Source organism: Aquirufa antheringensis (assembly GCF_023921165.1).
GTDB lineage: Bacteria > Bacteroidota > Bacteroidia > Cytophagales > Spirosomataceae > Aquirufa > Aquirufa antheringensis.
Genome location: NZ_CP049835.1, coordinates 1,713,187 through 1,828,529, shown reverse-complemented (window position 1 = coordinate 1,828,529; position 115,343 = coordinate 1,713,187). Strand labels below are relative to the sequence as shown.

Annotated in this window: 89 protein-coding genes, 1 tRNA gene and 1 pseudogene (2 of these 91 only partly in view); 36 read left to right on the top strand and 55 right to left on the bottom strand. The window is 42.9% G+C overall.

Going from position 1 to position 115,343, the window contains the following annotated elements:
• From G9X63_RS08260 to G9X63_RS08250, 3 genes are all read right to left on the bottom strand, one after another.
• Window positions 1-136 carry the 5' end (the start) of a ClpP family protease gene (locus tag G9X63_RS08260; RefSeq protein WP_130896144.1) on the bottom strand. 572 nt of this gene lie to the left of the window's left edge, so only the first 136 of its 708 coding nucleotides appear in the window; the start codon lies at window positions 134-136; its stop codon lies beyond the left edge, outside the window.
• Between the two features lie 135 nt (window positions 137-271).
• Window positions 272-1,612 carry a trigger factor gene (locus tag G9X63_RS08255; RefSeq protein WP_252622412.1) on the bottom strand — a complete coding sequence of 447 codons (1,341 nt, stop codon included), beginning with the start codon at window positions 1,610-1,612 and terminating at the stop codon, window positions 272-274.
• Between the two features lie 69 nt (window positions 1,613-1,681).
• A tRNA-Leu gene (locus tag G9X63_RS08250) sits at window positions 1,682-1,766 on the bottom strand.
• 185 nt (window positions 1,767-1,951) lie between these two features.
• Here G9X63_RS08250 and G9X63_RS08245 point away from each other — a divergent pair.
• Window positions 1,952-3,613 (top strand): sodium:solute symporter family protein, encoded by a 1,662-nt coding sequence (locus tag G9X63_RS08245; protein WP_252622411.1) that lies wholly within the window; start codon window positions 1,952-1,954, stop codon window positions 3,611-3,613.
• On the opposite strand, the gene G9X63_RS08240 is transcribed toward G9X63_RS08245, so the two are convergent.
• Together G9X63_RS08240 and G9X63_RS08235 are read right to left on the bottom strand one after the other, a co-directional pair.
• Window positions 3,570-4,148, bottom strand: coding sequence for a peptidylprolyl isomerase (locus tag G9X63_RS08240; RefSeq protein ID WP_252622410.1), 579 nt, complete (start codon window positions 4,146-4,148; stop codon window positions 3,570-3,572). The two genes, G9X63_RS08245 and G9X63_RS08240, sit on opposite strands and share 44 nt — an antisense overlap.
• Window positions 4,149-4,195: 47 nt before the next feature.
• Window positions 4,196-5,404 carry an MFS transporter gene (locus G9X63_RS08235; RefSeq protein ID WP_252622408.1) on the bottom strand — a complete coding sequence of 403 codons (1,209 nt, stop codon included), beginning with the start codon at window positions 5,402-5,404 and terminating at the stop codon, window positions 4,196-4,198.
• Between the two features lie 271 nt (window positions 5,405-5,675).
• Between G9X63_RS08235 and G9X63_RS08230 the strand changes: the two genes are divergently transcribed.
• From G9X63_RS08230 to G9X63_RS08220, 3 genes are read left to right on the top strand one after another with little or no spacing between them, the layout of a single operon-like run.
• Complete coding sequence (locus G9X63_RS08230; protein ID WP_130896507.1) at window positions 5,676-6,815, top strand: Gfo/Idh/MocA family protein; 1,140 nt, start codon at window positions 5,676-5,678, stop codon at window positions 6,813-6,815.
• A 7-nt stretch (window positions 6,816-6,822) separates the two neighbouring features.
• Window positions 6,823-7,968, top strand: coding sequence for a Gfo/Idh/MocA family protein (locus G9X63_RS08225; RefSeq protein ID WP_130896139.1), 1,146 nt, complete (start codon window positions 6,823-6,825; stop codon window positions 7,966-7,968).
• Between the two features lie 13 nt (window positions 7,969-7,981).
• Window positions 7,982-9,034, top strand: a complete 1,053-nt coding sequence (locus tag G9X63_RS08220) for a sugar phosphate isomerase/epimerase family protein (protein ID WP_130896138.1) — start codon at window positions 7,982-7,984, stop codon at window positions 9,032-9,034.
• 40 nt (window positions 9,035-9,074) lie between these two features.
• Here G9X63_RS08220 and G9X63_RS08215 read toward each other — a convergent pair whose 3' ends face one another.
• The 13 genes and pseudogenes from G9X63_RS08215 to G9X63_RS08150 all read right to left on the bottom strand — a co-directional run bounded on the left by G9X63_RS08215 (window position 9,075) and on the right by G9X63_RS08150 (window position 26,873).
• Entirely contained in the window at window positions 9,075-9,503 is a 429-nt protein-coding gene (locus G9X63_RS08215; RefSeq protein ID WP_130923592.1) for a hypothetical protein, read from the bottom strand.
• A gap of 44 nt (window positions 9,504-9,547) precedes the next feature.
• Entirely contained in the window at window positions 9,548-10,648 is a 1,101-nt protein-coding gene (locus G9X63_RS08210; RefSeq protein ID WP_252622406.1) for a hypothetical protein, read from the bottom strand.
• Window positions 10,649-10,723: 75 nt separating this feature from the next.
• Window positions 10,724-11,242 (bottom strand): hypothetical protein, encoded by a 519-nt coding sequence (locus G9X63_RS08205; RefSeq protein WP_252622404.1) that lies wholly within the window; start codon window positions 11,240-11,242, stop codon window positions 10,724-10,726.
• A 17-nt stretch (window positions 11,243-11,259) separates the two neighbouring features.
• Window positions 11,260-13,218, bottom strand: coding sequence for a DNA primase (dnaG, locus tag G9X63_RS08200; protein ID WP_252622402.1), 1,959 nt, complete (start codon window positions 13,216-13,218; stop codon window positions 11,260-11,262).
• 1 nt (window position 13,219) lies between these two features.
• Window positions 13,220-14,459: pseudogene (locus G9X63_RS11100) on the bottom strand (NupC/NupG family nucleoside CNT transporter).
• Between the two features lie 24 nt (window positions 14,460-14,483).
• Window positions 14,484-16,772, bottom strand: a complete 2,289-nt coding sequence (gene ppk1, locus G9X63_RS08185) for a polyphosphate kinase 1 (protein WP_236633920.1) — start codon at window positions 16,770-16,772, stop codon at window positions 14,484-14,486.
• A gap of 1 nt (window position 16,773) precedes the next feature.
• Window positions 16,774-16,992 carry a hypothetical protein gene (locus tag G9X63_RS08180; RefSeq protein WP_130896131.1) on the bottom strand — a complete coding sequence of 73 codons (219 nt, stop codon included), beginning with the start codon at window positions 16,990-16,992 and terminating at the stop codon, window positions 16,774-16,776.
• A 1-nt stretch (window position 16,993) separates the two neighbouring features.
• Entirely contained in the window at window positions 16,994-18,964 is a 1,971-nt protein-coding gene (gene gyrB / locus G9X63_RS08175) for a DNA topoisomerase (ATP-hydrolyzing) subunit B (RefSeq protein ID WP_252622396.1), read from the bottom strand.
• 94 nt (window positions 18,965-19,058) lie between these two features.
• The gene (gene purH / locus G9X63_RS08170; protein WP_252622394.1) at window positions 19,059-20,582 is read right to left on the bottom strand and encodes a bifunctional phosphoribosylaminoimidazolecarboxamide formyltransferase/IMP cyclohydrolase; all 1,524 of its coding nucleotides are present in this window, start codon (window positions 20,580-20,582) and stop codon (window positions 19,059-19,061) included.
• Between the two features lie 55 nt (window positions 20,583-20,637).
• Window positions 20,638-21,801, bottom strand: coding sequence for a glycoside hydrolase family 88 protein (locus G9X63_RS08165; RefSeq protein ID WP_130923597.1), 1,164 nt, complete (start codon window positions 21,799-21,801; stop codon window positions 20,638-20,640).
• 126 nt (window positions 21,802-21,927) lie between these two features.
• Window positions 21,928-22,692, bottom strand: a complete 765-nt coding sequence (locus tag G9X63_RS08160; protein ID WP_130923598.1) for an SDR family oxidoreductase — start codon at window positions 22,690-22,692, stop codon at window positions 21,928-21,930.
• 2 nt (window positions 22,693-22,694) lie between these two features.
• A complete protein-coding gene (locus tag G9X63_RS08155) occupies window positions 22,695-23,990 on the bottom strand; it encodes a glycoside hydrolase family 88/105 protein (RefSeq protein ID WP_252622392.1) in 1,296 nt (431 codons plus the stop codon).
• A gap of 60 nt (window positions 23,991-24,050) precedes the next feature.
• A complete protein-coding gene (locus G9X63_RS08150) occupies window positions 24,051-26,873 on the bottom strand; it encodes a PQQ-dependent sugar dehydrogenase (protein WP_252622390.1) in 2,823 nt (940 codons plus the stop codon).
• A gap of 249 nt (window positions 26,874-27,122) precedes the next feature.
• On the opposite strand from G9X63_RS08150, the gene G9X63_RS08145 reads away from it, so the two are divergent.
• A complete protein-coding gene (locus tag G9X63_RS08145; RefSeq protein WP_252622388.1) occupies window positions 27,123-27,548 on the top strand; it encodes a YybH family protein in 426 nt (141 codons plus the stop codon).
• 178 nt (window positions 27,549-27,726) lie between these two features.
• Here the strand turns inward: G9X63_RS08145 and G9X63_RS08140 are convergent, their stop codons facing one another.
• The 5 genes from G9X63_RS08140 to G9X63_RS08120 form a co-directional block, all read right to left on the bottom strand.
• On the bottom strand, window positions 27,727-28,308 hold the full coding sequence (locus G9X63_RS08140) for a low molecular weight phosphatase family protein (RefSeq protein WP_338079066.1): 582 nt from the start codon (window positions 28,306-28,308) through the stop codon (window positions 27,727-27,729).
• A gap of 25 nt (window positions 28,309-28,333) precedes the next feature.
• On the bottom strand, window positions 28,334-28,852 hold the full coding sequence (locus G9X63_RS08135) for an ArsI/CadI family heavy metal resistance metalloenzyme (protein ID WP_252622384.1): 519 nt from the start codon (window positions 28,850-28,852) through the stop codon (window positions 28,334-28,336).
• 1 nt (window position 28,853) lies between these two features.
• Window positions 28,854-29,189: an ArsR/SmtB family transcription factor gene (locus tag G9X63_RS08130; RefSeq protein ID WP_130896121.1), complete on the bottom strand. Its 336-nt coding sequence runs from the start codon at window positions 29,187-29,189 to the stop codon at window positions 28,854-28,856.
• Window positions 29,190-29,258: 69 nt separating this feature from the next.
• Window positions 29,259-30,677, bottom strand: a complete 1,419-nt coding sequence (locus tag G9X63_RS08125; protein ID WP_252622382.1) for an amidohydrolase — start codon at window positions 30,675-30,677, stop codon at window positions 29,259-29,261.
• Window positions 30,674-31,513, bottom strand: coding sequence for a diacylglycerol/lipid kinase family protein (locus G9X63_RS08120; protein WP_252622380.1), 840 nt, complete (start codon window positions 31,511-31,513; stop codon window positions 30,674-30,676). The genes G9X63_RS08125 and G9X63_RS08120 overlap by 4 nt, the downstream gene beginning before the upstream one ends.
• Before the next feature lie 40 nt (window positions 31,514-31,553).
• Between G9X63_RS08120 and G9X63_RS08115 the strand changes: the two genes are divergently transcribed.
• The 4 genes from G9X63_RS08115 to G9X63_RS08100 all read left to right on the top strand — a co-directional run bounded on the left by G9X63_RS08115 (window position 31,554) and on the right by G9X63_RS08100 (window position 36,516).
• On the top strand, window positions 31,554-32,270 hold the full coding sequence (locus tag G9X63_RS08115) for an SDR family oxidoreductase (protein ID WP_252622378.1): 717 nt from the start codon (window positions 31,554-31,556) through the stop codon (window positions 32,268-32,270).
• Between the two features lie 74 nt (window positions 32,271-32,344).
• On the top strand, window positions 32,345-33,655 hold the full coding sequence (locus G9X63_RS08110; RefSeq protein ID WP_252622376.1) for an MFS transporter: 1,311 nt from the start codon (window positions 32,345-32,347) through the stop codon (window positions 33,653-33,655).
• Window positions 33,652-34,593, top strand: coding sequence for a carbohydrate kinase family protein (locus G9X63_RS08105; RefSeq protein ID WP_252622374.1), 942 nt, complete (start codon window positions 33,652-33,654; stop codon window positions 34,591-34,593). The genes G9X63_RS08110 and G9X63_RS08105 overlap by 4 nt, the downstream gene beginning before the upstream one ends.
• A gap of 6 nt (window positions 34,594-34,599) precedes the next feature.
• A complete protein-coding gene (locus G9X63_RS08100; RefSeq protein WP_252622371.1) occupies window positions 34,600-36,516 on the top strand; it encodes an alpha-amylase family glycosyl hydrolase in 1,917 nt (638 codons plus the stop codon).
• Window positions 36,517-36,592: 76 nt separating this feature from the next.
• Here the strand turns inward: G9X63_RS08100 and G9X63_RS08095 are convergent, their stop codons facing one another.
• Both G9X63_RS08095 and G9X63_RS08090 read right to left on the bottom strand, forming a co-directional pair.
• Window positions 36,593-37,483 (bottom strand): sugar phosphate isomerase/epimerase family protein, encoded by an 891-nt coding sequence (locus tag G9X63_RS08095; protein WP_252622369.1) that lies wholly within the window; start codon window positions 37,481-37,483, stop codon window positions 36,593-36,595.
• A gap of 57 nt (window positions 37,484-37,540) precedes the next feature.
• Window positions 37,541-39,454 (bottom strand): alpha/beta hydrolase fold domain-containing protein, encoded by a 1,914-nt coding sequence (locus G9X63_RS08090; RefSeq protein WP_252622368.1) that lies wholly within the window; start codon window positions 39,452-39,454, stop codon window positions 37,541-37,543.
• Window positions 39,455-39,486: 32 nt separating this feature from the next.
• On the opposite strand from G9X63_RS08090, the gene G9X63_RS08085 reads away from it, so the two are divergent.
• On the top strand, window positions 39,487-40,557 hold the full coding sequence (locus G9X63_RS08085) for a Gfo/Idh/MocA family protein (RefSeq protein ID WP_252622366.1): 1,071 nt from the start codon (window positions 39,487-39,489) through the stop codon (window positions 40,555-40,557).
• A gap of 145 nt (window positions 40,558-40,702) precedes the next feature.
• On the opposite strand, the gene G9X63_RS08080 is transcribed toward G9X63_RS08085, so the two are convergent.
• Window positions 40,703-42,736: a S9 family peptidase gene (locus G9X63_RS08080; protein WP_252622364.1), complete on the bottom strand. Its 2,034-nt coding sequence runs from the start codon at window positions 42,734-42,736 to the stop codon at window positions 40,703-40,705.
• Window positions 42,737-42,793: 57 nt separating this feature from the next.
• On the opposite strand from G9X63_RS08080, the gene G9X63_RS08075 reads away from it, so the two are divergent.
• The gene (locus G9X63_RS08075; RefSeq protein ID WP_252622362.1) at window positions 42,794-44,824 is read left to right on the top strand and encodes a M13 family metallopeptidase; all 2,031 of its coding nucleotides are present in this window, start codon (window positions 42,794-42,796) and stop codon (window positions 44,822-44,824) included.
• Between the two features lie 170 nt (window positions 44,825-44,994).
• On the opposite strand, the gene G9X63_RS08070 is transcribed toward G9X63_RS08075, so the two are convergent.
• The 13 genes from G9X63_RS08070 to G9X63_RS08010 form a co-directional block, all read right to left on the bottom strand.
• Window positions 44,995-47,397 (bottom strand): alpha/beta hydrolase family protein, encoded by a 2,403-nt coding sequence (locus G9X63_RS08070; protein WP_252622360.1) that lies wholly within the window; start codon window positions 47,395-47,397, stop codon window positions 44,995-44,997.
• A gap of 62 nt (window positions 47,398-47,459) precedes the next feature.
• On the bottom strand, window positions 47,460-48,941 hold the full coding sequence (locus G9X63_RS08065) for a RagB/SusD family nutrient uptake outer membrane protein (protein ID WP_252622358.1): 1,482 nt from the start codon (window positions 48,939-48,941) through the stop codon (window positions 47,460-47,462).
• A 9-nt stretch (window positions 48,942-48,950) separates the two neighbouring features.
• Complete coding sequence (locus tag G9X63_RS08060; RefSeq protein ID WP_252622356.1) at window positions 48,951-52,103, bottom strand: SusC/RagA family TonB-linked outer membrane protein; 3,153 nt, start codon at window positions 52,101-52,103, stop codon at window positions 48,951-48,953.
• 173 nt (window positions 52,104-52,276) lie between these two features.
• Window positions 52,277-53,707, bottom strand: a complete 1,431-nt coding sequence (locus G9X63_RS08055; RefSeq protein ID WP_130923618.1) for a SusD/RagB family nutrient-binding outer membrane lipoprotein — start codon at window positions 53,705-53,707, stop codon at window positions 52,277-52,279.
• A gap of 20 nt (window positions 53,708-53,727) precedes the next feature.
• On the bottom strand, window positions 53,728-56,934 hold the full coding sequence (locus tag G9X63_RS08050) for a SusC/RagA family TonB-linked outer membrane protein (RefSeq protein ID WP_252622353.1): 3,207 nt from the start codon (window positions 56,932-56,934) through the stop codon (window positions 53,728-53,730).
• A 141-nt stretch (window positions 56,935-57,075) separates the two neighbouring features.
• A complete protein-coding gene (locus tag G9X63_RS08045) occupies window positions 57,076-58,707 on the bottom strand; it encodes a RagB/SusD family nutrient uptake outer membrane protein (RefSeq protein WP_252622351.1) in 1,632 nt (543 codons plus the stop codon).
• 40 nt (window positions 58,708-58,747) lie between these two features.
• A complete protein-coding gene (locus G9X63_RS08040; protein ID WP_252622349.1) occupies window positions 58,748-61,927 on the bottom strand; it encodes a SusC/RagA family TonB-linked outer membrane protein in 3,180 nt (1,059 codons plus the stop codon).
• Between the two features lie 231 nt (window positions 61,928-62,158).
• The gene (locus G9X63_RS08035) at window positions 62,159-63,460 is read right to left on the bottom strand and encodes a gluconate:H+ symporter (RefSeq protein ID WP_130923620.1); all 1,302 of its coding nucleotides are present in this window, start codon (window positions 63,458-63,460) and stop codon (window positions 62,159-62,161) included.
• 39 nt (window positions 63,461-63,499) lie between these two features.
• Window positions 63,500-64,369: a sugar phosphate nucleotidyltransferase gene (locus G9X63_RS08030; RefSeq protein ID WP_130923621.1), complete on the bottom strand. Its 870-nt coding sequence runs from the start codon at window positions 64,367-64,369 to the stop codon at window positions 63,500-63,502.
• Window positions 64,366-65,421 (bottom strand): GHMP family kinase ATP-binding protein, encoded by a 1,056-nt coding sequence (locus G9X63_RS08025; RefSeq protein WP_252622347.1) that lies wholly within the window; start codon window positions 65,419-65,421, stop codon window positions 64,366-64,368. The genes G9X63_RS08030 and G9X63_RS08025 overlap by 4 nt, the downstream gene beginning before the upstream one ends.
• A 1-nt stretch (window position 65,422) precedes the next feature.
• Window positions 65,423-65,812 carry a group III truncated hemoglobin gene (locus G9X63_RS08020; RefSeq protein ID WP_130896099.1) on the bottom strand — a complete coding sequence of 130 codons (390 nt, stop codon included), beginning with the start codon at window positions 65,810-65,812 and terminating at the stop codon, window positions 65,423-65,425.
• Entirely contained in the window at window positions 65,812-67,125 is a 1,314-nt protein-coding gene (locus G9X63_RS08015) for a vanadium-dependent haloperoxidase (RefSeq protein ID WP_130923624.1), read from the bottom strand. The genes G9X63_RS08020 and G9X63_RS08015 overlap by 1 nt, the downstream gene beginning before the upstream one ends.
• A gap of 60 nt (window positions 67,126-67,185) precedes the next feature.
• Window positions 67,186-68,349, bottom strand: coding sequence for an NAD(P)/FAD-dependent oxidoreductase (locus G9X63_RS08010; protein WP_130923625.1), 1,164 nt, complete (start codon window positions 68,347-68,349; stop codon window positions 67,186-67,188).
• Between the two features lie 90 nt (window positions 68,350-68,439).
• On the opposite strand from G9X63_RS08010, the gene G9X63_RS08005 reads away from it, so the two are divergent.
• The 3 genes from G9X63_RS08005 to G9X63_RS07995 are packed head-to-tail and all read left to right on the top strand — an operon-like array spanning window position 68,440 to window position 70,728.
• On the top strand, window positions 68,440-69,201 hold the full coding sequence (locus G9X63_RS08005) for an alpha/beta fold hydrolase (RefSeq protein ID WP_130896096.1): 762 nt from the start codon (window positions 68,440-68,442) through the stop codon (window positions 69,199-69,201).
• Between the two features lie 7 nt (window positions 69,202-69,208).
• Window positions 69,209-69,847 carry a CBS domain-containing protein gene (locus G9X63_RS08000; protein WP_161566436.1) on the top strand — a complete coding sequence of 213 codons (639 nt, stop codon included), beginning with the start codon at window positions 69,209-69,211 and terminating at the stop codon, window positions 69,845-69,847.
• A complete protein-coding gene (locus G9X63_RS07995) occupies window positions 69,847-70,728 on the top strand; it encodes an NAD kinase (protein ID WP_130923628.1) in 882 nt (293 codons plus the stop codon). Before G9X63_RS08000 ends, G9X63_RS07995 begins: the two co-directional genes overlap by 1 nt.
• Window positions 70,729-70,934: 206 nt before the next feature.
• Here G9X63_RS07995 and mutS read toward each other — a convergent pair whose 3' ends face one another.
• Window positions 70,935-73,580: a DNA mismatch repair protein MutS gene (mutS, locus tag G9X63_RS07990; protein ID WP_252624870.1), complete on the bottom strand. Its 2,646-nt coding sequence runs from the start codon at window positions 73,578-73,580 to the stop codon at window positions 70,935-70,937.
• Between the two features lie 58 nt (window positions 73,581-73,638).
• Here mutS and G9X63_RS07985 point away from each other — a divergent pair, with 58 nt between their 5' ends.
• The 3 genes from G9X63_RS07985 to pgeF are packed head-to-tail and all read left to right on the top strand — an operon-like array spanning window position 73,639 to window position 76,754.
• The gene (locus G9X63_RS07985; RefSeq protein WP_252622345.1) at window positions 73,639-75,396 is read left to right on the top strand and encodes a GMC family oxidoreductase; all 1,758 of its coding nucleotides are present in this window, start codon (window positions 73,639-73,641) and stop codon (window positions 75,394-75,396) included.
• Between the two features lies 1 nt (window position 75,397).
• Window positions 75,398-76,021: a gluconate 2-dehydrogenase subunit 3 family protein gene (locus G9X63_RS07980; RefSeq protein ID WP_252622343.1), complete on the top strand. Its 624-nt coding sequence runs from the start codon at window positions 75,398-75,400 to the stop codon at window positions 76,019-76,021.
• Window positions 76,011-76,754, top strand: a complete 744-nt coding sequence (gene pgeF / locus G9X63_RS07975; protein WP_252622341.1) for a peptidoglycan editing factor PgeF — start codon at window positions 76,011-76,013, stop codon at window positions 76,752-76,754. Before G9X63_RS07980 ends, pgeF begins: the two co-directional genes overlap by 11 nt.
• Here the strand turns inward: pgeF and G9X63_RS07970 are convergent.
• From G9X63_RS07970 to G9X63_RS07960, 3 genes are read right to left on the bottom strand one after another with little or no spacing between them, the layout of a single operon-like run.
• On the bottom strand, window positions 76,731-77,453 hold the full coding sequence (locus tag G9X63_RS07970) for a peptidase associated/transthyretin-like domain-containing protein (protein ID WP_252622339.1): 723 nt from the start codon (window positions 77,451-77,453) through the stop codon (window positions 76,731-76,733). The genes pgeF and G9X63_RS07970 overlap by 24 nt on opposite strands.
• A gap of 46 nt (window positions 77,454-77,499) precedes the next feature.
• Window positions 77,500-78,345, bottom strand: a complete 846-nt coding sequence (locus G9X63_RS07965) for a phosphatidate cytidylyltransferase (RefSeq protein ID WP_236633198.1) — start codon at window positions 78,343-78,345, stop codon at window positions 77,500-77,502.
• Window positions 78,346-78,350: 5 nt separating this feature from the next.
• A complete protein-coding gene (locus G9X63_RS07960) occupies window positions 78,351-79,301 on the bottom strand; it encodes a CPBP family intramembrane glutamic endopeptidase (protein ID WP_130923632.1) in 951 nt (316 codons plus the stop codon).
• Window positions 79,302-79,334: 33 nt separating this feature from the next.
• Here G9X63_RS07960 and dusB point away from each other — a divergent pair, with 33 nt between their 5' ends.
• Window positions 79,335-80,330 carry a tRNA dihydrouridine synthase DusB gene (gene dusB / locus G9X63_RS07955; RefSeq protein ID WP_130923633.1) on the top strand — a complete coding sequence of 332 codons (996 nt, stop codon included), beginning with the start codon at window positions 79,335-79,337 and terminating at the stop codon, window positions 80,328-80,330.
• Entirely contained in the window at window positions 80,330-81,205 is an 876-nt protein-coding gene (locus G9X63_RS07950) for a DMT family transporter (protein WP_252622337.1), read from the top strand. Before dusB ends, G9X63_RS07950 begins: the two co-directional genes overlap by 1 nt.
• On the opposite strand, the gene G9X63_RS07945 is transcribed toward G9X63_RS07950, so the two are convergent.
• Window positions 81,194-82,978, bottom strand: a complete 1,785-nt coding sequence (locus G9X63_RS07945) for a family 43 glycosylhydrolase (RefSeq protein WP_130923635.1) — start codon at window positions 82,976-82,978, stop codon at window positions 81,194-81,196. The two genes, G9X63_RS07950 and G9X63_RS07945, sit on opposite strands and share 12 nt — an antisense overlap.
• A 43-nt stretch (window positions 82,979-83,021) precedes the next feature.
• Between G9X63_RS07945 and G9X63_RS07940 the strand changes: the two genes are divergently transcribed.
• The 3 genes from G9X63_RS07940 to frr are packed head-to-tail and all read left to right on the top strand — an operon-like array spanning window position 83,022 to window position 85,051.
• Window positions 83,022-83,717, top strand: a complete 696-nt coding sequence (locus tag G9X63_RS07940) for a fatty acid desaturase (protein ID WP_252622335.1) — start codon at window positions 83,022-83,024, stop codon at window positions 83,715-83,717.
• Between the two features lie 54 nt (window positions 83,718-83,771).
• Window positions 83,772-84,482: a UMP kinase gene (pyrH, locus tag G9X63_RS07935; protein ID WP_130896084.1), complete on the top strand. Its 711-nt coding sequence runs from the start codon at window positions 83,772-83,774 to the stop codon at window positions 84,480-84,482.
• An 8-nt stretch (window positions 84,483-84,490) separates the two neighbouring features.
• Window positions 84,491-85,051, top strand: a complete 561-nt coding sequence (gene frr / locus G9X63_RS07930) for a ribosome recycling factor (protein WP_130896083.1) — start codon at window positions 84,491-84,493, stop codon at window positions 85,049-85,051.
• A gap of 29 nt (window positions 85,052-85,080) precedes the next feature.
• On the opposite strand, the gene G9X63_RS07925 is transcribed toward frr, so the two are convergent.
• Window positions 85,081-85,941, bottom strand: coding sequence for a patatin-like phospholipase family protein (locus tag G9X63_RS07925; RefSeq protein ID WP_130923637.1), 861 nt, complete (start codon window positions 85,939-85,941; stop codon window positions 85,081-85,083).
• Window positions 85,942-86,002: 61 nt separating this feature from the next.
• On the opposite strand from G9X63_RS07925, the gene G9X63_RS07920 reads away from it, so the two are divergent.
• A complete protein-coding gene (locus G9X63_RS07920; protein WP_252622333.1) occupies window positions 86,003-86,977 on the top strand; it encodes a polyprenyl synthetase family protein in 975 nt (324 codons plus the stop codon).
• 46 nt (window positions 86,978-87,023) lie between these two features.
• Here the strand turns inward: G9X63_RS07920 and G9X63_RS07915 are convergent, their stop codons facing one another.
• Entirely contained in the window at window positions 87,024-89,624 is a 2,601-nt protein-coding gene (locus G9X63_RS07915; RefSeq protein ID WP_130896080.1) for a TonB-dependent receptor domain-containing protein, read from the bottom strand.
• 101 nt (window positions 89,625-89,725) lie between these two features.
• Between G9X63_RS07915 and G9X63_RS07910 the strand changes: the two genes are divergently transcribed.
• Genes G9X63_RS07910 through argH form a run of 5 tightly spaced genes read left to right on the top strand, consistent with a single transcriptional unit; the run spans window position 89,726 to window position 94,499 of the window.
• Window positions 89,726-90,277, top strand: coding sequence for a GNAT family N-acetyltransferase (locus G9X63_RS07910; RefSeq protein ID WP_130896079.1), 552 nt, complete (start codon window positions 89,726-89,728; stop codon window positions 90,275-90,277).
• Between the two features lie 48 nt (window positions 90,278-90,325).
• Window positions 90,326-91,300: an N-acetylornithine carbamoyltransferase gene (locus tag G9X63_RS07905; protein WP_130896078.1), complete on the top strand. Its 975-nt coding sequence runs from the start codon at window positions 90,326-90,328 to the stop codon at window positions 91,298-91,300.
• The gene (argB, locus tag G9X63_RS07900; RefSeq protein ID WP_252622331.1) at window positions 91,300-92,082 is read left to right on the top strand and encodes an acetylglutamate kinase; all 783 of its coding nucleotides are present in this window, start codon (window positions 91,300-91,302) and stop codon (window positions 92,080-92,082) included. Before G9X63_RS07905 ends, argB begins: the two co-directional genes overlap by 1 nt.
• Window position 92,083: 1 nt before the next feature.
• A complete protein-coding gene (locus tag G9X63_RS07895) occupies window positions 92,084-93,154 on the top strand; it encodes a M20 family metallo-hydrolase (protein ID WP_252622329.1) in 1,071 nt (356 codons plus the stop codon).
• A gap of 4 nt (window positions 93,155-93,158) precedes the next feature.
• Window positions 93,159-94,499: an argininosuccinate lyase gene (gene argH, locus G9X63_RS07890; protein ID WP_252622327.1), complete on the top strand. Its 1,341-nt coding sequence runs from the start codon at window positions 93,159-93,161 to the stop codon at window positions 94,497-94,499.
• Here argH and G9X63_RS07885 read toward each other — a convergent pair.
• Entirely contained in the window at window positions 94,477-95,061 is a 585-nt protein-coding gene (locus G9X63_RS07885; protein WP_252622325.1) for a riboflavin synthase, read from the bottom strand. The genes argH and G9X63_RS07885 overlap by 23 nt on opposite strands.
• A gap of 46 nt (window positions 95,062-95,107) precedes the next feature.
• Here G9X63_RS07885 and G9X63_RS07880 point away from each other — a divergent pair, with 46 nt between their 5' ends.
• On the top strand, window positions 95,108-95,707 hold the full coding sequence (locus tag G9X63_RS07880) for a DUF1684 domain-containing protein (protein WP_252622323.1): 600 nt from the start codon (window positions 95,108-95,110) through the stop codon (window positions 95,705-95,707).
• Here G9X63_RS07880 and G9X63_RS07875 read toward each other — a convergent pair.
• The 3 genes from G9X63_RS07875 to G9X63_RS07865 are packed head-to-tail and all read right to left on the bottom strand — an operon-like array spanning window position 95,700 to window position 99,202.
• The gene (locus G9X63_RS07875; RefSeq protein WP_130923645.1) at window positions 95,700-96,404 is read right to left on the bottom strand and encodes a head GIN domain-containing protein; all 705 of its coding nucleotides are present in this window, start codon (window positions 96,402-96,404) and stop codon (window positions 95,700-95,702) included. The two genes, G9X63_RS07880 and G9X63_RS07875, sit on opposite strands and share 8 nt — an antisense overlap.
• A gap of 50 nt (window positions 96,405-96,454) precedes the next feature.
• Complete coding sequence (locus G9X63_RS07870) at window positions 96,455-98,851, bottom strand: PspC domain-containing protein (RefSeq protein ID WP_252622321.1); 2,397 nt, start codon at window positions 98,849-98,851, stop codon at window positions 96,455-96,457.
• Window positions 98,852-98,863: 12 nt separating this feature from the next.
• Window positions 98,864-99,202: a PadR family transcriptional regulator gene (locus G9X63_RS07865; RefSeq protein ID WP_130896070.1), complete on the bottom strand. Its 339-nt coding sequence runs from the start codon at window positions 99,200-99,202 to the stop codon at window positions 98,864-98,866.
• A 138-nt stretch (window positions 99,203-99,340) separates the two neighbouring features.
• On the opposite strand from G9X63_RS07865, the gene G9X63_RS07860 reads away from it, so the two are divergent.
• From G9X63_RS07860 to porT, 4 genes are all read left to right on the top strand, one after another.
• Window positions 99,341-100,546: a sensor histidine kinase gene (locus G9X63_RS07860; RefSeq protein ID WP_252622319.1), complete on the top strand. Its 1,206-nt coding sequence runs from the start codon at window positions 99,341-99,343 to the stop codon at window positions 100,544-100,546.
• The gene (locus G9X63_RS07855) at window positions 100,547-101,473 is read left to right on the top strand and encodes an AEC family transporter (protein WP_252622317.1); all 927 of its coding nucleotides are present in this window, start codon (window positions 100,547-100,549) and stop codon (window positions 101,471-101,473) included.
• A gap of 71 nt (window positions 101,474-101,544) precedes the next feature.
• Window positions 101,545-102,282 (top strand): bifunctional demethylmenaquinone methyltransferase/2-methoxy-6-polyprenyl-1,4-benzoquinol methylase UbiE, encoded by a 738-nt coding sequence (gene ubiE, locus G9X63_RS07850; RefSeq protein WP_130923648.1) that lies wholly within the window; start codon window positions 101,545-101,547, stop codon window positions 102,280-102,282.
• Window positions 102,279-102,965 (top strand): type IX secretion/gliding motility protein PorT/SprT, encoded by a 687-nt coding sequence (porT, locus tag G9X63_RS07845; RefSeq protein ID WP_130923649.1) that lies wholly within the window; start codon window positions 102,279-102,281, stop codon window positions 102,963-102,965. The genes ubiE and porT overlap by 4 nt, the downstream gene beginning before the upstream one ends.
• Here porT and G9X63_RS07840 read toward each other — a convergent pair whose 3' ends face one another.
• Together G9X63_RS07840 and G9X63_RS07835 are read right to left on the bottom strand one after the other, a co-directional pair.
• Window positions 102,966-103,874: a DUF4249 domain-containing protein gene (locus G9X63_RS07840; protein ID WP_161566437.1), complete on the bottom strand. Its 909-nt coding sequence runs from the start codon at window positions 103,872-103,874 to the stop codon at window positions 102,966-102,968.
• Between the two features lies 1 nt (window position 103,875).
• Entirely contained in the window at window positions 103,876-106,248 is a 2,373-nt protein-coding gene (locus tag G9X63_RS07835) for a TonB-dependent receptor (protein ID WP_252622315.1), read from the bottom strand.
• A 151-nt stretch (window positions 106,249-106,399) separates the two neighbouring features.
• Here G9X63_RS07835 and G9X63_RS07830 point away from each other — a divergent pair, with 151 nt between their 5' ends.
• Both G9X63_RS07830 and nagB read left to right on the top strand, forming a co-directional pair.
• Window positions 106,400-106,615 (top strand): helix-turn-helix domain-containing protein, encoded by a 216-nt coding sequence (locus tag G9X63_RS07830; protein WP_252622313.1) that lies wholly within the window; start codon window positions 106,400-106,402, stop codon window positions 106,613-106,615.
• Window positions 106,616-106,619: 4 nt separating this feature from the next.
• Window positions 106,620-108,521, top strand: a complete 1,902-nt coding sequence (gene nagB / locus G9X63_RS07825) for a glucosamine-6-phosphate deaminase (protein WP_130896063.1) — start codon at window positions 106,620-106,622, stop codon at window positions 108,519-108,521.
• Between the two features lie 2 nt (window positions 108,522-108,523).
• Here the strand turns inward: nagB and G9X63_RS07820 are convergent, their stop codons facing one another.
• From G9X63_RS07820 to G9X63_RS07810, 3 genes are all read right to left on the bottom strand, one after another.
• Entirely contained in the window at window positions 108,524-111,445 is a 2,922-nt protein-coding gene (locus tag G9X63_RS07820; RefSeq protein ID WP_252622311.1) for an FAD-binding and (Fe-S)-binding domain-containing protein, read from the bottom strand.
• A gap of 3 nt (window positions 111,446-111,448) precedes the next feature.
• Complete coding sequence (locus tag G9X63_RS07815) at window positions 111,449-112,090, bottom strand: lysoplasmalogenase (RefSeq protein WP_161566438.1); 642 nt, start codon at window positions 112,088-112,090, stop codon at window positions 111,449-111,451.
• Window positions 112,091-112,170: 80 nt separating this feature from the next.
• A complete protein-coding gene (locus G9X63_RS07810; RefSeq protein ID WP_130896060.1) occupies window positions 112,171-114,621 on the bottom strand; it encodes a ribonucleoside-diphosphate reductase subunit alpha in 2,451 nt (816 codons plus the stop codon).
• A 556-nt stretch (window positions 114,622-115,177) separates the two neighbouring features.
• On the opposite strand from G9X63_RS07810, the gene G9X63_RS07805 reads away from it, so the two are divergent.
• Window positions 115,178-115,343, top strand: the 5' portion of a protein-coding gene (locus G9X63_RS07805; protein WP_130896059.1) for a type B 50S ribosomal protein L31. 74 nt of this gene lie beyond the right edge of the window; only the first 166 of its 240 coding nucleotides appear in the window; its start codon is at window positions 115,178-115,180; the stop codon falls past the right edge of the window.

Sequence of the window (115,343 nt, the reverse complement as noted above, 5' to 3'; positions counted from 1 at the left end):
GTGTCATATCTTCGATTTGGTGCATCGGACGACTGCCGATGTTATTCATATATTGATCAACCGCAAGACCGTTCAAACCTCTGTGGTGAACCGCGTACTTACGAAACTCTTCTGATGATAACTCCTTTGGATACATAGATTTCAATGTTTAAAAATCAAATTTAGACTTTTTTAGAATTTATACTACCTAGAACACAAATATAAGAACCTTTGTTCACAGAAAACCCCGCAATTTGCGGGGCTTCCAAAAAATAGCAGGACAATGTTAAAATTAAAGCGCCGCAGCGATTTCTTTAAACTTGTCTACGTCGATTTTCGTCACTTTGTGAGGAACATTCGCTACGATCGCAGCAGATACTTTGTCTGCGAACGCTTGATTGTATAAGTTCATGAAGTTATCTGACTTCGACTTATCGCTTAAGTAACCCATCGCGATTTTCTCAATCATTTCTTCGATACCTGGCTCGTTAGACGATAAATAACCGCCAAACTGTGCACGTACCATATCTTTCGCTTTCTCAACTACCTCTGGATATTCAACTTTCACGTCGAATTTCTCAGCGATGTCATTCTTGATCAAGTTCCAACGCATATCTTTCTTCACATTATCAAAATCTTGATCGATTTGTTCTGCTGTGAATTTGCCTTCGTTGATACGGATCAACCAAGTGCGTAAGAATTTCTCTGGTAAGTCAATCTTAACTGCGTCTAAAATAGCTTTCTCCGCGTCAATACGCAATAAGTATTCAGCCTCACGCTTGTAGTTCTCCGTCACGATTGTTTCTACTTGCTCGCGGAATGATTTCTCATCTGTCGCTTTTCCAGCACCCAATACTTTGTCAAAAAACGCTACGTTTAATTCCGAAGGAACTTGACGCGTGATATCTTCCACTACGAATGAAACCTCTCCTTTCAAATCAGCTACTTCGTCTTCTTTCTTTCCTGTCGCTAAAGCTAAAGCCTTAGCATCTACGAATACTTTATCAATTGCAAATTTCAAGGTATCGTCTTTCTTAGCACCGATGAAAACCTTTTTCGATTTGTCATTGATCGCGTGCATTGGGATAGCTGATTTCTCTACCCAGTCACCTTGAGTGAAAGTACCGAATACTAAATCACGGTCTTCTACTGTATCTGGATGAGTTTGATCGCCAAATTGCTTCTTCAAGTTTTCAATCGTTTCTTCGATTTCTTTCTTGTCTGCTTTGATTTCGTACGAGTTGATAGCTTTGATTTTGGCCAAATCCACCGTAAAATCTCCGTGGAAACCTAAATCATAGTGGAACGTAAATTCCGTATCTTTTTCCCAGTCGATCGCATCTGCCTCTTCTACAGCTGGCAAAGGCTCTCCCACTAGGTTCAATTTGTTTTCTTTAATATAATCTGAAACTTCATGACCTAACATGTGGTTGATTTCGTCTACTAGAGCAGATTGACCGTATAATTTCTTCACAAGAGCCGCTGGAACCATACCTGGACGAAATCCTTTGATGGATGCTTTCTTGCGATAATCTTTCAATTTTGCCTCTACTTTTTCCGCGTAATCTGCTGGAGATACCACTACAGTCAAACGACCTTCTAAATCTCCTGCCTTGTTAAGTGAAATGTTCATTTGTTCTTATTTATAATTAGCCTTTAAAATAAAACCCTCAAAACCTTTTTGGTGTTGAGGGCTTGCCATTGGTACGGGTGAAGGGACTCGAACCCCCATGCCTCGCGGCGCCAGATCCTAAGTCTGGTATGTCTACCAATTCCACCACACCCGCGAATTTGGAGTGCAAAGGTAGTCAGCAATTTTAAAAATTCAAAAGCTTTTAAATATAAATATTGGATTAACTTTGGGCAAAAATAAACCTGTTATGAAATTCAGTCGTTGGTATGTCGCTTTAATGGCTTTCCTGGTCGGGGTTATTGCCACATTCATTTATTTAACTGAAACTTTTAAGTAGCTATGCAAGCACTCGATTGGATCGTTTTATTGGCTACTATTGGTGGAATTGTGGCGTATGGCAGCTGGAAAGGAAAGCAAACGAAGCATTCCTTGCAGGGTTTTCTGTTAGCAGATCGGGAACTTCCTTGGTACCATATTTTACTTTCCGTGATGGCCACGCAGGCTTCTGCGATTACCTTTTTATCCGTTCCAGGCCAGGCTTACCACGATGGAATGCGTTTCGTGCAGTTCTATTTAGGATTACCCATCGCCATGATTATCCTGTCGGTGACCTTCATTCCGCATTATTTTTCGCTTAAAGTATACACCGCCTACGAGTTTTTAGAGAATCGTTTTGATGCCAAAACCCGGGTGCTCACCTCCCTCCTCTTCTTAATTCCGCGTGCCTTATCGACAGGTGTAACTATAGCCGCTCCCTCTATCATTCTTTCCACCTTACTAGGATGGGATTTAACCTGGACCAATGCCGTGACAGCGGCTATCGTAACCGCTTATTGTATGCTAGGCGGATCTAAAGCGATCTCCTATACACAGATGTTACAAATGGCTGTTGTCCTCGTAGGAATGGTTTTCGTGGGGGTTTACATCGTTGCGCAACTTCCGGACGAAATCGGCGTAAAAGAGTCTTTACAGATTGCGGGTAAGATGGGCAAAGTGAATCTGATTGATTGGAAATTTGATTTGAATAATCGCTACAATATTTGGTCTGGGATCATAGGTGGCTTCTTTTTACAGTTATCGTATTTCGGTACGGACCAAAGTCAAGTAGGCCGTTATCTTTCTGGAGTATCTGCTGGTGAGATCAAAAAAGGCCTTTTAATGAACGGTTTCCTCAAGATTCCGATGCAGTTCTTCATCTTGTTAGTGGGTATTTTGGTATTCACCTATTACCAATTTAATGCCCCTCCTACGTTCTTTAATAAGAATACGGAAGCGGTTTGGGCTACAGTTCCAGGACATCAGGCCATTGATCAGGAGAAAGGAGCGATTTTCGAGGCTAAGAAATCAGCCATTCTACAAAAGGATTATTCCCGGTTGAATGACCTAAATAAACAAGCCGCGGCTACTCAAGAGAAAGCCGTAGCCCTTTTAAAAACAGCAAACCCAGAGACAGAAGCCCAAGACACGAATTACATTTTCTTGCACTATATCATCAATCAACTTCCCATCGGGATTGTGGGTTTCCTCATCGCGATGATATTGCTGTCGTCGATGGGTTCGATGGCTTCTGCTTTTGGGTCCTTGACTTCTACTTCGATGGTCGATATTTATGAACGATTTATCGCGCCTGACCGTGGAAATCAGCATTATTGGTGGATTTCGAAACTCATCACCTTAGGCTGGGGTGTGCTTTGTTTAGTCGTCGCGACTTTTGCGGTGAATATGGGAAGCCTGATAGAAGTGGTGAATATTCTAGGCTCTTGGTTTTATGGTACCATTTTAGGCATATTCCTATGTGCCTTTTATTTGCCTAAAACGACGGGGACGCAGGTTTTTATTGCCGCGCTCATCGCTGAGGCTTTCGTGATCTATGCTTGGAAAGTAGAGTGGATGGCTTTTCTTTGGCTAAACGTATTAGGCTGCTTACTTGTAATGGCAATCGCCTTTATTTTAAGTCTTATTTCGGGTCCAAAACAGACATCGAAAACTTCACCGGAATAACCGGCTTTTCATCGTAAGAACGCTCCTTTTTGATGGAATCAACAACTGCCATCCCTTTGGTGACTTTGCCAAAAACCACGTATTTCCGATAAAAACGACTGGCTTGCTCGGAATCTGTCACAATGAAAAACTCGGTAGGTGACGAGGATTGAAGTGGATTACCTTCATCATAGCGCGCCATGGCAATGCTTCCGCGCACAGGTCGCAGCTCATCCAAATACTCCGCCGGAACCAAGTAGTTCAAGCGATCAAAATACTCTCCTCCGCCCTGTATACCAATCTCATACACATTGCGGTAGAAGTAGCGGTCTTTGAAATAACCCATCTTCACCAGGCGGATAAAGTTCACGGAATGCAAAGGTGTTCGATCATCTAACTCAAGTTCGAAGTCCCCTAAACGGGTTTCTACCTTTATCTTGCGCTCCCTATTTTGAGCTGCCTGGGCCTGCAATTCCTCCTTGACTTTGGCAGGATCAATCCGCCAATTAGGCTTGCACGCAAAAATCAAGAAAGAGAATAAGATCAGGTAACGCATAAAAAAAGGGGGCCTTTCGAGCCCCCTAAATTAAATAAAATTCTAGACTAAGCGTGAGATGCTTTCTTTCCGAAGAAATAAAGACCTGCAAAAGCCACGATTAAGATCGCTGGAAATAACACCATTTGCGCCATTGTTGCTTGACCTGCAGCTAATGCTACTGCATCACCTGTCATTGTCTTAGCAGCCTCAGCTGTATTGGCATCTAACCAAGAACCGATGATAGGTTGGAAGATGGACGTTGCAAACATACCCATACCACCCATAATCGAAAGACCAAAAGCGCCCGTCAATGGAATGTTTTCTGCTACATAACCGATCATAGTTGGCCAGAAATAGCATACACCTAGCGCGAAGATAATCGCTGAAACGTAGACCATATTACCTGTAGCTCCACTCATTAAGTAAACGCCTACTGCGGTTAAAATAGCTGAAACTAATAACACGCCGCCAGCATCTAATTTGTGAACAATAGGACCTGCGAAATAACGACCTACGGCCATTAAACCTGTTACGATAGCTAAAATGATCATTGGACTAGCTCCTGCTTGACCCATAATTGGCCCAATCCATTGCTCCGGACCGAATTCCGAGATCGCTGTTAAAGCCATACAAGCTAACATGAATAGGTAAATAGGAGATAACATCGCTTTGAAGTTTTCACCTGTCGAAGCACCACCCTCTACTTTCGCTACTGGGAATGCTTGACCATAGAATAAATACGCATAAATAACCGCTGGAACCAAGATAGCTGCGATTTGCAATTGCCAGCCCATGTTGTTGTCTGTCATAAATTGAGACAATAAGGTCGCAATTACGATACCACCTGGGAACCACATGTGGAAACGGTTTAACATTTTAGTCTTGTCCTTTCCTTCGAACATATCCGAAATCATCGGGTTACAAGCAGCTTCTACCGTACCATTACCGAATCCTACGAAGAATGTAGATAACAATAAAGTCCAAAATCCACCTGAGAAAATAGTCATAATCAGACCAATCACGTGCGTAAAGAACGCCACCCAAATGATTTTTTTAGGTCCCAAGACATTGTATAAAGGTCCTCCGATAATCATCGCGATAGGGAAACCTAGGAAAGCCATTTGGTTTACGTAACCTAATTGCTCGTTATCCAATTGGAAACTAACTCCTAGCTGAGTTAAAACACCTGCACGAATCCCGAAGGCCATAGAAGTGGTGATGAGTGCAAAACATGACGCCAAAAATAATCGATTGGCATTAACCGTTTGATTCATAATTGTTTGGGGTTTAGATAAATAGTTTAGATTGGTTATTCTTAAAAAAATTAAATTCTTCATTGGAAAAATCGTAACAAAAAAACAAAAAGTTTTTCGGATAATGGCATCTAGAGGCAATTATTTTTACAATTATCTCAAAAAAAGAGCGATTTAGAGGCTAGAAAACCAAATTTTGCTCTATTTTTGTAACATATCTAAATCTATAATAATTATGATTCAAGGAGGTTCTGCTACACAGGCAAAATCACGCCAAAGTAGGAAAATCAGAATGGGAATGATCGGCGGAAGTCAAGAGGCTTTCATCGGTGCAGTTCACCGTCGCGGTTCCCAATTAGACGGAGAAATCGAATTAGTTTGCGGCGCATTCAGTTCTAGCGCAGAAAAATCAAAAGCCACTGGCGAAGCCCTTTACCTTCCAGAAAACCGCGTTTACGGTTCGTATGAGGAGATGATTTTGAAGGAAAAAGAATTGCCAGAAGGTGAGCGCATGGATTTCGTTTCCATCGTAACGCCTAATCACGTACACTTCCCAGCGGCTAAAATGGCGCTGGAGAATGGATTCCATGTTGTTTGCGATAAGCCAGCAACTTTAAATCTGGCGGAAGCGAAAGAATTGAAGAAAATCATCGAGAAATCAGGCTTGATTTTTGCGTTGACCCATAACTATACAGCTTATCCGATGGTGAAAGAGGCGAAACATTTAGTGGACTCAGGTCAACTAGGCGAAATTCGCAAGATCATCGTAGAATATCCACAGGGTTGGTTAATCGACCTAGTAGAGGCTACAGGCCAAAAACAAGCAGCCTGGAGAACAGATCCAGCGCGTTGTGGTGCCGCAGGTGCCATTGGCGACATCGGTACGCACTGCGAGAATTTGATCGAATACATCACTGGATTACATATTAAGGAGCTTTGCGCGGATCTGACGATCTTCGTGGAGGGCAGAATGCTGGATGACGATGGCAATATCTTGATCCATTATGATAATGGGGCCAAAGGTATTTTACATTGCTCGCAAATCTGCAACGGCGAAGAGAACGACTTCAACTTCCGTATCTATGGAAGCAAGGCGGGGATTACGTGGCACCAAATGGAGCCAAATACGATGGTGTTTAGGACGCGCGACGAAGGAGCGCGGATTATTCGTACGGCCGTAGGCCAGCTATCTCCTGCCGCGAATGCGCATACACGTCAGCCAGCGGGACACCCTGAAGGTTATGTGGAAACTTTTGCGAACATCTACCGTAATTTTGCATTTGCATTAAGAGCAAGATGGGAAGGAAAAGCGCAGGATCCTTTGTACGATTTCCCAGGAATCGACGAGGGAATCATGGGAATGGCTTTCATCGAAAATGTCGTGAGATCAGCCCAAGACAATACAAACAAGTGGACAAAATTTGAACTATAAAATAACCATGACTAAAATCAAAGTTGGAATCGTAGGAACCGGTTTTATCGGACCCGCACATATCGAGGCATTACGCCGTTTACCTAACATTGATGTAGCTGCGCTTTGCGAAGTGACCATCGAATTAGCGGAAGCAAAAGCTAAGCAATTAGGTATTGGCCGTTGGTATACGTTTGAAGAGCTATTAAAGCAAGAGGATATTCAGTGTGTGCACATTTGTACACCTAACTTCTTACACTATTCGCAGTCGAAAGCAGCTTTGTTAGCTGGGAAACACGTGGTGTGTGAGAAACCTTTGGCAAAAGACCTACACGAAGCTGAGGAATTAGTTGCATTAGCAGCTAAAACGGGCTTAGTGAATGCGGTTCACTTCAACCTTCGCTACTATCCATTAGTGCGTCAAATGAAGACGATGCGTGAGAAAGGCGATTTAGGCGAAATCTATTCGATCATGGGTAGCTATTTGCAAGATTGGTTATTCTACAATACGGATTATAACTGGCGTTTAGAGCCGGACAAATCTGGTGATTCACGCGCTATCGCCGATATCGGTTCTCACTTATTAGACGTCATCGAATACATCACAGGTTTGAAAACAGTCGAAGTAATGGCTGATTTCAACACGGTTCACAAAGTGCGTAAGAAGCCTTTGAAGCCAGTAGAGACGTATTCAGGCAAAATGTTGCAACCAGAAGACTATGCAGATGTACACATCAATACGGAGGACCATGCGAACGTTTTATTACGTTTTGACAATGGAAACCGCGGTTGTGTAACTGTTTCTCAAGTTTCAGCGGGTCGCAAGAACCAATTGAAATTAGAAATTTCTGGTTCGAACAAGACATTCGCGTTTAACTCGGAGTCGCCTAACGAAATGTGGATCGGTAATAGAGATCAAGCGAATCAGGTGTTGATGCGTGATCCTTCTTTGGCCTACCCTGAAGCAAGTGCCTTAATGACTTTCCCTGGTGGACACAACGAAGGTTTCTCTGATACATCGAAGCAATTATTCAAAGAAGTATACGCCGCTGTAGAAGCTGGAAAACAACCAGAGAATCCAAAATACCCTACTTTCGCAGACGGTTACCGCGAATTATTAATTTGCGAGCGCATCTTAGATTCAACGCGTTCTCAACAATGGGTGAAAATCTAAACCATCAGAACATATGAAAACGATTCAAGGGCCAGCGATATTTTTGGCACAATTTATGGGCGATGAAGCCCCTTTTAATACCTTAGACAGCATCACAACTTGGGTAGCCTCTTTAGGTTACAAAGGGGTGCAAATTCCGTCTTGGGATTCCCGTTGCATTGATTTACAAAAAGCAGCTGAGTCGAAGACTTATTGCGATGAGATCGTAGGAATGTTAGCTGCCAAAGGCTTACAAATCACCGAATTATCTACGCACCTTCAAGGTCAATTAGTCGCGGTTAACCCAGCTTATGACCTTGGTTTCGATGCATTCGCTCCAGATTCCGTGAAAGGAAATCCCAAAGCACGCACCGAATGGGCAATCCAACAATTAAAATACGCAGCTAAAGCGTCCCAAAACTTAGGTTTAAACGCGCACGCTACTTTCTCTGGTGCTTTGATGTGGCACACGGTTTATCCTTGGCCACAACGTCCAGCTGGTTTAGTAGAGCAAGGCTTCAAAGAATTAGGTCGCCGTTGGTTACCTATCTTAAATACCTTCGATGAATGCGGAGTAGATTTATGCTACGAGATTCACCCAGGAGAGGATTTACACGATGGCGTAACCTTCGAAATGTTCTTAGACGAAGTAAAAGGGCATAAACGCGCGAATTTATTGTACGATCCATCGCACTTTGTGTTACAGGCTTTGGACTACAAACAATACATCGACTTCTACCACGAGCGCATCAAAATGTTCCACGTAAAAGACGCAGAGTTTAATCCAACGGGAAAACAAGGAGTGTACGGTGGATACCAATCTTGGATCAACCGCGCTGGCCGTTTCCGTTCTTTGGGCGACGGACAAGTCGATTTCAAAAGCATCTTCTCTAAATTAACCCAATACGGATACGACGGTTGGGCCGTTTTAGAATGGGAATGCTGCATCAAAGATCCGGTTCAGGGAGCTACGGAGGGTGCGCCGTTCATCGCGAGCCACATCATCAAAGCAACCGAAAAGGTCTTCGATGATTTCGCCGGAACTGGAGCAGATGAGGAGTTCAACAAAAAGATCTTAGGTCTATAAGTAAAAAGCCCCTGACAAGTCAGGGGCTTTTTTTATCCACTTACGCTTCCTCCCGAAAGACATAAATAAACCATGCCGCGGATAACAAAACAACATTCTTGATAATGTATTGACCGGTCAGCGTCAAAGCAAAAAAGGACTGCCAAGTTTCTTCCACTAAAAATAATACGGGAAGAAATGTCATAAACAAATGCCCTATCAACACCCAAAACGCAATTTTAGTCAAACGAGGAGACAACCATAACATTCCGATCGCACACTCCCCTATGCCTAAAATCAACAGGAACGTCTGAATGCCCATAAAGGGCTCTAACGTAAGATTGAAAAGCTTTGTTACTAATCCTTCTGCCGGAGAAGTACCTAAGACTTTTAAAAATCCAAACCAAATATACACCACCGCGATCATCGCGCGGTTTAACCAAGCTGCCGTAACAAGGGCTTGGAGGCGTGTTTTGCTAATAGTTACCATAGTATAAAAGTATGTAAGGGGGTTAAATCAAAAAATGACAATGATCAGAAACGATGTGTAACCGTAGCTGAAATAAAATAGTCTGCAAAGGCTGCATCCCCGTGCTTATTATTCACCCAATCGCTCGCGCTCTTTATACGATTGCGTTGAGTGGCGACTGGAACTGAGACAAAAAAAGTATTCTTCGCTGTGGAATAACTGATTCCTGGTTCGATCGAGAAGATATAACCTGGACGACGGAAGCCATCAGAACCACTGATTAAATCGTACGCTGGAACACCTTCGATACGAGCACCCAGGGTAGCGCCGATACCTGCTTTGGGGGCCAAGGCATAATTCAAACCTACACGACCTGCATATTGATCTGCCACTGACATATAGCGAACCATTTCATCTGTCACTACTTTGTCTGGAGCCACATTCGCAGCATCATTCATATTCCTTGGATTCGACATATAGAATCCATTATAGTAAAGAGACGTACGACTAAACAATTGCTGGTATCCTTGAATCTCCAAGTTAATTCCTATGCCGCCATCGCCTAATTGAATCGACTGATCCACTGGCTTTTCAATCGTATAATCTGATCCATCACTGGCTCTTCTATGGAATTTATCCATCGCTTTTGAATCACCCGTAGGCAATTTCAGACCAAGACCTACCGAGAAGTTCCCTTTCATATGTTTCAACGGATCCAATACCCAGTAAGAAGCCGTCAGACGTGCATCTCCAATACCATTCGCCATGGTACCAAAACGCTTTTGAGCTGGATTTACAGTCAATGCATTCCCATAATGCTCATAAAGTGACGTTCGGTAATTAAAGTTTAGCGGCAAGTTAACCGCTAACAGAAGACGATCTGTTACTGAATAGGTTACACCTAAATCGAAACTTTGGGAATCATTAATCACATTCGTCCCAGCCGCTTCACGCTGAGGCTGGTAATCTGCCCCTACGTAATGTTTATAGGAATGTAGACTTCTAAAGCCTAAAGAAACTTGCCATTGGCCTGGATGCATCATCGAAGTCGAGTTTGCACCTGTACCCACTGAGCAGCTCATATGACGAACCGCTACACAACCTTGACCGAAAGAACTAGACGTAAATACTCCTACACATAGGAGTGCTAATAAAATATTTTTCATTTGCTTAATTTTTTAAATAATACACGATTTCCTGGGACAGATTTGTCCTAGGATAAAAAGGGAATCAAAGAAAAATTAAGCTTGCCGTGGCGGCGCGAAAAATTCAGACGAGAAGTCTTTGGTAGATAAAATAGCATGAATGGGCGCTTCTGTTGTAACAGGCCATTCCATAATATAGAATACCCAGCCTGAAGACTGAGCACAATATTCTTTTACGAGGGTATTGATTAATTTCGTTTTAGCGGGAGTAGAACCAGGCTCGTCGGTTAAATGTTCGTTTACTTGCTCTGCCAAGTCGAAGAAATTCTCTCGCGCATTGCGGTCTTTCACCATCACTGTTACTAAGGTGTCATTTTCCACTTTACGCTCCTTCATTTCGTAGAACTCATCGCCTTGGCGAACGGAACCCTCGACTTCTTCTGAAGAAACCCAATCTGTTTGATAAGGTAAATTGATGGGTATTTTAACGACAACTGTCTCTTCCGTTTCTGGATCAACGGCTACGGTATTGCCTTCTGATAAATACTGCAACGCGAAACCGCCTGCTTGGTAAAGCAGCACTGAGAATAGCATTATGGCAAGTATTTTTTTCATTCAGGAGTAAAAATAGGCTATTTTTCAATGACTGTACCTAATTCTTGTGAAATATTTTTCTGGATTTCCTTCAAACGGATGAATTCAAGTAACACTTCATCCATTTCCGCTGCATCCGCTTTCAAAGAATCTAATTTGCTCAAGATCTCCTGCAAATGTTGGTCATTATACACCTTTCTAAGGCGCAATACATTCTTGTAAGCTAAATCCTCTAACAACTCTTCATCTGTGTTCACCCGAATCTCGTGCTTATCTTTCCATTCAGAAGATAAAGCGTGCTTTTCAGACGAGATATTAATCGAGAAAGATTGAATCTCTTCGTCCGTATGGTGCAAGAAGAAATCAGGCTTAGGCGCACGCTGCGCTCCAAACTCTTGTTTACAAAGATCGAGAATGCGAATAAACAAGGGCGTTTGGAAAACCGTACCTTCTAATTCATCAATTAAATAATGCACCACCGTTAAACCCGGAGCCTTTTCTGGATTGATTTCCAAATGCCCGTAATTAATCAACAAACGGACACATTCTAATTCTTGGTAATAGGCTAAATTCTGTACTTGCGCCGGCTCGTCATCATCCGCAAAAGTGGGCTCAATCAATTGACGCACCTCAGCATATTGCTGTGCGGAAATTTGCTGAGGATCTTGGCTCGCGCCCTTCATCTTTTTCAGCTGAATCTTATTCAATTCCGCTAAAAGCACATCTTCATCCATCCGCATCATCGTTGCGGTCTTTTGAATGAAAAGACTACGTTGAATGGCATCTGGTATTTTTGAAATGGATTGAACCATTTCCTTAATCATTTCGGCTTTCTTGAAAGGATCGTCCCCTGCTTCTTCTTTGAACAGATTCGCTTGGAACGAAATCACGTCCTTCGCCTCTTTCTTGATGTAGTCAATGAATGCCTCAGAACCGATCTTGCGAACAAAGGAATCCGGGTCATTTCCTTCCGGAAATACGACTAAATTCACCTGCAAGCCTTCCTCTAAGATCAGATCCATTCCGCGCAAGGCGGCTTTAATACCCGCAGAATCCCCATCATAAAGAACGGTAACGTGCTGGGTGAAGCGACCAATTAACTTGATCTGCTCGATGGTCAAAGACGTACCCGAAGACGCTACTACGTTTTTAATTCCCGCTTGATGCAAGGAAATCACATCCGTGTAGCCCTCTACTAAATAGCAAACATCTTTTGCCCGGATCTCATTCTTCGCTTGTGAGATACCGTATAAAGTAGCTGACTTGTGGTAAACTTCCGTTTCTGGAGAGTTCAGGTATTTCGCCTGGTTCTTCGCGTCGTTCCGAAGAATACGAGCGCCAAAAGCGATGATTTTCCCCGACACATTGTGAATCGGAAATATGACGCGGTTACGGAATCGATCGTAGACCTTTCCATCGTCATTCTTTTGGGTAACTAAACCCGCTTTTTCAATGATTTCTTGAGAAAAACCTTGTTTTAGGGCCGCTTTCAAGAAAGCATCCCAGGCTTCTGGGCTGTAGCCTAAATCGAATGATTGAAGCGTAGCATCAGAGAAACCCCGTTCCTTGAAATAAGGCAGGGCGATGGATTTCCCCTCGTCTGTATCGTATAATTGTTTTTTGAAGTATTCTTTCGCGTATTCGAGGATGATTAAAAGACTTTCGCGCTCATTCTGACGAACCAGCTGGTCGTCGGTCATTTCCTCTTCTTGGATGTCGATACCGTATTTTTTGGCCAAATGACGTAAGGCCTCACCGTAACCCAGACCTTCCATATCCATAATGAAACGCACAGAATCACCCGCTTTACCACAACCAAAACATTTGTAGATTCCCTTCGCTGGGGAAATAGAAAAAGACGGTGTCTTCTCTCCGTGGAACGGACAGCAAGCCCAATAGTTCGCGCCTTTCTTCTTAATCGTCACATAATCCCCGATCACGTCTGCCACCGCAGCCGTTTGCTTTATTCGCTCGACGGTTTCGGGATCAATGCGCATATTATAATAATAAGCCTGCTAAAGTAGCTGATAAATAAGAGGCCAAAGTACCTGCAATCAAGGCTTTGAAGCCTAATTTCGCTAAATCGGAACGACGAGAGGGAGCTAATTCTCCGATACCCCCGATTTGGATAGCAACCGATGAAAAGTTCGCAAAACCACATAAAGCAAAACTCGTAATGGCGATCGTCTTCGGATCCAAGGTTGCTTTCAAATGCACCATATCTAAATAAGCGACGAATTCATTCACCACCATTTTCTTACCCATCAAGGCACCAGCCACTTCGATATCTTGTGCCGGAACGCCCATCGCAAAAGCAAACACAGAGAATACTTTTCCTAAAATCGTGTTCATCGATAATTCGGGATAGTTGATCCAAGCACCGATGTGTCCTAATCCTAAATCCACTAAGGCGATCAAGGCAATAAAACCGATCAACATCGCGATCACATTCATCCCCACTTTCAAACCCTCACTCGCTCCTGCCGCGATGGCATCGACTAAATTCGCGTGTGTTTTTGATAATTCTAATTTCACTTCCCCTTCCGTCTCCGACTTCTCCGTTTCTGGGAACATAATTTTAGAAATCACAAGTGCACCCGGTGCAGCCATCAAACTAGCGGCTAATAAATACGCTGCTGGAACTCCCAAGGAGATATAAACGGCCATTACACCACCTGCGATGCAGGCAAATGAACCCGTCATCGAAGCCATCAGCTCCGAATTCGTCATGTTTTTCAAATAAGGCTTGATCATGATTTGAGCCTCTACCTGGCCTACGAAAGTGGATGCCACATTCGAAAGCGCCTCTGCCCCACTCCACACCCATTAACCAGTGAACGCCTTTTCCGATAAAGGAAACAACGCGCTGAAGTATGCCTAAATGGTAGAACATATTCACTAAAACAGACACAAAGATGATCGTAGGAACTACTTTGAAAAAGAAAATATAATCATTTCCGGGACCAAAGGCCTTAATCATCAAATCACGATTCACGAGCGATCCGAACACAAATTGTGCTCCTTTATCCGCTTGACCTAATAAGGTATTGATGGAATCACCTAACCATTGGAAGAGGTTTTGGCCTGTCTCGGTCTTTAAAATAAACACCGCTAACAACACTTGCATTAAAAGACCTACGCCTACCGTCCGGTAATTGATCGCTTTTCGGTTATTCGACATCAAAAATGATACGCCCAAAATCAAAACGATACCGAGCAATCCTGTAAATCTTTCCATGTGTTGTTTGTTGGTGTAATTCGCCTATTTTGATTCTAGTTTCGTATCTAGGCTAACTGTAAATTTATCAAAAGCTAGTTCGGCAACCAAATCCTCGTCTTTGATTTCGTAAAATTTCGTATGGATATCAAAAGGTACATCGCTTTCGATTTTCCAATAGGTCCCATCCTCCTGCATCTCGTACGAATTTTTCGTATCCTGAAGATTCCAGTCTAAGATAGTAATAGCCAGATTCTTCGCGCGTGTATTCACTAATTCAAATAAGGATTCTATACGTCGGTCAAAGCTTCGAACCATCACATCCGCACTACCTCCATAAATTTTAGGATCGCCGGCATTGTGGAAATAATACAAACGTGTATGCTCTAAATACTCTCCTACAATCGATTTAATGAAGATATTCTCTGATAAACCTTTGCGTTGTGGACGAATACAGCAGATACCGCGCACAATCAAAAGCACCGGCAAACCTGCTTGAGAAGCTTTGTAAAGTGCTTCCATCGTCTTTAAATCCTGTAAAGAGTTAATCTTCCAACAAACTCCGGCCGGCAAACCTTGCTGGTGATTTTTCACCTCATTTTCGATCATCTCGATCAAGCGATTCCGCATATCACGCGGCGCCGTAATTAAATGCTCGTAATGAGTAGGCATCGAGTGCCCCGTGATTACATTGAAGAACTCGGAGATATCTTGCGTAATCCTAGTATCCGTTGTTAAAAGGCCAATATCTGTGTATAATTTGGCCGTATCCTCATTGTAATTTCCAGAGGAAAGGTGAGCATAACTCACCACGTGATTGCCCTCGTTCCGAATCACTTGCAACAACTTTGTGTGCGTTTTCAATCCCGGAATACCATAAATCACGAAGCAACCCGCTTTCTGCAATTTCGTTGCCTCCTTAATATTGTTCTCCTCATCAAAACGCGCCTTCACCTCAAACAAGACCGAAACGTGTTTTCCTTGCTCCGCCGCACGTAATAAAGCACTCGAAATTCGGGAGTTTTTAGAAATACGATACAGGGTGATCTTAATCGCTAAGACTTTGGGATCATCTGCTGCCTGCTCCAATAATTGAATAACGGGTTCGAAATTATTATAGGGATGGTGTAATAAAATATCACCGCGTTTAATGGTATCAAAAATATCATCAATCACCACCGATTTCAGACCTAAAGCCGGTACCACAGCCGGATTAACAGCCATTTGCGTCTTAAATTCAGCGTGTTTTAAGATTTGCCAAAAAGACGTAAAATCCAATATCGAATTCTTGACAAAAATATCCGAACGGTCTAAATTCCAACGCTTTAACATTTCTGTCAACAAGAAATCCGAATGGAATTTCTCCACCTCCACACGCGTCACACGACCCAAACGACGGTCCTTGATCTTCTTCTTCACCTCATCCACAAAATCCGTATCCGAATCTTCGTGTTCCACTAAATCAAAATCTCCATTACGCGTGATACGGAACAAGGTCGTCGATTCAATTTCCACATTGCGGTACAAAACCTGCAAATGGTGGCGTATAATCTCTTCAATCGGGATAAATAACACTTTATCTTCCCGTTCAATCACGTAGAAACGCTTCAAATTCAACGGAATCTGCACAAAAGAGATCTTTTGTTCCTTCTCGTTTCGCGTCTTTTTCTTGTCTGAAAGGCCTACCGTTACAACCCCAAAAATTAAGGTCTTCGCTAGCAAACTCGGGAACGTGTGCGTATGATCGAACACCATCGGGGTCAGCATCGGGTAGATCGTCCGCTGGAAATAGGTCGCAACCTCTTCCTTTTCGTCTTCGTCTAAATCATCTAAACAAGCTAATAAAAGCCCATTTTCCGGAAATAAAGGCAAGATTTCCTCCATGAACAGACGGTGCTTTTCTTGTGTAAATTCCTGTGCATCGTTAATAATTGCCTGCTTAAAAGGCACCTCACGCAAACCGCAATAATCCGTTCTTTCTTTCCCTAAATCGATGTAATTGTACAAAGAGCCCATTCGGATGGTAAAAAACTCATCTAAATTAGAGGCCGTAATCGCTAAGAATTTTAAGCGATCAAAAAGTGACTTAGACGTATCACGTGCCTGATCCAAAACGCGCTCGTCAAACTTCAACCACGACAAATCACGCGAGATGAATTTTGATTTCGCGATGGTATCGTTCGACTTTTGGGTCGATTTATCTACTTTCCGATTTTGCTCACGCGGAGCCATCAGATTAATCTTCCAATTCGTAGGCGTAAGTAATGACAAAAGATTCCCGGCAAGGGAATCTTTTGACTCATCGTGTTTCAGTATTTTATCTAATTCACTCATATTATTCTGTAGGAACTTGATTTTTGATGGCTTGATAATCAGAACCCAAACGCCCCATTTCTGTGGCCAAGAATTTCTGGAGTTCTAAATTAAACAAGCGTTTGTCCTCCTCTGTTAAGGAATTGTAAAAGTCTTTCAATTCTTGATTGATCTTTTGCTTTTCCTCCAGCGTCTCTGCGTGAATGCCACGCAAATGATACGACTTAAAATCAAAATTCATTCTAAACGTCTACTTTAGCGTATTTAGCATTCTTCTCAATGAAGTCACGACGTGGCGCTACTTCATCTCCCATTAACATCGAGAACAATAAATCAGCTTCGATCGCAGATTCAACCGTCACTTGCTTCAAGGTACGAGACTCTGGATTCATCGTCGTTTCCCACAATTGCTCCGCGTTCATCTCTCCAAGACCCTTATACCGTTGTACGCCTACGTTGTCTTCTTTTCCACCACCGGCTAATTCTTGAATCGCTTGGGTACGTTGATCTTCTGTCCAAACGTAACGCACTTGTTGTCCCTTTTTCACTTGGTACAACGGTGGCTGTGCAATGTAAATACAGCCGCGATCTACTAATTCACGCATATAACGGAAGAAGAACGTTAAAATCAAGGTACGAATGTGACTACCGTCAACGTCCGCATCGGTCATGATGATCACCTTGTGGTAACGCAATTTATCCATATTCAACGCACGCTCATCTCCATCTTTTCCGAAAGAAACGCCTAGCGCCGTAATCATATTCTTAATCTCTTCGTTTTCGTAGATACGGTATTCCTGTGCTTTCTCTACGTTCAAAATCTTACCACGTAGAGGCAAGATCGCTTGGAACGCCCGGTTACGGCCTTGTTTCGCCGTACCACCCGCTGAGTCCCCTTCGACAAGGTAGATCTCACATGTTTCTGGATCTGAATCCGAGCAGTCGGCTAATTTACCTGGCAACGAGTTCGAACCTAAAACCGTCTTACGTTGAACCATTTCACGCGCCTTACGAGCAGCGTGGCGCGCTTGAGCGGCTAAGATTACTTTGGCAACGATTTGACGAGCCTCTTTCGGATGCTCTTCTAACCAAGACTCTAACATATCAGACATCGCTGCAGAAACTGCACCAGACACCTCGCCGTTACCTAATTTGGTTTTTGTTTGGCCCTCAAACTGAGGCTCCGCCACTTTCACCGAGATAACCGCTGTCAATCCCTCACGGAAGTCATCCCCCGCGATATCAATCTTTAATTTATCTAAGGCACCTGACTTATCTGCGTAGTTTTTCAAGGTACGAGTCAAAGCACCGCGGAAACCCGCTACGTGTGTACCACCTTCAATCGTGTTGATGTTATTGACATACGAAACCACGTTTTCTGTGTAGGATGTGTTGTACACCATCGCCACTTGAACAGGAACCCCATTCTTATCACCTTCCATATAGATAGGCTCAGAAAGTAATGGCTCACGCGTAGAATCCAAGAACATCACGAATTCGCGAAGACCTCCTTCAGAGAAGAATTCTTCCGTTTTCGCCACGCCATACTCATCTAATTCACGCATATCCGTTAATTGAATACGGATACCCGCATTCAAGAAAGATAATTCACGTAAACGACCCGCAACTGTTTCGTATTTGTATTCTGTAACCGTGAAAATCGTCTCATCTGGCTTAAATAATACCGATGTACCTGTACGATCTGTTGTTCCTACCTCTTTTACCGGGTATTGTGGAACCCCGATTTTATATTCTTGTTGGTAAATTTTACCATCACGGCTATATACCGTTACTTTTAAATCTGTCGATAAGGCATTCACACAAGAAACACCCACACCGTGCAAACCACCAGAAACCTTGTAGGTATCTTTATCGAATTTACCACCGGCGTGAAGCACCGTCATAACTACCTCTAGAGCAGAACGCTTTTCCTTCGTGTGCATTCCCGTAGGGATACCACGACCATTATCTTCTACTAAGATGGAATTGTCCGTGTTGATCGTCACTTTGATCATATCGCAATGACCGGCTAACGCCTCATCAATCGAGTTATCCACTACCTCCCAGATCAAGTGGTGAAGACCTTTAAAACCGGTATCACCAATGTACATGGATGGACGCTTACGAACCGCCTCTAAACCCTCTAATACTTGAATATTATCTGCACCATAATTTGCCCGATCCTGAGCTGATGTATCTTGTGCTTCTGACATAATGTAATTTAATGTGTGTTAAAACGAGCTTTTTAATCGCCCGGAAATATTGTTGATTCTTAACCTTAAAAATAAAGTTTTTAACTGAATAATCCTAATGTTTGAAGTGACGAATTCCCGTCATGACCATGGCTAAATCATTCGCATCGCAGTAATCGATCGAATCTTGATCCTTTATCGATCCGCCTGGTTGCGTAACAGCCACAATACCCGCATTTCCAGCAATTTCAACGCAATCAGGGAATGGGAAGAACGCATCCGAAGCCATCACCGCGCCGTTTAAGTCAAATCCAAATTCCTTTGCTTTATCAATCGCTTGCTTTAAAGCATCTACGCGAGAAGTTTGACCCACTCCTGAAGCCAATAACTGGCCATCATTCGCTAAAATGATCGTATTCGATTTCGTATGCTTACAAATCTTTAACGCAAACGCTAGAGCGCGCTTTTGCTCGTCTGTAGGAACACGTTTCGTCACCGTCTTGAAATCTTCCACACCCTCCATTACCAAGTCCTTATCTTGCTCTAAAACACCATTTAGCAGGGTCTTGAACATTACCTTAGGAAAAGTAACCTGGTTACGCTTCAATAAAATACGGTTTTTCTTTGTCTTTAAGATCTCCAAAGCCTCCTCCGTAAAGTCAGGCGCAATCAGAATCTCACAGAATAAAGGGTTGATCGATTCTGCCGCCGCTTTGTCCACGATATTGTTTGTGGCTAACACGCCACCAAAGGCAGAAATAGGATCACAAGAAAGCGCCTTATCGTAGGCCTCTTTAACCGTTGTTCCTGTCGCTACACCACACGCATTCATGTGCTTAATGATCACGAAAGCCGTTTCAGCAAACTCGTCTAATAAAGACAAACAAGCATCTACGTCTACTAAGTTATTGTAAGACAATTCCTTACCGTGTAATTTATCAAATAGCGCCGCTAAATCTCCGTAGAATTTACCTTGTTGGTGAGGATTCTCTCCATAACGCAAGCCGTGTGCTGGCAAGGTCGTGTAGTTAGCTAAATCAGCTGTTTGGCCTGCAAAATAACGTTGAATCGCTCCATCGTAATGAGACGAAACCTGGAAAGCCTTTCCAGCAAAACGTCTACGTTCTTCTAACGTAGTAGAAGTAGAGCTGTGTGCTGCAAAAATCGCCGCTACCTCCGCGTATTGATCACGAGAAGAAACGATTAATACATCATTAAAATTCTTAGCTCCACCACGGATTAAAGAAATACCACCAATGTCAATTTTCTCAATAATATCTTCATCAGAAGCTCCAGATGCTACTGTTTCCTCGAATGGATACAAATCCACCATCACTAAATCCAAAGCAGGAATGTCATATTGTTTGGCCACCTCCACATCAGACGCTAAGTCACGACGGTGTAAGATTCCTCCAAAAACCTTCGGGTGTAAGGTCTTCACACGACCACCAAAGATCGACGGATATCCCGTTAAATCTTCTACTGCAATCACGGGAATACCTAATTCTTCGATGAAAGACTGCGTCCCTCCCGTAGAATAAAGTGTCACTCCGTTTTTATGAAGTTCTTGAATGATGGGCGCTAAACCGTCCTTGTAATAAACCGAAATTAAGGCTGATTGAATTTTCTTAACTGACATGGGGCTTGATAAAAAATGAAGCCTCAAAGGTACGAAATTCAGCCCAAAAAGCCGTCTATTTTTTAGCCATTTTTTGGTAGCGCAACAAGCCTTCTAAATAATAGTAATCCGCATAGATTAAAGGCACATCAATCTCTGAATTCAGCGATTTTGCTCCCACACAATGCTTGATCAGGAAGTGGTTGTTTTCACCCAAAGCTGCACGGTACGCTGGAGACGAAAGGGACTCCAACATCTTCACCGCATCTGCGTAATAGCGCTTGCCTTTCTCTCCAGAATAGGTACTCAATTCTAACAAGGCAGACGCTGCAATCGCACCCGCCGAAGCATCGCGCTCTTCCGTAGGAATGTTAGGCGCATAAAAATCCCAATACGGAATCTTGTCAGCCGGCATATTCGGGTGATTTAAATAGAAATCAGAGATTTTTTGGGCGAAGTCGAGGTATTTTTTGTCCTTCGTGTTGCGGTACATTTCTACGTAGCCGTACATTGCCCAAGCGTGTCCGCGTGTCCAGGTAGATTCGTCTTGGTAGCCTTGGTGTTGTTTTTTGGCCAAAACCTTGCCATCCACATCATAGCAAATCACATGATAACTCGAATAATCCGGTCTAAAATGGTTCTTCATCGTATTATCCGCGTGAATAATCGCGATCTCCTTAAAACGTGGATCTCCCGTTTCACGTGACGCCCAGAACAACAATTCCAGGTTCATCATGTTATCGATGATCACCGGATATTGATATCCTCCTTTGAAACCATTCCATGACTTAATCAAGCCGATTTTGGGATCAAAACGTGTCGCCAAAGATTTCGCTGATTGAATCAATACCTTCTTATACTCCGGATCCTTCGTCAGACGCAGGCCATTCCCGAAAGAATCGTACATCATAAACCCTAAATCGTGCGTCCCGGTATTGAACTGCTCCTTCTTCACTGCCTCCGTCCATAATCGCGCAGCCGATTCCCATTTCGGATCTTTGGTCTTTTCATACAAGAACCAAAGTCCGCCCGGGAAAAACCCAGAACACCACCACTTCGATGGCATATTTCTGTAGGTCCCATCTTGCTTCGCCGAGTGCACCGTCGTGCTCGTATCTGGTTGTGCCGCCAGCATCAATTGATATTGTTGGCCTGCTAACGCGATTTGTTTGTCCACATCGATTTTCTGCGCGAAAAGAGAGGTGGAGAGGAGGGTGAGGATTAGGGTAAGTTTTTTCATAGCATTTAGTTTAGAGATTATAGAGTAGAGAGTATAGAGTAGAGATTGTAGAGTGTAGATAAGAGATTATAGATTATTTATCTCCTCTCTCTACTCTATTATCTATAATCTATTATCTCTGCTCTCCTACCGCCCCATCCAGCCGCCATCGACGGTCAAAATGGTTCCGTGAACATAGTTAGAGGCTTCAGAGGCTAAGAACACCACCGGACCCTTGAAGTCCTCCGGTTCTCCCCATCTTCCCGCCGGAATTCGTCCTAAAATAGAAGCGCTGCGCTCTTTATCTTCGCGCAATGCCGTCGTATTATCGGTGGAAATATACCCTGGAGCAATCGCATTCACATTTACTCCTTTCCCTGCCCATTCGTTAGCTAAAGCCATCGTTAAACGGGCAATACCGCCTTTGCTAGCAGCATATCCGGGAACGTTGATGCCGCCTTGAAAGCTTAATAGAGAAGCCGTAAAAATAATTTTTCCACTGCCTTCAGCGATCATCCGAGCACCGATTTCGCGGCTCAAAATAAACTGAGATGACAGATTGACTTCTAAAACCTCATCCCAAAACTCATCTGAATGTTCCGCTGCCGGATTACGCAAAATGGTTCCTGCGTTGTTCACTAAAATATCGATACGAGGATAGTCAGCTTTCAACTGTTTGATGAAAGCATACAGTGAATCGCGATTTGAGAAGTCAGCTTGGTAAGCTTTGAATTTGCGACCTAAAGCCTCTACCGCTTTGGAAACCTGAGAACCCGACAATTCTAAATTAGCCGAAACCCCAATGATATCCGCACCAGCCTCCGCTAAACCTAGCGCCATCGCCATTCCGATTCCTCGCTTACAACCCGTGACTAGCGCTATTTTTCCTGTTAAATCAAACGTATTTTTCATAATTATTTCAAATGTACGGCAGAATCATTGATTTGGTAAGTGTGATGTGTCACTAAATCCATCATCGCCGCGCCGGCTAATAAAACGGGACCATATCCGTGTGCCGCATACGGTGAAATAGGACGATGGTAATAGAACGCTGGATCCCAGGCTAAACCTGTTCCCACACAAGTCCCTTCCACTTGACCTTTTTCATTCACTTTCGTATTGACTGCATTCCAACCTAAAATTGCTGCCGGACCGTAAGTTTTAGGGTCGAGCCAGCCTTTATTTATGCCTTTGGCCATCACATAGGTATAAATAGCGGTCGCAGAAGTCTCTAAATAGGAATCATTTTTATCCAGTAATTGATGCCAAAACCCCGTCCCATCCTGCAATGCCATCAGCCCTTTCAAGTGGTTTTTTAATTGGGCCAAAATCTCCGAACGAGCCGGATGATTCGCCGGCAAATACTCCAATAATTCGCAGTTGGTCAACAAGGCCCAGCCATTCGCACGCCCCCAATGAAATTCCGGGTGCTCCGTGGCGTCCACTAAATAACCGTGCATATAAATATTTTGGTTCGGATTGAACATCCGTTTGCGGTAGGCATTGAACTGAAAAACCGCCTCCTCATATTCCCCTAACTGCAATATAGCCGGAATAGCCATATAGACATCGTCCAGCCACATCGTGTGGTGTAATGGTCGAATCCGCACCAAAGTGCGATCCGGTAAGCGATGCTCTTCCTTTAAAATAAAGTCAGAGGCACGTTTCGTAATGTAAGACATATCGGTCGTGAAGCCTGCTTGCTTCGCCTTGACCACGGCCATTCCCATCGCTCCGATGTCGTCTAATGCGCGAGGATGCACTAAGCCTTTCAACACATGAGATTGATCTGCGGGAATCTTTATGGCCTCTGGAACAGCCGAATTTATCAGATTGAGGCGATTAAACACATAGTTCTTGTATTTCACATCCCCGGTGACTTCTGTTAAAGCGAGCATTCCGGAATAAGTCACTCCCCATTCGTAGGAAATCGGACGAAAATCCCCCTTGCTAAATAGGGTATTTGCGTTATAGGTTTTCACTTCTGCGCCGCTCGTCTTATCCACAAAACGATCAGGCGTCGCCGTTTCTAAATAAGCGAAGACGCGGTCGATGGTTTTTTGGATATTTTCAACTGTAGGCGCACCGTAAGGCGTGGGGTAATCTGGCTGTAATGCGTGGAGTGGCGCCGTGGCGTCCGAAGCGGTGGTGATGTTTTTTTGGCCCAATAAGGAGCCAGAAATTAACAACAAAAAGATGGTATAGCGCATAAAAAAAGGGGTCCTCTCCATTAAAGCAGAGAGGACCCCAGAATTACTATAATCAAAAGACTATTTTTTCATTTCAATACCCGAGATCTGCACGACGATTTGTTGTTCGGTTGCTTTCGGGTTTACTGCTACAAAATACAAATCATGAGAACCTGAAGTTGGTTGGATAGCTACTTTTTGGGCAGATGGACCATTCATTCTACGTGGCGCTTGACCAGCCGGTGCCGCTGGAGCTGCAGGCGCTGAAGCTGGCGCAGCTACTCCTGTTCCTAGTGGCGCACCCTTTCCTGGAGCCGCAGCTGGAGGAGGTCCACCAAATCCACCTTGTGACACTTCGATCGGTGCTGTTTGACCAATAACCGTTCCCGTAGGAGAATCTAACCGAATTTCAATCACACCACCCGCGGCGTTAGAACGCGCTTGTGCTGAAGCTGAAATTTCAATTGTTGAGATTCCAGTTAGATCTAAATCCTTGTAACCTAAGTGTGGATTTTGACCCACCATATTCGTCGAACGACCTGGAGTAATCAATTGCAAAATACCTTTCGTCATATCTGCTTTCTCCACGTTCAAGGCTGGGTGACGCAAGAACAACCATTTCTCCGATTGAACTGGAGCCATCTTCTTATTTCCTTTATCTAAATAAGTCGCACGAACCACGAATACGCCTTTCGAAGACGATTGATCCGCTGGCTTTTTCAAACCTAAGGTTCCTGAGGTGGCGATGGCATTACTTGCTTTGGCATCTCCTAAACTCAAGATATAGTTCACCATCGCTTTCGCATCTGCTTTCGAGATATTCGGGTGAGCAGACATCGCGTGTTCGCCCCAAACGCCCATTCCACCAACAATTACCTTGTCAGAAAGTTTCTCCACCATATCTTGGCCTTTGTACTTCTCCGCCACTTCTTTGTAAGATGGCCCTACAGAACGTACAGACATTTGGTGACAAGACTTGCAATCACTTGCGTTGATCAAACGAAGACCTGCAGAGGCAAATAAATCGCTATCAGCCTTGCGGTGCGATTGCGCCATCTCGATCGGATCGTAACCTGAAGCTACATAATCCACGGTCGCTGCAACTGCCTCTTTGGCAATACCTTTACCTAGCGTTCCGTCTTCTTTATCTTCAACTTTCACTTCGTATTTCAAAGGCTGCCCCTCGAAATAGAACGATTTGTTTCCTTCCACCGCGATATCCACTACTGGAGCTTCGTTACCCACTAAGATTTCCAAAGAAGCCGTGTTCGATAATCCTTTCGGATCTGCCGCCTTCAAAGTCACTTCGTATTTACCCGCATCTCTCAATTGTAAGGTCGGATTAGCTCCTGATAAATTTTTCACGAATTTGCCGGCCTTCTTGACTGTCCACGTATAGATCAACTTATCTCCGTCGAAATCTTTCGTTCCATCTGCAGATAAAGTCGTTGTAAAGGGAGCAGCTCCCGCCTTCTTAGCTGAAGATGCTTCTACATACGGCTTGCGGTTTCCGCCTTGGTATTCAATCTTCACCAAACGCGCATTTTCATTTCCGCGGAACCAAGCCGAACCATATTCTAATACATATAAATCTCCTTCAGGACTGAAGTCCATATCGATCGCAGATCCAAAAGTTGTAGATGGCATAAAGCGCTCCATCGACTTGTAATCTCCTTTTTCATCCATGGTAACTGCCATAATCCAGCCACGCATAAACTCCACGATTAACCATTTTCCCTCGTAATACGATGGAAATGCACGTTTCGCACCTGCAAAATCCGCCTTTCTGAAAACTGGACCTCCCGTCGCTGAACGACCTGATGAACCCACTAAAGGAAACTCCTCTGACGTTCCATACGGATACCAAATCATCGCCTTCGTTGCCGCAGGTAATTCACGCAAACCGGTGTTATTTGGAGATTCGTTCACTGGAGCCGCTGGATTGAATTTAGGCCCAATGGACATCGTCTCAAAGTTTACATCCGCATAGGCTTGGTTATTTCCAATGAAATAAGGCCAACCATAATAGCCTGGACCTTTGGCCTGATTAAACTCATCATACCCGCGTGGACCTTTTTCTGAATCTACTGACGCATCCGGACCTACTTCACCCCAATATAAGAAACCCGTTTTCGAGTCAATACTCGGTCTCCAAGGATTGCGGTGACCCATCGTATAAATTTCTGGCTTCGTCTTAGGTGTTCCAGGCGCAAATAAATTGCCTTTTGGAATCGTATAGGTACCATTCGCCTCTGGGTGAATGCGTAAAATCTTTCCGCGTAAATCATTCGTATTCGACGCACCACGTTGATCATCCCAATACGCTTGACCTGGACGCTCATCGATAGGCGCATAACCATCTGAATTACTGTTACTTGTATTATTTCCTACGGTTAAGAACAGGTTTCCTGATTTGTCAAAAACCATTCCACCACCCGTATGGCAGCATTCCTCCCGCTGTGTAGGAACCTCCAAAAGCACTTTTTGTTGCTCTACTAATAACTCATCGCCACGCAATTCCATACGCGCTAAAATGTGCTTCGTCTCCGTTGGATGCGCATAATAAAGATATAACCAGTGGTTTTTGCTGAAGTTAGGGTCCAAAACAATACCCATCAATCCCTCCTCTGCCACACGCTCTTGACCCAAACGGTTCTTGTATTTCGTGTTCACATTTAAGTGAGCGATTGTCTTCGTCTCTTTGGTCTTCGTGTCATAACACTTCACATCTCCCTTGCGTTCCACAAACAGGATCCGTCCATCCGGCAAAAAGGTAAACTCCATCGGTTCATCTAATTTGTCTACCAAAACTGATTTCACAAAACGATTTTCATCGGGGGCCTGCGCAAGCGAAGAAAGCACAGGAAAAGCCAGTAAAAGGGCTAGCGTAATTTTCTTAATCATAGGTCTAATTTATTATTCTACAAAAATGATACAATAATCGGATTTTAAAAATTGTTAGGGGGAAAATGAGACGAAATGCCAAAATCAGTAGTCAGTGGACAGTGGACAGTGGCCAGAAGACAGGAAATCACAAAGAGCAAAGCTCAAAGTACAAAGATGGAATCCCTTTCAGGGATAAATTCACAAAAAACTGATTCAAACTCTGAACTTTGCTCTTTGAACTTTGAACTTTGTAAATAAATTTACAATATGAAAACACTCCTCTACCTCCTCCTCTTCATCCCATCCCTTCTTTTCGCTCAAACAAATAAAGACGAAAACGAAATCAAGTCTGTCCTGCAAACTCAGATTAAACTATGGAATAAGGGCGATATTGAGGGCTTTATGGAATACTACGAAAAATCCCCTAATCTAAAGTTCATTGGAAAGTCTGGCGTCGTTTCAGGCTGGGAGGCGACGTTGCAACGCTATTTAAAATCATACCCCAATCGCGAGACGATGGGCACGTTAGATTTTGACATTCAAGAAGTAGATATTACAGCAGGAAAAACGGCTTGGGTATTAGGCCGCTGGCATTTGACAAGACCGACCGTGGGTGATGTGGGTGGCTATTTTACGTTGTTGATGAAGAAGGTGAAGGGGAAGTGGCTGGTGGTGAGGGATCACACCTCGTAAATTTTAGGGTAGCCACGTAAAATGTGCTTCGCAATATTTTATCGTAGCTACCCTAAAATTTACTCTCTAAACTACTTTCAGATTTATTTCCTAAAGTGAAAAAAAAGCATTTAAACATTACCGAGTTCATCCCCAGAGGGGATACCAACTTTATTCTTTGTGCTTTATTCTTTATGCTTTAAATAGTAACTCTAGAGAAAACGAAAAACATCTCACTCGCTATCTGTCTCGATCTTGCATCGTATTGCGCAGCCTCCTCGGTGGTGTCATCAAAGGCTTTGGGATCCTCATAACGAACCGGAATACGTGCTTCCGCACCTGGGATGAAAGGGCAATTTTCGTCTGCATGTGAACAGGTCATCACCGTCGCAAAAATGCCGTGTGGATTTATGACGTCATCATATAGTTTCGAAAAAAGAATGATGGGACGTGAATCCTGCGTGTGCAAGGCGAAATAGATGGGGTTGGAATGGCCGTGTTTAGAGACAATGAAACCCATTCGCTCTAGGGAAGCCACGGTGCGTTCGTTGCATGCCGTCACCTCCACCCCGCCAGAATAACATTGGGCGGGGATTTGGAAATAGTCAGCGGCGGTTTGGGCCCAGACTTGTGAGAATTGAGAGCGGCGCGAGTTGTGCGTGCAGATAAAATTCAGTCGAATCGGCTGCTCTTTTTTGCGTTTGTCTTTGATGTAATCAATCAAGACTTGTAGTATTTCTCGGCGCTCGTTTGGGATTTCGAGGGAGAGAATTTGTTCCAAATTTTGGTTTAAAATATCCTTCATCTTAGCAACATCCTGAGCCTGGGGTACAAGCGTTTGCGGCTTGCACTTCGGCGATTTTTAATTTTGGTTTTTCTTCAGCCACTGCTACCGGCGGCATACAACAAGCTGAGGCGTCCTGTGAAGCGTAGTGTGGGTCATTGAATTCTGCGTCTTCATGGAAATAATAGACTTCCCATTGAACACCGTCAGGATCTGTTGCCCAGAATTTGTCTTGAACGGCGAAGCAGCAAGAGGTTCCGATTTCTTCTTTGGAAACAATCCCTTGTTTTCTAGCCACTTCTAAACGGGCATTCATCTCTTCCGAAGTTTCTACTTGGAAACCTAAGTGGCCAAAGTTTGCCTGAACACGCTCTGGATTTTCAATAAACGAGATAATCAAGGAGGGACTATCTAACACATATTTCGCATAACCAGGCTTCACTTTCGTGGCTGGCTGACCGAAAAAAGTAGAATAAAAATTCACCGATGCCGCTAAATTGCTGACATACAAGGAGACGTGCATTCGTGGAAAAGTGGACATATTAACAACAGTTGGATTTTTGTGCAACAAAATAATTTTCGAAAAACTCCCCAAAAAGCTGACTAAACTCCGCCCACTTTTCTGGGTTAATGCAATAACAAACCGAGACGCCTTCAATCGTTCCCTGAATAAATCCCACCTCTTTCAATTCGCGTAAATGTTGAGAGACGGTAGCCTGAGCTAGACCTAATTCTTGGACAAGATCCCCGTTGATACAGGTGTTGGATTTCACCAAATACTGCAAAATAGCGACGCGTGCGGGATGTCCGAGCACTTTGGCCATCTGAGCAATCGCATTTTGTTCTTCTGTAAAGAGGTCTGTTTTGGTAATTCCCATTTGTTTAATTATTACATTGCAATATTACGATGAAACAACTAAATAAAAAAGGCCGAAGCCTATTTTATTTTAATCTCTATAATTCAAAGCCGGCTTGCGATCACCTAAAAGAGCCTTGTATTTGAATTCAGCTCCTTTACGCTTCGACCATTCTGCTTTTGCCGCATCGATCAAGGCGGGATTTTTAAATAAATCCATGGCCGTCCCTGCGATCGTCTTCGCAGCCACCATCATCCCTTTTTTACCGATGCTGGTACCACCGGCAGCTACTGCTTGCCAGCTATGCGCGGTCGTTCCTGGAACCCAAGTCGCAGTTCCTAAACCAATCGTAGGAACTACCCAGCTCACATCCCCCACGTCCGTTGAGCCTCCGCCACTTGGATCTGGACGACCTGGAACTACGGAAGAAGTGGACGCTAAATCCGTCTGCAACATGCCTGGAGTTTGTTGAATTTGCTTTGCGAAAGCAAGCTCTATTGGGTTCAAGGTATATCCTCCCACCGTTTGCAAGTTCGAATTCATCAGTGCGGCTAACTTTTCGTTTGGCAAAATCTCATATACCCCACCGATTACTTCTAATTCATAGCGAGTTCCTGTTCCTAGAGCTGCGCCCTCCGCCGCTTTTTCTAAGCGATTCCACACATCCATCACGATATCGCGTTGCGGAGAACGAACATAATAATAGACCTCCGCATAATCTGGAACGATATTAGGCGCCTTACCTCCGTTCGTAATGACATAGTGAATACGCGTAGAAGACGGCACGTGTTCGCGCATCATATTGGCCATAAAGTCCATTGCCTCCACCGCATCTAAAGCAGATCGACCTCTTTCTGGGGAGGCCGCCGCGTGCGATGAAAGACCATAGAAACGAAATTTACCTGTTTTGTTCGCCAAAGATGACCCCGTCGAAACCGAATTCGCATCGCTCGGATGCCAATGCAACATGACATCTACGTCATTAAATAAACCCTCCCGAACCATGTATACTTTTCCGGATCCACCCTCTTCCGCCGGGCATCCGTATAATTTGATCGTTCCTTTTCCACCCGTTTCCTTTAGCCATTCTTTTACCGCAATAGCTGCAGCAGACGAACCTGTCCCAAATAAATGGTGGCCACAGGCATGCCCAGAGGCACCTCCTAAAGAGCGTTTAGTGGGAATGGAATCTTGTGATAAACCTGGCAACGCATCGTATTCGGCCATGATACCGATCACCGGTTTTCCTTGTCCATACGTTGCGACAAAGGCTGTGGGGATGCCGGCTACACCTGTTTCAATCGTAAAACCAGCTTGTTTCAGGGTTTCCTGCAAAAGAGCAGAGGATTGTTTTTCTTTATATCCGACTTCGGCGAAGTTCCAGATTTTCTGTGCGATCGCACTGTAATGCGATTCTTGTTGTTGAATTCTCGCTAAGACTTTCTTTTTGTCTGCGTCTTGTGCAAAAGCTTGTAGGCTAACTAAAGCGAATAAGAGTATTTTTTTCATAATTGAGGTACAATGAACTTAAATTTAGCAGGAAGAACTTGGAAATCAAATTGGTCAGACGTTTGGACTTCTCCGTCAACCTGGGCACTGAGGACCCGGCTGGTTTTAATGCTGATCTTTTTCGTTTGGGAGAATTCCACAATCGGCAGATTCACATGCTTCCCTGATTGTATAATGGGCATGTAATAAAGTCGCTTCCAAACCGGTATCGGTTGACAATATAACACATCGAGCAGGCCATCTTGAACGGAGGCTTTGGGGAAGAAATGAAAACCTCCACCCGCCCTAGAAGAATTGAAAACCATACAGAGGAATACCTCTCGGCCGCCTAGAATTTGATAGGTCTTAAACTTTAATAAATTAGGAATAGCGGCTAAATAATAACCCAGGCCACCTTCAAAGTAGCGAATGGAATCCATCGATTTCAGCACTTCTCCCTCGATTCCAATACCCACGCCATTCAAAAATAGTTGCCCATTGCAGTCCCCGGCATCGAAGGCTTCCACGTGACCAGCTAATACCGCATCTAAATGTGCACGTCTCGATCGATCTCCATATAATTTCCAATAAAAATCATTACCCGTACCACCTTTAAACAGCGCTATCGGAATAGCTAGAGAACGGTATTTATTCACAAAATAATTAAATGTTCCATCGCCGCCCATCACCCAAACTTGATCAAAATCACTTAGCTCAGATGGCCATTCTTTGGTAAAAAGCTGAATTTCCCAATCCGATTTCTCTACCTTTACGGTCTCGATAACCCAAGAAAAATAGTCCGCAATGGCAACAGTCTTTTTTAGGGGATTGATAAGAAATGCTATTTTTTGACTCATAATCATAGAATTGTTTAAATTTAACATAAAATAAATCAATATGTCAAATTCACTTCCCACTGCCATCATCACCGGAGCCTCTCGTGGAATAGGCCGCGCCCTCGCTTTATTGCTTGCAAAAAACAACTTCCAATTAAGTTTGGTGGCACGAAATAAAGGTGAATTGAAAGACCTGGCGGCAGAAATTACCGAGATTGGACACCGTCCACTGTATTTCGACGGGGATGTTTCTGATGAGGCGTTTGTCTCAGATGCAGTAGAAAAAACGGTGCATACCTTTGGACATATTGATTTTGTGATTAATAACGCGGGGATTGGGGCTTTTGGTCCTACTGAATCCTATTCTGCGGCTCAATGGGATCAAGTATTTGATACGAATGTAAAAGGGACTTTTTTGTTTTGCCAAAAAGCCCTGCCGCATCTAAAAGCCGCTAAAAAAGGCCATCTCATCACGATTGCCTCTGATGTGGCGAAACGCGTTTTCGATGGCGGATCGCTTTATTGTGCTTCTAAATATGCGCAGCACGCGTTCACAGAAGCCTTGCGTAAAGAGGTTAGACGAGACGGCATCAAAGTAAGCACGATCTATTCTGGATTAGTGGATTCGCATTTTCATGCAGATCCGGCTGGCGATCCCTCGCACGATGGTTGGTTGAGCCCGGAAGATATGGCGAATAGCATCTATTATGTCATGAACCAGCCAGCACACGTAGTGATCGATGAATTGATGATTCACCCCCTAAATCAAGAATATTAGGGTCAACAGTGTAGGACAGTTTGCAGGTAAAGGGCAGAATAGTTAAATTTAATCTACTAATAAACCTATCAGACATGTCCTTACGGAAACCCTCTTTAAGTTTTAGCCAGATCGTCAACATGAACGTTGGCTTTTTTGGCATTCAATATAGTTTTGGATTGCAGCAAAGTGCGGTGAATCCTATCTACGATTTCCTAGGAGCGAGTCCTGACGAAATCCCCTTATTAAACCTAGCTGGCCCGGTGACGGGCTTATTGATACAGCCTTTCATCGGTGCGATGAGTGACAGCACCTGGCATCCTCATTGGGGTCGCCGCAAACCTTATTTCTTCATAGGCGCTCTATTGTGTAGCATTTGCCTTTTACTCTATCCTTTCTCGTCTTCGTTGTGGATGGCCGCGAGTTTATTGTGGATCTTGGATGCCGGAAATAATACGGCGATGGAGCCTTACCGTGCTTTTGTCGCTGATAAATTAAATGACGATCAACAGCCTACAGGCTTTCAGATGCAGAGTTTTTTCACGGGTTTTGGCCAAACCTTAGCCAACCTATCCCTCTTCATTTTCCCGATGATCTTCATCGGAAAAACGGGTTCATTACCTACCTGGGTATATGCCTCTTTCTTCCTGGGGGCCGTTTGTTCCATAGGATCCATCTGGTGGAGTATGCACACCACTACAGAAATTGAACCGACAGCTGAGGAATTAGCCGAGATTCGTTCGCGCAAAACGAGCGTTTTAGAATCCATATTCGAAATCTTCCACGCGATAGGTGAAATGCCTAAAGTAATGTGGCAATTAGCTTTAGTGTATTTATTCCAGTGGTATGCTTTGTTCTGTTATTGGCAAAATTCATCGAAGAGTATTGCTTTGTCTGTTTGGAACGCAACGCCTAAAAGTAACCCGAAATTATACGAGGAAGCCGTTTCCTGGACGGGTTTAGTGAATGGATGGTACAACATCGTTACTTTCTTATCGGCTTTAGCTTTAGCCGGTTTTGCCAAGAAATATGGGGCCAAATACGTACATATGATTTGCCTTATTTTAGCCGCTGCCGGTTTCCTGGCTTTCCCTCACATCGAAAATAAGAACTTGTTATTCTTTGCTATTTCTGGCTTCGGAATTGGTTGGGCAAGTATGATGGGAATCCCTTATTTACTGGTGGTTAGCGATATTCCTAAGGAGCGTTACGGAGTCTACATGGGTATTATTAATATGATGATTGTAATCCCGATGATTTTACAAAATATATCATTTGGCTACATTTTAAAGCATTTTTTAGACAACGATCCCAGAAATGCGATTACCTTTGCAGGAGCTTTATTAGCCATTGCAGCCCTAGCGACTGCCTTTATTCAACCATCCCCTTCTAAACAATCCGCATGAGTGTCATTTGTATAGGCGAAGCCTTGATTGATATGATTTGTACTGACAAAGGTTCTAGCCTGTCAGACGGTCAAAATTTCTTAAAAAAACCAGGAGGAGCTCCCACAAACGTAGCTGCAGCCATCGGCGCCTTAGGTGGCGAGGTGAGCTTGAGTGCGAAAGTGGGGAATGATCCTTTTGGACGCCAAATGATTTCAGTGATGCAAGATTTCAACGTGAACACGAAACACGTTCACTTGGACTCGAAAACGTTCACGACTTTTGCCTTCGTTTCTTTGATGCTCGATGGAGAGCGTGATTTTGTTTTTAACCGCGGTGCAGATGCAGAATTGACGGAAGCAGAAGTGGCGGCTATCGATTTAACCGGTGTAAACATCGTTCACTTTGGATCTGCGACAGCCTTCTTAACTGGACCTTTGAATGCGGCCTATTATTCCTTGAAAGACCGGGCGAAAAAAGACGGCAAAATCATCAGTTTTGACCCGAATTACCGCCATTTATTGTTTGGCGATAAAATACCGTCCTTCATCAAGCAAAGTATGATTTTCTTGAAAGAAGCGGATTTTACGAAGCTATCTGATGAAGAAGCCATGTTAATCACGGAAACGGAATCCTTAGAAGAAGCGACTGAAGCCTTATTAGATATCTGTCCAGGCGTATTCGCGATTACCTTAGGGAAAGAGGGCACCTTATTGGGTTTGGCAGGTAAAACCTACATTATACCTAGTATTCCGGTGAAACCGGTCGATACGACAGGGGCTGGTGATGCCTTTGTAGGAGCTGTGCTTTATCAATTAGATGGATTAAACATCCAAGACCTTGATTTTGCTGAATGGAAAAAGATTGTCGAAAACGCGAATAAGGCCGGTGCCAGAACTTGTGAATACCTGGGAGCCATGGAAGCCTTCAAGAACTTAAACAATAGTATTTTTAATTAATAGACTGTGTACAATTCCGCTCTTCAAAAACAGGCGAATGCGCTTGTGAAATCATATAAAATTAAGGACGCTGGCTTTCAAGAACGTTTGACAGCTAATTTGGATGATATTCAAAATCATTTCAGAGCGATCTACGGGGATAGTCCTTTGTTTACTGATTTAATCCAAACTATTTTTCAAGCCTATACGGATCGCAACCCAGAGTTAAAAAAGCGAGATGAAGCCAAGGCGAAGAAAGAGGAGAATTGGTTTTTGAGCCAAGATCTGGTGGGAATGAGTTTATATGTGGATCGTTTTGCTGGAAAAATCACCGATTTACCCGCTAAGCTTCCCTATTTAGAGAAGTTAGGCGTGAATTTTCTTCACTTAATGCCTTTATTCAAAAGCCCAGAGGGTGAAAGTGATGGCGGGTACGCAGTAGAAGATTTCCGTGTGGTGGAAGAGAAATTAGGGACGATCGAAGATTTACGCGAGTTCCAAAAGGCCCTGCAACAAAAAGATATGTACTTGATGATCGACATCGTGTTAAACCACACGTCGCATCACCACGAATGGGCTAAGCTCGCGAAAGCAGGCATCAAAGAATACCAAGACTATTTCTACATGTACGACGACCGCCGCATTCCAGATGCGATGGAGGAAACCATGCCAGAAATCTTCCCAGAAAGTTCACCTGGTAGTTTCACCTACGACGAAAAAATGGATAAATGGGTGATGACGGTTTTCCACCATTACCAATGGGATTTGAATTATACGAATCCCAAAGTCTTCGTAGAAATGCTCGCAAACGTCTTTTACTACGCCAACTTAGGGGTAGACGTGGTGCGCATAGATGCGCCGGCTTTCATTTGGAAACAAATGGGAACCGCCTGCCAAAACCTTCCCGAAGCACACCAATTATTACAATTAATTAAGATGTGCGTAGAGGTGGCTACTCCTGGAATGGCCATTTTAGGCGAAGCCATTGTGGCTCCAGCCCAGATAATGGAATACTTCGGAACGGGTCGTTTCTCTACACACGAGTGTGACTTCGCCTATAACGCCACTCAAATGGCCGTTCAATGGGATGCCTTGGCTACCGGTGATATCCGCGTGATGCGCACCGCTCAAAACGAATTATTGCGCAAACCGAAAGGCGCGACCTGGTTAACTTACACCCGTTGCCACGATGATATCGGCTTAGGTTATGACGATTGGATGATCGAACAAGCGGGATTTAATCCCTACGATCACCGCTCTTATATCAAAAACTATTACAGCGGCGGCATCGAGTCTCCTGCGACTGGAGCCCTGTTTGCCGTAAATCCCAAAACACAGGATGCGCGTCTTTCAGGTTCGTTAGCCTCCTTATGTGGTTTAGAGAAAGCCATCGCGTCTAAAAATGCGGCAGATATCCAGACTTCCATCGACAAAATCACGATGATGCAAGCGCAAAGTCTATTTGTAGGTGGTGTACCGATGTTGTTCTATGGCGATGAAGCCGCTTACACAAACGATTATACGTATTTACAAGATCCGGGCAAATCATACGATAACCGCTGGATGCACCGCCCGATCATTGATTGGAAAAAGAATGCGACGGTTGATAAAGCGGATTCAATCGAAAATAAAGTATTCACGAATCTACAAAAATTGATCAAGCTGCGTAAATCACTGAAAGTGGTGGCAGACTTGAAAAATATTCACTGGTTAGAGGTGCACAATAATTCGATCATCGGTTTTGAGCGCTACCTGAATGGAGAGAAAGTGTTTTTCTTATTCAACTTTAGTGCGCAGCCACAAGAGGTGACTTATTATATGTTAGGAGCCTTCGGAGAACGGGCCACTGCCATGAAAGACCTATGGTCAGGCAAAACGGTTCAGATCGGGATGGATCACGATCATTTGGCTTTCGCACCCTATCAGTTTTATGTCTTAAAATAAAAAAACATCCCCTAAAAAGGGATGTTTTTCCAGAATCAAAATTCAATCATTAAACACTAAAAAACCGTTAGGCGGATTATAAAATGGCGTCCAAAGCCTTCTTGCTGATGCGAAGGCTTTCGAAAGCGTCTTTCGGGAAATCATGCTCTACAAAGAAGTGCTCTAGGCCTCCTGATTTAGCTGCATCAAAAATGCGCTTGTAGTTCACTACACCCTCTCCCACTGGGAGAATATTTTTAAATTCTGAGTCGAAGTCTTTAATATGACATAATGGGAAACGTCCAGGATGTTGTTTAAACAATTCCACGACATCCACTCCAGCCTTTGAAGCCCAACCCAAATCCAATTCAAATTTCAATAAGTCTGCAGGTACTTGAGAGGCGAATATGTCGAAAGGTTTTTGGCCTTCTACCGCTTTAAATTCTGCATCATGGTTATGGTAGCAGAACGTAAGTCCTGCCTTTTTCGCTAATTCTCCTGCCTTGTTTAAGGTTTCCACTGCCTGAGCAACTTCCTCCTTTGTATCAATCGGGATATTGGCACACACGAGGTATTTTACACCTGCCTCCGCTGCATTATCCACCGCTTGCTGCGCATCATCGCGCAAATTAATCATCTTAGGGAAACGCGACATATCCATTCCGGGACGAGGTTTCAAGGGTGCTCCCACCACGTGGTGCGAAACCCAATTCAATCCTAAATCCTTATTCAAGGCCATAAACTCTTTGCCTTTCATCCCATAAAAACCGGGTAACATCGAGAAAGCAGATTCAATCTCCGTATAGCCTAGTTCCGCAATCTTCTGCAAATTCCCTTTTACATCTTGGTCAAATTTTCCAAAAAAGGTAAACAACTGAATACCGACCGGACGATTGGTAAACGATTGTGCAGACAAGAAACGAGGGGCTAAAACGCTAGCCGCCAGAAAAGCGCTAGACTGCTGAAGAAATCTTCTTCTCGAGTTCATAGTTGATAAGTTTAGAGGTAACAGAACAAAGTTAATGTATTTTAATGATACAATAAATTATTTTTTCCAATTTCTGCCAAAAATAGTCTTGAAGGTCAGGTCACCAGCTTTCACCGACGTATTATTTTTATGCCAAACGAAGTCGCCTCCATCCTTATGGCAATCCACATAATACACGCGATGGCCCCAATTGAGCACTCGATCGCCCGATTGGTAGATAGGTGCGTCCGCCATATTTTTATCAAAAGAACAGTTCAAAAGATAAAATTGTGCCTCCCTATGATAGCGACCTAATTTATACCCCGGATCCCCAATAAAACGACAATTTTTCAAAACGGTCTTCGCCCCTTGTTCTCCTGAACCATCGTGCCAAATCGCCGCACTCGTATTATGGCAGACAAAAGTGCAATTCTCAGCCAAGGCATAGCCACGCGGACAATACAAATCCACTCCCCCTTCGATCAAACAGTCATTCAAATAATACATTCCCGCATTCACGTCCCAAGGACTTACCGTATCACCGCCACCTGATCGGATGGTACAATGCTCGAAAGACAATCGGGTGGCACCGGGCATCGTACGAACTGCAAATTGATGCCCATCTACACGGACGATCTTCTCCCCTTCTTTCTCTCCCTTTTCCCTTGGTAAGGCATATTTTTGGACGGTCGTGGTCGTCTCCTTTCCTGCCTCGTTCAAACAAGGAATCGATATATCTTTCGTCGCCGTGAATCCATATTCATTCATAATAGTCATATTCCGAAATGACAAATCGTGCCCTTTGATATTCAACACTCCCGCACCATAATCATCTGGATTAGAACAACGCCAAATATCCCGCGCAATCGTCTCCCGCAACACCACGCCATCCCTGCTTTCTCCCACAAAAGACAAATGGTGTTTCAATGAATCGATGAATACCTTTTCTTGGTAATTGCCATTTTTAATGAAAATCTCCTGACCAGGACGAGCCACATCTACTGCGGATTGTATCGTCTTGAAATCGGTTCCCACCACTAAACGTTTGCGCATAAAACGATCCATTCGGTCCATCACCTGATTGAACCAGTGATTCATTAATACGAAGGTATGATGAGAATTTTCGAACGTGTGAAACTCCGTATGTATTCCCAAACCGGCCATTTTCTGCCTAAAATCGTCACGCCCTGCATGCATCCGCTCATCACTCGAATTTAAGAATAATACCGGCGGATCGCCTTTCGTCACATGACTCAAGGCGGAAGCCTCCTTCCAGATTGCCTCGCCCTCTACCTTATTATACCCAAAATAATGAGTCGCCGCTGAGATACGTTTACTATCGTCTCCCTCCCCTGATTCCGGGTGAATAAAAGCCAATATCCCATCGATATCGATGGCCCCAGCTAATTTGACCCCTTTGCCGTAGGTATTTTCATCTTGAACGGAACCTAGGAGCGCAGCCATTTGGCCCCCAGCTGAATAACCACCCACGTAGATTTCTCCCACATTCTGGCGTTTCGAAACCCATTGCAAGGCAGCTTGAGCATCCAGCATCGCACCAGGGTAAAGAGCTTCTGTAGACAAACGATACTCAACTAAAAAGACCCGGTATCCGCGATCTGCTAGTGCTTTTGCTAAAGGAATATGCTGTGAACGATGCCCCGTTCTCCAGCCACCTCCATGGAAAAATACGAGCGTAGGTAGCTTGCGAGTGGCTGAGACCGCATATTCATCCACCACGAGTTTCCTTGATCCTATCACTTTGTACACTGAACTTTGAACTTTGCTCTTTGAACTTTGAACTTCGGCTAAGCGAATCGTGGGATCCTGTTTCACTACCATTTGCAAGGCAGCATAATTCGTAAAGGACGTGTCAGGTTTACCGGTGATGCCTGATTTATTTTGGGCTTGAAGACTCAAGGAACCAATAAGCAAGAAAATAAGGAGGATGCGCATAATTTGTAAAGGCGAAGTTTCGATTATTCTAATCATTCTTCCTAATTTACGATTCTAAATCGATTAACATGAAAAATATACGCGTGCTCGTGGTGGGTTGCGGAAACATGGGAGCCTCTCATGCGAAAGCCTACCAGAATGTAGCCGGATTTGAAATCTGCGGACTCGTTTCTCCAGGAAATAGCAAGGAAGCATTGAACGAAGCATTAGGTGGGGGCCAAAAACTCTACAGCGACTATTTCACCGCCTTAGCAGACTCCAAACCAGATGCAGTTTGCATCTCCACTTACCCAGATACCCACGAAGCCTATGCCATCGCCGCATTAGAAGCAGGTTGCCACGTTTTCTTAGAGAAACCGATAGCTGATTCATTGGCAGGCGCTATTCGGGTAGCTGAAGCTGTAAAGAAAAGCGGCAAAAAACTCGTAGTGGGCTACATTTTACGCCACCATCCGTCCTGGATCAAATTCATCGAGATTGCTAAGACGATGGGGAAACCATTAGTCATGCGCATGAACTTAAATCAACAATCCCATGGCTACATGTGGGATGTGCACCGTAATTTGATGAAATCTTTAAGCCCTATCGTCGATTGTGGGGTACACTATATTGATGTCATGTGCCAAATGACGCGCTCGAAACCAATGCGTGTTTCGGCCATCGGCGCGCGAATGACAGAAGATATTCCGGCAGGCAATTATAATTACGGTCAATTACAGATTCACTTTGAAGATGGTTCCGTAGGTTGGTACGAGGCCGGCTGGGGTCCCATGATCTCACAGAATGCGTATTTTGTGAAAGATGTTTTTGGGCCAAAAGGTTCCGTTTCTATCGTCGCAAAAAATGCCGGCGGCGAGGGCAAATCCGATGACGTGGAATCACACACGAAAACAGAATCCCTGCGTGTACACCATGCAGACATTGATTCAAAAAACGAATTCACGAAAGAAGACGAATGGGTTAACCTAACGGATGAACCGGATCACCAAGGTCTTTGCGATCGCGAGCAGGCCTATTTCCTACAAGCCATAACCGAAAATATAGACCTGACAGATCACGTGGAGGATGCGGTAAATAGTTTGCGCATCGCTTTTGCGTGTGATGAGTCGGTGAGGACGGGGGAGATGGTGAAGCTGTAATCAGTAGACAGTAGTCAGTAGACAGTATCCAGTAATCAGTAGTCAGTAGACAGGGGGCAGTAATCAGTAGTCAGTGGATAATATACCGACTACTTGATACTGACTACTGATTACCGAATACTGACTACTGGTTACCGGATACTGGCTACTTTAAATACGTCGCTAACCAACCCTGTATTTCCGAATAGTGGAACTTCGAATTATCTGGATTCAGGATCCAGTGGTTCTCCCCAGGAAAAACAATTAACTTGCTCGGAATTTGAAGACGTTGGTGAATGCTCCAGTTTTCCAACGTATTATTGATAGGGACACGGTAATCGTTTTCACCTACGGTTAATAGCATTGGGGTTTTGAAGTTCGCGGCGAAGCGCATCGGGTTTTGTTCTTTCCACGTTTTAGTAGGTACCCAAGGTGCTCCCCCATTCATCAATTCTCTACCCCAAATCACATCCGATGTTCCCCATTGCGCCTCCGAGTTCACTAAACCCGCGTGTGAGATTAAGCATTTGTAATGAGACGTAGTCGCCTGCATCCAATTGGCTAAGTGTCCTCCATAGGAAGCACCACCCGCGGCTTGTTTGGTTCCATCAATAAACGAGAAGCGTTTGATGGCATCTGCCGCCGCTTCTTGGATTTCTTGCCCTGGACCTTTGAACGGGTCAAACTGAATATCTTGAGCGAATTTCTCACCATATCCCACAGATCCTGTGTAGTCGGTCATCACGATTACGTAGCCCGGCGAACCTAAAATGTAGGGGTTCCAACGGTATCCAAACACATCTTTGAATGAACTAGCTGGACCGCCGTGCATTAAAACGAAGAGAGGGTATTTCTTAAAGGCATCAAAACCGGTTGGTTTCAAAACGACCGAACGAATCATTTTACCTCTAGATGATTTAGTCCAAATCACCTCCGGTTTTTGTAAATCCAACCCAGCTAAAACCGCATCATTCGCTTTTGAAATGGCTTTCAATGAACCATTTGCCGAGACCCACACTTCTGGCGGAGTTGCAATGTTTTGGTATTGGTAGGCAAAAATACGGGGATCAGTCGATAAGCTTAGCCCGGTAAAAGATCCTGCATCTGCGCCTAAAACCGGTTTGACGGAGCCATCGGCCAGGGAAATCTCAACGATGCGATCTACTCCTTGGTCTTCAATGCTCGCGAAGATGGCAGAACCCGTTATTTCCATATCGTTGATGGGACGATCGAGGGTGGCGGCTAGCTCTTTTTTGGCAGAAAAAGAAGACGCATCAAAGCGGTAAATCCGATTTAAGTAATACAATTTATTGCCGATAGCAGAACCCGATGTAATGAGGTATTTCCCATCTGCCGTAAATTCCGCTGAAGTATAAGAAGTCTCATCACTCACTAACACCGTTTCTTTGCTACCAGACAAACTCACCGAATAGATATTCGATTTTGCCGATTGATAAGCGGTGGTATTGTATTCCGTAGTTGCCGTAAACACAACTGATTTGCCGTCAGCACTGAAGTTATAAGAACCTAAACGGAAACCTGGAGAATTCACGAGTGATATGCTCGCCATTAAATTCACCGGCTTTGAGCCAGACTTTAGGTCCATTGTGAAGATATGACCTTGTTTTTCATCTAGCCAAGAGTCCCAATAACGAACAGGGAACGATTGATAGACACGTGCTTTGGTCTTAATTTTCTTCTTTTCTTCCGCTAATTTCTTACTAACCGAATCCGTGAAAGCGGTAGGAAAAACGCGGCTGGAGAAAATAATGCGCGAGCCGTCTGATGAGAATTTAACGTCACTTACTCCGGTAGAAAGTGTGGTTAATCGTTGTGCCTCACCGCCAGCTAAAGGTAAAACGTACAGTTGCGGGGCTTCGTCGCCATCGCGTTTGGCAATGAAATAAATCTTATCGGAAGTGGCAGACCAGTGGTAATTGTCTTCACCGCCTTTTGAATTGGTTAATTTTCTAGGCTGTGAAGAACCATCCGTGGCAGCAATCCAAAGGTCTGATGTTTGTTCTTCTAGATTGTAAGACGTTTCGATGCGGGAATAGATGACGTGGCGACCATCTGGTGAAATTTTAGGAGCCCCCACTTTCTTCAGCTTGATCATGATCTCATGTGACATGGGCTTTTGAGCGTGGACAGAGAGGCTAAATGCTAAAAAGCAGGACAGTAGTAGTAACAATTTCTTCATATGGGTAGTTTAGATTCAGTAAATTAATTAATTTAATGTCACATCAACCTTTTTCAAATGAAAAATAATTACTTACAACTCGTCCTTGCAGGCTCATTGCTATTCAGCGGCAGCCTATATGCGCAAGAAAAACCGGGGAAATTTATTGACCGCGACAACATGAACCTGAGCGTAAAAGCGGGGGATGACTTCGTGGAATATTCTAATGGACCTTGGGTTAGAAAAAACCCGATCCCAGCCAAAGAAACACGTTGGGGTGCCTTCAACCAATTACGCGATTTCAACATCAATGCGATTAAAACGATTTTAGATGAGACCAAAGGCACGAAAGCGGCCGCAGGTTCAGTCGAAAGAAGAGTCGCTGACTTCTATGCGGCAGCAATGGACAGTATAGCTATCGAAAAATTAGGCTACACGCCTATCCAAGCGGACTTACAACATATTGCAGGTTTGCAATTCAAGTCACAAGTGGTTACTGAAATCGCGCGTTTACGCTCTTCAGGGATTGCTTCTCCTTTATTTGGTTTCTACATCGGTCAAGACCGCAAGAACGTAGAGAAAATGGTACCGCAATTAGGACAAGGTGGAACATCACTTCCTGATCGCGATTACTACTTAAAGAGTGATGCACGTAGCCTAAAGATTCAGGAGGCATTCAAAAAATACGTAGCGACCTTGTTTACGTTAACTGGAACTCCTGAGGCTCAAGCGAAAGCGAATGCTGAAACCGTATTCCAATTAGAAAAGAAATTAGCTGAAGCGCAGATGGCTCGTGTCGAAATGCGTGATCCGTACAAGACTTATAACAAGTTTGCCTTTGCTGATTTCAATCAAAAGACACCTGCCTTTAACTGGGCATTGACTTTCCAAGACTTTGGCACATCTGCTCCAGATTCAATTCTAGTAGGTGCACCTAAATTCTTCGAGGCAGCGAACAAATTATTGATCGAAACACCCGTAGAAACGTGGAAGACCTATTTAACATGGAATGTATTGCGTAGTAGCGCTGGCTATTTAAGCTCTCCATTCGTGAAAGCGAGCTTTGCGTATTCACAAGTATTATCAGGACAAAAAGTACAAGCTCCAAGATGGCAACGCATGTCAGCGATGACGGATGGAACCTTAGGTGAATTATTAGGTCAATTGTATGTAGCTAAATACTTCAAGCCAGAAGCGAAAGCGAGAATGGTAGAATTAGTGGCTAACCTACGTAAGGCTTTCGCTGTTCGCATCAACAAATTAGATTGGATGAGCGCGGAGACGAAGGAAAAGGCTTTGGCCAAATTAAATGCCTTCACTCCTAAAATCGGATATCCTGACAAATGGAAAAACTACGATGGCTTAGAAATTTCAGCGTCTGAATACTACGGAAACATCCGCCGCGCTGGTGCTTGGGGCTTCCAAGAAAACTTAGCGCAATTAGGAAAACCGGTAGACAGAAGCAAATGGGGTATGACGCCACCAACGGTAAACGCTTACTACAGCCCAGTGATGAACGAAATCGTATTCCCTGCCGGTATTTTGCAATTCCCATTCTTCGCAGCTGACGCAGATGATGCGATCAACTATGGTGGAATCGGCGCTGTTATCGGACACGAGATGTCTCACGGTTTCGACGATTCAGGTAGCCAATACGACAAAGACGGAACCTTACGTAACTGGTGGACTAAAGACGACTTAGCGAAGTTCAAAGCGAGAACGGAACTTTTAGGCAAGCAATTTGATGCGTACACTGTTCAAGACACGATCCACGTCAATGGTAAATTAACGATGGGCGAAAACATCGGTGACTTAGGTGGCTTGAATATGGCTTACGAAGCGTTCAAAATGACGAAGCAAGGCAAGTCAACGAAGAAAATCGATGGCTTCTCACCAGACCAACGTTTCTTCTTAGCTTGGGCACAAGTTTGGAGAGGTTCTTCTCTTCCTGAGACAGAGGCTCAACAAGTATTAACAGATCCACACTCACCTGGTCAATACCGGACCATCGGTGCTCCAGTAAATATGGATGCTTGGTACAAAGCTTTTGATGTGAAACCAGGCGATAAGCTGTATAAGAAGCCGGAAGATCGGATTAAGATTTGGTAATCTTTGGAGAGTCGAGATTATAGAGTAGAGAGTAGAGATAAAAAAAATGGCGGCCCTGCGGGCCGCCGTTCTTTTTAGAGCATAATTAATAAAGCACAAAAATGCTGCGTGTGTTTAAAAAAAGAGGGCGACCCTACGGGTCGCCCTCTTTTGCTTCCTTTTTTTTCGCCTTACTTGACGTATTTTTCTAACCATTGGAATTGCTCCCATAGCAAGTGTAACACGTTTTCTTTCCCACGATAGCTATGTGCTTCGTAAGGTAAGTAGACAAAACGAGTCGTTCCTCCGTTTCCTTTCAAAGCAGCGTATAAACGCTCCGAGTTAATTGGGAATGTACCCGTGTTATCATCTTGCTCACCGTGCACTAATAAAATCGGTTCTTTGATTTTATCTGCGTAGCTGAATGGACTCATTTCATAGTACAATTGCGGAGCTTGCCAGTAAGTACGGTCTTCGTTTTGGAACCCAAAAGGGGTCAAGGTACGATTGTATGCCCCACTACGTGCGATACCTGCTTTAAATAAATCGGTATGTGCTAATAAATTCGCCGTCATAAAAGCACCGTAACTGTGACCACCCACGGCCATCCGCTTGCGATCGCCCACGCCTAATTGAACTAAATGGTCAATCGCCGCTGAAGCATTTAAACGTAATTGATCAACGAAGTTGTCATTCGGCTTTTTAGAAGCATCCGTAGACACAATCGGCATCTCCGCATTGTCTAAAATCGCATAACCCTGAGTCGCATAATAGATAGGTGAAGCCCAGCTCAAGACAGTGAAACGATCTTTGCTACCACGAACCTGCGCTGCATCTGCCGCTGAATTAAATTCACGTGGATAAGCCCAAATCAATACCGGCAAAGGACCATCTTTTTCTTTGTTATAGCCTTTAGGCAGATATAAATCGCCTGTTAAGTCCACGCCATCCGCACGCTTGTATTTGATTTTCTCCTTAGTGATACCCACTAAATTCGGATAAGGATTTTCAAATTGGGTCAAAGCTTTATCCTGCGATGGATTTAACAAGTGCTTGATAAAGTAGTTCGGCACCTCCGTTTGGGATTCCTTTCTGCTTAAAACGATCAGTTTGTCTGCATCAATCACTTCCTCTACTTGTTCAAAGTAGCCCGGTTTTGCGCGCCAAATAATCTCATTCTTCTTCGTCGCTAAATCAAACTTCGAGATAAAGGGAAGATCCCCTTGATCAGAAGAACCCACCGGGTTGTTCATCAAAATCTTAGTCCCGTTATCCGTCATTTGAATCACCTCGCGACCTAAAGCATTTTTCATTAACACCGGACTGCCTGGGTTTTTGTAGGCATCCGTTAGATTACGCTCGTACAAAACTTCCATTGATCCATCCGCAGAAGAATAACGACTTACTTTGGATGTCTGCTTTCCACGTAATACTTCCGTCACTAAAGCCACTTTAGAATTTCCCCAAATCACCCCAGCATACCGGGTCTTCGTCTTAAATAATTCTTTGGCCTCTTGCGTAAAGGGAGCAGACAAGGAATAAACGGCATCGTGAAATTCTACTTGCTTTTTAATGAATCCACTATCTAATGGCATCGCATACACTAAGGAAGCTGGCTCATCATCACGCCAATCAAATCCACGCGGCACATTTTGCACATTATCATTTCCAGCTGGAGCACTCTCCGCTGATGGCAGTTTCGCAATTTCTTTGATTGTTTTTCCATCCAAATCTAAGACTTTCACCGTCGTAGGGAAACCATAGGCCGGTACGGCATATGAGAAAGGCTTCGCGACTGAACGCGTTAGAATGTAGCGACGATCCGGCGATAGTTGGAATGAATTATACAAGGCAGGCTCCCCTATTTTCTTGTTCACACCATTTTTATACACCACTAATTGGGCTTCTGCATAATAGGAAAATAAACTCTCATCGTAAGGAGATTTAATCAAATCCTGGAACGTCGGTCTTGGTGCCGCTTTTCCTACATTCTGTTGAATGGTCGGTCCTTTAGGCGAAATCGGACGTTTAGGAGCTCCGGCCGCATCATGCGTGGTCACCTTGTATAGAATAGTTTGGTCGTCCACCCAAGTAAAGGCATTCCCCAAAACTTGATTTAAAGGAACACTATTGATGCGAATAGCTTTCTTTGAAGCGATATCAATCACATATAAATCCACACCGTTTACCTCGGTTTGTGCAAATGCGATTTTCGTTTCCGACGGATTCCAAGCGATTGATCCGGCAGCTAGGTTTTTAGGTAAACCGGCGATCTCTACTTTCGCACCGGTACGAATCGTTTGCAAGGTAATGCTGCTGATGGGACTTTGGCGAGACGGAGAAAAATTCAAGGGATTCAAGCGAAGACCCGCAATTTTCATTTCTGGCTGGCCTAGTTCCTCCACGGTAGGATAGGAATTACGACCTAATAACAACAGGTATTCAGCCTTCGAATCAATACGCACAAGTGGCGTAGGCTTCGCAAGCAATAAGTCTGCAATGGCTTTAGGAGGTATTTGATAGGCATCGTCCTGCGCATACGAAGCAGAAAAAGATAAGACGCTAAGCGCCAAGGTTAAGAATGATTTTTTCATAGGATAGATTTAAACAAAAAAAGGTGGCTAATAAATTAGCCACCTTTAAATTACAAAATAAATTATAATGGATTTTGTACGATCGCTGGATTTGCATTAATCTCACGACGAGGAATTAAGAATTCCCAACGCACATCTCCTGCTGGCACATCAAACAATAAAGCGACAGATGCAATAGCATTTGTACCATTTCTATTCAATGCTGCGTTTGTACGCTTCAAGTCTAAGAAACGATGTCCTTCACCCCATAATTCAATACGGCGTTGTAACAAGATTTCATCAATTAAAGCAACACCTGTTTTAGTTGACTTCACATAACTAGCGTCACGTGTTTTTACTAAATCAAACAATACTTGCGAAGCACCTGCAGCATCATTTAAACGAGCTTTTGCCTCAGCCTCGATCAAATACATTTCCGCTGCACGCATGTAGGGAACATCTCCTTGCGCTGAAGTAGATGGCGTACCTGGCAATCTGAATTTCTGATTCAAGAATTTAGGACGAACACCTCCTGGAGGCACGATGGAGTTAGCTGCCGTAGGTGTCTCAACCCACATTTTAGCTCTTACGTCTGTAGCTGGAATTTGCTTGTACAATAAGCTATTAATTACCTTAGGATAGGTTCTAATAACCGTAGAGTTATAGTTACAAGAAATGTACGAGTGATACGCTCCGAAATATTCTGTTTGGTCTTCTAAGTGATCAAAACCCCACATCCACTCTGAGTTTGTCAAATCTTGGAATCCATCTTGGTATTGCGTTGCCGTCATAGGTGTGTAACCCGCACGCGCTTCCGCTGCAAACTTAGCCGCATTTGTCCAATCTTGTTGTACTAAGGCAACACGTGCTTGTAAACCCTTCACCACACTTAAATTAATGTGTGATTTGTTCAAACGGGAAGTTGTTAACAAGGCTGCTGCATCCGCTAAATCTTTGTTGATCTGAGCGTATACCTCTTCTACCGTGTTACGTGGCTTTCCTTCTGTGGTAGGCTCTAAAACCAAAGGCACACCTAACTGTGCATTAGGCTTAGCTGTTGCGTCATAGCGCTTACCGTATAATTGCACTAAGTTGAAATAACTAAAAGCACGCAATGCTAAAGCTTCCCCTTTCAATGAATTACGATCAGCCGCAGGACCTACCGCCTTGTCTAAATTAGCAATACCAATGTTCGCATTACCAATGATGCGGTAATACATCTCATAAGGAAATTGCACCATCGTGTTTACATCAGAACGGTGAGCCGTCCAACGCGTCTCTCCCACGTGCCAAGAAGCAGCCGTAGTTCCTAAGACCATATCTTCTCCCATGTGATCAAGAATAATCATCATAGCAGGGTGACCCGAGTGACCTTGAGAGCTTAAATAACGAACAATAAACGAACGGTAAATACCGTTAACAGCCGCCGCTGCATTCTTTGTAGTGGCATATGCTGATCCAGCATCAATACTAGCCGTAGGGGTAGTATCTAAATAAGCTTCCTCGCAAGATGAAAGTAACAGTGCGAATACAAGCGAAAAATAACCTAAATATTTCTTTTTCATGATTCTATATTATAAAGAGAATGATAGACCTAAAACTAATGACTTCGCAGGGCTGTAAACATTACTTGTTGTTCCTCCAAAGTTCTGCTGAACGTTCATTCCGCTTCTGCGTGATAACATTAAGAAGTTCTCCCCACTTACGTACACCTGAGCATTGTCAATTTTCAAGCGATTCATGATTGACTTAGGTAAACGGTAAGATAAAGTAACCGTACGAATGTTCATAAAGCTTGCATCAATTAACCAACGGTCAGACGCTGCATCAAAATCAGCTGTACGACCATTGTCCATACGTGGTACATCCGTAATATCACCAGGATTAACCCAACGCTTCAAGATATCTACGTGCTTCGCATTGTGGTATCCTGCTCCCATTAAACCAGCATAAGCTGCGTCATACACCTTTCCTCCTAATTGATACACCATCAAAGCAGAAAGAGTGAATCCTTTGTAACGAAGAGAAGTATTCACCGATCCTGTCAAATCTGGAATAGACGTACCGTTGTAAGCATAACGCGCGTTAGCGATGTTATTCGTCAAGGTATCACCATTCGCCGTAATTCTCGAATTAGAAGCTACATAAGAGATGGCACGGTATTCCGCCACACCCGTCTCCGGATTAACGCCTTTGTATTCGCGTAACCAGTAGTCATATAATGAGCTACCTTCTTTTAATTTCTTCGTACCATCGATGATCTCCTTGCTTTCTGCAGGCATCTTCGTGATTTTGTTCTCTAGTTTAGTGGCATTCAAATCTACGTTCCAAACAAAATCCTTAGTACGAACTAAATCCCCAGCTAACTGTAACTCGATACCACGGTTGTACATCGAACCGATATTACGCGTTTCCGTTCCAATACCTACTGATAAAGGAAGAGGCACAGCAAAAATCAAGTTAGTCGACTGACGATCGAAATATTCAATGGTACCAGAGATTCTGTTCTTGAACAAACCGAATTCTAAAGCCACATCATATGCCGTATTTGTCTCCCACTCTAAAGATTTGCTTCCTAAAGAGGATTGTAAAATACCTGGCTCTGTTGCATTATTCCAACCCAAAGCGTACAATGGCTGCCAAGCATAGTTGCTAATACCACCATCGTTACCTGTTTGACCCCAAGAAGTTCTCAATTTTAAGTTATCGATAAACGTCAATTCCTTAATAAAGTCCTCTTGATCTAAACGCCAAGCAGCAGAAGCAGAGTAGAAAGTACCCCAACGCTTCTCTTGATAGAACTTAGAAGAACCATCCCGACGAGCTGATACCGACACGAAATACTTCGAATCATAATCGTAGTTCAAACGAGAGAAGAAACCTTCTACGCGACGGATATCATACTGAGATGTTAAATTCGTCGTCGTAGTGAAGTTAATTAACTCATAATTACCATCTAAAATTTGCTGCGAACGAGAACCGTCTAAGCTATTAGAAACTAAATTATAATTCTCATGTCCTACTAGGGCATCTACATTATGCTTTCCAAACGAGTGGTTATACGTTAACAACTGTGATAAGTTGTAATTCGTAATATTCTCAAATGTGTTTGAAGCACGACCTGCCGGAGCACCGTCACCAATTTCTGGGTTTCCAAAAATAACGGTATTTGCGTTTGTGATATCCACACCCACGCTGTTCGTGAATTTGAAGTCTTTCAAGAAAGAAATCTCACCATACGCACGACCGCCTAATAAATTTCTACGGAAGAAGTTTTCGTTCAATTCCGTTTCAGCAATGACGTGACGACCACCATATTGAGGACGGTTTGATAAGCCTAAAGCACTTAAGTTACCATAGTCATAACGGCGTCTTCCATTTTCCAATGTCAAGAATGAACCTGGGCTTGCCGGATCATACGCATACACGGGATAAATAGGAGCCATACCACGAGTAAAGAAGAATGGATTCACAAAAGAAGTTCCTCCATCAGCCGTAGATTGGTTTGAAGTCGTCACTGTTGTATTCATGTTAGCACCCACTTTGAACCAATTGTTCATTTGGCTGTTCACATTTAAACGAGCCGTAAAACGATCGTAATCAGATTTAATCTGATATCCCTTGTCATTTAAATAAGACACAGACAAGAAATAGTCTGACTTACCATTCGACCCAGAGAAGTTTGCACTTACCTCATCACGGATACCCTGACGCATTACTGCTTTTTCCCAGTTTAAATCATCTGGGTTATAAATCATTTGAGCAGACGCATTTAATTTACCGTCTGTACCTACTAATTGAGCAAACGGAACATTGTACACATTATAACCTGTACCTACAATAGCACCTAAACCGGCAGAAGCCGTCGCATTCGCTGTCGCAATGGCTACAGGGTTCGTTGCACGGTAAGCTAAGTTATTACGATTCGACTCCCACATTAATGGATAGTAATCCGCAGCACCTACGCGATCGTATTCTGGCAAAGCGCGTGTATTAAAACCTTTCGTGTATTTTACATTAATCGAATTTTTTCCTTTCGTACCTTTTTTAGTCGTTACCATCACAACACCATTCGCCGCACGCGCACCATAAAGTGCAGTAGAAGCTGCATCTTTCAATACGGTAATCGACTCAATATCGTCATTATTTAAATTAGCAATACTCGCTGAGTAAGGTACGCCATCCACTACATACAATGGATCATTAGAAGAGGAAATCGAACCAAATCCACGAATACGTACCGCTGGAGCAGAACCCGGCTGACCAGAAGTGGACGTAGTTGTAATACCCGGAGCGATACCTTCTAGCGCTTGACCGATATTTGTAATCGGTCTAACTCCTAGTTTCTCTGCACTAACCTTCGCAGAGGAACCCGTAAAGGAAGCTTTCTTGGCTGTACCGAACGTCGTGATCACGACTTCATCCAAGGTAGAAGTAGCCGAAGCAAGAGAAACATTAATCACGGTTCTGTTACCTACTTTGACCTCTTGAGGTGAATAACCAACTGAACTCACAATTAACACAGCATTAGCTGAAACACTTAATTTAAAAGCACCATCCACATCCGTGTTAGTCCCTTTACTCGTGCCTTTAATGGCAATGTTAACTCCCGGTAAAGCCAAACCATCATCTCCGGTCACCTTACCTGTAATTGATCTGTCCTGGGCAAACAATGGAATCATTGCTGTTAGCCACATGAACATACTTAATAGTACTGTTTTTTTCATAATGTCTTTAGTTTAAACAAATGATGAGATAATAATAGTAAGGCAAATTATTGCTTAACAGATTAATAAACAAGATTTAACAATAAATTGTTTTTATCTACTTCATAAAAAAATAAAACAAAAAAAGGGCGACCCTACGGGTCGCCCTTTTTTTTCCTTTCTAAAAACTAGAATTAGTTCTTATCCCAGAATAACTTCGTAGTTACTACGTCTCCACCGATTGCTGCTGCAGCCGCTGTGTAAGCAGTTCCATTCAAAGTTTGCTCTGTGTTAGGATACGTTAAACGTGTAGGGAATCCAGATTTTGCATTGACTGGTGCAGTAATCACTGGATAGTCTAAACGACGTAACTCAGTCCAAGTCTCGAAAGAACGATTGTAAAGAGCGATCCACTTTTGTGTACCAATTTTTTGCTTCCAGTTTCCTGCAGCTGTCGTGTAAGCTACATCAGGTTGAGCTAAATAAGCGTCAGCATCTGCTTGTGTTCCACCCCAATATAGGATAGAAGCAGTGATCGCGTTATTATAGTGTTGCTCAGCTGTACCAGCTACATTGAATCCTCTTTCTTTTGCTTCAGCGCGTAAGAATTCAGTTTCAACGTAATCCGCTAATACGTAAGGAGCATCTGCTGCAATTACTTTAGCACCTGCACGAGAGAAATCTACGTATGTGTTTACTTTTCCTACGATACCACCCGCATAGTTACCTGCGTTGTTTGTAGAGAAGTAAGCTGTTTTACGTGGATCATTCCAACCAGTTAATTTATCCATTAAGTCTTTCGCTGCGATATAATCTTGACGACCACCTAATACGATATCCACGTGTAATGGATTTTGATTAGGAGAAGCAGTTAAATACGTGAATAAACCGTTATCTGAAGATGCTGAGATAGCACCTGCATCAGAAGCTTCAACAGCAGTTTTTGCAGCACTTGCGTTTTCATCCGCTACAATCATAGCTAATTTCATACGCAAGGTGTTTGCAAATTTCACCCACTTCGTTACTGAACCTTTGTAAACCACATCTTCTCCAGAAGTAAATCCAGCTGCAGATGCATCTAACTTAGTGATATCAGCATTCAAACGAGTGATTAAATCAGCAGAAACTGTTTTCGCATCATCGTACTTAGGGAACAACTTAGTTGCATCTAGTGCCTCTGAGTAAGGAATATTTCCAAAAGAGTTCACTAAAATTCCGAAAGTATATACTTCCATGATATCCAAGATCGCTAATTTATTCGCTTTCTCTTTAGGAAGTAAAGACGCATCTGCATTGATTAAACGAGATGATTCACGTAAATCAGCTAATACATCACGGTACATACCATTCCACCATTGGTTAGGAATAGCACGTGTTTGGAAATCATATTGAGCTTCATCTTGGTATACGGCCATAGCCCATTGGCTAGTCGTAAAACGGAACACGTTTGTGTTCACACTCGCAGTAGCTAAGTTCCCTGCAAGAGACTTAACTGCATTCGAGAACAAAGTAGGTGCAGGAATAGCTGCTGGCTTCTTAGTCTCTACGTTTAAGGATGCAAGATCCTCTGTACAAGCTGATGCAAGAAACAAAAGCGGTACAAATACTAAAAATATTCTTTTCATCTGTATCAAATTAAGGATGATTAAAACAATAATTTCACGTTAAATCCAATCGAACGTGTCGTAGGATACGCACCTGATTGATATCCCTGCACGTTACCAGCAGAAAGATTCTCTTCAGGATCAGAGTGAGGAAGGTTTTTGTGAATGATCCACAAATTACGTCCGTACAATGATAAATCAACTCCTTTTACTCCACCTAATTTAGCTACAAGCGCACGAGGTAAAGAATAAGTAAGGTTTGCTTCACGTAACTTTACATAACTAGCATCGTAAACGAAAGCATGTTGTGGGTTGAATGCATAACCATATGTTCCATAGTAGTTCTCTACGCGGATATCATTAGGCGTACCATCTGCTTTCACACCTGGCATAATCACACCACCACCAGCAGAAATTTCGCTACGAGATGGGTTTCCTTTATCATTCAATAAAGCTGACTCTTCTAATACACCCGTAGCAGCACCATAGTACTGATCTAATGAGAATACAGAACCACCAGACTTCACATCGATCAAGAAGCTAAATGTAACGTTCTTGTAACGGAATGAGTTGTTGATACCACCAATCCAGTTAGGATTTACGTTACCGATATTATTCGTAGTTGTTGTCGTCATGTCATAACGTCCGTTAGCTTTCACTAATTTCTCGCCATTTACATACTTCCAAGTTCTACCTTTCAAGATACCGTAAGGCTCACCTACTGTTGCGTTCAATGTAACACCACCTTGGAATGAAGCTAACTGTAAGTTTTGGCTTTCATTATATAGGCTTAATACTTTGTTACGGTTACGTGTAAAGTTCACGTTTACATTCCAAGCGAAATCTGCTGTCTTGATAGGAGAACCATAAAGACTGAATTCGATACCGCTGTTTTCGATGTTACCTGCATTTACATAAGTCGAGTTATAACCTGTTGATGTCGTAACAGAAGCAGGTAAAATTTGATCTAATGTATTAGTGTGGTAATACGTCGCGTCAAAACCTAAACGGTTTTGCAAGAAAGCCATTTCTAAACCAAACTCCTTAGAGATAGTTTGCTCTGGCTTCAAGTTCGGATTGTTTTGAGTTCCTGGAACTGAGAATAAGATCGTTGAACCAAACGGCGCTGGTTGATCATATACGTTAGAGATAGATCCCCAAGGAGCATCATTACCTACCGTTGCATAGTTAGCACGTAACTTACCTGAAGTTAACCAAGGTAAATCTTCGATGTGGTGAGAGAACAACCAAGAAGCTGAACCTGCATAGTATAAGTACGCATTGTTAGCCACAGGTAACGTAGACGACTTGTCTTGACGAACAGTTCCGTCTAACGTTAAGAAGTCTTTGTATGTTAACGTAGCACCACCGAATAAACCAAATACTTCACGTGGGTTATACGACTCAGATGGAGCAGAAACTGTTCCTTTTGAGTTAGCAATTGAATATAAACCTGGAACGATCAAACCACCATTTGTGATAGCGTAAACAGAACGGTTTAAAGACTTACGTAAGTTCAAACCAGCTAATGCCTTTAAGTTTAAATCTTTCGTTAAGTTTTTGTCAAAATTCGTGATTAAATCATAGTTGATCTCCTCAAAGTGACGATCATAACGAGAATACTCAGCGATATCCGTAGAACCTACAGCGATACGCTCCTCTTGGAACTCATCATAGGTATCCATTGTGATACGACCCATTACGTTTAAGTAATCCGTTGCTTTGTAGTTCAACATCGCGTTACCGAACATACGAGTACGAGTATCGTTCTCCTTGTTTTGGTAACGAGTCCAATAGTAGTTATCTGTATAGATAGGCTTCAATCCTGCTGCAGTAGAAGGATCAGACCAGTTCCAAGTAACGTTCTTGTTGTTACGGAAATAAGCTTCTTTTTGCTCCAAGATATCTACGTTTGTTTGATACCACTGACGGAAGTTTTGATTCACGTTCAATCCATCATAACCTGTACCGTAACGACCTAAACCTTCTACTACTGAGAAGTTAGCCGTTGCTGATGCCGTTAACTTAGGAGAGATAGCATACGTTCCTGAAAGGTTCATGATATTCTTAGAAACCTTAGAGTTAGGTAAAGTTCCACGATCTTCGTTACGTGTAAATCCTAATTTGAAAGTACCCTTATCTGTAGCACCATCTAAAGAGATGTTTGTGTTATTAGAAATAGCAGTCTCATAGAATTTATCTGGTGTATTTGCCGCAGCAACCCATGGCTTTGATTTTTGGTAGTTAGGACCAGCAGGATCAAAAGCATCCCAGTGGTATACCTGTAAGCTAGGGTCAAATTTCGTACCGTAAGAAGCATCTTCAGATGTAGGTACTACTAAATCATCTTGTCCATCACCATTTGCATCAAAATAGAAGAAACCATCTTTTTGGTATGGATCAGAGTAACCAGCACCATATTGGTTTTGGTATTTAGGGAAAGTAGAGCGATCAATCGTTCCTACAGATAAACCTGAGTTGATTGTCAAACCTAAACCTTTCTTCGCTTTCTTAGAAGTGATCATGATCACACCATTCGAAGCACGTGAACCATAAAGAGCAGTTGCCGCAGCACCTTTCAATACAGTCATTGACTCGATATCATCTGGGTTAATATCCGCAGCTGCATTACCATAGTCATAACCACCACGACCTGTACGTTGGTTAGATGAGTTGTTCACAGAGTTATCTACTGGCACACCATCTACAACGAATAAAGCTTGGTTATTACCAGTCAAGGACTTAGAACCACGGATTACTACGTTAGTAGAACCACCGATTGCGTTACCTTGTGTGATTTGCACACCTGATACTTTACCAGAAAGTTGTGAGAATGCGTTACCAGAACGAACACGAGTTAATTCCTCGCCCTTTACTTGCTGAGCAGCATAAGGTAAAGAGTTTTTTGTACGTGTAAGTCCCAAAGCCGTTACAACAACCTCATTTAACTCAGACGCATCTGAAGCTAAAACTACGTTGATTGAACTTTGGCTTCCTACTGAAACCGTTTGAGCTTTATAGCCCACAAAACTGAAGACGATGGCAGCTCCGTCTCCTACTGTAATTTTGTAAGTACCATCTGCTGCCGTGGTTGTACCACGAGATGAACCTTTTAGGCTGACACTAACTCCCGGAAGAGCCGCACCATCCTCTGAAGCCGTAACCTTACCGGTTACTTGCCTTGTTTGAGCTATTAATGAACTGAAAACAGTCATCATCAATACCCCAATGAGTAATAGTTTTTTCATGTTGTTGAGTTTAATTAATGAAAAAATAATAGAATAAGTTTGGCAAATTAGGAGTTTTCCAATATAAATGCAAACAATTTAAGCAAAAAAAAGAGGCACCATCTTGTGATAGTGCCTCTTTCAAAATAAATTAATCTATCCTTATTTAGGATTTTTAGTAGTTGCAGAACCTGCGCCAGCTGGATTATTAGCTAACTCATTATCTGGAACATCCCAATAATCTAAATAACCATACTTAATCGTTGCGTTAGTTGAGATAGAAGAACCATCTTTAGAGATAACTACCGCACCTGTGCGACCGCCTTCTAACACGCCCCAACGACGTGCATCGTAGAATGATAAACCACGGAAAGCTAACGCCACACGACGCTCTTTACGTAATTCTTCTTTTACTACCGCTGCATTTGTAGATGTAATAGGCGCTAAACCTGCACCTTGGTAAGCACGAACAGCATCAATACTTGCCGCTGCACCTGCTACATCACCTTTCCACAACTTCGCTTCTGCTTTCATTAACTCGTTTTCTTCATAAGAACCTAACAAGAAAATTTCAGCACTACCCGCTGTACGGTTTACATAGGTGTAAACACCTGCTAAACCATTACCACCATCTTTAATGGCATAACGCGTATTGAACGCGTTACCACGGTCAGAGTTACCTACCCAAACAGGGAATAACTTAAAGTTCTGCGCTAAACGCTGGTCGCCTGCATTAAATTCTTGAATCAAACGCTCCGAAATTTTATACGTATTACCAGAAGCGTTAGAACCTACCGCACGCGCCGCTACATTGTAGTTAGAGGAAGAGAACACATCCCCATTCGCGTTCGTGTTACCAGCGAAAACTGGATCAGATGCTCCTACCCCAGCATTCGCTAAAGACAAGATGGCATCCCACTGAGCAGCGGTCATCGTAGCCGTCGAATTATTTACTAGAATATTACGCGCTTTCATCGTATTCAAGTTCTTAATCCATTGTGCAGCTGTAGGTACAGCGCCTTTCTCTGTTTGGAAGAAATCAGGAATCAAGTTCGTGATGATCTCTGCAAAATCAGCTGAAGAACCAGATGCATTGACAGCAGTCGCCGCTTTATCAAAATTAGCTGTTGCCTCCGCAATCATAGCCTCTTTTGTTACATACGCATTATTAGTAGCTGAAGGAGTATTGACAATTAAACCAGCATAATAAATCGAACCAATGCGAGAATAAGCTAAACCTTTCCAAGTATAAGCCCACGCTTTGATCGCATTTTTCTTAGCCGCTGCGTCTCCTGAAAAAGTAGTTTTATCTACCGCATCTAAGATCGTATTACACGCATTGTTTAATTGATACATTAAAGCCCACTCTAAGAAAGTAGGATTACCTCCTTGTTGTGAATTAGTATTCACCGCACGAATTAAGGCCTTCTGCGTAGATGGACTATTCGGATTAGCCACTTGCGTGCCATTATCTAAAGTCACCATGTCTGGTGCAGAAAGATTATTCATGTAAGCATTAGCAGCCTCAGCGCCTACTACATCACCCATTAAATCATGAATACCTAATACGCCATTATAAAACGCGCCTACAACACCATCATAGTACTTATAACCAGACGATGTGAAACCATTTTTATACACTGATCCTTGCGCAAGCGCGATAATTCCAGCCTCAGAAGCAGCCGTCGCAGGCGTAGGCTGATTAGGATTTTGGATATCCAATTGATCCTTACACGACATAACCGATCCAGCTAAAAGCAGAAAGGAAAGCGCGGTTATTTTTATATTTTTCATTTTTTTCAAATTTAAATGATACCTTTTTCTCAATTCTGTATTAGAAACCAATGTTTAACTGTACCTGGTAAGAGCGTAAGTTAGGCATGGTGTTGTGATCGATACCACGATCCCAAGCAGAGTTATTACCACCTGAAGCGATTTCAGGATCCATACCTGAATAGTTCGTTAACGTGTAAAGGTTACGTCCAGACGCCACTAATTGTAACTTTCTGAATCCTTTAATTCCTAACGCTCTCACTAAATCAACACCGATAGATACGTTTCTCAAACGAGCAAAAGAACCATCTTCGTAGAAGTAATTTTTCGTTCCATTAAATGAGCTAGCAGCATACACACCGCGGTAGAATGCAGACCAAGCACCTGTTTGACCATCGATCGTGATAGGCTGTGCGTAATCCGAGTGAATACCATCACGGTACATCCAACCTTTAGTTTGGTTGTAAATACCTGCTCCTTGAACTAAATCCACTTGCATATTAAAGGTGATAATTCCTTTATAAGCTAAATCCGTGATGAAAGAAGCATTGAAATCTGGATTAGGATCCCCTAGAGCATAACGCTTAGCTGAGAAGAAAGGAGCTTTAGTCGCCTTGTTCACTACCCAACCATTACTTGCAACCGTATATAAACCACGGTTAGCTTCTGGAATAGCGACTGTACCATCTGGTAATTTAGCATCTAAGCTATGGATACCATAGTAACCGTACAATTGACCGATTTTCTCACCAGCCTTCAAAATATAACCAGTAGAACCAGCAGCAGAAGTTAATACTACTTCAGCACCACCACGAACCGCTGTGATTTCTGAAGATTGCTTTCCAAAGTTTACCGTAAAGTTCCAAGTCCAATCCGCATCTTTATAGATCTGCGCATTTAAACTTGCTTGGATACCATTAGAAGCAAGAGAGAAGGCATTATCCTTTACCGTACCTACACCTGATGAAGGAATAGCATCTACGTTAAAGATCGCATTATCAGTAGAACGCTTCCAGTACGTAGCAGATAAGTTTAAGTTATTCAACCAAGCTGAATTCTTTCCTAAGTTTAATCCGATATCCGTACCAATCTCTAATTCCTTAGAAATCTCCACGTTCAAGTTTGGATTTGATTGCGTTAACGGGAAGAAGAATGCGTTACCTGCACCAATAACACCTGTATTTAGGGTGATATAACGATCAAATGGACGCGGTTGAATACCTGCCTCACCATACGCTGCACGTAATTTAAAATCTTCTAACGTTGTGCTGATCGCTGAATTTTTGAAAATTCCTAATTCAGATACACGTAAGTAAGCATCTCCACGAGGGAACGTTTGTGGCGTAGAAGCTGCACCGAAGGCAGAAGAGTAATCCGTACGGAAACCACCTGAGATACCCCCATAAGTACCATAGTCAAAACGCTGATTCACTAAATAACCATACGTAATGAACGGCTCACGGTAATCACGAGCTACATACGTAGAAGCCGCTTGTGAAGTGTTGTAAGGAGTATAGTTAGGTAAACCGATACCATAAGAAATGTATGATGTAGTCTCTCTGTTACGGTAATCAAACGATAATTGCGTAGAAGTTCTTAATGGAATATTTACACCAAAGTCTTTTTGTAAATCCGTCGTAATAAAGGCAGATGCCAATAAGTTTTGGAATGCACTAGTGTATTCGTAATTATTGATCTCACCCGTTGCATCATTACCATTGTAGTTATAGTACCAATACTGTTGGTCCATAATATTCTTATTTCCCGTTTGGTTTAAATAAGTATATTTTGTCTTGTCTGTTTGGTAGTTAACACCATACTTCGCATCTAATGAAAGGAATTTATTCACCTCATAGTTTAAGTTCAAACTTTGGTTAATATCAATTCGCTTTGTATCTGTCGTAGTATAGTAGTTCACTGCATTCGGGTTATAACCGTTTACACCTACCGCATCACCAAAATACCCTGGGTAATTACCGTCAGCGTCTTTAAAGTCATAATCCACAAATGGACGTGAGTTAAATACAGAGAAAATGATTGAACGACCCGTTCCATCATTAATCGTGTTCTTCGTGTGAACTAATTGCGTAATCGAACGTAATTTCAAACCTTTCACTAATTCAAAACCTAAGTTCGCTGTTAAGTTCGTACGATTTAAACCACCCACATTTTTAAACGGACCTGCGTTATCTGAATTAGATAAAGCTAAGCTAAAATCACTTTTGTCCGATCCTCCTGAGATAGCCACAGAATTGTTGTAGTTCGTTGTAGGAGTAAAGAACATCTTAAAGTGATCGTAGTATTTTAAGTTCTTGTCATACGCCTTATTAATATTAGTCGTAGGATCCGTACTTGCTAAGATGACGTTTTCACCATATGCTCCATAGATTGGATCTAAAGCCAAAGGATTTCCTGAACCACCAATTACCTCATTATTTGCGTTCGTTTTGAAACCATGCTTATCTGCTTTTCTCAAATTACCCACATTTAAAGGAGTAGAATTAATCACCGAAGAGTTGATATCAATCGAGATTTTACCCGCTTTACCTTTCTTAGAGAATAATTGAATAACTCCATTTGCTCCTTGCGCACCATAGATTGTTGCAGCAGCTGCACCTTGAATTACCTCCACACGCTCAATGATATTTAAATCGATTGAATTAAGATCAGTAGAACCTAATTCAACTCCATCTAATAAGATCATCGGTGAAGTACCCCGGTTAATCGTATTAATACCACGTAAAACGATATTTACCGGTTGACCTGGCATACCATTCGCAGCAGAAATTTGAGCACCCGCAATTTTACCAATTAACGCTTGGTCTACTGAAGCAGACGGCACAGAAGGTAAATTTTTCGCTGTGATCGCTTGAACATCAATCGCAGTAGAGCGTTTGTCGATTGCCGTACCTGTACCCGTAACAACCACCTCAGAAAGCTGGCGAGAGTCTGTAGACAATTTAACATCAATCACGGATTGATTTCCCACAGAAACAGACTGTGGATTCAGGCCTACAAAAGAGAATACTAATGTGGCTGAACTTGGAACTGAGACAGCATAGTTTCCGTTTGCGTCTGACTGTGTTCCTTTGCCTGTTCCTTTAATTTGAACAGTAACACCTGGAAGACCAGAACCGTCCTCGGCTGAGGTCACCTTTCCTGTTACTTTTCTATCTTGAGCAAACAAGCTCGCAACCGATAGTAAGGTAAACAGCAAAGTCATGAGTAAGTTTTTTTTCATGAACATTTAGTTAGGGTTGAAAAAATTTGTTGATAAATCTATCGCTGGTAAATTAACAAAATGTTAATAAACAAACAATAAAAAAGTAAAAGATTGACGAATAAATACGAGATTAACTGAGAATAATCAGTTAATTGTATTGCAAAACAGCTTATTGAGCATATAATATTTGGAAAAATGCAAAAACGCACACAATAAGGAATTTTGTATTTTTTTGATAAAATAGCACATTTACAAGAATTGATCCAACAGCATCACTCCGGCCAAACCTGTTAAGGAAACAATCGTCTCCATCAAGGACCAAGATCTCAATGTTTCTTTTACCGTTAAATTGAAATATTCTTTAAATAGCCAAAAACCCGTATCATTCACATGGGAAAACATCAGACTACCTGCACCGATACTTAGCACCATTAAATTCGCATTTACACCACCCGCAGCCACTAAAGGATAGATCATCCCTGCTGCCGTCAAGCCTGCAATCGTGGCAGACCCCAGGCAAACGCGAATGATGGCTGCCATCATCCAGCCTAAAACCAAAGGATGAATAGGCAAACCACCTAAATACGAAGCAATTTCCTGGCTTACCCCCGAAATTAACAAAATCTCTTTCAAGGTTCCAGCACCTGCAATAATCAATAAAATCATCGCCACCTCTTTCACAGCCTCGCCATACACGTTCATCACTTCTTCAATTTTCTTCCCTCTGCGAATTCCTAACACATAAGTAGCCACTAAAATAGCCACCAACATCACCATCGCTGGATCGGCTATAAATTTCACCACGGAAGAATCCGGCATTTGCACTTCGGCAATCGTCGTTCCTACTAATAAAAACACAGGAAAAAGAGCAGCAATAAAGCTGGCCGTTTTACTCGGCAGATTCGTTTCCTCTACTTCGGCTGCTGCGAAAGATTTTAAGGGTTTGACGGGGAGATGGGCTAAGGTTTTGGCAAAAATAGGACCTGCTAAAATAATCGCCGGAATCGCTACCATAATTCCCAGGATTAAGGTTTCTCCCATATTCGCGTGAAACTGCGCCACTAAGGCCGCTGGAGATGGATGGGGCGGTAAAAATCCATGCGCCACAGACAAAGAGGCCATCATAGGTACCCCAGCCATTAGCGGGGGAATCTTGTATTGCTGCACTAAAGAAAAAATCAAGGGAATCATCAAGACAAATCCCACATTATAAAACAAGGGAATTCCGATCACGAAGCCCGTCAGCATCAAGCCCCAGGTAATGTTTTTTAACCCAAACAAGTCAATTAAAGTCCCCGAAATCTGTTTCGCAGCACCAGATGCCGCCACCAATTTCCCCAGCATCGCTCCTAGCACAAGAATAACAACTAAAGACCCAAGCGTATCTCCAAGCCCTTTTTGGATGGATTTGGCAATATCAGGAAGCGGTAAGCCGAAACAAACGCCCGCGAAAATACTGACGAGCAAAAAGGATATAAACGAATTGACCTTCCAGTACGTGATTAACAGTACTAAAAGGCCAAGACTAGCAATTACAATCAATAAAGTCATAGAGTGAATAGGTTATCACTCACAATTTAGCATTAAGCTTTAGAAATCACCATAGGTTTCCTCTAAATATTTCTGCATCACTAAGATATCTTCTTTAGAAGTTAAATCCGGCACATTCTCTGCTAATGGAATCGCGAAGAATCCTTTACCTTCCCCTTCTCCAAACATCACAACAGACGTAGGCAATTCTTTTTCATTACGCACTGGATGGAATGGAGTTTTAGCCAAATAAGGTAAGAAAGTGCTCGCCTCAAACACAAACACATTCATGCTCACGCCTAATCGACCTTGCTTCGCCATTAATTCTTCCGCTTGCTCTTTCGTCGGCTTTTCGATAATTTCTAATAAATACCCTTCTGCATCCGTGCGAATCAAGGCAAAAGCAGAAATACGCTCCTCTGGATACAATAAACTATCGCGGTGATACGAAATCAAGGCTTGAGGAACCTCAGATGCCCAAAGTGTCTTCAACGCATTCACCGAATACAAGTTATCCGAGTTACACACGATTACGCGACCTGTTTGCCAATCTGCGTGTTGTGATAAAGCTTGGTACACCGCATCTGCAGTACCCGCTGGTTTCTCGCGATCCGCCGCAATTTGCTGGCGAGCGAAGACGATTTTCATTCCCCAAGTCGCGTCTTTAGCCATTAAGGACTCACAATATTCTTGCGAAACGCTATCCGTCGGATGTAATAATAACATCACTTCTTCGATACCCGCTAAATGTGCGTTGTACAATTGGTAATCAATCAAGGTCTTGCCATTCTTTCCCACTTGGATCATCCCTTTGGTCACTGCATTCGCCTGTGCCACTAATTTCGGATCTAAATCACTGTTCTCTTCTGCTAAGGCTTTCTTCATGCGAGAAGCCATACCGCCCGCCAAAATCAATAATCTCTTTTTCATCTTATTTTCGTTGTTCCTTTATCTACCGTTATAATGTAAGCCTTCCCTCCCACTGCTTCTATCGCCTCGACCACTTTTTCAGGATTCTTGGGCGCGTAAGCAAACATACATCCACCGCCGCCTGATCCGTTTATTTTTCCTCCCAAAGCTCCCGCCTCCAAAGCTGCCTGGATCATTCGGTCAATCTTGGGCGTAGAAATCCGCTTGTGTTCTCGCAAATTTACTTGATGTTCCGTTAATAAGGAACCTAATTTTTCATCTGACCAGGGGTTTTTCCCCTCAAACATCGCCTTTGCCTCTAATAACAAATCACGATCACTGATATTTGCTTGCAAAAGCACCCATTCATCATCAGTTAACAAGTCGCGGTATTTCGCGGGATCATTTTCTGTCGCTAAATCAAATTCCGGGAATTTCGCCTGGATTTTCTGCATTCCACCCAACATCCCAAACTTCACGTGACTCAAAATACCCAAGGTATCTTTAGGCTCTTCTGAATCTCCTAAAACAAAAGTTCCTAGCTCTCTAGCGTATGTTTCAATGTGAATCTCCGGCACAGAGGCTAAATAAATCACATTCCCCACTGCTGTCGAGTACTGGTCCATCATCCCGCCTGGCTCAGAAAACTCAAGTACTTCTGCTTCGTAAGTAATCTCACCTACCTGCTTTTGGGTATAGCCTAAACCGTATATTTCGTTCAAGAAATTCACCCACGATACCAGCAAAGCGGACGAACTGGACGTCCCGGAATTGATAGGAATATTTCCGCTTACCGTTAAATCCAAACCTTTGGCTAAGCGATGTCCCTTCCGGTGCAATACGTTTAACACACTTTTGAAATAATCACGCTCTTTCGTGTAGACTAAGGGAAAGCTTAGCTCGAATGATTCTTCCGCTCCTACATCTGGTAAGGAAAAATGTACCACATTATCTAACCTGAAATCACCTTCAATCTGAATACGCTTCGAAATCGCCGCTGCAATCACAGGCAAGCCCAAATAATCTTGGTGTTCGCCAAAAAGACAAATACGACCCGGGGTTGATACGATCATCTTAAGCAGGGTGTTTCGTTAAATAATCCAATTTATAAGCCCAGGTGGCCGCGATGTTTTCAGCCTTAGTAATCGCCTCTTCCGTCTTAGGCCCTTCAAACAAATCGCGAAGCGTTTCTCTGAACATCGCTAACCAACGCTCGAAGTGAGCTGGCGTAATGGGGTGAATCTGATTAATCTGCAAATGGGGTCTCATCGGAGCCCCTTTGTAGGATGTCCCTTGAAACAACAACATCTCCCAAAAATCATACATTTTAGGGAGATGCGTCGAAAAATCTACGTGCATCACTTCCATAAAAACCTTTCCCACTAAATCATCTGAGGGCATTTTTGCATAAAATGCATCCACAAATGTTTTGATATCGGCTTTCGAGGTGATGTCGTTTTTCATTACTTTGTCTTCACTTTGGCCATCAAATGCTGCGCCACTTTGGCTCCTTGAACCACGCCTAAATCTAAGGCCGGACGGAAGTGAATCCCGCCGTATAAACGACTTATGGATGCCTCATCTGCCGCCTGCTTAAAAGAAGTAAACTTACGAGGTGGCAAGCCATAAGGAATCTCCGTAGAATCATTAAAGGCAATTTTGTCACCATATAATTCGGTCAATACCGTAGCAGCCGCACTTGAAATAGTACTATGTCCTGATGTATATTCAGGGAACGGAGGTGTCTGCAAAATCGGTATCCATTTTTTATCAATGCTATTATTAATCACCGTCTCAGGACGAATTCTCACCGAACGGTATTTCTCATCCCAGCAGGAAATAAAACCATCAAAAATAGCCATTGAAGTCATTGCAAACGCCTCTGCCACTTGTACGTGGGATTTTTTTGTTTGACGAGAAACTTGGCCCACAATACCTAACCAGTGACCACCCGGAGACATCTTCTTCGTAGCAAACATGGCATGACCTGTGATATTCATTTTGAAAGGATTACAATCCCAAAAATTAGCTATATCCCGCTGCTCATTCGTTAAATTATTCACGGTAGTGTATACCTCCATTACTTCTTTGTAATAGGCAGAACCTGGAGTCAAATCAAATGTAGACGGAACTGGGGCCTGAAATTGCGCAGATGAGTCTAAACCAACGGGACGAATCTTTGTCCAAAAAGGCTCAACCGCATCCATGTAAGCTGGAGGAGTCGGAGTCCAGGTACCCGGGTCATTTGTCACTGTAAAACGGAATCCTCGCGTTTGCTTGTAATTATCTTTCGCCGCATACTTCATCACAGACTCTGCAATCGAGTCACCAAGTGCAATCGAACGCTCATAAACGTCATCAGGAATCCCCGTTGCCTGGTAATCTTCTTCCATTTTTTTATCAAACTCCTCATACAATTCTTGTGCGAAGGTCAATTTCTTGCCTACAGACAAAAATGCGCGAGTAGAGGCAAGCGGGTAACAATATTCTTTCCCCTTTTCAGGCTGTGCCACCTGTTCGAAACCATTGAGTTGGCCTACCAACGACTTATATCCTTTCTCTCCATGAATGGCCGCCTCGTATCCTGCGATGCTCGCATACATGTAAATACGGGATGATACAGGGGGAGCGAAAATATCGTGAATGATACTTTCCGTCAACATCACTTCCGCGCGAATTAAAAATTCAGGATTGGAAGCCGCTTTTTGATAGTCTTTGTTCGAGCTAGAACAGGCTGCTACGAACAATACAGCGAAAAGTAAGATAATTTTTTTCATGTAGGGTTTGATTAACCTCACAAAGGTACGAAAAACGTCCATACATTTCGCTGACGTAAATCAGGATCTGGCCAAAATTTCTTCAGCCGCTTTCCTACCTGATGAAAGCGCACCTTGCAGCGATGGAAATTCCAAATAATCCCCGGCTAAAATGATGCCATTAGCCGCTCTTTTAATCGCTTCGTAGTCATCCACTTTTTGCAGGGAATGAGGAATATCAAAGCTATCAACAAGGGTCAATTTTTGCCCCGGCAATTGCTTTTGCAACGCCTCTTTCACCTCTTTTTCGGAACTATTGCTAAGACTTGTCGCAGAATACAAAGCCTTGCCACTAGGGGCAAGACCAGGATTTATATCCGTCAAACACGTAAAATGGAGCAAGTGTTGCTCCCCTACTAAGCGCAATAAGGCAGGTTCATTCGAGGCCTTTTTCGCTGAAAAATAAAACGTTCGAGAGGCTAAGGTTTCCGGCGTTGGTAAACCCAAAATCTTCGCAGCCACTGGCAAATCCACCGCTAAAATAACGGCGTCACCTGCTATGTTTTCACCTGATTTCAATGTAATACTTGTGGCATTTAAAGCGACAATTTCTTGATTTAACTGAAGTTTATCAGCTGGTAAACTGGCAGCCATCTGATCTGGAATAGCCTGCATTCCTTTGGCAGGAATCGCTGCATTTCCATAGAGAAATTGATGTAAATAATAGAAAAACAAAGAAGCAGGTTGAGTCAAGCTCTCTTGCAAAAATACGCCTTGAAAAAACGGGATTAAGAATTCGTTCTTGAACCGATTAGAAAAAGAATAGGATGCAATAAGTTCCTGCGTTGTCTGCTTATTTCCATCTAAAGCGGGCACGTCACCTTGCAATCTAAACCAAATTCTAGCCAACGAAAAAACATCTTTGAATGTCAGCATATCGGATGAAAACAAATCAAATGGTCGGCGAAGGGGATTAAAAAACAGTTGATCTTTAACCCAGGCGCCCGATTCAAAAAAATGCAGGTGAAGTGCCGTCAAGTCTAAGGAACGTTGTACTTCCGGATAAGAGGTTTGCAAAACCTGAAACCCTCGGTCTAAAATAAATCCATCTTTTTCTATGGAAGAAACGCGTCCACCTACCTTGGCCTGCTTTTCGAACAAAATGAAGTCTCTGCCGTTTTGGTGTAAAATAGTAGCGGCTTGCAAACCGGCAATTCCACCACCAATAATCAAGATAGGTTTCATAGATAAATTATATTTTTTAAAACACTGCAAAATTAAAATTGTTTAACATTCTTTTTATTAAATTGCAGTTTATAAATACAAAATTCCTGAATGGAGTACCTAATTAAGGCAGAAGGAGAGTACCGTTACATCGACGAAGGACAGGGTGAGACCCTTTTATTACTTCACGGATTGTTTGGCGCATTAAGCAATTGGGCTGGAGTGATTAATCACTTCAAATCAAATTACAGAGTCATTATTCCACTGATGCCCATCCACGAAATGCCCATTAAAGAAGCTGGATGTGAGGGATTGACGGAATTTATCGAGGGCTTTGTTGCATTTAAAGGGCTGGATAAGTTCAGCGCGATTGGAAACTCATTAGGCGGGCACGTGGCATTAATTTACACCTTACGCCATCCTGAAAAGATCCAACGCTTAATTTTAACTGGTTCCTCTGGCCTATTTGAAAACTCGATGGGCGGCTCTTATCCGAAGCGCGGGAATTATGAATATATAAAAGAGCGCGTAGAATATACCTTTTATGACCCTAAAACGGCTAGTAAAGAATTAGTGGATGAGGTGTTTGAAATCACGAATAGCATTCCTAAAGTGATGCGCATTATCGCCATAGCAAAATCTGCGCAACGTAATAATATGGCTAAAGATATTGTCCGTATCAAAGCTCCTACCCTCCTAATTTGGGGGTTAAATGACACCATTACTCCGCCAGAAGTGGGACATGAATTCAATCAATTAATTCAAGGTTCTACCCTTCGATTCATTGACAAATGCTGCCACGCACCTATGATGGAAAGACCCACTGAATTCAACGAAATTTTAACCGATTGGTTAAACCAGAACCCAGTATAATATGTTAATGCTATCACACCTGAATTATGATTTACCGGTGTTGCGATTGACAGATTCAGTAGCAAAAGCGCTGAAATCGTTGCGCACACAGGGAGTCAATGCTTTAGCGGTGGTAGAAAACAAACAATTCATAGGACTCGTTTCCGATGAAATACTTGCACAGGCCTTATCTCCTGACCAAAGCCTATCAGATCTGAAAGCTCATTTCCACCCCTTTCACATGGAAGAGGAAGAGGATGTGTTAGCTAGTTTGCCTTGGTTTGATGAACCAAGTTTTGATCTCATCGCCATTACTAATTCGGAGGGTTTATTTAGAGGTTATTTGACCAAAAATACGGCCGGAAATCTCCTACTAAATTCAGGGTTAGAAAACAAAAACGGCGGGATTATCCGAATCCCTTTCCAAGCTTCTCGAGACAGTCTCAGTACGATCATTCGCATCATTGAGGAGGAAAAAGGATTTGTCGTCCGCAGTTTTTTCCAAGAGCCTAATGTAGTATTACAAGTACAAACAGAGACTTTTGGCAAGATTATTTCTAATCTAGAAAGACATGGTATTTTCATAGAAAAAGCCTTTGTTTTTGGCGAGCAACTTGAAGTTGACCAAGATCGTTTTGATCATTTAATGCGTTTTATTGATCTATAATGAGTGTACAATTAGCCATTCACGGAAAAACCTTTTCGGCTGAAACCAAGCCCTTAATGGAGAAAATGTGGGCGGATATTTGTGCTAAAAACTGCCAGCCCCTCCTCTCCGATTTCTTCAAAAATCACCTCCTCGAACACGGCTTCTCCGTGGCAGAAGTACCCAGCTATTCCACTGAGAAAGGTTTAGAATCCGCGGACATGGCTTGGAGTATTGGCGGAGATGGAACACTCTTAGAAACGTTGACTCAAATAGGCGCTAAGGAAATCCCCATTTTAGGGATCAACACGGGTCGATTGGGCTTTTTAGCCACCCTGTCACCCCCAGAAATCAGCGCCGCATTAGACACCGTTTTACAAGGAAATTACCGAATCGAAAATAGAAGTTTAGTCTCTGTAGAATCCGATGTTGACTTTTTTGATGGAAAAGGCTTTGGCCTGAACGAAGTGGGCATCATGAAGACAGATACGTCTTCCATGATTACTATTAAAGCCTTCGTAGACGGCAATTACTTGAATTCCTATTGGGCAGACGGATTAATTGTTTCCACAGCCACTGGATCCACCGGTTACTCGTTAGCGGTGGGCGGTCCCTTAGTGATCCCAAGTTCCGATATATTCATCATTGCACCTATGAGCCCGCATAATCTAAACGTGCGACCACTCCTCGTTTCTAGTTCAGCTGTTTTATCTTTTGAAGTAAGTTCTCGAAGCAAAAACTTCTTAATCTCGTTGGATTCTCGCTCTAAAGTCATCGACAGCCACTTCAAAATCGAAGTCAAAAAGGCTCCTTTCTCTGCGAAATTGATCAAAATTCCGGGAGATGATTTCTTGCAGACGTTGAGGAGTAAGTTGAATTGGGGGTTAGATGTCAGAAATTGATTTTATTCATTTAAAAATGCGCTGCGCGATATTTTTCAAATGAATAAAACCAATTACTCTCACTACTGTTTAGAGTTGTTTTAGGTTTCTAATTCACAAAATTATTGCGCAGCACAATTTTAGAATTAGAAAACAAAAACAACATTTCATTAATCCATCCCCGCAGGGGATTCCAACTTTATTCTTTGTGCTTTATGCTTTGTGCTTTACAATAAACGCTTCAGTTCATTAAGTTTAAGCAACGCCTCAATCGGCGACAACGAATTCACATCTAATTCCTTTAATTGATCTTCGATTTTCTGAAGACCCTCCGGAATTTCCGCGCCAAAAAGACTCATCTGGTAATTAGCCTTCGGCATCTCTTTCAGCTTATCGATGTTATCCTCTAACACGTGATCTTTCTCCAAGTTTTGGAGAATTTCATGTGCACGTAGAACAAGGGAAGTAGGCATTCCGGCTAATTGGGCAACGTGAATACCAAAACTATGGGCACTTCCGCCTGGCAATAATTTGCGCAAGAAGATGATTTTATTGCCTACTTCTTTCACCGAAACGTGGAAGTTTTGGATGCGCGGGAAGTCTTGTGTTAATTCGTTTAATTCGTGGTAGTGGGTAGCAAATAAGGTTTTGGCCTTGTAAGAAGGATGATTGTGCAAGTGTTCCGCGATCGCCCAAGCCATCGAAACGCCATCATACGTCGAGGTTCCGCGACCAATTTCGTCCAACAAAACGAGGGAGCGAGACGATAAATTATTCAAAATCGCCGCCGTTTCCGTCATCTCGACCATGAAGGTGGATTCGCCTTTGGATAAGTTATCTGAGGCTCCCACGCGCGTGAAAACCTTGTCTACTAAACCCAACGTCGCGGATTGAGCCGGAACATAAGATCCCATTTGAGCAAGCAAGACGATCAAGGCTGTTTGACGCAATAGAGCCGATTTACCCGCCATATTGGGACCGGTAATCATCATAATCTGCTGCGTTTTATCGTCTAAATAGATGTCGTTAGGAACATAATTTTCGCCGGCAGGCAACTGCTTTTCAATCACCGGGTGACGACCACCCTTAATATCGATAATCTCCGTTTCGTTCAAAGACGGACGCACATAATTGTTCTTCTTCGCCACCGTAGCAAAGGAAGCTAACACATCAAGCGTAGCAATCCCCAGCGCATTTTGCTGAATCTGAGTGATATAACCCAAAGTATCTTGAACCAATTCTTGGAATAGACGGAATTCTATAACGGATATTTTATCCTCCGCGCTCAGAATTTTCTCCTCGTAAATCTTTAATTCTTCCGTGATATAACGCTCTGCATTGACTAAAGTCTGCTTGCGAATCCACTCCGGAGGGACGCGGTCTTTGTGCGCATTGGTGACTTCTAAATAATAGCCAAAAACCTTGTTATAAGAAACCTTCAAAGAAGTAATTCCGGTGCGTTCAATTTCGCGCTTTTGGATATCGGCTAAGAAGTTCTTGCCGGAGCTAGATAGTCCGTGCAATTCATCTAATTCCGCTAAATAACCGCTTTTGATCATGCCTCCTTGGTGCATTAAAACGGGCGGATCTTCGCGCAAAATCGTGTCAATTTTTTCGACTAAATCCCCGCAAGTATCAAGGCTATTCGCAAGACCTGAAAGGCTCGGTGATGTAGAAGCCGATAGCAAGGTTTTAATCTCGGGAATCTGTTGCAAGGCCTTCTTCAAGGCATTTAATTCGCGGGGATTGATGCGACCTGCGGCGACTTTGGAAATCATCCGCTCTACATCTCCGATAGGTTTCAATAAGTCAGAAACTTGATCTAATAAACTCGAAGAGGCGAGTAAACCCGCCACGCCTTCTTGACGTTGTTCGATCGTTTTTAAATCTTTCAAAGGCAAGACCAGCCATTTACGCAGTAAACGACCACCCATCGCCGTCAAGGTTTGGTCGATGAGTGCAATTAAGGGAACTCCGCCCTCTTGAGTCGGATGAATTAATTCTAGATTTCGGATGGTAAAACGATCTAACCAAACGTATTTATCCTCCTCAATGCGTTGAATCGAAGAAATATGACCGATCGCACGGTGCTCTGTTTCGGCTAAATAATGTAAGATAACTCCGGCAGAAATGATACCTAGAGGACTATTTTCAATCCCAAAGCCCTTCAGGTTTTTGGTCTTAAAATGTTGTGTTAAAAGCGGGTACGTGAATTCGTGGGTAAATATCCACTCTTCCATCGTAAAGCTGTGAAATTGCTCTCCAAAGGCATCGATGAAGGCGTTGCGGTGTTTCTTCGGATACAAGATCTCGGCCGGCAGAAAACTTTGGACTAACTTCTGGATATAGGCCAAAGGACCCTGCGAGCACATAAACTCCCCTGTCGAGATATCCAGTAAGGCAATTCCGTAGGTGGCCGATTTTTCCTCTAGAGAAATCGCCGCCACGTAATTATTGCGCTTATTATCTAAAACTTGGTCATTAAACGAAACGCCCGGCGTCACTAATTCCGTTACCCCCCGCTTCACAATTCCCTTGACGGTCGCGGGATCTTCTAATTGATCACAAATGGCTACGCGTTCGCCTGCACGGACTAATTTAGGCAAATAGGTGTCCAAAGAATGGTGTGGAAAGCCCGCTAATTCGGCGTCGGCGTTGCCATTATTACGGCGCGTCAAAACAATCCCTAAAATTTTCGAGGCTTTTACCGCATCTTGGCCAAAGGTCTCATAAAAGTCCCCCACCCGGAACAATAAAATGGCCCCTGGGTATTTCGCCTTGATTTGATTAAACTGCCTTGAAAGTGGGGTTTCCCCTTTTTTCAATGGCTCCTCTCCGTTGTCTGCTTTCCGTGCCAAATATTTCTTTTCTATTAATGACAAAAATAAACCAATTTTTCTATTTTTGATTTCTCTAAACCAGATTAACAAAATGATTAACTCCTCTATTTACATTAAATCTCAGCAAGAGGTTTTCGATGTAGTGATCGTAGGTTCCGGTGCGGGTGGCGGTATGGCCGCGCACACGCTGGCAAAAGCCGGAGCAAAAGTGTGCATTCTGGAGGCTGGACAGCCTTTTGACCCTGCCGATCCGAAAGACATGACCCAAATGAAATGGCCCTACGAATCGCTTCGCCGTGGAGCGAGTTCATCGCTACGTAATTTTGGCGATTTCGATGCGGCTTACGGTGGCTGGGACATTGAGGGCGAGCCTTACACCCGTAAAAATGGAACAAAGTTTGATTGGTTCCGCTCTCGGATGGTGGGTGGTCGTACGAACCACTGGGGACGTATTTCCTTACGTTTTGGTCCAGATGATTTTAAAAGAAAAAGTATCGATGGCTTAGGCGATGACTGGCCGATCGGATATGACGATATGAAGCCTTATTACGATAAGGTAGACCAAATGATTGGGGTTTTTGGAACAAATGAAGGCCTAAGAAATGATCCAGATGGCTATTTCTTGCCTCCTCCCAAGCCACGTTTACACGAATTAATGATCAAAAAGGCGAACAAAGCCTTAGGCATTCCGACCTATCCGTCGCGTATGTCGATGTTAACAAAACCGATTAACAACGAGCGTGGTTCTTGCTTTTATTGCGGACAATGTAACCGTGGTTGCTCTGCCTACGCCGATTTCTCGTCCTCATCCGTATTAGTAAAACCAGCTGTCCAAACCGGAAATACGACTTTACTTCCTTTCGCCATGGCGCGAGAAGTAATGACTGATCCCGTGACTGGCTTAGCAACAGGTGTTTCTTATGTGCACACTGGCACGATGATGGAATATTCTGTTAAAGGAAAAATCGTTGTTTTAGCAGCCTCTGCTGGCGAAACAGCTCGTTTATTATTGAATTCAAAAAGCGCGCGCTTCCCGAATGGTATCGCTAATTCAAGCGGTGTCGTAGGAAAATACATCAATGACTCCACTGGAGCCTCTCGTTCCGCGATTATCCCGTCTTTATTTGACCGTAAACGCTATAACGAAGATGGTGTGGGCGGGATGCACGTGTATACGCCTTGGTGGTTAGATAACAAAAAATTAGACTTCCCTCGTGGCTACCACATCGAATATGGTGGTGGTATGGGAATGCCAAACTACGGTTTCGGCTGGGGAATCGAAGGTCTGAACGGTAGAGAGAATTTCAACCGCGATGGAATTAAGAAAGCGGCTGGAGGGTATGGTGCGACCTTGAAAGAGGATTACCGCCGATTCTATGGTGCTTATGTCGGTTTTGCGGGTCGCGGGGAACCTGTGCCACGCGAGGACAACTATTGTGAAATTGATCCGAACGTCGTAGACAAATTTGGTATCCCTGTGCTTCGTTTTAATTACAAATGGAGCGATTACGAGGTGAAGCAGGCCAAACACATGCAAGACACCTTTGAAGAGATTATTCACTCGATGGGTGGCGAGGCTTTGGGCAAGAAACCAGGTGCGCAAGACAATTATGGTTTAGCAGATCCAGGACGAATCATCCACGAAGTAGGAACGGCACGTATGGGTAACGACAAGAATACGTCGGTTCTTAATTCGAACTGCCAAGCGCATGACGTGAAGAACTTGTTCGTAGCAGATGCGGCTCCATTCGTATCTCAAGGAGACAAAAATGCGACATGGACGATTTTGGCATTATCCTTACGTACATCTGAATACATTATCGATCAACGCAAAAAAGGCAACCTGTAAGATGAAAAGAAGAGACTATTTAAAAAATATGGGCTTAAGTTCACTGGGCTTAGCCGTTTTCAATCCGGATGAAAAAGCGATTGAGAATTTAAATTTGGGTAAAGTTCCGGTCAAAAGACCGAACGGACGTACGCAAGACGAGGCGGAGCAAGAAGCGGCGTTAAAAGCAGAAGTATTCTTGAACGCGCACGAGTTAGCGACGATTACGGTGCTATCTGATATCATCATTCCGGCAGACAAGAAATCTGGCAGTGCCTCTCAATCCGGCGTAACCGCCTTTATTGAGTTCATCGTCAAAGACAAAACGGAATTTAAGACGCCTATGCGCGGTGGATTACGTTGGTTAGATGTAGAATCGAATAAGCGTTTTTCTAAAAACTTCATCGATATTACGCCCAAACAGCGGATTAACATCGTAGATGATATCGCTTATCCTGGTAAAACGCCTAAACATTTAACGCAAGGAGAATCATTTTTTACCTTGATGCGCAATTTAACGGCAACCGGATTCTATACCTCTAAAATCGGCATAGAAGACCTCGAATACAAAGGAAATACACCGAATCAATGGAACGGAGTTCCAGACGAAGTATTAAAACAATATGGTTTAAGTTATGACGCCTAGTCGTTTCGTTAGACCCACCATTTTTCAATCCATTCCAGGCCTCGTGGCGGGTGTTAGCACTCGCCACGGCGGCTTGAGTGAAGGTCCTTATTCCTCTTTAAACGTAGGCGTCCACACCGATGATGCGCCCGAAGTCATTGAACAGAATCTTTCTCTTCTTTGCGCTGATGTAGGTATTGCGCCAGCCGATTTAGCTCGTTCCTACCAGGTGCACGGCGATAAAATTTGGGTAACAGGTAGAGCTGGATATCTATCCGGATTCGATGCGATGATTTCAGTTCAACCGGGAGTTTTTGCGGGCGTGGGAATCGCTGATTGCACCCCTATTTTAGTAGCAGATCCGGTTACACGCGTTTGTGCGGCCATACATGCGGGATGGAAAGGAACAGTCGCTAGGATTGTTGAGAAAACTGCCAAACGCATGATTGAGAACCGAGGGTCTAATCCTGCGGACCTATTAGTCTACATTGGACCTTGCATCAGTTTCGCTCATTTCGAAGTAGGAGACGAAGTGGCAGCGCAATTTTCGGAAGAATTCAAAACGCGAAAAGGAGCCAAGTGGCACGTCGATTTAAAAGCAGCGAATGAAGCACAATTACGCGCAATAGGTATTCAACAAATTGAGATAGATCCTTCCTGCACGGTAGCAAATAATGCAGACTTCTTTTCACACCGAACAGAAAAGGGTGTGACGGGCAGAATGCTCGCCCTAATTGGATTTCAGGTTTCGTAAGAACATTTGGCGGTTCAAATTCTCCTTTGGCAAAAATTCATAGGCTTTTTTGTAATCCTTCTTCTTTAAATCTCCATTCTTCACCGATTTAATGAAATTGATCCAAGCGAAAGGATTCGTGAATGCTAACATCGGATCATTAAAGAAATTCTTGTTAGCCTGAGAAGAAATCATCAGATCTGAGAAATTTCTAAAATTCGAAGAGGCTCCCATACCGGCTTGCAAGGCGAATACGTTCAATTTAGACTGTTCTAAATTTCTTCTAACCGTCTCTCGCTCTTTTGAATCACGTAATTCCATGGCTAAAAAAGCTTGCTTAAACTCTTCCTCGCTTGAATGAGGGAAAACTTTGACCTCCCGCAACATCGTCGTCATCTCTTCCATCGGAATGATCACTTGGTGCACTAAGTCCGTATCACGCGGCACGATATAGTATTTTTTCTTGTAACCAATGTAGGAAATCACCAGACTATCCCCGGGAAAAACGTACATATCTACTTGACCAAAATTATCACTTAAGGCACCTCGACCGGCTTGGGGATTGAAGATATAGGCCAAAGGTAGGAACTCCGCATTACTCGAAGCAACCACACGACCTTGAAATAAGACTGTTTTGTCCTGCCCTTGGGAAAAAGCAGTAAGCGATACCAAGCAGAAAGCCAGTGCACCTATCACACGAACAGCCAATCGTTTTTTCATAAGGCCGAAATTAAGCAAAAATTGAATTCGGAACTGTTAAAGCCTGTTAAAGCTTTCCGTTTGGAAATAATTTCAAGAACGTAATGATGAACGGAATCGAAAGTAACAAGCCATCAAAACGATCTAAAAAGCCACCATGACCCGGAATAGTATCTGCAGAGTCTTTGATCTTGATACTTCGCTTAAACAAAGATTCCACTAAATCTCCGTAGGTACCAGCTACTACAATGATGATTCCGATACCAAACCATTGCCAAGACGCATAATTCGTGTAATACATCGACAACACATAAGCGACAATCATAGCGGCAATTAATCCACCTATACTTCCCTCCCAGGATTTTTTAGGGGAAACACGTTCGAATAGTTTCGTCTTGCCAAATTTCGTGCCCGCAAAATAGGCCCCAGAATCACTAGCCCATAAAAGGAAGAGACAGCCTAAGATGATTTGAGGGTCATAGGTTTCGTTTTTAATAAAAGCCAAAACGGTTAACAAGGCGAATGGCAAGGCCACATAAATAATCCCTAAAAAGGTATAAGCAATGTTTTTAAAGGGCTTTTCGTCTTTCGCATTGTAAAGCTTAATGAAGAAAATCAAGGCTAACAGAGGCGATAAAATATAATAATTCGAGTAAGCGATCTCTCCTTTCTCAATAAAAAAGGTCAACAGATGGAGCACTACACCGCAAAAAGTTCCGTAAAAAGTAAGTGGTAAATTATCGCTAATACTACCTACTAATTTGTAAAATTCTAGCTGCGCAGCTACTCCGATTAACAGGAATAAACCTAAAAAAGTATAGTCGCTAAACAATACACAAAAAAGCAAAAAAGGCACCGCTATGATAGCTGCGATCACCCGTTGTTGCAAATTAGACATCTCACGTAAACCCATAAATCTTATTTTTCTAAACGCATGCTATGCAAGCGTCGTATGTAAAACACCACTAAGCCGAAAGAGATCACCACTGACCACCAAGGCGTCAATTCTCCTAATTTCTCCGGATCTACCGCGATTTGTTTCTGCTGATACATATACTGCATGGTCAGTGTCCAGCCATTATTGAACAAATGGGCCACAATGGGAATCCAGATATTGCGATTCCACACATACAAATACCCAAAAAAGGCCCCTAAAAATAAGCGCGGAAAGAAGCCAAAAAACTGAAAGTGAATAAAGCTAAAAATGCCAGCGGACACCCAAATCGCCACGTGATGATTTCCCGTATAACGTTCAAAAAGCGACTGCAAAACGCCTCTAAAGAACAATTCTTCTCCTAAAGCCGCTAAACCAGCAATGACTGCTAGACCAATCGCAAAGTCCATCGGACTATGAAAATTAATTAAAAATTTCGTCAATTCGGCTAATTGTGTTTCTGAGGCACGCATCCATTTCTCCGTCTCTTCAAAGCCCGCTGGCAACACTAACGATTCATTCCATTGAATGATGTACTCTAAAAATGGCATTCCCACTAATATCGTGATGATGGACCACAAAAAGACGCGGTAATCGGGGCTAGGATTGCTCGATAAAGAATTTAAATCACGCTTTTCAGACCAGCGTAAATAGGCCCAAGAACTTGCTACGAAAGTAAAGAGGGCAGAAAACCACTGCAAGGCCATCATGGCGCGGAAGGCTCCCTCGTAGTTTTGGGGATGAGCCATAAAATCTAGCACAGATTTTTGAAATTGATTGACGTCCTGTGTAGGGAAACCCACAATTAAAACGACGGATAATAAACCGATAAATTGACCGATAAAACCACCCAAAAGGAAAAATCCGAATAATATTAAGATTTTAGACAGCAAACCGATGTAACGTTCGGGGCCTTGAAAATTGTTATCTACCATAATGCTCGTAAATTTACGGAATTTTTAATCAGAATGGTAAAGATAGGTAACATCGAGCTAGGCTCATTCCCATTGCTTTTAGCGCCCATGGAGGACGTATCAGATCCGCCGTTCCGCGCGGTATGTAAAGCAAACGGCGCTGATTTGATGTATACGGAATTTATTTCCTCCGAAGGACTGATTCGGGACGCTGCAAAAAGTGTTCAAAAACTCGATATTTTCGAATACGAACGCCCGATTGGGATTCAACTTTTTGGTAGTTCCATCGAAACGATGGCCTCTTGCGCAGAAATCGCCACGAAAGCTGGTCCAGATTTAATTGACATTAATTACGGCTGCCCCGTGAAACAGGTGGCCTGCAGAGGTGCTGGAGCCGCTTTATTACAAGATATCCCTAAAATGGTGGCGATGACCAAAGCTGTTGTCGATGCCACCCACTTACCAGTGACCGTTAAAACACGATTAGGCTGGGACGATTCTACAAAAAATATTGAGGATGTGGCCGAAAGACTTCAGGACATCGGGATTCAAGCGTTAACCATTCACGGCAGAACGCGCGTACAGATGTACAAAGGTGCTGCCGACTGGGAATTGATCTCAAAAGTGAAGAATAACCCACGGATCAAAATTCCTATTTTCGGAAACGGCGACATTGATTCGCCTGAAAAAGCCAAAGAATACCGTGATCGCTACGAAGTGGATGGCATTATGATCGGACGGGCGTCCATCGGATACCCTTGGATTTTCAATGAGATCAAACATTATTTAGCCACGGGAGAACATTTGGCCCCTCCTACCCTTCAACAACGTTTACAAGTTTGCCTCGATCACCTCGACTTCTCGATCCGCTGGAAAGGAAATCACGGGGGAATCGTCGAAATGCGCCGCCATTACGCGAATTATTTCCGCGGAATGGACCATTTCAAACCTTTCAGAACTCGTTTAGTCACTACCTATGAATTCGAAGAAATCAAAGGGATTCTAAACGAAATCGCAGCGCATTACGCTGGAGAACCCTTACACGCCTAATGGAAAACAAGCCAAAATCCCCTGTATTACTCGTCATCTTAGCCTTTACGGCCCTATCCTTAATCTGGGGAAGCTCTTTCATCTTGGTGAAGAAAAGTTTAGTCTATTACAGCTCACCGCAAGTGGGTGCTTTGCGCATATTTGCAGCCTTTATTTTCTTTATTCCTGTGTTTTTAAGACAAAGACACGAGATAAAAAAGGAACATTGGAAGAGTTTTTTATTGGCCGGTTTAACGGGAAATTTAATCCCAGCGATCCTATTTTCTATTGCCGGAAAGCACTTGACTTCTGCCTTATCAGGGATGCTAAATGCCTTCACTCCTTTGTTTACGTTAATTGTAGGTATTCTTTTGTTCAAGCAGGGTTTTCAATGGCGCCAAATGCTAGGTATCGTACTAGGAATCGCAGGCTGTTTCGGCTTGATCGTAGGTGGTGAAGGATTCAACATTGATTTTAATTACCACGCACTTTGGGTGGTGTTAGCTACCTTCTTGTATGGTTTTAACCTACATATCGTGAAGACCAAATTATCTGGATTAAATCCCTTTACGTCTACGGCGGGCATCTTTATGGCGATTGGACCGCTTTCATTGATCCTATTAGCCTCCACGGGATTCTTCTCTCAAGCCATCGAATGGTGGCCGTTTTTAGCCGCTTGTTCTTTAGGCGTTTTCGGCTCAGCCATCGCGATGGTGTTATTTAATCAATTGATCAAATGGACGAACGCGATTGTGGCCAGTTCCGTTACCTACATCATTCCAATAGTGGCCGTAGGTTGGGGCGTTTTCGATGGCGAACAAGTATACATTTCGCAAGTGGTTGCGATGATTGTGCTATTAATCGGGGTTTACGAAATCAACCGATCAAAGGCTTGATTTTAATTCGATTATTTTTGATTCAATAATGGGCCCACGTTCTCCAATTCCATTCTCGTTGAAAGCTTCAATTTGGAAATAATAGGTCTTGCCGCGGTCCATGGATTTGAAATAATATTCATTCGCCCCAAAAACCTGCACTGACGTGTACATTTTGTCCGGTGCAATTCCAGAGTAGATGACATAACCCGTCGCATTCGGCTTGTGACCCCATTTTAACCAGGCGCTGCGCGAATCATGTTCGCCCCGCAAGACCAATAGATCCTTAATGACACCCGGCTTTTGGCCATGTCCAAAACCAAAGGCCCGAATCCCCGAAATCGCGAATTTACCCGCCGCCATGTGGTGATTTACTAACTTTAAATACCTCACTTCCACAGGCTGCTGAAGCTCAACATAATCATGCGGAATGTCTGTTTTATTCGTAGACTTATCGATAATCAACTCCCATTTCTGGCCATCTTTGCTACCTAATACTTGGTATTGATGGTAAATACCATTCATTTTCCCTAAGAAACTCGAATCAACATCTTGATCCGCATAATTCAATTGCAAGGCTTTCAACGTAGAAACCTCTCCTAAATCCGTCTCAATCCACTCCCCTTTCTTTGAAGAGGCCGCAGACCAATAAGTTTTCATTTGCTCATCTACCGCAAAATTTGCGGAATACCCCGGCAAACTCGATGATACGCGCACCGGTTTATTGTAATTCAACAGCATCCAGCCCGTGAATAAATCCGACGGAGTATCCACTTTTTTGGTAGGCATATAGTAGGGATAATCCCCATAGGCCGTATTCGTGTACATAATTCCGTCTTGATCAAAATACGTAGGCCAAAGTCCTAACCGACGTTCAAAACTATTCTTCACCGCAATGGTAATTGTGGAAACGTGCCACCAATTGCCATATTGGCCCTCAAAAGTCGCACCGTGCCCCGCACCTCGTGTAAATCCACCCGGTTTGAACGAAAATGGGTTGTGTGCTTGGTAGGTAAACGGCCCCATCGGATGATCTGCCGTATACACCCCATCACCGTAGGCCGAAAATTCAGTCCCCGGCGCCCCATATTGTAAATAATATTTCCCCTTGTATTTATTCATCCAGGCTCCCTCCATAAAGGGCTTCAAGAAGGTATTGTCCTGGTATTCGCCAAAACGCTCCCAGCCATGCAACTCATCATTTAATTTAATCAAGTCCTTGCGTTCCCCGATGGGCTGCAAAGTCTTCCGATCCAACTCCTGTCCATACATCGGATAAAAATTACTTGAACCGTGGTATAAATACAGTCGATTGTCGTCATCTAAAAAAAAAGCGGGATCCCAGGCACCTGCCGTAAAAGCGTGCACAGCTTCTTTCCAGGTATCCGTTTCCGGTTTTTGGGAATACCAAAGCGTAAAATCCTTTGCATACGTGGATCCGATCACTAATAAACTGTCCCCTAGCGTAAGCGTCGCTGGTGCACACAATTCATCATAGACTTTATGGTAAGGTTGCAAGAAGCGGCGCGACACAAAGTTCCATTGTAGCATATCCTTGCTCCACCAATAGCCCCATTGGTTCGTGGAAAACAAGTAGTATTTCCCTTTAAAATACGAAATCACGGGATCAGCTGTGGCTCGGTGACGCCCCTGTTCTGAGAAATTAGGGATAGGTGTAAAACCATAATCCAAGTTCATCGGGTTACAATAAGTAGAAGGCGACGAAACGGTTTGCGCGCTAGCTGAAAAAGTAAAAGACAAAATAAAAAGCAGCAATGCTGGAACAATTTTCATAGTTTTGAGGTCATATAGGTGCCAGTCAAATCCGGCCTAATCGATGAGCAAATTAAATAAATTTCAGGGAATTATTTGGGCGATAGTATTGATTACGTTGTGGAGCGCGAATTTAGCCTATTGGATCAACGCAGATTTCAGCTGGTCTGACCCTTGGATTTACGTCGCCATTCTTATTCAAACGCATTTGTACACGGGCTTATTCATTACTTCACATGATGCCATTCATGGAGTAGTTTATGCAGAAAATCCTCGCCTAAATCACGCCATCGGACGTTTATGCACCATCCTTTTCGCTTTTAACGATTACAGCACTTTACGTGCCAAACACCATTTGCACCACGCTCATGTCAATACGGATAATGATCCAGATGTACACCAGGGTCCCTTTTTGTTCTGGTGGTTCAAATTTATTTGGCAATATGTGACTTGGAAACAAGTGCTGGCGATGGCCATTACCTATAATGTGTTGAAGATCTGGTTCCCCATGTGGAATTTGATCTTGTTTTGGGAAGTGCCCGCGATCTTGAGTACGCTGCAATTATTTATTTTCGGAACCTATTTGCCGCACCGAGGTGAACACGCAGCGGACAACAAACAGCAATCAAGAAGCCAAAGTAAAAACCATATTTGGGCGTTTATTTCCTGCTACTTTTTTGGCTATCATTTTGAACACCATGCGCATCCCTATTTGCCTTGGTATAAATTACCCAAAGCCAAGGACGAAAGCCTTGCCTAGACCTAGATTTTTCCTAAATTTGCATCGCACAAAATCGACATAAACGAGCTCCTCATGAAAGAACCTAAATACAAACGCATTTTATTGAAACTTTCAGGCGAATCTCTTTCGACAGATGGAGAAGTGATTGACCCAACCATTCTTGGTCAATATGCCGCTGAAATCAAAAAGGTGCATGATTTAGGAGTTGAAGTAGCTATCGTGATTGGTGGTGGCAATATATTCCGCGGTGCGAGTGCTGCTAAAGCAGGCATTGACCGCGTGCAAGGCGATTACATGGGCATGTTAGCGACTGTAATTAACGGAATGGCGGTTCAGGCTTCTTTGGAAAAACAAGGATTGTACACACGCATGATGACAGCCATCAAAGTAGAAGCCGTTTGCGAACCCTTCATCCGCCGCCGTGCGATGCGTCACTTAGAAAAAGGCCGTATCGTGATTTTTGGTGCAGGGACAGGTAACCCGTATTTCACAACAGATTCTACTGCCTCTCTTCGGGCCATCGAAATCGAAGCCGATGTGGTATTAAAAGGAACTCGCGTGGATGGAGTCTACACCGCTGATCCAGAGAAAGATGCGACGGCGACTCGCTATACGCATTTGAGCTTTTCAGAGGCAATCTCTAAAGGCTTGAAAATTATGGATACCACGGCATTCACTTTATGCCAAGAAAATAACGTACCCATCATCGTGTTCGACATGAACAAGGAGGGTAACTTAGCCGCCTTAGTATCGGGTGAGGATGTAGGAACATTAATTAGTTAATTGATAAAATGGAAGAAATCGAATTCTATATTGACGCCACTGTCGAAACCATGGACGGTGCGATCAAGCACTTAAACATTGAGTTATCGAAGATTAGAGCTGGTAAAGCGAGCCCATCCATGTTAGATGGTTTGACCATCGATTATTATGGTATGCAGACGGCTATTTCAGGTGCTGCTTCAGTCACCACTCCAGATGCGCGTACGATTGCGATTAAGCCTTTTGAGAAAGGAATTTTCGCGGAGATTGAGAAGTCTATCCGTAACTCCAGCTTAGGTTTGAATCCAATGAATGATGGGGAAATCATTCGTTTATCAATCCCTCCATTAACAGAAGAGCGTCGCCGTGATCTAGTGAAGCGTTGCAAGCAAGAAATTGAAGTGGCTAAGATCAATATCCGCAATGCCCGTCAAGACGGAAACAATAGCATCAAGAAGTTAAAAGGAGATGGCGTTTCAGAAGATGCGATCAAAGAGGCAGAAGATAAGATCCAAAAGAAAACGGATGCCTACATCGCGAAGATCGACCAGGTCTTTAACGAAAAGGAGAAAGACATCATGTCAGTATAAATAGAAAGCCTCGAAATTCGAGGCTTTTTTTATAGTTCTAAACCCAAGGCATAACCCGTTTCAAGCATTCTGCGAATGTCCATTTTCGTAAAACGTTGGATATCGATGCTGAGAGGTTGCTTCGGTCGAATAATCGTTAATTTCACTTCCGAACGCTGCATTCGAAGGTCCGCATTCAAAATCTCATTTACCGCGATATCCATCACCCGATCGACTAAGGCTAATAAATCTCCGGAATCAAAGTCCCCTCCCTCAATCATCTCGGTGTGACAGGCAATGACCACAATTTCTTTGGCCCCATCATTAATAGCCTTCTGTAAAGGCGCTACATCACGTAAACCGCCATCTAAGTAGGATTTACGTTTCTCCGATTGAATCTGCACCACGGGCATCAAAATGGGCACAGCAGAGGACGCCATCAGGTAGTCCTGGAAATTTTCAAAACTAGGATCCACGTAATGCATTGATCCCTCCATAATATTCACAGCACCTACTTTTAAACCGACGGGACTTGCCTGTAAATTCCGATCCTGCAACACTTCACTCAACAGATTGCGCAAAGGACTCGTATCCACTAAACCTTTGAACTTCTTCGTCAGAGCTGTCCACCCTAATTGAAAAATGTTGAATGGTTTAGATAGGCAGGCTGGACAAGTAATTCGCAGTTCCCAGAAATCCCATAAATCCTGCGCTGCCTGTGGATAGGAAATAGGAGTTCCGCTATTCGCTTGTTGGCCAAACTGGTTCACTAAATAGGCTGCATTTAAGCTTCCAGCAGATACCCCATAAATCGCATCTGGCTGGTAACCTTTCTCAAAAAGCGCCTTGATAACTCCCGCTTGAAACGCCCCTTTGACGGAACCGCCCGCCAAGACTAAAATCTGACTCATAATACCTTTTTATCCACAATTCTGATTAAATTTACGCAATTTACTGATTCAAACAATCCCCATGCCCTACTCTATCTCTTCTATTCAAGCCCCCATCGATGATTCGATGAAGGCATTCGAAGGGAAGTTCAAAACTTTCATGAAGACTAAAGTGATGTTGCTCGACACCATCATGCATTATATTGTCCAAAGAAAGGGAAAACAGATGCGACCCATGTTCGTCTTCTTGACGGCAGGATGTATGGGAGAGATCACGGAGAAAACATTTAGGGGAGCAGCTCTCATTGAGCTATTGCACACCGCCACTCTAGTCCACGACGACGTCGTTGATGATTCGAATTATAGACGCGGTTTCTTTTCCATTAATGCGATTTGGAAGAATAAGATTGCCGTTTTAGTGGGTGATTACTTACTTTCTAAAGGACTTTTACTTTCCGTAGAAAACGAGGATTTCGATCTTTTAAAATCGGTGTCTACGGCCGTTCGCGAAATGTCAGAAGGTGAATTATTGCAAATCGAAAAAGCACGAAAACTAGACATTACTGAAGATGTCTATTTTGATATTATTACGAAGAAAACGGCGACGCTAATCGCTGCTTGCTGTGCAGTCGGATTTCAATCTGCCGGCGCTGATGCGGAGATGGTGGAGAAGGCGCGTTTGTTTGGCGAGAAAGTAGGTATCGCTTTCCAAATCAAAGATGACCTTTTTGATTACGGGGATGCCGAAATTGGGAAACCTTTGGGAATCGATATCAAAGAGAAAAAGATGACCTTGCCGCTGATTTTTGCCCTTCAAAACACAGACACTTCGACTAAAAAGCGTATCATTCAGATGATCAAAAAAGAGTCAGAGGATACTAATAAAGTGCGCGAGGTGATTGATTTCGTTAAATCGACCGGAGGCTTGGCTTACGCAAACCAAAAAATGAATGAAATCGCAGAGGAAGCTCGTGCGATCCTAGCGACTTTTCCCGCCTCAGTATACCGCAACTCGTTAGGCGACCTAATCAGCTACACGATAGAACGCAATAAATAAAAAAAGGGAACCATTTCTGATTCCCTTTCTCTTTTCAATTTTCAGATTAACGTGGGCCACCGAAGCCTCCGCCGCCACCACCCATACGCATGCCTGGCATACCCATTGGTTGTTGTGGAGCAGCTGGAGCCGCATCGCCTTCGCCTTTCGTATCGTCGTTATTCACTGATTTCTTTTTCTTCGTAGGACCAAAGCTCATTTTACCGATGCGGTAAGAGAAGTTGATCTTAAAGTTCATGTTGCGTAAGGTATTCTCACTCACCTGATTAATGGTAGGAGTTTTCGTTTCGCTGCGAATAACAAAACCATTTGGAGTGAAGAAATTCTCCGCACCGAATCCAATACTTCCCTTTTTATTCTTAAAGTCTTTCTTAAAGCTTAAACTATAAATTCCAAAGCCTCCTTGAGATCCCTGTAATTGAATTTGATTCACCCGGTAAAAGGAGAAAATTTGCGCTCCCCAGCCATTTCCGATGTTATAGTTACCAAAAACACGGAAGTTCTTTTGCAAGCCTTCATTCTTCGCATTCAATAATGGATCAGCCACATTGTTTGCTAATACCAAGTAAGAAAGATCACCGCCACCACCAATCATCAACTTGTTAGAAAGGTTCACATTCAAGTTCACATTCATTCCATAAGCATCTTCATTACCGATATTTCTAGACGTTGTTTTTACCGTATCGCCAAACACCTCTCTAATTTGATTAATCGCACCCGTCGTATTGCGAACAAAGAAGGAAGTAGAAATGTAGGTTTGTTTCACAAATTTACTGTACGAAACCTCGTAGTTATTCGTGTATTCCGGCGCTAAGTTCGGGTTACCCGTTGAGATATTTAAAGGGTTCGTTGCATTCACGTTTGGATTCAAATTTTGAATTCCTGGACGTTGAATACGGCGATTATAACTAAATCTCCAAGTACCTGATTTAAAGGTTTTAGACATATTGAAACTCGGAACTAACACACCATACGCTGGGATTACCGTATTTTGACCTTCTTTCTTTAAGAAACTAGCCGAAATATCCGTGTATTCATATCTCGCACCCGTCTTAATACTCCACTTATTCTTAGTGGTTAATGTGTAAGAACCATACGTGCTGTAGATATTCTGATTGTAATCAAACACGTTAGATGGCAAGATAGCCGAGTTCACTTGCGTATAAATACCTCCTGAAGTGCCTGTAAATGACTTGTAATCCGATGTCACATTACGAAGAATTCCTTTACCTCCAAACTCCAATAATTGATTCTTGCCTAGGGGTGTTTGGTAATCCATTTGGAACGTAGCCTCCTCGTTATACGACGTATTCTCATTCTTAATCGAGCTCATAATTTCGCTCATCGTCGACTTAGGATTTAAAATCAAATTATAGAAGTCATTCGCGCGGTTATTGCGGCTGTACATCGATAAGATGGAGAACTCGCGCTGTGCTTTTTCGAACGTATGCGTGTAGTCAATATTCACGTCCACGTTAGCTGATTCATCTAAGGAATTTGTATTACGTAGAGAGGAAACCACTCCATTTCTGATTTGTTGCAACCCATCTTGCCAGTTGTTACCGTTGCGAAGACCGAAACGTACACTAGAAGTAATCGAATTAAACTTGTTTATATCCCAATCAAAACCTAATTGGTAGTTACCAAATAAACCCTCCCGACGTGATTCTGCGGTTTGAACGTTAGTGGTCTGCAAGCCATTATTGGTAGTGATTTGTGTACTCTCAAACTTTCCGTTCACATTGTATTCTGAACGACCAAAACCACCTAAAGATAAGCCCCAATTCTTGTTTCTAAAATTTCCGTTCAAAGATAAATTAGATCCACGAACTCCAGCTGAAGAGTCAAAAGACAAGGTCAAACCTTGCAGGGTGTTTTTCTTCGTCACAATGTTAATGATACCCGCTGATCCTTCCGCATCGTACTTAGCAGATGGAGAAGTAATTACCTCCACTGTTTTGATCATATCTGCTGGAATTTGACGTAAGGCATCCGCAATATTAGAGGCCATAATCGTAGATGGCTTGTTGTTAATCAAGACCCTCACACTCGTAGAACCACGTAACGAGGGATTTCCATCTAAATCCACTGATAACATCGGAACCTTTTTCAAGACATCCGTTGCATCGCCCCCTCTATTAGAGGCATCTTTTTCTGCATTGTAAACGGTACGATCTACGCGCTCCTCAATGAGTGCCCGTTGACCTTCCACCGTCACTTCAGAAAGCATTTTAGAACTTGGTTGTAATTTAATAACCCCTAAATCGTGGTCATCATTCTTATCCGAAACGGTTACTAAAACCGTTTTACTTTCATAACCGATGAAGGAAGCTACGATTTTATAAGATCCCACAGCGACTTTGTTCAACGTAAATTTACCGACGCCGTCTGCCACGGTACCATCTACTGGTTTATTTGTTTTTGTATTGATGAGGGCCAAAGTGGCGAATTCCACTGGCTTGGAATCGGTTGAATCTAATAAGAATCCGATAATTTTTGCACTTCCTTTAGGCGCGGCTTGAGCCGTTCCAGGAATCACTGCTTCTTTCTTAGGCGTTGCACCAAAACCGCCCATTCCACCAGGAATCTGGGAAATACCGGCAAATGATAAACTCATTAGGGCGAATAGCGTAATTAATTTTTTCATTGTTTGTTGTTTAAACATCTTCATTTAACGAATGCAAAATTTGTACATTCTATCTAAAGGTCTTCTTTTTTGCGACCAAAAAGGGTAATTTGTAGTCCAATATGACATTCTCGATCCAGACTTCTCGGCTTACTTTAATCCCGCTAACGAACCAGCATTTGCAAGTTTGGCATCAATTAGGGCGCAAAGATCTGGAAAAAACACTAGATCTACAGCCTAACCGCTGGGAAATGGAATTGTTCTACGAACAAGAAACCCAGCAGGCTTTACGCGATTATTGGATTCCTCAGACAAGTAAATTTCCTTTGGACTACTATTGGTACACAAATTGGGAAATAATTCTTAGCGCCACGTCCTGCTCTGTGGGGGGAATTGGTTTTGCGGGGTTGCCAGATGATCAGGGAAGCACAGAGATTGGTTATGCGCTAGATCAGAAATACAGAGGACAAGGAATTGCCACCGAAGCGGTCAAGGCCTTGAGTGAATGGGCTTTTCAAGACACTGGCTTACAGATCATACGCGCAGAAACACCGGTGGACAATGCGGCATCGCAACGGGTTTTGGAGAAAAACCGCTTCCAAAAAACAGGGGAGAAAACACTGGCGCTCGAAAACCCCATGCAAGTTTTCACCTGGGAACGCCTTCGATACTGATCTTTTTCAGTAATTTTACTGAATTGCCAATGTTAGACAGCTAAACGCATGCAAAATTTCACTTCGGTTAAAGACGCTTACAATATTCAAAACTTAGTCAATGAGGCTTTGTTAATGAAGAAAACCCCGTATGCGGACAAGCACATTGGGAAAAACCGGACGCTCGGTTTATTATTCTTCAACTCCAGTCTTCGGACGCGCCTTTCCACCCAAAAAGCAGCTCAAAACCTCGGAATGGAGGTAATGATTATGAATGTGGGGGCAGATTCATGGCAATTAGAAATGAACGAAGGCGTCATCATGAATGGCGATAAGGCAGAACACATCTCAGAGGCTGCCGCTGTGGTAGGTTCGTATTGCGATATCGTGGGTGTTCGAAGTTTTCCTGGTTTAGTGGACCGGGAGCTCGATTACAGCGAACAAGTATTAAACCAATTTTTAAAATATACCGGACGTCCATTCCTAAGTTTGGAATCGGCTACCCGCCATCCCTTACAGTCCTTGACTGACTTAATTACGATTAACGAATTCAAGACCGTAGAGCGCCCTAAAGTGGTGTTAACCTGGGCTCCGCACGTCAAGGCTTTACCCCAATGTGTGCCAAATTCTTTCTCCGAATGGATGAATCGAGCAGACGTGGATTTTACGATTGCACATCCTAAAGGCTATGAATTAGCCCCTGAATTCGCTGGAAATGCGAAGATTTGCTACGATCCTAAAGAGGCGTATGAGGGTGCAGATTTTATTTATGCTAAAAACTGGTCATCCTACCAAGACTACGGAAAAATACTTTCTTCCGATCCCGCTTGGATGGTGGATGCCGCGAAAATGAGCCTTACAAACAATGCCAAATTCATGCACTGCCTTCCCGTTAGACGGAATTTAGTGGTCGCTGACGAGGTGATCGATTCCCCTAATTCGATTGTGATTCAACAAGCGGGTAACCGGGTTTGGGCGGCGCAGGCTGTTTTAAAAGAAATGATTTTAACCCTCATGAGAACGGAGAGCCCGTATTTATTCTAATGACTTCTAAACCCACCCTTCAAGTAGTTAAAATAGGCGGGAATGTCATCGACAATCCTTCTGCCCTAGCTAGCTTTTTGCAGGACTTTGCGTCCTTACCTGGCCCTAAATTGCTGGTGCATGGAGGCGGTAAGATTGCCACTCAAATGGCAGCTTCGATGGGAATCGAGAGTCAAATGATCGAGGGAAGACGTGTAACAGACGAAGAAAGCCTTCGTATTGTGACCATGGTTTATGCGGGTTGGATTAATAAATCGATTGTGGCCGAATTGCAAGGATTATCTTGTAATGCTTTGGGATTAACAGGGCCAGATGGTAGGATCGTGCTATCAAAAAAGAGAGCCGCGACACCCATCGATTATGGTTTTGTAGGAGATATCGTAACAGTGAATGCTGAATCGCTTTCCGGATTAGTGCAAGCCGGTTTTTCTCCTGTATTTGCGCCTATTACGGCAGATGCGGCAGGTCAACTATTGAATACGAATGCGGATACGATGGCACAGGCTTTGGCCATAGCCCTCAGCTCGTCATACGACGTTACCTTAACGTATTGCTTTGAAAAGAAAGGCGTCTTATTGGACCCCAATGACGACGATTCGGTCATTAGCTCCATCAATCCCGCCTCGTTTATCGACTTAAAAGAAAAAGGAATTGTCTCTGCGGGGATGATCCCAAAATTAGAGAATGCCCTGAAGGCCATCTCAGCAGGCGTTTCCGTGGTCAGATTATGCCACGCGGATAACTTGCAGAAAACCGAAATAGGAACGAAAATTAGTGCCTAACATGTACCAAGAAAGTCAATTTCTAGCCGCAAAAGACCTATTAGCTCAGCTAATAGCTTGCCCATCCATGAGTAAGGAGGAGCAAGGGACGGCGCAGATTTTGGTGGACTTTTTCATGGCGCAGGGCATTCAACCAAATCGCTTAGGAAATAATGTGTGGGCAACTAATTTGCATTTCGATGCGTCTAAGCCTACCATTCTACTGAATTCCCACCACGACACCGTAAAGGCGAATGCTTCCTGGACCTTTGATCCCTTCAAAGCGACAGAACAAGAGGGGAAATTGATCGGCTTAGGTTCGAATGATGCAGGCGCTAGTTTGGTTTGTTTGATGGCGACCTTTGTTTCTTTTTACGCTGTCGAAAACCTAGGCTTCAACCTTTTGATAGCAGCTAGCGCGGAGGAAGAAATATCGGGAACGGGTGGAATTGAAGCTCTTTTAAATTCAGGCCATTTACCTCGTATCGATTTTGCGATCGTGGGCGAACCCACGGATTGCGCGATGGCGATTGCGGAAAAAGGCCTGATGGTCGTAGATGCGAAAGTAAAAGGGATTGCGGGCCACGCGGCGAGAAATGAGGGAGTGAATGCCATTTACTTGGCTTTGGAAGATATCCAACACATCCAAAATCATACTTTCCAGAAGGTTTCGGACCTATTAGGACCGGTAAAAACAACAGTAACCGTCATCAACGCAGGTAAACAACATAACGTGGTTCCAGATACTTGCGATTACGTGATCGATTGCCGGGTGAATGAATGTTATTCTCTAGAAGAAGTTCTGGCAGAATTAAAAACCATCGTTCAGGCCGAATTAACGCCTAGATCGATGCGTTTAAACTCCAGCAGAATGGAGGAATCACATCCGCTAGTGCAAGCGGCAAAAGGTTTAGGCATCAACTTATTCGGCTCTCCTACCCTTTCCGATCAAGCTTTATTGACAATACCCTCTGTCAAAATCGGTCCCGGACACTCCGGCAGATCACATACGGCAGACGAATATATTTTCTTGGATGAACTGAAACAGGGCATCCAAACCTATCAAAATCTCTTAATCAACCTAAGCATTTAAGATTGTGGCAAAACTTTGGCAAAAAGAAAATCAGACGACAGACGCTAAAATCGAGAAATTCACGATTGGGAATGACCCCGTGTATGACTTGCAATTAGCGCGCTATGATGTGCTGGGTTCCCTGGCTCACATCACGATGTTAGAGAAAGTCGGTTTGCTGGGTGCGGACGAATTAAGTCCATTGTGTATTGAATTGAAAGCTATTTATGCCCAAATCGAAGCCGGCGATTTCACTATCGAAGACGGAATGGAAGATGTACATTCCCAAATCGAATACTTATTAACGCAGAAATTAGGCGATCAGGGTAAGAAAATACATGCGGGACGTTCTAGAAACGACCAAGTTTTAGTGGATTTGAAATTGTTTATGCGCGCTGAAATCCAGCACATCGCTGATGCAGTGGAGCGTTTATTTGATTTATTGATTGCCAAAAGCGAAGCCCATAAAAACGATTTATTACCCGGCTACACGCACTTACAGATTGCGATGCCTTCGTCTTTCGGACTTTGGTTCGGAGCTTATGCAGAAAGCCTGGTGGAGGATATTGAATTATTAGAAGCGGCCTTTCGCCTGGCAAACAAGAACCCGCTGGGTTCTGGTGCGGGATACGGATCGTCCTTTCCTTTGGACAGAAAATACACGACTGAATTATTAGGCTTCGAATCGCCGCACGTGAACGTCGTGAACGCGCAATTATCGCGCGGAAAGACCGAATTATTTGTCTTAACGGCCATTGCACAGATCGCCACGACGCTGAGCAAATTAGCGATGGATGTGTGCTTGTACAATTCCCAAAACTTCGGCTTCATCGAACTCCCTAACTCATTAACGACGGGAAGTTCGATCATGCCGCACAAGAAAAACCCAGACGTAGCCGAATTGCTAAGAGGGAAAGCCAACAAATTGAAGGCATTACCCAATCAATTACAGTTATTAACGAGCAACTTACCTTCAGGATACCACCGGGAATTCCAATTAACAAAAGAATTGTTGATGCCGGCGATTGAGGAAATTTTGGACGGATTAGAGATCACACACTATATGGTGAGCCATCTTAAAGTGAAGAAAGACCTGTTAGTGGACTCGAAATACGATTTATTGTTCTCGGTAGAAGAGGTGAATAAATTAGTCGTGCAAGGGGTTCCCTTCAGAGAAGCCTATCAAATAGTGGGAAAAAAGATCGAGGACGGCGCTTTCGATGGCAGCACGCGCGAGATCAATCACTCCCACTTAGGCAGTATTGGTAATTTAGGTTTGGCAGAAATTCAAGACCAAAAAGAAATCGCTTGGAAGCGTTTCGGTTTTGAAAAAGTCAACAAGGCTATCGCTGCATTAATTTCTTAATATACTTTCCTAGAATATCGAATTCTAAGTTCACCCGATCACCTACACTTAGTTGATGAAAAACGGTGTGTTCGTAGGTATACGGAATGATGCAAACGGTAAAGGAATCATCCTGCGAATCTACCACGGTTAGACTAGTGCCATTCACACAAATGGAGCCTTTTTCGACCGTGACGTGACCACTGCTTTTCGGATAGCTAAAGCGGTATTCCCAACTTCCATTCTGATCCGTTATTTCCGTACAAATTCCGGTTAAATCGACGTGACCTTGCACGATATGCCCATCAAAACGGGCGTTCGCTGCCATGCAACGTTCTAAGTTTACTTTTTGGTCTATCTTTAAATCACCCAAATTCGTCTTCTGCAAGGTCTCATCTATCGCCGTTACGCGGTATTGCTCTCTTTGAATCTCTACGACAGTCAAACAAACCCCGTTGTGTGCGAGCGATTGATCCACTTTCAATTCTTGCGTGAATGGACATGTGAACCAAAATTCCACATTCGTCCCCTTTGCTTCTGTCTTTACCAGCGATCCCATCGCCTCCACAATACCTGTAAACATCTGATTTATTTGCTAATTTTACGTACCCAAAATTACACCCATTCCCATGAAATTCAACAAATGGTTCCTCTTTCTGATTCCCATCATCGCAATTCTCGCCTATTTTAGCATTCCTACGGCGAAACCAGTCGAAGAAACGGGAGCAGATGTGCTGAAAATTCGCCGCGATAAAGACTCTGCCTTACAGGACGACGAAGAATCCCCCATTAAAGATAAAGCGACCTTCAAGGGTCTGAAGTACTACTCTTTCAACAAAGATTATATCGTCGATTTCGTCTTAGAAAAAGCGGAGAAAGCGAAAACGGTAGAATTAAAAATGACGGATGGGACGACGGAGAAATTAATTTTATTCGGAAAGATAAAAGGGGAAATCGGAGGATTCAGCATTTCTTTAACCTTGTATCAACATGATAATGGGGAATTCTTCCTACCCTTTAAAGACAAAACCGCCCCCACAGAAACCTATGGAGGCGGGCGTTTTTTAGATTTACCCCTAACAAATGTAAAAAACAATCGATTGCGGGTGGACTTTAATCTAGCATACAATCCTTATTGTGCATACAACGAAGATTTCGCCTGTCCCATTCCTCCCGCGGAAAACACCCTCCCGATTCGCATCGAGGCAGGTGAAAAACGTTTTAATTAACCTGATGTAGCGATGCCGCACCAGACAGGTCTTTATTAATTATTGGACTCCCTTTGTATTTCACGTGAGATGCGCCAGAGGCGTCTACTTTCAAGGATTTCTGAACGTGCACTGAAGCGCTACTGGCTCCAGAGGCTTCTATATCTGCATGACGTGATAAAAATTCCAAAGCCTTCAAGTGACTTGCACCCGAAGCATCCACCTTTAAATAATCGGATTGACCAGTGATTCTACAATCAGATGCACCACTTAATTCAATCCGTAATTTATCTGTTCTTAGACCTTCAGCGAATCCTTTAGCAGCTCCAGAAAACAACAAGCGCATTTCCTCTTCGTTAGTAAAGCCTTGCAAGTCAACCTTGCAAGCACCGGTGAATTCACCGCTTTCTAGGCGTGGCAGGGTGATGTTTACGATAACTCTAGAACGGCTATTATTCCAACTCCAATTCCAACCCTCCTCATACCCTATTTCTAATTTTCCAGCAGAGGTATTTACCTCTACGTCTTCGATATCTTTTTCTCGTCCTGTAATGGAAACAGCATACGTATTCCCTTTGTGAACATGTACTTCGAAGGCACTCCCTAACTCGATGGATTTGAAATTAGCTACTTTGAATTTTTTGGTAACTACCGCAGGATCTGCGAAGGAACTAAAAGCGACTAAAAAGGCGGCGAATAAAGACAAGATTTTTTTCATAGATTTTTTAATTTGTTGCTAGATGCTGACGTTTTAAAAAAGGTTGCATGTTATTTTATCACATTCCATTTATAACTCACTCCACTGCTCATTTTGTTGGAGAATTTCGAACTCTCATATTTCTTTCCTTGTACCATTTTAGAGACATTTACCTCTATTGAAGCATACTTATCAATGGCAATAAAGGCTTTCTCTACCGAAAAATCTCCCGCATTTAATTCCGCAGAATCAAATACACTCGCGTTCAATTGATTTCCAGCACCTTTCAAGGAAAGGGAGTGAAAGCCTCGTAAAATCACATCCATTTTAGCCGAAGTAAAACCTTCCATTGCAGTGCTCGCATTGCCACCTAATTCCACTTTAGTCAATTCAGGTACGACAATTTCCACCTGAATCCCTGGCTGAATTTTATCCAATACTAACACATTGTTCTCTACGTGAGCGGAGCTCTCTAAAGCTTGATTACCTCGGTAAGTGATTTTAGGAAGATCTCCTCTGGTAATTTTGATCTGAGAAGATTCGGTGTTTAAACCCGAAATAGAGCTGAAATTAACTAAGTCTTTTGTAATCGTAAATCCAATCTTTTCGTCTGAAAAATCCTCATTATTCGATTCTTCGTCGTTATGAGGCGTTCTATTTAAACAGATCAAACCCTTGTCAGCTGAGAAAGTCCAAAGCGACCCAATGAACAAATCCTGACCTTCTTCGTGAAAGTAGCCTGATTCTAATACATTGTCCATGTAGTAAGCGAAATCACGGGTCATGCTAAACGATTTGCCATAGGGAATCATAATCTTCACCTTTAGACGTTGCGCACGAAATTTGGAATTTCGTAGACCAAAATGGGTATCAAAACGAAGATCTTTGCCCTTTTGAAGGTAATTGTACTGAATCATTTTGGCATTCGTCTCCGCCTCTTTACGCGTCAGACCCTGCGATTTTGCGTAGGTAATTACCTGAATGGTCTTCCCATCATAGCCTTCAACTTCAATATTCGTACGATTAAAACGCTCCTCGTTGTAATCGTGGTTATCCTCATCCTCCTCAAAATCAAAGGTAAATTCTTCGACTTTTTCCCCCAGCATCATTTGCCAGATTGTCTCGTTGTCTTTTTTGTCGATATCTAACACATAAGTTGTCGAATCGGAAACCGCAATTTCTTTCATCTGATTGTAGGAGGCTGAACGTTGGAAGTTACGTCCTACAAAGGGAACTGCAGCAAATAATCCGATCCATCCCACGATGACCATGGTTGTGGAAACAATCTTATAGGTCTTATTATAGAATTTACGATTCGCTAACAAGGAAATACCTGCGATGACAATCGAAACAAACATCGGTAAGAAGGCCAAAACCAAAGCCGGCACCGTCCAGAATGGGAAGTCTTTCGCGATCAAATAAAGTGGTAAAGGACCCATATGAACAAGCTGTCCTTGATCAATTCCGGTAAATCCAAGCGTACATAAAGCTCCTATGACGATAATAAACGCAATACCCAAGATCAATAAGATGACCCCAAGTAGTATTTGAATGAACCAGCGAATGATATTTAAAGGTCCTTTCAAGGCAGAGAAAACCGTGGCAAAAATTCTAAAAGGGAATAGCAATACTTTCGTTAATGCTTTTTCTTCGGTTTCATTCGGTTGAACACTTTTCTTAATATTATTCTCAATATTTTCCAAAGTGATCGGTTCCCCCGTCATCTCCATCTTATCCTTCATCGTTTTAGCCTCTGGGGTAATCGCTAAGATCACGATATAAGCAATCACACCTGATCCAAATAGCCCCACAGACAAAACGGCTAATACACGTAACAAACCTACATCCCAACCCGTATAAGCGGCTATACCAGCCATCACTCCTCCGATCACTTTTTTCTCTGGATCGCGGTAAAATTTGCGGTATGATTTATCATCATCTGGAGTCATTTCACCCGGAATGGCCGCCCAAATAATGATGTAGGCCCAAAAAACGATGTTTCCTAAATGAAACAAAGGGAAACTAGCACTTAATAAGGCTAATAATACTAATCGAACCCAGATAGGATCTACCTCAAAATAACGAGCGATACCTGCCGCAACTCCCCCTAATTTCTTACGGGTAATGTCACGACGGAAAATTTTAGTAGCACCTTCTGTCTTAGGAGCGGTATAACCCTCTTTCTTATCTTCCTCCTCTTCCACTTGCTTGAAATCAGCAATGGTACCTAAAGAAGCGATTAAAGCATCCACGTGCTCCTGCGAAATAGCTTCCGTTTTTTCTGTTTCTCTGATGTTCCAAAATTTCTCTGCAATACTCGATTCGATATCTGCAATAATCTCTTTCGAACCTTCGAAAGACGCGAAATAAGCGTGAATGGATTTTAAATAGGTGTCTAAAGTAGCATAGGCATCCTCTTCGATGTGGAAGACAAATCCTGCGATATTAATTGATAAAGTCTTTTTCATATGGGGTATGGGTTAAGCCTGCGGAGAAGCGTTAGAGATTTGATTAACGGATGCTTGTAATTCATCCCAAGTCAAGGACATTTCTGTTAAGAACTCTTGTCCTTTTTCTGTTAATAAATAATATTTTCTAGGCGGCCCTGACACTGATTCTACCCAGCGATAGTCTAAAAAACCCGCATTTTTCAGGCGGGTTAATAAAGGGTACAAAGTTCCCTCCACTACCATAATTTTAGCGGAAGTTAATTCAGATAACATGGTCGAAGCATAAACCTCGCCCTTTGAGATAATTTTTAGAATACAGAATTCCAGTATTCCTTTTCTCATTTGCACCTTGGCATTTTCAATATCCATCGGTTGTTTGTTTAATTTGATGATGCAAATATAGACAAGGTACTATGTAATACAAAGTACCTTAGAAAATTTATTTGTGAATTTGGATAAACGGTAGGTAATTTGTGATAAACGTACCCTTTTGAGGGTAAGAAACGAATGATGTTTAAAGATTTTTCCTTGCCCTTAGCCTTTTACAACCGAGATACTTGGTTGAAAGTCGCCTTTTTCGCGGTCAGCGTGGTGATGGCAGGATTCTCCCTCTACTTTACCGATGGATTAGTGACGAAGCTAGAGGAGCGGGAAAAACAGCAAATTGAATTATATGCAGAAACGATTCGCTATGCGCTGACGAGTGATAATAACGCAGATATCAATTTCTTTTTCGAGCGAATTAAGAAAATCAATGAGAATAATACGATTCCCGTGATTTGGAAAGATGGTTCGGGTCATTTGAATTCAATCAATATTCCCATTCAGGAGAGTTTACCTACCGATAAGAAACAAGAGATCTTGCAGCAAAAATTGTTAGAAATTATTGCGGAGAACAACAAACCCATCGAAATGGATATGGGTTTCCAGAAAGAGTACATCTATTATGGGAATTCTAAATTGTTGAAATTATTGCGTTATTATCCTTTATCGCAATTATTAGTGGTTTTGATTATTGGTTTCCTCGGCTACATATTTCTTTCGTATTCGCGGAGGGCGGAGCAGAACCGGGTTTGGGTGGGTTTAGCGAAAGAAACGGCTCATCAGTTAGGCACCCCGCTTTCTTCGTTGACAGCCTGGGTCGAATTATTGCGCAATGAGCCTCATATCAATCCCGATATCGTAGTCGAATTATCGAAAGATATTCAACGCTTAGAAACGATTACAACACGTTTTTCGAATATTGGATCCACTCCAGTGCTAAAGCTAGAAGACATTGAAGCGGTCATTCAAAGCTTTATCAGCTACCTAAAAATTCGTATTTCGTCCAAAGTAACCATCGAAATACATTCCTCCTTAGCAGCGAATCAAACCGCTAATCTCAATAAATACCTATTTGAATGGGTCATTGAGAATATCTGTAAGAATGGAGTGGATGCGATGGGAGGTCACGGACAATTGCGGATAGAGTTAAAAGAGGGAAAGAATAATGTCATTCATATTGATATATCTGATACGGGAAAAGGTATTTTACCAAGTAATACCTCCAAAATCTTCTCCCCAGGCTTTTCTACTAAAAAGCGCGGTTGGGGATTAGGCTTAACTTTGGCAAAACGGATCATCGAAAATTACCACCAAGGTAAACTGATCTTGAAGGCTACCGAAATTAACAAAGGTTCTACCTTCCGCATTACCCTTCCTAAACCTGCCTAGATGACTGATCCTAATATCGTTTTTGGTTCTGCCTTATGTGTTATTGCGATCGGCTATACCCTGAAAAGTGCGGGATTTATTCAGGAACACGACGGAAAATCCTTATCGAAATTCCTCATGCATACGACTTTCCCTGCCTTGGTATTTTCGACCATGATTCGGGTAAACATAACCTGGGACCTCATCTACCTACCCTTGATTGCGATGTTTTTCGGGATGTTTTTATCCTTCTCTGCCTTTCATCTGTTTAAAAACACCGAGCCTGAAAACCGGGGTGTGATGACCCTGGGGAGTGCCGGATTTAACCTGGGCATCTTTGCTTATCCCTTAATTGAAGGAATTTTTGGAATTCAAGGGTTGACCTATGCGATTATGTTTGACCTAGGCAATTCAGTGGTGAACTTCTTCGTGAATTACGGGATGGGCAATTATTTTAGTCGAGGGCCAAAGAAAGACAACATTGCTGCTCACATTTTCAAACGGATTATTTCACTTCCACCGCTGCAGGCAATGGTATTAGGTGTGATGGTAAACGTGCTTCAGATAAAATTTCCTGTTTTCGCGCTAGATATCATTTCTACGATTGCCACAGGGAATAAGCCGATTGTTCTGCTATTAATGGGTATTTATTTCAGCGTGCGTCTATCTAAAAAATCCTATTACCGTGTATTTCAGGTATTAAGTTTGCGTTATGCGATGGGATTTTTAGTGGGTGGAATTTGTTTTTATTTATTGCCCTTTGACCTCGGTTTTCGCAACCTGTTGATGCTCTGCCTCATTTTACCAGTAGGAATGACAGTGATCACTTATTCGGACGAATTAAATTTAAATACACCTCTTGCCGCGTCACTAGTAAACATTTCCCTCGTCATCAGCTTCGCCATTATGTGGATCATGGTGAGTGTTTTCCACATGAGCGCGATTTAAACGATTTTTTTTGGTAATTTTATGAAACATTGGCTTACTGAACTGGTTTAGTTCGTAACCAATTCGCTCAAATTATGGTAGTCCCTTACAAAAATCAGTCTAAAGGAAAAAAAGAACAAGTCGCAGACATGTTCAACTCCATCTCCCACAAATATGATTTCCTCAATCATTTGTTAAGTGGGGGGATTGATATTATTTGGCGTAAAAAAGCCATCAAATTATTACAAAATAAGGGTATCAAGTCCGTTTTAGACATTGCAACCGGAACGGGAGATTTTGCCATTGAAGCCTTAAAAATCAAGCCAGAAAAGATTGTAGGAATCGACATATCAGAAGGAATGTTAGCCTTCGGTGTAGAGAAAATAAAGAAATTAGGCTTAGACAATATCATAACCTTACAAAAAGGGGATTCAGAAAAAATTCCTTTTTCGGATAATAGTTTCGATGCAATCACCGTTAGTTTTGGTGTGAGAAACTATGAAACGTTAGACAAAGGCTTGAAAGAAATGTACCGCGTGTTAAAACCGGGCGGACATTGCTTGATTTTGGAGTTTTCGAATCCGAAAAGCTTTCCCATGAAGCAGCTTTATAGCTTCTATTCGAAATTTTGCCTGCCCGTTCTAGGAAAATTAATTTCCAAAGACCCCGCGGCTTACACCTACCTTCCTGAATCTGTTCAAGCTTTTCCAGATGGAGAAGATTTCTTGAAAATTTATGGGGAATGTGGTTTTATTAATACGCAATGGATCCCTATGACGGGAGGTATTTGCTCTATTTATTTAGGACATAAAAAAGCGAAAAACGCGTGAAAAAAGGTTACTTAATTGGTTTTGCTATCGCATTCTTGCTAGGCTTCACTGCCTTAGGACAAGGAAAGAAATACATTCAGTTGCACGATGAGTTTTACGACGAGAAACCGCTGCATTTTGGTTTCATGTTCGGCTTAACCTCCAGCAATTATTATGCGAATGGCTTCCCAAGTGTTCTTGTCAATGACGTGACAGGGGAACCGCTATCGCTTAGCTCACCTCGTAGCTTCGGATTTCAGATCGGAGGAATCGTTAATTACGCACTTAGTAAGCACGTAGAGGTGAAATCAGGCCTAAACATCGCCTTGTACGATCGTCAAATTCAATTCGCAAACGAAGAGTTGATTTCGAGAGAATCTACTTGGTTAGAGATTCCCATGCTATTAAAGTTCCGTTCAGTTCGTCGCCAAAATCACCGTATGTACTTAATCTCAGGTCTAAAATTAGGCTTAGAGGCGAACGTCAAGAAAAAGAATACAGCTGTTACGGCTAATACTTCCGAACTCTCGTTAGAATATGGAATTGGGTTCGAACGCTTCTACCGTTTCTTCAAATTTTCCCCAGAGATTCGTATCTCTCACGGATTGAATAACCTATTTGTTCCGCCAGGATCAACCAATAGCTATTCAAAATTGAGTCAATTGAATTCGCACACAATTAGCTTAATCTTCAATTTCGAATAATTATTTCAACCCTGTTTTTGCTTTCTTAGGATCTACTACTGTTTCGAAAGCGCTCACAGCGGAAACTCCGAACCAGCCTGTTCCTTGTAATTTCGAGGCAGGATTCGTGTTCTTGATATTGGTAGGAATATTAGCTGCAGGACGAGAAAACAGACCCGCATTATTGAGCTCTAATCGAGCTTGTGAGTAAAAATTAAATTCATCCTCTGAAATTGACCAAATTTCCACCCGAATTTTATCATTTTCCTGGTACAGGGAAGGAGAAATAGAACGGCGTAAGGGTAAGATAAACATAAGTCCATCCGTCATAGCTCCTTTTTGAAAACCGGCGTCATAGGCTAGCGTTAAATTGATGGGGTCATTAAATAGTACGCCGTTTCGGTAAGTCTTCACCCGATAACAATCTCCCGCACCTAGTATATCTCGTGCATAAAACTGCGCATCATACCCATTTTTTGGTTGTCCATCCGCTGCCTGTCGATTAGATGCCTCATCGTATTGATATAAAACAGAATCAATAGCTGGAACCCGATTCATTTTAGCTTTCGCGGTAATTATTTCATTCTGCCACTTCACCTGTAAGGTAAAGGTGGTTCCTACTTTCCCGATGCTAGGCTGTTGCGGCGTGGGCTCCCAACTATACAGACCACTAGCCGCTACTTTTTCTGTAAACATAAACTGATTACCTAGACTATCTGATACAGAAACCTGTGCTCCTGAAAGTTTAGGCGCAGCCGTTTGGTCAAAATAATCCTGAGAACGAGACAAAATAATTTGTTGAGCTTTGTTCTGATTCGTCAAGTTCGCCTCTACCACGATGTAATGATCCGAGGCTGGACTAGGTAAAGTAACCACTTCTTCGCAAGAAGATAAGGCCACAAGAAGTAAGAATAAATAGATCGGCTTCATCTTAAAAGGAGAAATTATAGGTGATGGCAGGAACAAAGGAGCCGATGATAGATAGTTGAACGGCCTCTGTTTGGACTGAATTATCTTCATTAGGTCGCGTGTAAATGGAGAAAGGATTTTTCCGGTTGTATACATTATACACGGAGAATACCCACTCTGAACTTCCTTTCCCAAACAAAGCTTTCTTATTTTTCTTCGTAGCCGAGATATCCAAGCGATGGTAATCAGGCACCCGAATATTTCCCCGCGTACCTGGAACCGTTTGTGGATAGGCGATTCCATCAAAAATATATTTTTGGGAAGGTACCGTGTACGGAACTCCCGTGATGTAGGCGAAATTAGCTCCAAATGACCATTTGTCAGATAGCGAATATTGACCCACTAAATTCAAAGTATGTGTTCGATCGTAGCGATTCGCGTACCACTCATTGTTATTTAAGCCTTCTATTTTACGTTCCGTTCTAGCCAAGGTATAACTTGCCCAACCCGTCAGTTTGCCCACATTCTTCTTTAAGAAGAATTCAATTCCATAGGCACGCCCCTTTCCGAAAAGCAAATCTTTTTCAAAATAGGGATTCAAGAAGAGATTCGCCCGGTCTGCGTAATCGATTTGATTTTGCATATCCTTGTAATAGATCTCAATGGAAGATTCGTAATTATTTCCATCTGGGCCAAAATTCTTAAACAAACCCAAAGCCACCTGATCTACTATCTGTGGCTTGATATTATTCGTCGAAGACGTCCACACATCTAGCGGTGTAGAAGCAGCCGTATTCGACATTAAGTGAATGTACTGTACGAGGCGATTATAACTTAATTTTAAGGAGGACGATTCATTAGCCGTCACATTTAAGGCAAATCGTGGTTCCCAGTTACCATAGGAAGCAACAACTGCATTCGGGTCTGTTTGGTTAATTTTTAACACATAACCGGATGGATTTTCCGTGCTCTCGGGTACCGGAATTCGATCATAATATTCTCCATTCAAACTCTTATAGTCATAATGAGAGTAACGTACTCCGTATTGAATGGTCAAGCGGGAATTAATTTTCCAATCGTGACCCACATAGGCTGAGGCCTCTACCCCTTGTTTATTTGCTTGGCCAAACTCTCTTTTCTCGCCATTCGAAGTCGCGTTCGCTTTTCCCGGAGTAAAGTCATAGGTAAGTAGTTGACCTCCAAAAGTGATGGTATTATCCGGCCTCCAATAATAGGTAAAGTCGGGCTTGATACTTAGGTTTTCGATATTTGAAGTCCATTTGAAGGCATCATTGGGACGTTTGTTTTCAATATCGGAATCTAACATGTAATCGTAATTACTATAGAATGCGGTGGCATTTAAAAACAATTTATTAGAAAAGACGTGATTCCAACGCGTGGTTAAAGTCGTATTCCCCCAATCAAAACCAAAACCTGTCCCAAACACATCCCGCCCAAAATAACCTGACATAAAAACGGTGTTCTTTTGATTGATGGTATAATTAACTTTGGCCGTCAAATCATAGAAACTAAATTTTGAGTTTGCATTATTCCCTGTTAAAAAAGGCTTTGCTAAAACATCAATATAAGAACGACGCGCTGCTACAATAAAAGAAGCTTTGTCTTTCACAATAGGCGCTTCAATGGATAAGCGAGAGAAAATCACCCCTACACCCCCATTCACTTCCAATTTCTTCGCATTTCCCTCCTTCATCTTCACATCCAAAATAGACGAGGCCCGACCACCATACATGGAAGGAATTCCGCCCTTAAATAATTTCACATCTTTTACCGCATCCGGATTGAACACTGAAAAGAAACCAAAAAGATGGGAGGAATTATACACCGGAGCATCATCTAATAACACTAAATTTTGATCAACACCACCTCCACGTACATTAAACCCGGAGGCACCCTCCCCCACCGTAGAGACGCCTGGCAACAATTGAATAGCTCGAACTAAATCAACTTCCCCCAATAAGGCTGGAATTTTTCGAATCGTTTTGATATCCACCTTATTAACGGACATCTCTATTCCTCTAACATTCTCATCGTTTGCGCGCGCTTTAACGATTACTTCAGCTAATTCTTGAGAATCTGCAACTAATTCCACAGAAATCTCTTGAGATTTAGCCGCAACATCAACGGCTTGCTCCCATTTTTTAAATCCAGACGAAGAAAAAACAAGGGTATACTTACCTGCGGGAAGCGTTAAGCTATAAAAACCATAGGTGTTTGTTACATTTCCGGTCTTCAGCTCTTTCACATAGACACTCGCCCCGATGAGGCCTTCGCCACTCGAAGCTTCTTTCACGTAGCCACTAATCGTTGATTTCTGTGCATTTAATAGCCCAGATGAAAGCAGAAAAATAAGGAATAATAGTTTGCGCATCATATTAAAAACCCAAAGATACGGGAATTGTTTTTTCTAACTGTTAAATTATGATAAACGGATATTTGGGGTAATTTTTTATACATCAGTAATATAATTCCGATTTGTTTTTTATATTATAATTTTCTTTACATTTGTCAAAAACCTAGCAACAATGGATTTAATAGTATTCGGGCAAATCGTAAGAGAAAAAAGAAATGCCATCGGATTAAAACAAGAAGAATTAAGCCAAAGAAGTGGCGTAGCCATCAAAACGATTCACAGCATCGAATTAGGAAAAGGCAACCCAGCCATCAAAACCATCCTTCGCATTTTCGATGCCCTCTCACTCGACCTCCTGATTGTAGCAGGCAAAATCGCAAAAAAATAAGATTATGGAACAAGAAATCAGCTTTGAACGCATTCCAACACATATTTTTTCAGACTCCGATTCAGCCTCTAAGTCTGTTGCAAAGGAAATTGCCGATTTAATTCGCAAAAATAACCAAGCTAGCAAACCCACCATTTTGGGTCTTGCGACAGGCTCCTCGCCTAAAAAAGTCTACCAGGAATTAATCAGAATTCACCGAGAAGAAGGCTTGAGTTTTAAAGATGTCATCACCTTTAATCTCGATGAATACCATCCGATGGAACCCGATTCGATCCAGAGTTATGTTCGTTTCATGAAGGAACAACTCTTTGACCATATTGATATACCGGTAACAAATTACCATTTACCAGATGGAACCTTGGCTTTAGACAAAATTCCAGAGTTTTGCCGAGACTATGAAGCAAAGATTGAGCGACTAGGTGGCTTCGATTATTATCTATTAGGTATTGGCCGCAATGGACATATTGGATTCAACGAACCTGGATCGACCATCAATTCCAAAACGCGCTTGATGACCTTAGATATTGCGACCAAAATCGATGCATCGCCTGATTTTGGAGGATTACAAAAGGTCCCTAAAAAAGCGATCACACTTGGAATCGACAGCATCATGAAGTCGAAGAAGATTGTCTTGCTCGCTTGGGGGGAACATAAAGCAGCTAGTGTGGCTAAAGCGGTGGAAGGCTCTGTTACTTCAGACATCCCCGCTTCCTACCTACAGTTACATCCGAACGCGTCCTTTATTTTAGATGAGACAGCTGCTTCGATGCTTACGCGTATCAAAACCCCCTGGGTGGTCGACTCTGTCAAATGGGATCGCAATATGATCAAAAAGGCCGTAACTCACCTGTCCTTATCTCTACAAAAACCCGTTTTAAAGTTAACCTCAAAAGACTATAATGAGCATGGCTTATCCGAACTACTCTCGTTGTATGGACAGGCCTATGAAATCAACATCGAAGTATTTAACTATTTACAACATACGATTACGGGCTGGCCAGGTGGAAAACCCAATGCCGATGACACCCATCGTCCTGAACGTGCCTTTCCAGCAAAAAAGAAAGTACTCATCTTTAGCCCACACCCGGATGATGATATCATCTCCATGGGTGGAACTTTCCAACGCTTGCATGACCAAGGACACGAAGTTCATGTTGCCTATCAAACAACAGGAAACATTGCCGTAGCGGATGACGAGGCACTTCGTTTTGCCGAATTTGTCGTTGATTTCAACGAAAAATTTGAAAGTCCAAACGCGAAAGCGAACCGCATCTACAAAGAAGCCATCAAATTTTTACGTAATAAGCCAGATTCCGAAATCGATATTCCTGCCGTTAGAGAAATCAAAGGCTTGATACGTAAAGGGGAAGCGAAAAATACGTGCCGCTTTGTCGGAATTAAAAAAGAAAATGCTCATTTCCTAGAATTACCTTTCTATGAAACGGGGACCATTCGCAAAAAACCGATTGGTGAAAAGGACATCCAAATCGTCATGGATCTCATCGAAGAAATTCAACCCCACCAAATTTATGCAGCGGGGGATCTAGCTGATCCACACGGGACACACAAAGTGTGTTTGGACGCCATTATGGAGGCTGTTACGCGATTGAAGCACCGCGAATATATGAAAAACTGCTGGGTATGGCTTTACAAAGGCGCCTGGGCAGAGTGGGATATTGACCAAATCGAAATGGCCGTGCCCATGTCCCCTGACCAAGTGTTCAAAAAGAGAATGGGTATATTCAAACATCAGTCCCAAAAAGATGGAGTCGTGTTCCAAGGGGATGATTCCCGGGAGTTTTGGCAACGCGCTGAAGAGAGAAACCGGGCAACGGCTTCTATCTACAACGCGCTAGGCCTAGCGGAATACGAGGCCATGGAAGCCTTCGTACGCTGGAAATTCTAACCTTATTTTAACGCGGCATACAGGATCTCTGCGGCATGCTTCGCATGCCGCTTAGTTCCATCATGAATTTGATGGCGACAACTGGTTCCAGATGCCACGATATCTACCTCTTCTGGTTGAGCACGCACGGTAGGAAATAAAACTAATTCCCCTATCTGCATCGATAAATCGTAATGTTCTTTCTCATAACCGAAAGATCCGGCCATCCCACAACATCCTGAAGGAATTAATTGCACCTCGAAGTTCTCTGGCAAAGAAAGAACCTTTTTAGCAGCTACAAGAGACGAAATTGCCTTTTGTTGGCAGTGACCATGCAATTTCATCCGCTTCTTCTCTGAGCTAAATGCCGCAGACGTAATGCGTTTCGCATCCGCCTCTCTAGCGATAAATTCTTCGAGCAATAAGGTATTTTTAGCCAATTCTTGTGCCTTTTCTACCCATTCATCCGACACTAAATCCGGATATTCATCGCGGAAGGTCAAGATGGCAGAAGGTTCAATACCCACTAAAGGTGTATTTTCAGAGATCAACGTGGACCATAAGCGCACATTTTGCATGGCAAGTACACGCGCCTCGTCCAGCATACCTTTGGACAAATAGGCTCTTCCCGAAATCGGATGAGGAACAGTCTTCACTTCGTAACCTAAACGCTCTAACAACAAAACGGCTGTGCGACCTATTTCAGCATCATTGAAATTCGTAAACTCATCCACAAACAAGTAAAGCGACTTAGATTGTAGCGGCGACGTACGCGTCTTTAACCAAGACCAAAGTGTTTGTTTAGCCATCAATGGCATCGTCCGATCTGGGTGAAAACCCACGAGGGCATTAGAAATACGGCGTATCGCGGGTGTTCCCATCACCACATTATACAAGAAAGGCACATAAGAGGCAATGTTTGAAAGCTTAGCAAAGTTCCCCACCAGCCAAGAACGCAATGGAAGCCCCTTTTCTTTTTGGTACTGGTATAAGAACTCCATCTTTAATTTCGCCACATCGACATTAGATGGACACTCAGCCTTGCAACCTTTGCAGGCCAAACATAGGTCCATCACTTCCTTTATCTCCTCGTGAGCAAAGCGATTAGGCTGTTCTGAGCGTGTTAAAAACTCGCGAAGAATATTTGCGCGGGCACGTGTTGTCTCTTTTTCGTTTCTGGTCGCCATAAAGGATGGACACATCGTCCCTCCTGAAATAGGCGTTTTGCGGCAGTCTCCTGAACCATTGCATTGCTCCGCATGTTGCAATACATCCTGATCTTTAAACCGAAAAGCAGTTTTAAACTCAGGCGTTTGTTGACCGGCTTCGTAACGCAAAAACGTGTCCATCGGAGGTGTATCCACGATCTTGTTCGGATTAAAAATCTCCTTCGGATCCCACCAAGACTTCAATTCCCGCATCAATTGGTAATTCTCCTCTCCTACCATCCAAGGGATAAACTCTCCTCTCAGACGTCCATCGCCGTGTTCCCCTGAAAGAGAACCCTTAAACTTCTTCACTAAACGAGCGATCTCCTCTGCAATATGGCGGAATTGCTGATGCCCTTCTTTGGTTTTTAAATTAATAATGGGGCGCAAGTGCAACTCCCCTGATCCCGCATGCGCATAGTGCACACAATACAGGTTATTCGCTTGTAAAATCTCGTTGAATTCAGCAATAAAGGCCGGCAAATCGTTTACGTCTACCGCCGTATCTTCAATCACAGCTACCGCTTTTTCGTCGCCCGGCAAATTAGAGAGTAGACCTAAACCTGCTTTTCTCAAATCCCAAACCTTCTTCACATCCCCACCTGTCACGAACGGAAAATGATAGCCCAAACCCGCTTTTCGCATCGCTGCCTCGCAGGCTTGCGCTTGTGAGGCTAAATCTTCGGCTGAATCAGAACGCAATTCCACGACCAGAATGGCTCCTGGATCGCCCTCCACGAAGAAGCGGTTTTGGCGTTGTTCTGGATTCGCTTTCGTACACTCTAAAATATAATGATCCATCAACTCAGAGGCAGATGGATTGAATTGCAAGGCAATTAAATTCGCACGTAAAGCTTCATCAATGGTATTAAAGTGACCACAAACTAAGCCTAAATGTGCGGGAGGCAAGGCATCGACATGCAACTTAATGCGTGTGGCAAAGCAAAGCGTACCTTCAGAGCCCGCCAAAAGCGAACAGAAATTAAATGGTGCATCTGTCTGCTCAAAAGCATTCGTATGCAACAACATATCCACGGCATAACCTGTATTACGACGATCAATGCTTGGTTTCGGAAACTCCTCCGTGATATTTTTCTGATGCTTCGGATCAGATAAGGCAGCTAGGGTCTTCTCATAAATACCATGCAAACGAGAACCTGGCGTAAGTGTTTTTATCGTCTCAAAGGGATCTTCCGACTTAAAGTGAACAGGTGTACCATCAGACAAATAGCCTTCCACCTCTAATACGTGGTCTCTGGTGGAACCATAGACGACAGAATTTGACCCACAGGAATTATTCCCTACCATTCCACCTATCATGGCACGATTAGCCGTAGAAGTTTCTGGACCAAAAAACAAACCCTGTTTCTTCAGCTCCACATTCAAGACATCCCGCACTACCCCAGGTTCTACCCACACATAGGATTCGGCCGCATTTACTTCTAAAATACGGTTAAAAAACTTGGACACATCGACCACTAAGGCCTTTCCCACCACTTGGCCTGCTAAGGAGGTTCCGGCTGTACGTGGAATCAAAGGAATAGCGTGCTTATCCGCAAAGCGAATAATTTTCTCTATATCTTCCTGAGTCTCCGGAATCGCCACCCCTAAAGGCATCTCGCGATAAGCTGACGCATCCGTCGCATACAAAGTCTTCATCACGGTATCCGTATGAAGCGTTCCTTGTAAGGTGCTACCTAGAGAAGAGAGAATTGAGTCGGTGATTTGGGTTGCCATGGTTTATTTCTTAAGTTGCAATTTACACAAAGCACTGATTAGTAGCAATTGAGCCACTATATAAGTACCCATTACCACGACGGAAATCCCAGGAAAAGAATAATAAAACTTTCCAAAAGCCAAAACGCTATCAGAAACCACAAACAAAAAGGCCCCTAAGACAATCGTTTGGTTTCGCATACGTACCGCAAAGTACATCATGGAACCTAACGCAAACGCGTACAAGGTCACCGGAATCTTCATTCCACCGGCTAAATAAGGATTTAAAAAGGCTAAAAACGAGAACACATAAATAAGTATGCCAGCTAAAGGCTTTCGCGCATGGGCCGGCACCCAAGTCTCATCTGAGGCTTCTTTAGCGAATAGGCGAATATAGCTTAACTGCATAATTAAAAAAGAAACTAAACCAAGCTGAAAATACAGCGGGCTATCTGGAAGCATCAATAACACATCGCCTAACAGAGCGAAAAAGGCCGTAAAAAAGAGAGCAGGCTTCGGATTTTCTTGTGCGATATGACCCATTAATAAGATCATCAGCAGGGGCTTGGTGACCAGACGTACCTCGGGGTGAGAGGCAAAAAGCAAGGGAGATAGTAACTCAACAATTGCATCAAGCCAGAACAATTTCAAAAACATATTTTTCATCATCAACGATTTTAGGTGGCAAAAAAAAATCACTCAACACAAATGGTCAAGTGATTTTTTTCGTTCAGATCGGTTGTGGATCAAGATCCACAAGCCTCACAAGCATCTGGATTATCCAAAGAGCATGTCATATCTGCTTTATTTTGATCTACGCTATTATCAAAACTAGCGGCCGCCGCTTTCGCTGCTGCTTCTGAGTACACTAATTCCGTCTCGTTCACTAAATTAGTTTGCTCAATAGCTGGTTCTGCTTGCTTCTCCACAGTGAACTTGATCGCATCCGTTGCAGCTTTCGTACGTAGGTAATACATACCTGTTTTCAAGCCTAACTTCCAAGCATGGAAGTGCATCGAAGTTAATTTACCGAAGTTCACATCTTGGATGTGGATATTTAAACTTTGCGATTGGCAAATATACGCTCCACGATCAGCTGCCATCTCTAAAATGGTCTTTTGCTTAATCTCCCAAACCGTCTTGTATAACTCTTTCAAGTTTTGAGGAATTTCTGGAATATTTTGAACTGACCCGTTTGCTATGATCAACTTATTCTTCATGGAATCGTTCCATAAGTTCAATTTGATCAAGTCTTTCAATAAGTGCTTGTTCACGATCGCAAATTCACCTGACAATACACGACGCGCATAAATGTTCGATGTATAAGGCTCGAAACATTCGTTGTTTCCTAAAATCTGGCTAGTAGAAGCCGTAGGCATCGGAGCCACTAAAAGGGAATTACGCACACCATGCTCTACTACTTTCGAACGTAAATCTTCCCAATCCCAGTTTCCTGAAGATGGAGTTACATTCCACATATCGAATTGGAATACTCCTTTCGAGATTGGTGAACCCTCCCAAGTAGAATACGGACCTTCTACTTTCGCTAATTCCATCGATGTTTCCATCGCTGCGAAATAGATAGTTTCGAAGATATCTTTATTTAATTGTTGCGCTTCAGCTGATTCAAATGGCATACGTAACAAAATGAATACGTCTGCTAAACCTTGAACACCTAAACCAATCGGACGGTGACGCATATTCGAGTTCTCCGCCTCTTTTACTGGGTAGTAGTTCACATCGATGATCTTGTTCAAATTGCGTGTTGCAATCTTCGTCACATCGTATAATTTCTTGTGATCAAAACGTAAAACACCGTTTTCGTCAGCGTTGACATATTTAGGTAGTGCTAAAGAAGCTAAGTTACAAACCGCTACTTCATCTTTCGCTGTATACTCTATGATCTCTGTACATAAGTTCGAAGACTTAATAGTACCTAAGTTCTTTTGGTTTGACTTGTTGTTCGCATGGTCTTTAAACAACATGTAGGGCGTTCCTGTCTCTGTTTGAGATTCTAATACCTTAAACCATAATTCTTGTGCTTTTACAACTGTACGAGCTTTACCAGCTAATTCGTATTTCTCATATAAAGCTTCGAATTCAGCTCCGTGTGTATCCGCTAAACCTGGACACTCGTGAGGGCAGAATAGAGACCACTCTTCGTTATTCTCTACACGCTTCATGAATAAATCGGGAATCCAAAGGGCGTAGAACAAATCACGCGCACGCATTTCTTCTTTACCATGATTCTTCTTCAATTCTAGGAATTCAAACACGTCTGCGTGCCATGGCTCTAAGTAAATAGCGAAGCTTCCTTTGCGTTTTCCACCCCCTTGATCCACATAACGAGCTGTATCGTTAAATACGCGTAACATTGGGATAATACCATTTGAAGTACCATTCGTACCCTTGATATAAGAGCCTGTTGCACGGATGTTATGGATGCTTAATCCAATACCTCCTGCAGACTGTGATATCTTAGCTGTTTGCTTCAAGGTATCATAGATTCCTTCGATCGAATCATCCTGCATAGTAAGCAAGAAACAAGACGATAATTGAGGCTTAGGAGTACCCGCATTAAAGAGGGTCGGAGTTGCGTGAGTGAACCAACGCTCAGATAGTAAATTATAGGTCTCAATCGCCGCTGCAATATCAGCTCCGTGGATACCTACCGCCACACGCATCAGCATGTGTTGAGGGCGTTCTGCGATCTGACCGTCCAGTTTTAATAGATAGGATTTCTCTAAGGTTTTGAAACCGAAATAATCGTAGCCAAAGTCGCGATCATAGATAATTGCTTCATCTAATTCAACGGCATTGTTTTTGATGATGTCGTACACCTCTTTCGAAAGGAGGGCCGCATTCAAACCCGTCTTAGGATCTACATACGTATACAAGCGCTTCATCGTAGCCGAAAAGGACTTCAATGTGTTCTTGTGTAAGTTAGAAACCGCGATACGAGCCGCTAGGACTGCATAATCTGGATGTTTTGTCGTCAAAGAGGCAGCCGTTTCAGCCGCTAAATTATCTAATTCAGTGGTTTTAACGCCATCAAACAAACCAGTGATCACTTTTCTGGCAACCTCTAAAGGCTGAACAAAAAATGGATCTAAGCTGTAACTCAGCTTTTCTATTCTGGCGGTGATTTTGTCAAACTTTACTGATTCGCGACGACCGTCTCTTTTTACTACGTACATGTGTATCTATCTATTATATTTTAAAAACTATGCTATTATATTTTAAAAACTTTCAGAACTAGTATATAAAAAACAGCCAGTTAAAATTAAGGCAAAAGATCTCCCGTGTTAAGAGAAGTTTTTTCTTAGCTTTATGCCTCTTTTTGTGCTAACAAATTGAGTGCGTGGCGGTTTTGTTTTTATGCTTTCCTAAACCAAAAATTGAAGCATCTTTGGCTGATTGTGCTCTTGGTAAAATTAGAAAAAAAGCAGCCGTCTTGCAAACTATTTTTAGCCCAAAAAAAATATAAAAAAAGGACGTATTTGAAATACCACATGCAAACCCCCGCCTCTCAATTCATTAGCGGGATTGCTTCTTAGAAAAGTACTAAAAAAATATTTTGTAAAATTTTATCTCGCAAAAAAGGCGATGGAAATCTCTAAAATTTTGTTAAGGTAAATACTTGGAAAATAGAATTCATTTTGTAATTTTGCATCCCTTATTGTAAGGTCCAAATATCCCCTTTGGAAAACAAATGTAAACAAGACGGCAGGGAATCGTCTATTATCCATTATCATGAAAAAAGATATCCACCCAGAATACAAAGAAGTTGTATTTCACGATCTATCAGCTGATTACAAGTTTTTAACTCGTTCATGTGTTGCCACTACGGAGACCACAGAATTCGAAGGAGCTACGTACCCAGTATACAAATTAGAGGTTTCATCTCAATCTCACCCAT

What these genes read in the sequence shown, in the direction of transcription:
- G9X63_RS08220 (WP_130896138.1), top strand. Translation starts at nt 7,982, where the DNA reads ATGAAAACGATTCAAGGGCCAGCGATATTTTTGGCACAATTTATGGGC.
- G9X63_RS07910 (WP_130896079.1), top strand. Translation starts at nt 89,726, where the DNA reads ATGACATTCTCGATCCAGACTTCTCGGCTTACTTTAATCCCGCTAACG.
- G9X63_RS08145 (WP_252622388.1), top strand. Translation starts at nt 27,123, where the DNA reads ATGAAAACACTCCTCTACCTCCTCCTCTTCATCCCATCCCTTCTTTTC.
- G9X63_RS08135 (WP_252622384.1), bottom strand. Translation starts at nt 28,852, where the DNA reads ATGTCCACTTTTCCACGAATGCACGTCTCCTTGTATGTCAGCAATTTA.
- G9X63_RS08205 (WP_252622404.1), bottom strand. Translation starts at nt 11,242, where the DNA reads ATGAAAAAAATACTTGCCATAATGCTATTCTCAGTGCTGCTTTACCAA.
- G9X63_RS08105 (WP_252622374.1), top strand. Translation starts at nt 33,652, where the DNA reads ATGAGTGTCATTTGTATAGGCGAAGCCTTGATTGATATGATTTGTACT.
- G9X63_RS08110 (WP_252622376.1), top strand. Translation starts at nt 32,345, where the DNA reads ATGTCCTTACGGAAACCCTCTTTAAGTTTTAGCCAGATCGTCAACATG.
- G9X63_RS08225 (WP_130896139.1), top strand. Translation starts at nt 6,823, where the DNA reads ATGACTAAAATCAAAGTTGGAATCGTAGGAACCGGTTTTATCGGACCC.
- G9X63_RS08095 (WP_252622369.1), bottom strand. Translation starts at nt 37,483, where the DNA reads ATGAACTCGAGAAGAAGATTTCTTCAGCAGTCTAGCGCTTTTCTGGCG.
- G9X63_RS07945 (WP_130923635.1), bottom strand. Translation starts at nt 82,978, where the DNA reads ATGAAAATTGTTCCAGCATTGCTGCTTTTTATTTTGTCTTTTACTTTT.
- G9X63_RS07965 (WP_236633198.1), bottom strand. Translation starts at nt 78,345, where the DNA reads ATGGGTTTACGTGAGATGTCTAATTTGCAACAACGGGTGATCGCAGCT.
- G9X63_RS07915 (WP_130896080.1), bottom strand. Translation starts at nt 89,624, where the DNA reads ATGAAAAAATTAATTACGCTATTCGCCCTAATGAGTTTATCATTTGCC.
- G9X63_RS08130 (WP_130896121.1), bottom strand. Translation starts at nt 29,189, where the DNA reads ATGGGAATTACCAAAACAGACCTCTTTACAGAAGAACAAAATGCGATT.
- G9X63_RS07950 (WP_252622337.1), top strand. Translation starts at nt 80,330, where the DNA reads ATGGAAAACAAGCCAAAATCCCCTGTATTACTCGTCATCTTAGCCTTT.
- G9X63_RS08065 (WP_252622358.1), bottom strand. Translation starts at nt 48,941, where the DNA reads ATGAAAAAGAAATATTTAGGTTATTTTTCGCTTGTATTCGCACTGTTA.
- G9X63_RS07875 (WP_130923645.1), bottom strand. Translation starts at nt 96,404, where the DNA reads ATGAAAAAAATCTTGTCTTTATTCGCCGCCTTTTTAGTCGCTTTTAGT.
- G9X63_RS07855 (WP_252622317.1), top strand. Translation starts at nt 100,547, where the DNA reads ATGACTGATCCTAATATCGTTTTTGGTTCTGCCTTATGTGTTATTGCG.
- G9X63_RS08245 (WP_252622411.1), top strand. Translation starts at nt 1,952, where the DNA reads ATGCAAGCACTCGATTGGATCGTTTTATTGGCTACTATTGGTGGAATT.
- pgeF (WP_252622341.1), top strand. Translation starts at nt 76,011, where the DNA reads ATGACGCCTAGTCGTTTCGTTAGACCCACCATTTTTCAATCCATTCCA.
- G9X63_RS08120 (WP_252622380.1), bottom strand. Translation starts at nt 31,513, where the DNA reads ATGAGTCAAAAAATAGCATTTCTTATCAATCCCCTAAAAAAGACTGTT.
- G9X63_RS08255 (WP_252622412.1), bottom strand. Translation starts at nt 1,612, where the DNA reads ATGAACATTTCACTTAACAAGGCAGGAGATTTAGAAGGTCGTTTGACT.
- G9X63_RS08125 (WP_252622382.1), bottom strand. Translation starts at nt 30,677, where the DNA reads ATGAAAAAAATACTCTTATTCGCTTTAGTTAGCCTACAAGCTTTTGCA.
- G9X63_RS08020 (WP_130896099.1), bottom strand. Translation starts at nt 65,812, where the DNA reads ATGAAAAACGACATCACCTCGAAAGCCGATATCAAAACATTTGTGGAT.
- G9X63_RS08230 (WP_130896507.1), top strand. Translation starts at nt 5,676, where the DNA reads ATGGGAATGATCGGCGGAAGTCAAGAGGCTTTCATCGGTGCAGTTCAC.
- G9X63_RS07920 (WP_252622333.1), top strand. Translation starts at nt 86,003, where the DNA reads ATGCCCTACTCTATCTCTTCTATTCAAGCCCCCATCGATGATTCGATG.
- G9X63_RS08005 (WP_130896096.1), top strand. Translation starts at nt 68,440, where the DNA reads ATGGAGTACCTAATTAAGGCAGAAGGAGAGTACCGTTACATCGACGAA.
- argB (WP_252622331.1), top strand. Translation starts at nt 91,300, where the DNA reads ATGACTTCTAAACCCACCCTTCAAGTAGTTAAAATAGGCGGGAATGTC.
- G9X63_RS08035 (WP_130923620.1), bottom strand. Translation starts at nt 63,460, where the DNA reads ATGACTTTATTGATTGTAATTGCTAGTCTTGGCCTTTTAGTACTGTTA.
- G9X63_RS08235 (WP_252622408.1), bottom strand. Translation starts at nt 5,404, where the DNA reads ATGAATCAAACGGTTAATGCCAATCGATTATTTTTGGCGTCATGTTTT.
- G9X63_RS07980 (WP_252622343.1), top strand. Translation starts at nt 75,398, where the DNA reads ATGAAAAGAAGAGACTATTTAAAAAATATGGGCTTAAGTTCACTGGGC.
- G9X63_RS08055 (WP_130923618.1), bottom strand. Translation starts at nt 53,707, where the DNA reads ATGAAAAGAATATTTTTAGTATTTGTACCGCTTTTGTTTCTTGCATCA.
- dusB (WP_130923633.1), top strand. Translation starts at nt 79,335, where the DNA reads ATGGTAAAGATAGGTAACATCGAGCTAGGCTCATTCCCATTGCTTTTA.
- G9X63_RS08070 (WP_252622360.1), bottom strand. Translation starts at nt 47,397, where the DNA reads ATGAAAAAATCATTCTTAACCTTGGCGCTTAGCGTCTTATCTTTTTCT.
- G9X63_RS08040 (WP_252622349.1), bottom strand. Translation starts at nt 61,927, where the DNA reads ATGAAAAAAAACTTACTCATGACTTTGCTGTTTACCTTACTATCGGTT.
- G9X63_RS08160 (WP_130923598.1), bottom strand. Translation starts at nt 22,692, where the DNA reads ATGAAAAATACGTTTGATTTAACAGGAAAAATAGCGCTAGTCACGGGT.
- G9X63_RS07905 (WP_130896078.1), top strand. Translation starts at nt 90,326, where the DNA reads ATGCAAAATTTCACTTCGGTTAAAGACGCTTACAATATTCAAAACTTA.
- G9X63_RS07835 (WP_252622315.1), bottom strand. Translation starts at nt 106,248, where the DNA reads ATGATGCGCAAACTATTATTCCTTATTTTTCTGCTTTCATCTGGGCTA.
- G9X63_RS08010 (WP_130923625.1), bottom strand. Translation starts at nt 68,349, where the DNA reads ATGAAACCTATCTTGATTATTGGTGGTGGAATTGCCGGTTTGCAAGCC.
- G9X63_RS07810 (WP_130896060.1), bottom strand. Translation starts at nt 114,621, where the DNA reads ATGTACGTAGTAAAAAGAGACGGTCGTCGCGAATCAGTAAAGTTTGAC.
- G9X63_RS08075 (WP_252622362.1), top strand. Translation starts at nt 42,794, where the DNA reads ATGAAAAATAATTACTTACAACTCGTCCTTGCAGGCTCATTGCTATTC.
- G9X63_RS08050 (WP_252622353.1), bottom strand. Translation starts at nt 56,934, where the DNA reads ATGAAAAAACTATTACTCATTGGGGTATTGATGATGACTGTTTTCAGT.
- ppk1 (WP_236633920.1), bottom strand. Translation starts at nt 16,772, where the DNA reads ATGAGTGAATTAGATAAAATACTGAAACACGATGAGTCAAAAGATTCC.
- purH (WP_252622394.1), bottom strand. Translation starts at nt 20,582, where the DNA reads ATGTCAGTTAAGAAAATTCAATCAGCCTTAATTTCGGTTTATTACAAG.
- G9X63_RS07985 (WP_252622345.1), top strand. Translation starts at nt 73,639, where the DNA reads ATGATTAACTCCTCTATTTACATTAAATCTCAGCAAGAGGTTTTCGAT.
- G9X63_RS07830 (WP_252622313.1), top strand. Translation starts at nt 106,400, where the DNA reads ATGGATTTAATAGTATTCGGGCAAATCGTAAGAGAAAAAAGAAATGCC.
- G9X63_RS08015 (WP_130923624.1), bottom strand. Translation starts at nt 67,125, where the DNA reads ATGAAAAAAATTATCTTACTTTTCGCTGTATTGTTCGTAGCAGCCTGT.
- G9X63_RS08215 (WP_130923592.1), bottom strand. Translation starts at nt 9,503, where the DNA reads ATGGTAACTATTAGCAAAACACGCCTCCAAGCCCTTGTTACGGCAGCT.
- G9X63_RS07885 (WP_252622325.1), bottom strand. Translation starts at nt 95,061, where the DNA reads ATGTTTACAGGTATTGTGGAGGCGATGGGATCGCTGGTAAAGACAGAA.
- G9X63_RS08115 (WP_252622378.1), top strand. Translation starts at nt 31,554, where the DNA reads ATGTCAAATTCACTTCCCACTGCCATCATCACCGGAGCCTCTCGTGGA.
- G9X63_RS07995 (WP_130923628.1), top strand. Translation starts at nt 69,847, where the DNA reads ATGAGTGTACAATTAGCCATTCACGGAAAAACCTTTTCGGCTGAAACC.
- pyrH (WP_130896084.1), top strand. Translation starts at nt 83,772, where the DNA reads ATGAAAGAACCTAAATACAAACGCATTTTATTGAAACTTTCAGGCGAA.
- G9X63_RS07960 (WP_130923632.1), bottom strand. Translation starts at nt 79,301, where the DNA reads ATGGTAGATAACAATTTTCAAGGCCCCGAACGTTACATCGGTTTGCTG.
- G9X63_RS07880 (WP_252622323.1), top strand. Translation starts at nt 95,108, where the DNA reads ATGAAATTCAACAAATGGTTCCTCTTTCTGATTCCCATCATCGCAATT.
- G9X63_RS08085 (WP_252622366.1), top strand. Translation starts at nt 39,487, where the DNA reads ATGAAAAATATACGCGTGCTCGTGGTGGGTTGCGGAAACATGGGAGCC.
- G9X63_RS07870 (WP_252622321.1), bottom strand. Translation starts at nt 98,851, where the DNA reads ATGAAAAAGACTTTATCAATTAATATCGCAGGATTTGTCTTCCACATC.
- G9X63_RS08155 (WP_252622392.1), bottom strand. Translation starts at nt 23,990, where the DNA reads ATGCGCTATACCATCTTTTTGTTGTTAATTTCTGGCTCCTTATTGGGC.
- G9X63_RS08080 (WP_252622364.1), bottom strand. Translation starts at nt 42,736, where the DNA reads ATGAAGAAATTGTTACTACTACTGTCCTGCTTTTTAGCATTTAGCCTC.
- G9X63_RS07925 (WP_130923637.1), bottom strand. Translation starts at nt 85,941, where the DNA reads ATGAGTCAGATTTTAGTCTTGGCGGGCGGTTCCGTCAAAGGGGCGTTT.
- G9X63_RS08030 (WP_130923621.1), bottom strand. Translation starts at nt 64,369, where the DNA reads ATGAAAAAGAGATTATTGATTTTGGCGGGCGGTATGGCTTCTCGCATG.
- G9X63_RS08210 (WP_252622406.1), bottom strand. Translation starts at nt 10,648, where the DNA reads ATGAAAAATATTTTATTAGCACTCCTATGTGTAGGAGTATTTACGTCT.
- G9X63_RS07970 (WP_252622339.1), bottom strand. Translation starts at nt 77,453, where the DNA reads ATGAAAAAACGATTGGCTGTTCGTGTGATAGGTGCACTGGCTTTCTGC.
- G9X63_RS08045 (WP_252622351.1), bottom strand. Translation starts at nt 58,707, where the DNA reads ATGAAAAATATAAAAATAACCGCGCTTTCCTTTCTGCTTTTAGCTGGA.
- dnaG (WP_252622402.1), bottom strand. Translation starts at nt 13,218, where the DNA reads ATGCGCATTGATCCCGAAACCGTCGAGCGAATAAAGCAAACGGCTGCG.
- G9X63_RS07840 (WP_161566437.1), bottom strand. Translation starts at nt 103,874, where the DNA reads ATGAAGCCGATCTATTTATTCTTACTTCTTGTGGCCTTATCTTCTTGC.
- frr (WP_130896083.1), top strand. Translation starts at nt 84,491, where the DNA reads ATGGAAGAAATCGAATTCTATATTGACGCCACTGTCGAAACCATGGAC.
- G9X63_RS08060 (WP_252622356.1), bottom strand. Translation starts at nt 52,103, where the DNA reads ATGAAAAAAACAGTACTATTAAGTATGTTCATGTGGCTAACAGCAATG.
- G9X63_RS07820 (WP_252622311.1), bottom strand. Translation starts at nt 111,445, where the DNA reads ATGGCAACCCAAATCACCGACTCAATTCTCTCTTCTCTAGGTAGCACC.
- G9X63_RS08025 (WP_252622347.1), bottom strand. Translation starts at nt 65,421, where the DNA reads ATGATCGTATCAACCCCGGGTCGTATTTGTCTTTTTGGCGAACACCAA.
- G9X63_RS07865 (WP_130896070.1), bottom strand. Translation starts at nt 99,202, where the DNA reads ATGGATATTGAAAATGCCAAGGTGCAAATGAGAAAAGGAATACTGGAA.
- G9X63_RS08150 (WP_252622390.1), bottom strand. Translation starts at nt 26,873, where the DNA reads ATGATTAAGAAAATTACGCTAGCCCTTTTACTGGCTTTTCCTGTGCTT.
- G9X63_RS08180 (WP_130896131.1), bottom strand. Translation starts at nt 16,992, where the DNA reads ATGAATTTTGATTTTAAGTCGTATCATTTGCGTGGCATTCACGCAGAG.
- G9X63_RS08240 (WP_252622410.1), bottom strand. Translation starts at nt 4,148, where the DNA reads ATGCGTTACCTGATCTTATTCTCTTTCTTGATTTTTGCGTGCAAGCCT.
- G9X63_RS08165 (WP_130923597.1), bottom strand. Translation starts at nt 21,801, where the DNA reads ATGAAAAAACTTACCCTAATCCTCACCCTCCTCTCCACCTCTCTTTTC.
- G9X63_RS08000 (WP_161566436.1), top strand. Translation starts at nt 69,209, where the DNA reads ATGCTATCACACCTGAATTATGATTTACCGGTGTTGCGATTGACAGAT.
- G9X63_RS07860 (WP_252622319.1), top strand. Translation starts at nt 99,341, where the DNA reads ATGATGTTTAAAGATTTTTCCTTGCCCTTAGCCTTTTACAACCGAGAT.
- gyrB (WP_252622396.1), bottom strand. Translation starts at nt 18,964, where the DNA reads ATGTCAGAAGCACAAGATACATCAGCTCAGGATCGGGCAAATTATGGT.
- G9X63_RS07940 (WP_252622335.1), top strand. Translation starts at nt 83,022, where the DNA reads ATGAGCAAATTAAATAAATTTCAGGGAATTATTTGGGCGATAGTATTG.
- G9X63_RS08090 (WP_252622368.1), bottom strand. Translation starts at nt 39,454, where the DNA reads ATGATTAGAATAATCGAAACTTCGCCTTTACAAATTATGCGCATCCTC.
- G9X63_RS07895 (WP_252622329.1), top strand. Translation starts at nt 92,084, where the DNA reads ATGTACCAAGAAAGTCAATTTCTAGCCGCAAAAGACCTATTAGCTCAG.
- nagB (WP_130896063.1), top strand. Translation starts at nt 106,620, where the DNA reads ATGGAACAAGAAATCAGCTTTGAACGCATTCCAACACATATTTTTTCA.
- G9X63_RS07815 (WP_161566438.1), bottom strand. Translation starts at nt 112,090, where the DNA reads ATGAAAAATATGTTTTTGAAATTGTTCTGGCTTGATGCAATTGTTGAG.